At 60.0% G+C, this 115,343-nt stretch carries 96 protein-coding genes, 2 tRNA genes and 1 pseudogene (2 of these 99 only partly in view); 43 read left to right on the forward strand and 56 right to left on the reverse strand.

The annotated features are described in order from the left end of the window. Nucleotides 1–1,244 carry the 5' portion of an alpha/beta hydrolase gene (locus HB376_RS00945; RefSeq protein WP_213761557.1) on the reverse strand. 697 nt of this gene lie to the left of the window's left edge, so the window shows 1,244 of its 1,941 coding nt (coding positions 1–1,244); its start codon is at nucleotides 1,242–1,244; the stop codon falls past the left edge of the window. A 209-nt stretch (nucleotides 1,245–1,453) separates the two neighbouring features. On the opposite strand from HB376_RS00945, the gene HB376_RS00950 reads away from it, so the two are divergent. Together HB376_RS00950 and HB376_RS00955 are read left to right on the forward strand one after the other, a co-directional pair. After that, nucleotides 1,454–2,413 carry a glycosyltransferase family 2 protein gene (locus tag HB376_RS00950; protein WP_213761558.1) on the forward strand — a complete coding sequence of 320 codons (960 nt, stop codon included), beginning with the start codon at nucleotides 1,454–1,456 and terminating at the stop codon, nucleotides 2,411–2,413. Further along, entirely contained in the window at nucleotides 2,352–3,329 is a 978-nt protein-coding gene (locus tag HB376_RS00955) for a glycosyltransferase family 2 protein (RefSeq protein WP_213761559.1), read from the forward strand. The genes HB376_RS00950 and HB376_RS00955 overlap by 62 nt, the downstream gene beginning before the upstream one ends. Before the next feature lie 135 nt (nucleotides 3,330–3,464). Here the strand turns inward: HB376_RS00955 and HB376_RS00960 are convergent, their stop codons facing one another. The 5 genes from HB376_RS00960 to HB376_RS00980 form a co-directional block, all read right to left on the reverse strand. Further along, complete coding sequence (locus tag HB376_RS00960) at nucleotides 3,465–4,571, reverse strand: glycosyltransferase family 4 protein (protein WP_213761560.1); 1,107 nt, start codon at nucleotides 4,569–4,571, stop codon at nucleotides 3,465–3,467. A gap of 99 nt (nucleotides 4,572–4,670) precedes the next feature. Further along, nucleotides 4,671–5,792: a glycosyltransferase family 4 protein gene (locus HB376_RS00965; protein ID WP_213761882.1), complete on the reverse strand. Its 1,122-nt coding sequence runs from the start codon at nucleotides 5,790–5,792 to the stop codon at nucleotides 4,671–4,673. A 173-nt stretch (nucleotides 5,793–5,965) separates the two neighbouring features. Beyond that, nucleotides 5,966–7,159: a glycosyltransferase family 4 protein gene (locus HB376_RS00970; protein ID WP_213761561.1), complete on the reverse strand. Its 1,194-nt coding sequence runs from the start codon at nucleotides 7,157–7,159 to the stop codon at nucleotides 5,966–5,968. A gap of 107 nt (nucleotides 7,160–7,266) precedes the next feature. Further along, complete coding sequence (locus HB376_RS00975; RefSeq protein WP_213761562.1) at nucleotides 7,267–8,949, reverse strand: O-antigen ligase family protein; 1,683 nt, start codon at nucleotides 8,947–8,949, stop codon at nucleotides 7,267–7,269. A gap of 163 nt (nucleotides 8,950–9,112) precedes the next feature. Then, the gene (locus tag HB376_RS00980; RefSeq protein WP_255631093.1) at nucleotides 9,113–9,643 is read right to left on the reverse strand and encodes a GNAT family N-acetyltransferase; all 531 of its coding nucleotides are present in this window, start codon (nucleotides 9,641–9,643) and stop codon (nucleotides 9,113–9,115) included. Between the two features lie 344 nt (nucleotides 9,644–9,987). Here HB376_RS00980 and HB376_RS00985 point away from each other — a divergent pair, with 344 nt between their 5' ends. From HB376_RS00985 to HB376_RS01020, 8 genes are all read left to right on the forward strand, one after another. Further along, nucleotides 9,988–10,239, forward strand: coding sequence for an acyl carrier protein (locus HB376_RS00985; RefSeq protein WP_213761563.1), 252 nt, complete (start codon nucleotides 9,988–9,990; stop codon nucleotides 10,237–10,239). Continuing rightward, nucleotides 10,236–11,534, forward strand: coding sequence for an acyl-CoA dehydrogenase family protein (locus HB376_RS00990; RefSeq protein ID WP_213761564.1), 1,299 nt, complete (start codon nucleotides 10,236–10,238; stop codon nucleotides 11,532–11,534). Before HB376_RS00985 ends, HB376_RS00990 begins: the two co-directional genes overlap by 4 nt. A 3-nt stretch (nucleotides 11,535–11,537) precedes the next feature. Then, the gene (locus tag HB376_RS00995; protein ID WP_213761565.1) at nucleotides 11,538–12,578 is read left to right on the forward strand and encodes an amino acid--[acyl-carrier-protein] ligase; all 1,041 of its coding nucleotides are present in this window, start codon (nucleotides 11,538–11,540) and stop codon (nucleotides 12,576–12,578) included. Nucleotides 12,579–12,652: 74 nt separating this feature from the next. Beyond that, entirely contained in the window at nucleotides 12,653–13,612 is a 960-nt protein-coding gene (locus HB376_RS01000; protein ID WP_255631123.1) for a DUF1839 family protein, read from the forward strand. Between the two features lie 1,133 nt (nucleotides 13,613–14,745). Beyond that, the gene (locus tag HB376_RS01005; RefSeq protein ID WP_213761567.1) at nucleotides 14,746–17,289 is read left to right on the forward strand and encodes a glycoside hydrolase family 2 protein; all 2,544 of its coding nucleotides are present in this window, start codon (nucleotides 14,746–14,748) and stop codon (nucleotides 17,287–17,289) included. Nucleotides 17,290–17,861: 572 nt separating this feature from the next. Then, entirely contained in the window at nucleotides 17,862–18,596 is a 735-nt protein-coding gene (locus HB376_RS01010) for a Crp/Fnr family transcriptional regulator (RefSeq protein ID WP_213761568.1), read from the forward strand. 1,041 nt (nucleotides 18,597–19,637) lie between these two features. Further along, complete coding sequence (locus tag HB376_RS01015; RefSeq protein WP_213761569.1) at nucleotides 19,638–20,951, forward strand: polysaccharide biosynthesis/export family protein; 1,314 nt, start codon at nucleotides 19,638–19,640, stop codon at nucleotides 20,949–20,951. A gap of 33 nt (nucleotides 20,952–20,984) precedes the next feature. Then, a complete protein-coding gene (locus tag HB376_RS01020) occupies nucleotides 20,985–23,384 on the forward strand; it encodes a polysaccharide biosynthesis tyrosine autokinase (protein WP_213761570.1) in 2,400 nt (799 codons plus the stop codon). 1,395 nt (nucleotides 23,385–24,779) lie between these two features. Here HB376_RS01020 and HB376_RS01025 read toward each other — a convergent pair. Next, nucleotides 24,780–25,952, reverse strand: coding sequence for a glycosyltransferase family 4 protein (locus HB376_RS01025; RefSeq protein ID WP_213761883.1), 1,173 nt, complete (start codon nucleotides 25,950–25,952; stop codon nucleotides 24,780–24,782). A gap of 201 nt (nucleotides 25,953–26,153) precedes the next feature. On the opposite strand from HB376_RS01025, the gene HB376_RS01030 reads away from it, so the two are divergent. Next, nucleotides 26,154–27,506: a glycosyltransferase family 4 protein gene (locus HB376_RS01030; protein WP_213761571.1), complete on the forward strand. Its 1,353-nt coding sequence runs from the start codon at nucleotides 26,154–26,156 to the stop codon at nucleotides 27,504–27,506. Between the two features lie 120 nt (nucleotides 27,507–27,626). Here the strand turns inward: HB376_RS01030 and HB376_RS01035 are convergent, their stop codons facing one another. From HB376_RS01035 to rnr, 6 genes are all read right to left on the reverse strand, one after another. Further along, entirely contained in the window at nucleotides 27,627–27,863 is a 237-nt protein-coding gene (locus tag HB376_RS01035; protein WP_213761572.1) for a hypothetical protein, read from the reverse strand. Nucleotides 27,864–28,190: 327 nt separating this feature from the next. After that, the gene (gene rpiA, locus HB376_RS01040) at nucleotides 28,191–28,886 is read right to left on the reverse strand and encodes a ribose-5-phosphate isomerase RpiA (RefSeq protein ID WP_213761573.1); all 696 of its coding nucleotides are present in this window, start codon (nucleotides 28,884–28,886) and stop codon (nucleotides 28,191–28,193) included. An 88-nt stretch (nucleotides 28,887–28,974) separates the two neighbouring features. Continuing rightward, nucleotides 28,975–29,367 carry a SirB2 family protein gene (locus HB376_RS01045; RefSeq protein ID WP_213761574.1) on the reverse strand — a complete coding sequence of 131 codons (393 nt, stop codon included), beginning with the start codon at nucleotides 29,365–29,367 and terminating at the stop codon, nucleotides 28,975–28,977. Nucleotides 29,368–29,382: 15 nt separating this feature from the next. Next, nucleotides 29,383–30,213 carry an N-acetylmuramoyl-L-alanine amidase gene (locus tag HB376_RS01050; RefSeq protein ID WP_213761575.1) on the reverse strand — a complete coding sequence of 277 codons (831 nt, stop codon included), beginning with the start codon at nucleotides 30,211–30,213 and terminating at the stop codon, nucleotides 29,383–29,385. Between the two features lie 9 nt (nucleotides 30,214–30,222). Then, entirely contained in the window at nucleotides 30,223–30,966 is a 744-nt protein-coding gene (rlmB, locus tag HB376_RS01055) for a 23S rRNA (guanosine(2251)-2'-O)-methyltransferase RlmB (RefSeq protein WP_089159656.1), read from the reverse strand. A 113-nt stretch (nucleotides 30,967–31,079) separates the two neighbouring features. Beyond that, nucleotides 31,080–33,596 carry a ribonuclease R gene (rnr, locus tag HB376_RS01060; protein ID WP_213761576.1) on the reverse strand — a complete coding sequence of 839 codons (2,517 nt, stop codon included), beginning with the start codon at nucleotides 33,594–33,596 and terminating at the stop codon, nucleotides 31,080–31,082. Nucleotides 33,597–33,912: 316 nt separating this feature from the next. Here rnr and HB376_RS01065 point away from each other — a divergent pair. The 4 genes and pseudogenes from HB376_RS01065 to HB376_RS40700 form a co-directional block, all read left to right on the forward strand. Further along, nucleotides 33,913–33,997, forward strand: a tRNA-Leu gene (locus HB376_RS01065). An 87-nt stretch (nucleotides 33,998–34,084) separates the two neighbouring features. Beyond that, complete coding sequence (locus HB376_RS01070) at nucleotides 34,085–34,738, forward strand: Arm DNA-binding domain-containing protein (protein WP_255631124.1); 654 nt, start codon at nucleotides 34,085–34,087, stop codon at nucleotides 34,736–34,738. A gap of 493 nt (nucleotides 34,739–35,231) precedes the next feature. Beyond that, entirely contained in the window at nucleotides 35,232–36,458 is a 1,227-nt protein-coding gene (locus HB376_RS01075; RefSeq protein ID WP_213761577.1) for a LysR family transcriptional regulator, read from the forward strand. 26 nt (nucleotides 36,459–36,484) lie between these two features. Next, nucleotides 36,485–36,620: pseudogene (locus HB376_RS40700) on the forward strand (IS630 family transposase); the annotation flags it as partial. A gap of 195 nt (nucleotides 36,621–36,815) precedes the next feature. Here HB376_RS40700 and HB376_RS01080 read toward each other — a convergent pair. The 4 genes from HB376_RS01080 to HB376_RS01095 form a co-directional block, all read right to left on the reverse strand. Continuing rightward, nucleotides 36,816–38,201, reverse strand: coding sequence for an MFS transporter (locus HB376_RS01080; protein WP_213761578.1), 1,386 nt, complete (start codon nucleotides 38,199–38,201; stop codon nucleotides 36,816–36,818). Between the two features lie 48 nt (nucleotides 38,202–38,249). Next, nucleotides 38,250–39,455: a LysR family transcriptional regulator gene (locus HB376_RS01085; RefSeq protein ID WP_213761579.1), complete on the reverse strand. Its 1,206-nt coding sequence runs from the start codon at nucleotides 39,453–39,455 to the stop codon at nucleotides 38,250–38,252. Nucleotides 39,456–39,470: 15 nt separating this feature from the next. Beyond that, nucleotides 39,471–40,241: an SDR family NAD(P)-dependent oxidoreductase gene (locus HB376_RS01090; protein ID WP_213761580.1), complete on the reverse strand. Its 771-nt coding sequence runs from the start codon at nucleotides 40,239–40,241 to the stop codon at nucleotides 39,471–39,473. Nucleotides 40,242–40,387: 146 nt separating this feature from the next. Further along, nucleotides 40,388–41,704 (reverse strand): Rieske 2Fe-2S domain-containing protein, encoded by a 1,317-nt coding sequence (locus HB376_RS01095; RefSeq protein ID WP_213761581.1) that lies wholly within the window; start codon nucleotides 41,702–41,704, stop codon nucleotides 40,388–40,390. Nucleotides 41,705–42,161: 457 nt separating this feature from the next. Here HB376_RS01095 and HB376_RS01100 point away from each other — a divergent pair, with 457 nt between their 5' ends. Beyond that, nucleotides 42,162–43,391 (forward strand): porin, encoded by a 1,230-nt coding sequence (locus tag HB376_RS01100; RefSeq protein ID WP_213761582.1) that lies wholly within the window; start codon nucleotides 42,162–42,164, stop codon nucleotides 43,389–43,391. 88 nt (nucleotides 43,392–43,479) lie between these two features. On the opposite strand, the gene HB376_RS01105 is transcribed toward HB376_RS01100, so the two are convergent. From HB376_RS01105 to HB376_RS01130, 6 genes are all read right to left on the reverse strand, one after another. Continuing rightward, complete coding sequence (locus HB376_RS01105; protein ID WP_213761583.1) at nucleotides 43,480–44,235, reverse strand: FadR/GntR family transcriptional regulator; 756 nt, start codon at nucleotides 44,233–44,235, stop codon at nucleotides 43,480–43,482. Between the two features lie 78 nt (nucleotides 44,236–44,313). Then, nucleotides 44,314–44,772 (reverse strand): OB-fold domain-containing protein, encoded by a 459-nt coding sequence (locus HB376_RS01110; protein ID WP_213761584.1) that lies wholly within the window; start codon nucleotides 44,770–44,772, stop codon nucleotides 44,314–44,316. After that, nucleotides 44,769–45,950 carry an acetyl-CoA acetyltransferase gene (locus tag HB376_RS01115; protein ID WP_213761585.1) on the reverse strand — a complete coding sequence of 394 codons (1,182 nt, stop codon included), beginning with the start codon at nucleotides 45,948–45,950 and terminating at the stop codon, nucleotides 44,769–44,771. Before HB376_RS01115 ends, HB376_RS01110 begins: the two co-directional genes overlap by 4 nt. Then, a complete protein-coding gene (locus HB376_RS01120; RefSeq protein WP_213761586.1) occupies nucleotides 45,947–47,257 on the reverse strand; it encodes a CoA transferase in 1,311 nt (436 codons plus the stop codon). The genes HB376_RS01115 and HB376_RS01120 overlap by 4 nt, the downstream gene beginning before the upstream one ends. A gap of 64 nt (nucleotides 47,258–47,321) precedes the next feature. After that, nucleotides 47,322–48,284, reverse strand: coding sequence for a PDR/VanB family oxidoreductase (locus HB376_RS01125; RefSeq protein ID WP_213761587.1), 963 nt, complete (start codon nucleotides 48,282–48,284; stop codon nucleotides 47,322–47,324). A 34-nt stretch (nucleotides 48,285–48,318) separates the two neighbouring features. After that, nucleotides 48,319–49,641, reverse strand: a complete 1,323-nt coding sequence (locus HB376_RS01130; RefSeq protein ID WP_213761588.1) for a Rieske 2Fe-2S domain-containing protein — start codon at nucleotides 49,639–49,641, stop codon at nucleotides 48,319–48,321. A 323-nt stretch (nucleotides 49,642–49,964) separates the two neighbouring features. On the opposite strand from HB376_RS01130, the gene HB376_RS01135 reads away from it, so the two are divergent. After that, a complete protein-coding gene (locus HB376_RS01135; RefSeq protein ID WP_213761589.1) occupies nucleotides 49,965–51,305 on the forward strand; it encodes an MFS transporter in 1,341 nt (446 codons plus the stop codon). Nucleotides 51,306–51,318: 13 nt separating this feature from the next. Continuing rightward, on the forward strand, nucleotides 51,319–52,413 hold the full coding sequence (locus HB376_RS01140) for a CaiB/BaiF CoA-transferase family protein (protein ID WP_213761590.1): 1,095 nt from the start codon (nucleotides 51,319–51,321) through the stop codon (nucleotides 52,411–52,413). A gap of 306 nt (nucleotides 52,414–52,719) precedes the next feature. Here HB376_RS01140 and HB376_RS01145 read toward each other — a convergent pair whose 3' ends face one another. The 9 genes from HB376_RS01145 to HB376_RS01185 form a co-directional block, all read right to left on the reverse strand. Next, nucleotides 52,720–53,994, reverse strand: coding sequence for an MFS transporter (locus tag HB376_RS01145; protein WP_213761591.1), 1,275 nt, complete (start codon nucleotides 53,992–53,994; stop codon nucleotides 52,720–52,722). A 6-nt stretch (nucleotides 53,995–54,000) separates the two neighbouring features. Beyond that, nucleotides 54,001–54,714 (reverse strand): hypothetical protein, encoded by a 714-nt coding sequence (locus HB376_RS01150; protein ID WP_213761592.1) that lies wholly within the window; start codon nucleotides 54,712–54,714, stop codon nucleotides 54,001–54,003. Between the two features lie 42 nt (nucleotides 54,715–54,756). Beyond that, nucleotides 54,757–55,824 carry an ACR3 family arsenite efflux transporter gene (gene arsB, locus HB376_RS01155; protein ID WP_213761593.1) on the reverse strand — a complete coding sequence of 356 codons (1,068 nt, stop codon included), beginning with the start codon at nucleotides 55,822–55,824 and terminating at the stop codon, nucleotides 54,757–54,759. Then, a complete protein-coding gene (locus tag HB376_RS01160; RefSeq protein ID WP_213761594.1) occupies nucleotides 55,811–56,332 on the reverse strand; it encodes an arsenate reductase ArsC in 522 nt (173 codons plus the stop codon). Before HB376_RS01160 ends, arsB begins: the two co-directional genes overlap by 14 nt. Continuing rightward, the gene (locus HB376_RS01165; protein WP_213761595.1) at nucleotides 56,329–56,787 is read right to left on the reverse strand and encodes an ArsI/CadI family heavy metal resistance metalloenzyme; all 459 of its coding nucleotides are present in this window, start codon (nucleotides 56,785–56,787) and stop codon (nucleotides 56,329–56,331) included. The genes HB376_RS01160 and HB376_RS01165 overlap by 4 nt, the downstream gene beginning before the upstream one ends. After that, nucleotides 56,784–57,116, reverse strand: coding sequence for a metalloregulator ArsR/SmtB family transcription factor (locus HB376_RS01170; RefSeq protein WP_213761596.1), 333 nt, complete (start codon nucleotides 57,114–57,116; stop codon nucleotides 56,784–56,786). The genes HB376_RS01165 and HB376_RS01170 overlap by 4 nt, the downstream gene beginning before the upstream one ends. Nucleotides 57,117–57,928: 812 nt before the next feature. Then, nucleotides 57,929–58,900, reverse strand: coding sequence for a D-2-hydroxyacid dehydrogenase family protein (locus tag HB376_RS01175; RefSeq protein ID WP_213761597.1), 972 nt, complete (start codon nucleotides 58,898–58,900; stop codon nucleotides 57,929–57,931). A gap of 17 nt (nucleotides 58,901–58,917) precedes the next feature. Further along, on the reverse strand, nucleotides 58,918–59,928 hold the full coding sequence (locus tag HB376_RS01180; protein ID WP_213761598.1) for an NAD(P)-dependent alcohol dehydrogenase: 1,011 nt from the start codon (nucleotides 59,926–59,928) through the stop codon (nucleotides 58,918–58,920). A gap of 458 nt (nucleotides 59,929–60,386) precedes the next feature. Further along, the gene (locus HB376_RS01185; RefSeq protein WP_213761599.1) at nucleotides 60,387–61,853 is read right to left on the reverse strand and encodes an alkaline phosphatase family protein; all 1,467 of its coding nucleotides are present in this window, start codon (nucleotides 61,851–61,853) and stop codon (nucleotides 60,387–60,389) included. Between the two features lie 194 nt (nucleotides 61,854–62,047). Between HB376_RS01185 and HB376_RS40705 the strand changes: the two genes are divergently transcribed. After that, nucleotides 62,048–62,248, forward strand: coding sequence for a hypothetical protein (locus tag HB376_RS40705; protein WP_255631094.1), 201 nt, complete (start codon nucleotides 62,048–62,050; stop codon nucleotides 62,246–62,248). A gap of 97 nt (nucleotides 62,249–62,345) precedes the next feature. Here the strand turns inward: HB376_RS40705 and HB376_RS01190 are convergent, their stop codons facing one another. From HB376_RS01190 to HB376_RS01245, 12 genes are all read right to left on the reverse strand, one after another. Then, nucleotides 62,346–62,654, reverse strand: coding sequence for an H-NS histone family protein (locus tag HB376_RS01190; RefSeq protein ID WP_213761884.1), 309 nt, complete (start codon nucleotides 62,652–62,654; stop codon nucleotides 62,346–62,348). Nucleotides 62,655–62,929: 275 nt separating this feature from the next. Next, entirely contained in the window at nucleotides 62,930–64,102 is a 1,173-nt protein-coding gene (locus tag HB376_RS01195; RefSeq protein ID WP_213761600.1) for an FAD-dependent oxidoreductase, read from the reverse strand. 139 nt (nucleotides 64,103–64,241) lie between these two features. Then, nucleotides 64,242–65,012: an NAD(P)-binding domain-containing protein gene (locus HB376_RS01200; protein ID WP_213761601.1), complete on the reverse strand. Its 771-nt coding sequence runs from the start codon at nucleotides 65,010–65,012 to the stop codon at nucleotides 64,242–64,244. 23 nt (nucleotides 65,013–65,035) lie between these two features. Next, nucleotides 65,036–65,404 carry a cupin domain-containing protein gene (locus HB376_RS01205; protein ID WP_213761602.1) on the reverse strand — a complete coding sequence of 123 codons (369 nt, stop codon included), beginning with the start codon at nucleotides 65,402–65,404 and terminating at the stop codon, nucleotides 65,036–65,038. A gap of 30 nt (nucleotides 65,405–65,434) precedes the next feature. Next, a complete protein-coding gene (locus tag HB376_RS01210) occupies nucleotides 65,435–66,271 on the reverse strand; it encodes a transporter substrate-binding domain-containing protein (RefSeq protein ID WP_213761603.1) in 837 nt (278 codons plus the stop codon). A 69-nt stretch (nucleotides 66,272–66,340) separates the two neighbouring features. Next, entirely contained in the window at nucleotides 66,341–67,003 is a 663-nt protein-coding gene (locus tag HB376_RS01215) for an amino acid ABC transporter permease (protein ID WP_213761604.1), read from the reverse strand. After that, the gene (locus HB376_RS01220) at nucleotides 67,000–67,641 is read right to left on the reverse strand and encodes an amino acid ABC transporter permease (RefSeq protein WP_213761605.1); all 642 of its coding nucleotides are present in this window, start codon (nucleotides 67,639–67,641) and stop codon (nucleotides 67,000–67,002) included. The genes HB376_RS01215 and HB376_RS01220 overlap by 4 nt, the downstream gene beginning before the upstream one ends. Beyond that, a complete protein-coding gene (locus HB376_RS01225; RefSeq protein WP_218627141.1) occupies nucleotides 67,641–68,456 on the reverse strand; it encodes an amino acid ABC transporter ATP-binding protein in 816 nt (271 codons plus the stop codon). The genes HB376_RS01220 and HB376_RS01225 overlap by 1 nt, the downstream gene beginning before the upstream one ends. A gap of 239 nt (nucleotides 68,457–68,695) precedes the next feature. After that, nucleotides 68,696–69,214 carry a MarR family transcriptional regulator gene (locus HB376_RS01230; RefSeq protein ID WP_213761606.1) on the reverse strand — a complete coding sequence of 173 codons (519 nt, stop codon included), beginning with the start codon at nucleotides 69,212–69,214 and terminating at the stop codon, nucleotides 68,696–68,698. Between the two features lie 63 nt (nucleotides 69,215–69,277). Next, nucleotides 69,278–70,237: a hypothetical protein gene (locus tag HB376_RS01235; RefSeq protein WP_213761607.1), complete on the reverse strand. Its 960-nt coding sequence runs from the start codon at nucleotides 70,235–70,237 to the stop codon at nucleotides 69,278–69,280. 2 nt (nucleotides 70,238–70,239) lie between these two features. After that, nucleotides 70,240–71,547, reverse strand: a complete 1,308-nt coding sequence (locus tag HB376_RS01240) for a Xaa-Pro peptidase family protein (protein WP_213761608.1) — start codon at nucleotides 71,545–71,547, stop codon at nucleotides 70,240–70,242. Between the two features lie 314 nt (nucleotides 71,548–71,861). Next, nucleotides 71,862–73,901, reverse strand: coding sequence for an NADH:flavin oxidoreductase (locus HB376_RS01245; protein WP_213761609.1), 2,040 nt, complete (start codon nucleotides 73,899–73,901; stop codon nucleotides 71,862–71,864). A gap of 261 nt (nucleotides 73,902–74,162) precedes the next feature. Between HB376_RS01245 and HB376_RS01250 the strand changes: the two genes are divergently transcribed. Then, nucleotides 74,163–74,789 (forward strand): TetR/AcrR family transcriptional regulator, encoded by a 627-nt coding sequence (locus HB376_RS01250; RefSeq protein WP_213761610.1) that lies wholly within the window; start codon nucleotides 74,163–74,165, stop codon nucleotides 74,787–74,789. 231 nt (nucleotides 74,790–75,020) lie between these two features. Further along, nucleotides 75,021–75,105 (forward strand) — tRNA-Leu (locus HB376_RS01255). Between the two features lie 268 nt (nucleotides 75,106–75,373). On the opposite strand, the gene HB376_RS01260 is transcribed toward HB376_RS01255, so the two are convergent. The 4 genes from HB376_RS01260 to HB376_RS01275 form a co-directional block, all read right to left on the reverse strand. Then, a complete protein-coding gene (locus HB376_RS01260; protein ID WP_213761611.1) occupies nucleotides 75,374–76,543 on the reverse strand; it encodes a porin in 1,170 nt (389 codons plus the stop codon). Between the two features lie 202 nt (nucleotides 76,544–76,745). Further along, a complete protein-coding gene (locus tag HB376_RS01265; RefSeq protein WP_213761612.1) occupies nucleotides 76,746–77,525 on the reverse strand; it encodes an aspartate/glutamate racemase family protein in 780 nt (259 codons plus the stop codon). 65 nt (nucleotides 77,526–77,590) lie between these two features. Then, nucleotides 77,591–78,838, reverse strand: coding sequence for an amidohydrolase family protein (locus tag HB376_RS01270; protein ID WP_213761613.1), 1,248 nt, complete (start codon nucleotides 78,836–78,838; stop codon nucleotides 77,591–77,593). Nucleotides 78,839–78,974: 136 nt separating this feature from the next. Continuing rightward, nucleotides 78,975–80,603 (reverse strand): ABC transporter substrate-binding protein, encoded by a 1,629-nt coding sequence (locus tag HB376_RS01275; protein WP_213761614.1) that lies wholly within the window; start codon nucleotides 80,601–80,603, stop codon nucleotides 78,975–78,977. A gap of 294 nt (nucleotides 80,604–80,897) precedes the next feature. Here HB376_RS01275 and HB376_RS01280 point away from each other — a divergent pair, with 294 nt between their 5' ends. The 6 genes from HB376_RS01280 to HB376_RS01305 all read left to right on the forward strand — a co-directional run bounded on the left by HB376_RS01280 (nucleotide 80,898) and on the right by HB376_RS01305 (nucleotide 86,121). After that, complete coding sequence (locus tag HB376_RS01280; protein WP_213761615.1) at nucleotides 80,898–81,857, forward strand: LysR family transcriptional regulator; 960 nt, start codon at nucleotides 80,898–80,900, stop codon at nucleotides 81,855–81,857. 80 nt (nucleotides 81,858–81,937) lie between these two features. Beyond that, a complete protein-coding gene (locus HB376_RS01285) occupies nucleotides 81,938–82,168 on the forward strand; it encodes a hypothetical protein (RefSeq protein WP_213761616.1) in 231 nt (76 codons plus the stop codon). A gap of 187 nt (nucleotides 82,169–82,355) precedes the next feature. Next, nucleotides 82,356–83,174 carry an inositol monophosphatase family protein gene (locus HB376_RS01290; RefSeq protein WP_255631095.1) on the forward strand — a complete coding sequence of 273 codons (819 nt, stop codon included), beginning with the start codon at nucleotides 82,356–82,358 and terminating at the stop codon, nucleotides 83,172–83,174. Continuing rightward, the gene (locus HB376_RS01295; RefSeq protein WP_346730416.1) at nucleotides 83,171–83,833 is read left to right on the forward strand and encodes a class I SAM-dependent methyltransferase; all 663 of its coding nucleotides are present in this window, start codon (nucleotides 83,171–83,173) and stop codon (nucleotides 83,831–83,833) included. The genes HB376_RS01290 and HB376_RS01295 overlap by 4 nt, the downstream gene beginning before the upstream one ends. A gap of 85 nt (nucleotides 83,834–83,918) precedes the next feature. After that, nucleotides 83,919–85,352, forward strand: coding sequence for an amidase family protein (locus tag HB376_RS01300; RefSeq protein WP_213761617.1), 1,434 nt, complete (start codon nucleotides 83,919–83,921; stop codon nucleotides 85,350–85,352). 148 nt (nucleotides 85,353–85,500) lie between these two features. Continuing rightward, nucleotides 85,501–86,121 (forward strand): TetR/AcrR family transcriptional regulator, encoded by a 621-nt coding sequence (locus HB376_RS01305; protein WP_213761618.1) that lies wholly within the window; start codon nucleotides 85,501–85,503, stop codon nucleotides 86,119–86,121. Nucleotides 86,122–86,201: 80 nt separating this feature from the next. Here the strand turns inward: HB376_RS01305 and iaaH are convergent, their stop codons facing one another. Further along, nucleotides 86,202–87,587: an indoleacetamide hydrolase gene (gene iaaH / locus HB376_RS01310; protein WP_213761619.1), complete on the reverse strand. Its 1,386-nt coding sequence runs from the start codon at nucleotides 87,585–87,587 to the stop codon at nucleotides 86,202–86,204. 78 nt (nucleotides 87,588–87,665) lie between these two features. After that, entirely contained in the window at nucleotides 87,666–88,697 is a 1,032-nt protein-coding gene (locus HB376_RS01315) for a porin (protein ID WP_213761620.1), read from the reverse strand. Between the two features lie 413 nt (nucleotides 88,698–89,110). Here HB376_RS01315 and HB376_RS01320 point away from each other — a divergent pair, with 413 nt between their 5' ends. The 4 genes from HB376_RS01320 (at nucleotide 89,111) to HB376_RS01335 (ending at nucleotide 92,455) form a co-directional block, all read left to right on the forward strand. Next, nucleotides 89,111–89,854: a helix-turn-helix transcriptional regulator gene (locus HB376_RS01320; RefSeq protein WP_213761621.1), complete on the forward strand. Its 744-nt coding sequence runs from the start codon at nucleotides 89,111–89,113 to the stop codon at nucleotides 89,852–89,854. Nucleotides 89,855–90,164: 310 nt separating this feature from the next. After that, on the forward strand, nucleotides 90,165–90,782 hold the full coding sequence (locus HB376_RS01325) for an SDR family oxidoreductase (RefSeq protein ID WP_213761622.1): 618 nt from the start codon (nucleotides 90,165–90,167) through the stop codon (nucleotides 90,780–90,782). Nucleotides 90,783–91,169: 387 nt separating this feature from the next. After that, nucleotides 91,170–91,841 carry a cation diffusion facilitator family transporter gene (locus HB376_RS01330; protein ID WP_213761623.1) on the forward strand — a complete coding sequence of 224 codons (672 nt, stop codon included), beginning with the start codon at nucleotides 91,170–91,172 and terminating at the stop codon, nucleotides 91,839–91,841. Nucleotides 91,842–92,068: 227 nt separating this feature from the next. Next, complete coding sequence (locus tag HB376_RS01335) at nucleotides 92,069–92,455, forward strand: nuclear transport factor 2 family protein (protein WP_255631096.1); 387 nt, start codon at nucleotides 92,069–92,071, stop codon at nucleotides 92,453–92,455. Between the two features lie 111 nt (nucleotides 92,456–92,566). Here HB376_RS01335 and HB376_RS01340 read toward each other — a convergent pair whose 3' ends face one another. Further along, nucleotides 92,567–94,132, reverse strand: a complete 1,566-nt coding sequence (locus tag HB376_RS01340; protein ID WP_213761625.1) for a methyl-accepting chemotaxis protein — start codon at nucleotides 94,130–94,132, stop codon at nucleotides 92,567–92,569. Nucleotides 94,133–94,652: 520 nt separating this feature from the next. Between HB376_RS01340 and HB376_RS01345 the strand changes: the two genes are divergently transcribed. Further along, nucleotides 94,653–95,750 carry a DNA alkylation repair protein gene (locus tag HB376_RS01345; RefSeq protein WP_213761626.1) on the forward strand — a complete coding sequence of 366 codons (1,098 nt, stop codon included), beginning with the start codon at nucleotides 94,653–94,655 and terminating at the stop codon, nucleotides 95,748–95,750. Between the two features lie 502 nt (nucleotides 95,751–96,252). Here HB376_RS01345 and HB376_RS01350 read toward each other — a convergent pair. The 3 genes from HB376_RS01350 to mdeB all read right to left on the reverse strand — a co-directional run bounded on the left by HB376_RS01350 (nucleotide 96,253) and on the right by mdeB (nucleotide 101,434). Then, nucleotides 96,253–97,599 carry a pyridoxal-dependent decarboxylase gene (locus HB376_RS01350; RefSeq protein ID WP_213761627.1) on the reverse strand — a complete coding sequence of 449 codons (1,347 nt, stop codon included), beginning with the start codon at nucleotides 97,597–97,599 and terminating at the stop codon, nucleotides 96,253–96,255. A 185-nt stretch (nucleotides 97,600–97,784) separates the two neighbouring features. Continuing rightward, the gene (locus tag HB376_RS01355; protein WP_213761628.1) at nucleotides 97,785–98,555 is read right to left on the reverse strand and encodes a helix-turn-helix transcriptional regulator; all 771 of its coding nucleotides are present in this window, start codon (nucleotides 98,553–98,555) and stop codon (nucleotides 97,785–97,787) included. Nucleotides 98,556–98,713: 158 nt separating this feature from the next. Further along, the gene (gene mdeB, locus HB376_RS01360; RefSeq protein WP_213761629.1) at nucleotides 98,714–101,434 is read right to left on the reverse strand and encodes an alpha-ketoglutarate dehydrogenase; all 2,721 of its coding nucleotides are present in this window, start codon (nucleotides 101,432–101,434) and stop codon (nucleotides 98,714–98,716) included. Between the two features lie 152 nt (nucleotides 101,435–101,586). Here mdeB and HB376_RS01365 point away from each other — a divergent pair, with 152 nt between their 5' ends. Both HB376_RS01365 and HB376_RS01370 read left to right on the forward strand, forming a co-directional pair. Then, nucleotides 101,587–102,117 (forward strand): Lrp/AsnC family transcriptional regulator, encoded by a 531-nt coding sequence (locus HB376_RS01365; protein WP_213761630.1) that lies wholly within the window; start codon nucleotides 101,587–101,589, stop codon nucleotides 102,115–102,117. A gap of 125 nt (nucleotides 102,118–102,242) precedes the next feature. After that, entirely contained in the window at nucleotides 102,243–102,494 is a 252-nt protein-coding gene (locus HB376_RS01370) for a hypothetical protein (RefSeq protein ID WP_213761631.1), read from the forward strand. A 1-nt stretch (nucleotide 102,495) separates the two neighbouring features. Here the strand turns inward: HB376_RS01370 and HB376_RS01375 are convergent, their stop codons facing one another. Next, nucleotides 102,496–102,729 carry a helix-turn-helix domain-containing protein gene (locus HB376_RS01375; protein ID WP_213761632.1) on the reverse strand — a complete coding sequence of 78 codons (234 nt, stop codon included), beginning with the start codon at nucleotides 102,727–102,729 and terminating at the stop codon, nucleotides 102,496–102,498. Between the two features lie 351 nt (nucleotides 102,730–103,080). Here HB376_RS01375 and HB376_RS01380 point away from each other — a divergent pair, with 351 nt between their 5' ends. The 9 genes from HB376_RS01380 to surE all read left to right on the forward strand — a co-directional run bounded on the left by HB376_RS01380 (nucleotide 103,081) and on the right by surE (nucleotide 114,325). After that, the gene (locus HB376_RS01380; RefSeq protein WP_213761633.1) at nucleotides 103,081–104,307 is read left to right on the forward strand and encodes an MFS transporter; all 1,227 of its coding nucleotides are present in this window, start codon (nucleotides 103,081–103,083) and stop codon (nucleotides 104,305–104,307) included. 245 nt (nucleotides 104,308–104,552) lie between these two features. Then, the gene (locus HB376_RS01385) at nucleotides 104,553–105,356 is read left to right on the forward strand and encodes a TetR/AcrR family transcriptional regulator (protein WP_213761888.1); all 804 of its coding nucleotides are present in this window, start codon (nucleotides 104,553–104,555) and stop codon (nucleotides 105,354–105,356) included. Nucleotides 105,357–105,467: 111 nt separating this feature from the next. Next, the gene (locus tag HB376_RS01390; protein WP_213761634.1) at nucleotides 105,468–107,972 is read left to right on the forward strand and encodes an acyl-CoA dehydrogenase; all 2,505 of its coding nucleotides are present in this window, start codon (nucleotides 105,468–105,470) and stop codon (nucleotides 107,970–107,972) included. Between the two features lie 37 nt (nucleotides 107,973–108,009). Further along, entirely contained in the window at nucleotides 108,010–109,440 is a 1,431-nt protein-coding gene (locus tag HB376_RS01395; RefSeq protein WP_213761635.1) for a 3-oxoacyl-ACP reductase, read from the forward strand. 2 nt (nucleotides 109,441–109,442) lie between these two features. Beyond that, complete coding sequence (locus HB376_RS01400) at nucleotides 109,443–110,348, forward strand: MaoC/PaaZ C-terminal domain-containing protein (RefSeq protein ID WP_255631097.1); 906 nt, start codon at nucleotides 109,443–109,445, stop codon at nucleotides 110,346–110,348. A gap of 133 nt (nucleotides 110,349–110,481) precedes the next feature. Beyond that, entirely contained in the window at nucleotides 110,482–111,795 is a 1,314-nt protein-coding gene (locus HB376_RS01405; RefSeq protein ID WP_213761636.1) for an acetyl-CoA C-acetyltransferase, read from the forward strand. Between the two features lie 183 nt (nucleotides 111,796–111,978). After that, complete coding sequence (locus HB376_RS01410) at nucleotides 111,979–112,980, forward strand: DUF1571 domain-containing protein (RefSeq protein ID WP_213761637.1); 1,002 nt, start codon at nucleotides 111,979–111,981, stop codon at nucleotides 112,978–112,980. 201 nt (nucleotides 112,981–113,181) lie between these two features. Then, complete coding sequence (locus HB376_RS01415; RefSeq protein ID WP_213761638.1) at nucleotides 113,182–113,421, forward strand: hypothetical protein; 240 nt, start codon at nucleotides 113,182–113,184, stop codon at nucleotides 113,419–113,421. Between the two features lie 112 nt (nucleotides 113,422–113,533). Further along, nucleotides 113,534–114,325, forward strand: a complete 792-nt coding sequence (gene surE, locus HB376_RS01420) for a 5'/3'-nucleotidase SurE (RefSeq protein WP_213761639.1) — start codon at nucleotides 113,534–113,536, stop codon at nucleotides 114,323–114,325. Nucleotides 114,326–114,378: 53 nt separating this feature from the next. Here the strand turns inward: surE and HB376_RS01425 are convergent, their stop codons facing one another. Continuing rightward, nucleotides 114,379–115,343: the 3' portion of a sigma-54 dependent transcriptional regulator gene (locus HB376_RS01425; protein ID WP_213761640.1), read on the reverse strand. 427 nt of this gene lie beyond the right edge of the window; 965 of the gene's 1,392 nt are visible here — the last part of the coding sequence; the start codon falls outside the window, past its right edge; its stop codon occupies nucleotides 114,379–114,381.

Genomic DNA, 115,343 nt, shown 5'->3' on the forward strand with positions numbered 1-115,343 from the left:
GCGCCCGAGCAGACCGCGAAACACGAGACATCGTCGAAACCGCGCTCGGCCAGGAACGCGGCAGCGCTCACTACGTCGTCGCAGCCCGAGCGGGAAAAGAGCAGTGAGAGCGGACGTTTGTCGACAACGGCGGCGCTGTCGCCGAGCGTGCCGACATCGAATCGCAACGACGCAAAGCCTTGCCGCGCAAGCCGGCGAGCGAGCGTGACCGAGATGCGCGCGTCACCTATCCGATGGGTCGCGCCCGGGTTGACGAACACGACCGAGCGGCGCGACTGCGCGCGCTCTTCCGGCTCACACAGAATGCCGAACAGACGGCCGTTGTCGAAGATCACGGGCGTTTCGCGGACCCCGTCGGCAATGAGGACAGGGGATTCGGGCGGCTTGGCAATCGATGCGGTCACCGCCGGTTCAGCCTGCTCAGTAACGCCCAACCATTCGACAATGCGTGCAATCGCCTGTCGTGGCGTCTCGGTCACGCCGGATTCCTGCATGAACGCGGCGCATTCGTCGAAGGCCTCGAACTGCGCATCCGCTCCTGCCGCGCTGCAAGCTTCGACGAGTTTCTTCGAGCGTGAGGGATCGTAAGAATCGAGTACAAGCAAGCGCCGCGGCGCTCGTTCAGCCAACCGTGCGTCCCGCAGCAAGTCGAACTTGCTCAGCATCGCGACGCTCGATGCGATCAAGCGATGCCCTACCGCCTCCGCATAGTCGGCATCGGCCGGCGGGGGCGCGACGTGAATACCACCTGTTTCAAGCCAGTTCTGCTGCAGCAGACGCAGCTCACGCAAGTATTGCCTGCCCGACAACACGGGGGCGAGCAACACCAGTTGATCGACTTCTTCGTCGGCCGCCACCAGCGCGGCGAGCGTCGCGCCCAGACGCAAGCCGCACAGGACCACTTGAGTGACCCCCGTCGATTCTTTCAAATAAGCGATCGCCGAACGAATGCTTCGCAACCACCGCTCGATCTGCTCGCCGTCTTCCGACTCGCCCGCCGAGTCGCCTGTGCCGGCGTAGTCGAAGCGAAGCGCCGGCGTGCCTGAGTCCGCGAGGGCTTCGGCGAACACGCGCCAGCCCTTGTGGACCCACATGGCCTCGCGGCCGAACGGCTGGCAGAGCACTACGCCGCGCGTCGCGGCAGGCCCACCCTCGTGCAACCAGCCAAAGCAATGGTCAAAAATTATTGGCGTCATCTCGAAGTTGCGTCCCGAAAGAGCGTCGTTATTAAGTTGTCTGCGCATTACACTTTCACTACGCCAATGATTCAGTGCGTCCGCACACACTGCACAAGCGCAGGCTGATATTTCCGCCACCGCGAGCACTTTTCCGCCACCGTTATTCCCCTGATGTTCGATGTCCAACAGACGGCTTTTTCATGGCCGAGTCAAATAGGGCATCACGCCGTGTCCTGCATGCGCGGCACAGAACACGAAAATGCCGGGGAAAACACATGGTCACCGCTGTTCAACAACCCAGTCCGTCCGATGCGCCGCGCTTCTCGGTATGTATCTGCACACGTAATCGTCCTGGGGACCTTGCCCGGGCGTTGCGTTCGGTCGAAGCCTCCACGTATCCGGCGCACCAGATCGTGGTGTCGGACGACAGCACCGATACGCTCACGCGTGAAATGATTGCCGCTGACTTTGCGCGCGTCGTCTTTCTGGAAGGACCCCGCCGCGGCCTTGGTGCGAACCGCAACTGCGCGCTTGACGCGGTGACCGGCACGCACGTGGCGTTCATCGACGATGACGCTACCCTCAGCGCAGACTTCCTGAGTCAAATGGCGGAGTCGCTGCAGCATGGCGGGCAACATCCGGAAAAGCTTATTGTTACGGGATACGAACTAAACTACGGTGAGCGCGTTTATGCAAACGCAACCACGTTTCTCGGTTTCCAGTCACGGCCCTACCGCCCCGGCGATCACCACGACACCGTAGTCATCAACAGCACCGTCTTCCCTGCGTGGCTCTTCAAGCTGATTCGCTTCGACGAGCATCTGGTTTACGGTTATGACGAAGTGGATATCGTCATGCGCGCCACGCTGCAGGGAAAATGCGCGGTCCGGCTTCTGCCGGATGTGTTCAATTCGCATTTTCCGTCGACGGTGAATCGCGACTACTACGCGGCGTTCGTTGAAGCCTCGCGCATCTACGTGACGCATAAGCGCTATCGGTGGTTCGAGCGCAACCGCCCGAAAGCCGCGCTGTTCCTGACGCTTGCCGTGGCTCACAACCTGGTGCACAACCTGCGCGCACACGGACCCAAAGGTCTTGCACGCAGCGCGCGCACGGTTTCACGCGCAATCGCCTACATTCGCCGATACACCCCGGAAGGACTCGCCATACAACATGAAGATCACCGTACTCGTACCCACCTATCGTCGAACCTCGGATCTCGCTCGCTGCCTTGATGCGCTCTCGCGGCAACGGCGCGCACCGGACGAAGTGCTGGTGGTGTGCCGCGGCGCCGACGAAGAAACGCAAGCATGGCTCGTGATCGAGAAGTCGCGCGCGCGCCTGCCGCTCGTCAAGGTTGAAGTCGCCCAGGGCGGCCAGGTTGCCGCCTTGAACGCGGGTCTCGACGCAGTCACCGGCGACATCGTGGCGATCACCGACGACGACGCGGCGCCCCGCCCGACGTGGCTCGAACGTATCGAATGCCATTTCGCGAACTCGCCGGACGTGGGCGGTGTCGGCGGGCGCGACTGGGTGCATGAACATGGCGCGACCCTCGATGCTTCCGAGCCGGACGTAGGCCGCTGGCAGTTCCCGGGCCGCGCGATCGGCAATCATCATCTGGGCGTGGGGGCCGCGCGCGACGTGGACTTCCTCAAGGGCGCGAACATGAGCTATCGCGTAAGCGCGATCAGCGGCAATGCCATTCGCTTCGATACACGTCTGCGCGGCACCGGCGCACAGGTCAACAACGACATGGCGTTCGCGTCAGCGGTGCGGCGTGCGGGCTGGCGCCTTGTCTACGATCCAGCGGTGGAAGTGGATCACTATCCGGCGCAACGCTTCGACGAAGATGCGCGCACCGTGCGTGGCACCCGGAGTTGGGTCGCGATCGAAAACGAGTCGTATAACCTGCATTTGATCGTGCGTGACGAGTATCGCGGTACACGCCGAGGCATGGCCTTGCTGTGGCTCACTGTCGTCGGACACGGCGCATGTCTGGGCTGGGTCAATCTCGCGCGTGCTCGCTTCATCCATCGCGAGGCGAGCGCGTTGCAGCGCTGGCGCGCAGCGCGCAGCGGCGCGGCGCTGGCCAAGCGAGATCATGCACAGCGGCGGCTGAAAAGCGTGGAACGGGAATTCGCGGGATGATTGAAACGCGCAGTCGTAAGCATCGTTAATTAAAAAAGGCGATCAGGATAACCTGATCGCCTTTTTATCTACCGCAATACAAACGGCTAATGCGCAACCAAGCGGCCCAGAACCTGCGGCCGCCGGGTAACCTCGTCACGCAGCGGGCGCACGTCGTGTCGATGGACGGTTCTGCCGGTGTTCGCACTGGGAAATTGCTTGCTCATAGACCGCGAGATGTTCCGTGCACACGCGCTGCACCGAAAAACGCTCCAGATCTCGCTTCGCACGCGCGGCATATTGCGCGCGTACCGGCGAATCCATCAGCAGCCATCCCATCTTGGCCGCCAGTTGCATCGGCTCCTGCGGCGCAACGAGGACCCCTGCACTGCCGTTTTCCAGCATCTCAGGAACGCCACCCACCTTCGTCGCGACGATCGCACAACCCGCCTCCCGCGCTTCGCTGATCACCAGCGGCCCGGGTGCATTATGCGCAGCGAACACGAAGACATCGGCTTCGGCCAGATACGCGCGGGGATCCGCGACGAACCCTGTAAATCTAACATGATTCGCAATGCCAAGTTGTTCGGCAAGGCTTTCCATCAACCCTCGATCAGGTCCGTCGCCCACCAGATAGAGCTGTGCATCTTGCGTCTGCCGCACATGTGCAAATGCGTGCAGGAGGTCGACAATGCCGTTGCGCTCGAACATCGCTGCCACGCACACCACGTTCGGATGCTGCAAGTGCAATTCCCGCGGCATCTGCCGTGCAGAAAAACGCGGTGAACCCATCGTGCCGCTCGTCACTACGCTCAGGGTGTCCGCCGGCACGCCTCGTTCGAGCATTGCGTCACCCACCGCGTGGCTCACCACGATCACACGGTCACCAAAACGCATCAGCGAAGCGCTTTTCTGGATATCGTGATGGACGGTGGTCACCAGCGCGAAGCGGCGGCGCATGCTGCCGAAGCGCGAGATCAACGCGCCGGTCATCATGTGCGCGTGCACGACATCGGGATTAAACCGTTCGATCAACCGGCCGAACCCCGCGATCATGGCCGGCACGCGCCAGGGCTGGCGCGACTGTTGCAGCAGCGAATGCGTGACGCCATGGCGCCGCAGCAACGACTCGTAGGTGCCGCCCGATGACGCGACCGCGACGTCGTGTCCGGCGCGTGCCTGCATGCACGCCAGATCGACCATCGCGTTGACGGTGCCGTTGCCGTTGCATTGCGCATGCGTGGCCAGGTGAACGATTTTCATGACTAGATCTGGTTCGAGGTTGAGCGGCGCCTGGGGCGCCGGGGCCCTTCTTTCTTCTTGCTGGTGACTGCTAGCGACTGCTGACTACTTCTCTCTCATTCAATACGAGTCGATAGCTTCGCGATACACCGCGGCGGTCTGCGCCGCAATCACTGGCAGATCGAAGTTCGAACGCGCATACGCACGGCACTCGGCTTCGCTGGGAAGCATCCGCTTGCCAAGCAACGCACCGGCGAGCCCTGCCCCCAGCGCCTGGAAGCCGCCCGATTCCAGCACCAGTTCCTGACTCAGTGGCGCGACCGCTTCGGGCAAACCGCCCACGGGCGTCACGATCACCGGCGTGCCGCTTGCGAGGGATTCAATGGTAGTCAGGCCGAAGCCTTCCAGCGCCGTTGTCGGCACGACCGACACGTCAGCCGAGCGATACCAGAGCGGCAGCGCTTCGTCGGCGACAAACCCCGCGAGACGCACATGCTGCGACAAACCCCGATAGTCGATACGCGCCTGCAACGCCTCCATCAACGGCCCCTTGCCGGCGATAGTCAGCAACACGTCGGGCACCTGCTGGCGCACGACGAACATGGCGTCGATCAGGTCTTCCAGGCCCATGCGCGAGACGAGGCGGCGCACGCAGAAAAGCATGGGCCGGTCTTGCGGGAGTCCGAGCGCTGTACGTGCCGCACGCCGGTCGACATCGGAGCTGAAATGATCGACATCGACACAACCCGGCACGATGCGGATGGTGCGCGCGTTCACGCCATACTGCTTCTGCAATACATCGCCGAAAGCCTGAGACAACACGATGTGCAGATTGCCGCGCTGATACACGTGCCGTTCAACTACACGCCGCAGCATCACATTCGCATGGCCGCGCGCGCCGTGCGCCGATTCATCGCCCCAGGGTCCATGGAAATGGATCACCTTCGGTACGCGCGAAAACTTGCCGAGCACGGGCGCGGCGTACAACGCGAAATGCGCGGCGACCACGTCGGGCATACGCGCGTTACGCAGTTCGACAGCGGCGCGCCGCAAGCCGATTACGCGCTTGACCAAAGGCGCATCGGGCGCGGCGAACGGCGTCACCACGCCTTGTGTCGATGTCCGCACGTTTTCGCTTCCTGCTACGAGGCCTCGCACGGTCACGCCCTGAGCGGGCAGCGACTGGATCAGCGCGCTGACCACGCGATCGAGGCCACCGGGACGCTCATCGAACCAGTTCATGCCGATCTGCAGCGAGTCGATGATCCGTGGTTTTAACGGCGGCTTCGACGCGTCCTTCGAAGGGTTGCCCGGCGACTGCTTCAAAGGTTTCTTCGCACCGTTGGCCTTGGGCGCGTGGTCCGCGATGGGAGTGGTCGTACTTGCATGCGTCGTCATTGATTTGATGGCGGTATTCATGTCTTCACCGATACGATCCCTCGGCCAGCTCGCGCGTTGCGGCGAGCAGCCTTGCGGGTTTTCGCAATGTCTTCGAACAGCGCGAGATAGCGGGCTGCCATGGTCTGCCAGGACAACGTCGCGGCTAGCGCTTGAGCCGCCTGTCCCATTTCGCGGGCGCGCAGCGGGTCGGATGCAATCAGCGAAATGGCTTCGGCAAGCGGAGTTTCATTGTCGGGATCGTCCAGCACGATGCCGCACTCCTGCGTGACCACTTCCGCGCCGCCGGTCGTGTGCACGGTAATCACCGGCAACGCGGAAGCCAGCGCTTCGAGCAGCACGAGGCTCATGGCTTCATAACGCGACGGGAACACGAACGCATCGGCGCAACGCATCAGCGTGGGCATATCGCGGATCATGCCGACGAAATGCACGCGATCCGCCACACCGAGCGAGGCCGCCATGGCCGGATACGGACTGTTCTCCACGCCCCCGGCCACCGCGAGATGTACGTTGGACGGACACTTCACGAGCGCGCGCAGTACGGTATCAAGGTTCTTGCGCGCGGTACGCAGATCACCGGCGAACAACAGCATGAATGGGTCTTCGGGCAACTTGAAACGCTCGCGCTGCGATGTCTGCGACAAGTCCGGCGAGAACTCGACGTTATCCACGCCGTTATGGATCACGCGGATTTTGTCGTGCGACATACCAAGCGATACCAGCTCCGAACTCACTTTCTCCGACACCGGCACCAGCACGCGTGCATGCCTGAACGCCCAGCGTTCGCACCATGCGTTGAGCCGCGTGAACAACAGTTGATACGCGGCATAGAAACCGCCGGTCAGGCGAAACGGGTAATAGCCGCTTTTATACCAACCGGTGTGGACGAAGTGGATGGCGTTCACATCGGCATCTGTCCAGGCGATAAAACCATTGACCTGCACCACGTCGAATTCATGACGGTGCGCGCGAATCCACGCAGCAACACGCAACGCGAACATCTGGTACTGCAGCAAGCGTGTCGGCACCCGGCTCACGGGCATGCGAACAACAGTGATGCGCGGATGCTGGCTCAACGTTTCGTCGACCTTGGTGCTGAGCAGCGTGACCGAATGGCCCGCGGCAAGCGCTGCCTGAACGACCTCGTAGTTGACGCGCCCTTGCCCGTCGTTGCGGCCGACGGTATGGGTGACGATAAGCAGATTCATACGGTCCTCGTTGGATACTGAGTGTGCTGTCGTGCTGTCCGGTACCTGGCTGGGTCCCACAGACTGACTGGACTGAACGGACTGAACGGACTGATCGGCAACGGCGCTCATATGCGCAAAGTCAGCGTGGACGGCTGCGCGATGTTCCGCTGCGCCACGGTCCCCGTGGCTGCTCGCCCCGGCGAGACCACAGCGTCTAAACGAACGGCCGCGACGCGCGCCGACTGTTGAATCTCGCGGGCATAACGCCAGCCGGTAACCGGCAACATCACGCCGATGAAAAAGAACATGCCGCCCGAGCCAATCAGCGTATTGACGAACACCATCATGGCCAGCACGCCGAACGCCGCGGCCGTGCCGGCCACGGCAAAGCGATCGCTTTTCCTGGCGAAGCTGGCAACAAACGCCCGCAATATCAGCATCAGCAATCCTGCCGTGTAGAGCAGCGTGCCGGGCCATCCAAGCACGTACGGCACTTCCATCAGGCCGCTGTCGAAGTCGACATTATTCGACGATCCATCGCCCGAAAGCTTCGAGCCGAGACCGGTCATGCCAAGACCCTGCCCCGCGATATTGGTGGTCATCTCGGAGAGGAAGTGGTTGTAGATCTCGGTGCGGACCTGATAGCTGTAGTCGTTATCGAGCTGGGTCACCGTGGAGAAGCGCGCCATCGCCTTGTCCGAGATTTCATCGATCATGGCGACCGGCGAGCACAGCAGCACGATCACCGCGACACCGCCGACCAGCCGCAAGCGGCTGCGGCCGTCGAGCATGACGAACAGGTACACCAGCCCGATGGCGAGGCCGCCGACCACGCTGCGCGACATCGTGCCGATCAGCGCCGGCACGGCCAGGCCGCCCGCGAGAAAGGCCGTCTTGTTGCGCGCGGCGAGCGTCATCAGCAGGCAAGCCATCATCGCTATGGCAAAGGGGCCTGAGGAATTCATCGTGCTGGAGACCCGCATGCCGAACGGCAGCGGCACGCCCTCGGAGATCATGCCCGACTGCAACAGCCAAAACGCGTCCCAGGGCGGTGGACTGACGTACTGGAACACGCCGTATGCCGCAATCACGAAGCCGCCGAACACGAAGGTCTTGAGCATCGTGCGGTGATACTCGGGGTACTGCCTCCATGTAACGAGAATGTGGAAAGCGATCAGGACCGGGAACAACCACGAGATCAGCGTATAGGACGCGGCTGCAATTCCAGCGCCCACCATGCCGATCACATAGCCATAGAAGATGCCGAGCACGATCAGCGTGAGCGGGATCGCACGCCGCTGCATCAGCACGCGAAAATGGGTCAGCAGGTTCATGCCGCACAGCGCGGCCGCTATCACCGGCGCGAGCATGATGAGGCTGCGGTCACTGAACGTGCCGGTGAAGTAGTCGGACAGGCGCCGCACTTCCGGTGTGAGGAAGAACAGCCACACGACGAACGAGAGATAGTGCGCGGGCGAGCGTTTGTAGAGAATCGCGGCGACCGCGACGGCACCCGCCGGATAAAAGAATTCCAGCACACGGCTCTGATGCAGCACGAGCAATAACGCCGTGAGCGCGGCAAACGCCAAAGGCGCGATCATCATCCGGCGCCGCCGGCTCAGCTCCGCGCGCTGCTTCAGCTCCACGTCTTCGGCCGCGAGCTTCGCCGCGCGAGCTGCCTTTGCGGCCGGCGACGGCGCAGGCGCGGACGCCATCTTCTCGCGCTGCGCCATCCATGGCGTCTTCCACGACCCGACAGCCCCGTCCGGCGACTTGTCTCGCCCATTCGTGATCGAAACACTCGACATCGTTAAATCCTGTGAAAGAGAGGTCGGCGTCGTGTTCGTGCAATGCACGTCACTCGCGTCCTCTGTGTCATTTGGAAACGTCCAATGCCGACGTCAGGCACTTGCAGATACGCATTTCAGGGACTTCACTCGCACTTCACGAGCTGCTGCGTTTTCAAAACCTTCAAACTTCCTCTACCGTATCGACGCAATCCGCCTCGCCGGCATGCTGGTTCGTGCGGCCGTTATAACGGCTCTTGCGTATCAGTCCGATCAAGCGAACCCCACGCTCGACGAACGGCCCCTCATCCTTGCGAAAGCCGAACGTTTCGTAAAAGCCGCGCAAGCCCACTGGCGCCAGCAAGCGCACACCCCGCCCGGGCCACCGTTCGCCCGCTGCCGCGATAACACGCGCAATCAGCGCCGCAGCCGTGCCGTCGCCTCGACGCAGCGGGCTGGTAAGGATCTTGTCCACCACGACCACCCCTGCCTCAGCCGGCCCCATGCTGCCCTCGTGCAAGCGCGCATAGGCCATGACGGGCATCGGCCGCGAGATGTCATCGACTGCAAACACATGGAGAGACGTTTCATCGCGCCCGTCCGGGTCCAGATGCACATGGGACTGTTCGACAACGAACACAGCGCTTCGCGCCCGCAGGATCAAATACAGCTCCCGTGCGGTGATTTGCTCGAAGTCGAGTGCTTTCCAGTTCATGTGCCGGTCCTGCTCCAGATAAAGCCGGCAGCACCGGCCTGTTCGATGTTCATACCTTAAGTCTCCGACCGCATAACTTCCGTGCGGCATCGCACCGACGCAACCCCTTGCCAATCCGTTAAATACGGTCAACCGAACCGCAATCGGCGAATGACGAACTGCCGCAAGAAAAAGTCTGGAGTCCGCCAACACGGGATGAGCCTCCAGGCTTCAAAACAAACGTGCGCCAGGTTGCCGATTGCAAGACCAGTCCGGTTCCGGTCACGCGACCAAGCCGATATCAAGCGGCTGCGGCCGGTCTTAGGTGAAACACCTTTAGTGACATTTCTTTGGGGGGCTATTACATGAAATCCGCACTGCGCCGCATCCTTACCGAATCCGCCCGGCTCGACGTTCCCGCAGACTCGCTCGCCGACGACGCCGACCTCTACGCCGCCGGTTTGTCATCGCTCGCGACGGTTCATCTGATGCTCGCCGTTGAAGACGAGTTCGGTATCGAGATCCCCGACCGCATGCTGACGCGCCGCCTGTTTTCGTCGATCGACTCGCTCGCCGCCGCGGTGACCGAGCTGCAACTGGCGCAGGCCGCAGCATGAACGCCTCGACGGATATCGCCGTCCTTGCCACCGTGAAGGCCGAAGAAGCCGCGGTCGTGGCAGCACAGATCGTGGCGGACGTCCGGCACGCGTCGGCCGAGCCCGCGTGGCTCGCCGCCACCCGCCGTGTGGCCCAAGTCGCAGCACTTCATGCCGCCGCAGTCGATCGCGATGCGCGTTTCCCGGTGGAAGCCTTCGAGGCAATGCGCCGCGAACGCCTGTTGTCCGCGATGATCCCTGCCGCGCTTGGCGGGGCCGGCCTGACGCTTGCCGAAGTGGCGCGCATTTGCGAAACACTGGCGCGTGCGTGTTCATCGACTGCAATGGTCTATGCGATGCATCAAAGCCAGGTGGCCTGCATCGTCGATCAGGGCCATGCAATCCCGTGGCAACGCGAGATGATCGCGCGCCTGGTGGACGAGCAATGGCTGCTCGCCTCGGCGACGTCCGAAGAAACCATCGGCGGCAACATGCGCACCAGCGCCTGTGCGGTCGAACTGGTCGATGGCGCGTTCAGGATCGAGAAGCTCGCACCGACCATCTCGTACGGCGAGCATGCCGACTGCATCCTGGTCACCGCGCGCCGCAGTCCAGAGGCCAGTGCGTCGGACCAAGTGCTGATCGTGGCGCCGCGCGACTCGCTCGTGCTGGAAAAGCGCGGCGGCTGGGACTCGCTCGGCATGCGTGGCACCTGCAGCGAAAGCTTCCGGCTCATCGCCGAGGGCCGCGCCGAGCAGATCCTGCCCGTGCCGTTCGCGCAGATTGCCGACCAGAGCATGTTGCCGGTTTCGCACACGCTCTGGGCGTCAGTGTGGATCGGCATTACCGCCGACGCCGTGAACCGCGCGCACCAGTTCTTCCGTGCCCAGGCGCGCGGCAAGCCGGGTGCATTGCCCCCTTCGGCCGGACGGCTCGCGGACGCAGTCGCTCAGTTGCGCATGATGCAGGCACGCCTCAAGGTTGCACTCGACGCCGCAAGCGACGCCTCGTCGGAGCGCATTGCGCGTGATGCACAGGAAGCCTGCGATTTCGATACGCCGCTGGGCGCCTCACTGAGTCTTGCCTCCGACATGAACACGCTGAAGCTCAGCATCTCGTCGACTGCGCTGCAGGTCGTGCAGGAGACGCTGATGATCTGCGGCATGGCGGGCTACAAGAACAACACTGATTACAGCGTTGGGCGTCATCTGCGAGATCTTTTCTCAGCACCGCTGATGATCAGCAACGACCGCATCCAATTGAACACGGCGAACCTGCTGCTTGCGCAGCGCACGCCGGCTACGGGGAGAATCTAGGACATGAACACAGTAACGGAACACGCGGCCATCGCAGCCGCCGATGCCCAACACGCATCCACCTACAACGCTTCGGACATCACGTTGCGGGATCGTTTGATTGAAGCAGGAATCCTGATCGATACCGGCGAAGACGGCTTGTATGGCCGCAGCCAGGTATTCGAGGACGTGATCGACCGTCTGAACAACGCGATCACCTTGTTGGGCGCCGACCAGGAAGCTGAAGTGCTGCGCTTTCCTCCCGCCATGCGCCGCCACGACTTCGAGGACAGCGAATACCTGAAGAGCTTCCCCGATCTCGCCGGCACGATCCACTCGTTCCAGGGCAATGACCGCGGTCACCATCGGCTTCTGGAAGCCCTCGAAAAGACCGTATCCGTAGGCGAGGAAGAACGCACCGACGAATGGATGGACCAGCAAAAGCCGACCCGCCTGGTCCTGACGCCAGCGGCCTGCTATCCGATCTACCCGACCATTGCGAAACGCGGCGCACTGGCCGAAGACGGTGCAACTGTCGACGTGTTTGCGTATTGCTTCCGCCATGAACCCTCCATTGATCCGGGCCGCATGCAGATGTTCCGGATGCGCGAATACGTGCGTCTCGGCAGTCCGCAGCAGGTCATGGATTTCCGGGAAAAATGGATCGAGCGGGGTTCGCTGCTCGTGAAAATGCTCGGCCTGCCGTTCGAAATCGATCTCGCCAACGACCCGTTTTTCGGCCGTGGCGGCAAGATCGTGGCCGACAGCCAGCGCGCTCAGCAATTGAAATTCGAACTGCTGATTCCGGTTGCCACGCCTGACCGGCCAACCGCCTGCCTGTCGTTCAACTATCACATGGAACACTTCGGCGAGATCTGGAAGATCGCCCAAGCGGACGGTGAACTGGCGCATACCGCGTGCGTCGGTTTCGGCATGGAACGCACGACGCTTGCCCTTTTCCGGCATCACGGCCTCGATGTCAAAGCGTGGCCGGCCGACGTGCGTGAGTTCCTTTGGGGCGACACGCAGTCGCGTATCAGCGCCGGACTCGAGGCGCTGTCATGACTGCCGTCCATAGCAGCGGCATAACGGATTCCAGCCGCGAGCGCGCCCGGGTCGTGCAATTGCGCCCACCCCACATGCGCGTGCGCAAGCACCAGTCGCACTCGCTGCATCAGGGCGAACGGGTCTGGGCGGAAACAAATTGCTACGTGGATTTGTGGATCGAGTTGTTGCACGGCTATGGACTCGATCCGCGCGCGGCGCTGGCGTTTACGGTCACTCAGGACTTCGAGGGCGACCAGTTCACGTTCTTCAAGTTTCCGCTGGAGGACCTCGACAAGCTCTATGGTTTGCAGGTCCAGGAACTGGCCATCTACGATTCACTGGAAGACCGCGTGCGTACGCAGACCCAGCGCGGCCATACCGTGCTGGCTGAAGTCGATGCGTTTTACCTGCCCGATACGCGCGCCACGTCATACCGGCACGATCACACGAAGACGACCATCGGCGTGGATTACATCGATCCGCGCTCGCGCCGGCTTGGTTATTTCCACAACACGGGTTACTTCGTGCTGGAGGGCGAAGACTATGAAGGGGTGTTTCGCCGGCTGCCGGAACTCGATGGCCGTCCCGAGTTGCTGTTTCCGTACGTGGAGTTCTGCAAGCGTGCACGGCCTGCGCTGAGCGGCACGGCGCTGGCGGAAGCCTCTGCGGATCTGCTGGTTGCGCATTTGCAGCGGCGTCCGGCGCGCAATCCGATCACGCAGTGGCGGGCGGCTTTTCCCGAGCATCTCGAGATGCTGTTCGAGCGTGGCCCGGAGCATTTCCACCTGTACACTTTCAACGTCATGCGGCAACTCGGCTCGAACTTCGAGTTCATGTCGAGATACCTTGTCTGGGTGCGCGAGCGTGGTTTCGCGATTCCCGAGGCGATGCCGATTGCAGCGCAACGTATTGCGACCGAGTCGATGGTGATGCAGTTCCGGCTGGTGCGGGCGATTGCTCGTGGCCGGCGGGACCCCTGTCATGAGTGTTTCGATGTGCTGGAAGAGTCCTACGAGAAAATTGTGGAACCGCTTGCGGCGTTGATACGTTAAGGGCTGGGTTTCGTTCGCACTCGGGGGGGTTGGGGGCCGGGTGGTTGTTTGGTTGGTGTTTTCGGCGTTTGTGGTCAGGGCTCAATTCCGGGTTGCTAGGTTCTGAGGTTAGTGGTCAGGGTCTATGCCGGGTTGGTGCTTTCGGCCTTAGTGGTCTGCGAGAGTCGGATTTTCTCTTTATCACTGTTAGCCACTGTGCGTGGCGGCACGTCATTTCTTTGTCCAAAGCGACAAAGAAACGAAGCAAAGAAAACGCTTTCAACCACGCTACCCTAAGTGTCCACAGCGTGCAGTTTTAATTCATAGGTGCCCCAAAAGCACGGTGCTCGCCAGAGCGGAGGATGTGTGAACCCCTCCTTCTCCGAACACCGATACCCACACGCTTCGCCACCAGTGATTGAACCTGCCCAAGGGGCACCCCGCGCTATCCGCGGATAACCAACCACCGAATTTGTACGCATGAGGAACCACGTAGTCAACCTGCCTGGAAACGAAGTCCCAAAATACGTATGGCCGTATCCAACGAAAATAACTGTCTAGGCCGTGCAGCAAACTCACCAAAACTGAAGTAGTAAATCCGCATCAGGCTGTGACCCACGAATATTGCCGCGCAGACTGGGGAGCCAACCCACCAAAAAAGCGAAGCCGTAAATACCCGTAAGGCCGTGCGGATTCCTTAGCAATGGTGCTTGCCCGAGAGCGTACGGGGCGAAGCGTGTTCGTGTCAGGATTCGCGAGAAGGAGGGGTTCACACATCCTCCGCTCTGGCGAGCACCGTGCTTTTGGGGCACCTATGAATAGAAACTGCACGCTGTGGACACTTAGGGTAGCGGGTTGTAAAAGCGCTTTCTTTGCTTCGTTTCTTTGTCGCTTTGGACAAAGAAATGACGTGCCGCCACGCACAGTGGCTAATAGTGATAAAGAGAAAATCCGACTCTCGCAGACCACTAACACTGAAAGCAGCAACCCGGCATAGACCCCGACCGCTAACCCCAGAATCGACCACCCCGGCATAGACCCCTGACCACTAACGCCGAAAGCACCAACCAACCACCCGACTAACAACCACCCGGCCCCCCGCCCCCCAACCCCGAGTGCGAACAAAACCCACCACACCATTCGAGGAAACCGCCATGAGCGTCCCGTCGCCCGGTGCCAGTGCTTCGCCGTCCGTTTTTTTTCCACGCCTGTTGTCCGAGGGCTGGGAGTGCCTCACCACGCGCGCGGGCGCTTATGCCACGCCCGCTGCATTGAGCGCTGACGAACGGCTCGCCGGATGGCTCGCCGCACCCGTGCCGGGCACGGTTGCATCGGCGTGGCGAGACGCCGGCAAGCTCGATCTCGAGTCCCCCCCGACATTCGCTTTTGATGACCACTGGTATCGACTGGTCCTATGCGAAAAAGGGCAGCGCCGCCTGCGCATGCACGGACTTGCAACACTTTCGGAAGTCTGGCTCGACAATACAAAACTGCTCGATTCCGATTCGATGTTCGTCGCGCACGATCTCGACCTGCATCTGGATGGCAACGCCACACTCTATCTTTGCTTTCGTTCGCTGAGTGCCGCGCTCGCAGCCAAACGCACCCGCGCACGCTGGCGGCCAAGGCTCGCTCAACCGGCCACGCTGCGCAACGTTCGCACAACCCTGCTCGGCCACATGCCCGGCTGGTGCCCGCCGATACAAGCGGTGGGCCCATGGCGGCCGGTGGAATTACTTGGTGAGTCAGCCACGTCGATCGATCGTGTGGACCTGCATTCAAGCCTCGACGGCAACGACGGCCTGATTCACCTGACGCTCCGGTTTGTCCATCCGCAACCTGAACAGATCGCACGACTTGTTTGCAACGATGCATCAATAACGCTGCAATGGCGCGATACGCAAACGCTTGCGGGAACCTTGCGCGTTCCCGACGTGCCGCGCTGGTGGCCACATACGCATGGCGAACCCGCCTTGCATCGCGTGGCGCTCGAGTTTGCTGACAGTGAAGTGATCGAGCTTGGGCGCATCGGCTTCAGGGAACTGCGCGTAGACCGCGGCCCGTTGGGCGATGGCTTTCAGCTAGTGGTGAACGGCGTGCCTGTTTTTGCGCGCGGCGCATGCTGGACGCACGCGGATCTCGTGTCGCTCAGCGGTTCGCGTGAACAGGCGCAAACGTTTTTCCAGCTCGCCCGCGACGCCGGCATGAACCTCTTGCGCGTGGGCGGCACGATGCTCTATGAGTCCGATGCCTTCTATGGATTGGCGGATGAATACGGGCTTTTGATCTGGCAAGATTTTGCATTTGCGAATTTCGACTATCCGACAGATGCGGCCTTCACGGCCAGTGTCCAGCGCGAAGCCGAACAATTCCTGTCGCGCACAAGGCGCTTCGTTTCGCTTGCCGTGCTCTGCGGCGGCAGTGAAGCCGATCAACAAGGCGCCATGCTCGGCCTGCCGCCCGAACTGCGCACGCAAACGTTGTTCACGCAGCAGTTACCGTCGATCGTGGCCGCGTTACGGCCCGATGTGCCTTACGTGATGAACTCGCCGAGCATACCCACTGGAAACGCTGGAGATGCTGGATACGCCGGGGTCACCGCGTGGCCCTTCGCCACACGCACCGGCGTCACGCATTACTACGGCGTGGGCGCTTACCAGCGGCCGCTCGAAGACGCCCGCCGCGCGAACGTCCGGTTCGCCAGCGAATGCCTGGCGTTCGCCAACGTCCCCGACGATGTCGCGCTCAACACCGTGCCGCTCGCATCGAAGCCGCATGAGCCCCGCTGGAAAGCCGCCGTGCCGCGAGACCCAGGCGCAGGCTGGGACTTCGACGACGTGCGCGAGTACTACCTGCGCACGCTCTACCAGGTCGATCCCGCCCGCCTCCGATACGAAGACCCCGAGCGATATCTCGACCTGTCGCGCGCGGTTGTGGCCGAGGTCATGACCGAAGTCTTCTCGGAATGGCGCCGCCATGGCTCGTCGTGCGCCGGCGGGATCGTCTGGCAGTTGCAGGACCTGAGGCCGGGCGCGGGCTGGGGTGTAATCGACGCCCTGGGAGCGCCCAAAAGCGCCTGGCACGGCCTCGCGCAGGTTTTGCGCCCCGTAGCAGCCCTCATCACCGATGAGGGCCTTGATGGCCTCGATGTGCATTTGATCAATGAAACCGCCAAGGCTATCGACGCCCGCCTCGAACTCGTGTGTCTTCGTGACGGCGCAACGAAAGTGGCGAGCGCGTCGAGAGACGTGACGCTCGCGGCGCGCAGTACAGCGCGCGTTCAGGCCTCTGACCTGCTCGGCCAGTTCTTCGATTTCACCTACGCGTACAGATTCGGTCCTCGTGCCCACGATGCCACCGTGATTACCTTGCGAGACAAGGTTAGCGGCACCGTGTTGTCAGAAGCATTCCACTTCCCCGAGCGCGCCTGCACGCAGCGCCACGAACTCGGACTCGAGGTTCGCGTGGAACAAACCAGCAATGAGAACTGGGAGCTGGTAGTGAGCGCCAAACGTTTGGCACGCTGGGTTCATATCGTCGATCCACACTATCGCGCGACGCTCGACTGGTTCCATCTGGCACCCGGCCGCGAACGCCGGATCGCGCTGGTTGGTCGCCAGCGCAACACTTCTCATCCGCCAGAAGGTGAGGTTCGTGCACTCAACGCAACGTTTTCAATTCGGTACCAGCGAAATTAGAAGGCCATGCTGAGCAAGGCGGCATGCGTTCCATCACGCCGTGCAAGCGTGTCAAGCGGCGCTGCGAAGCAAATGCGTTCGCTAGCGCACCAAGTCGATGGAACAGTTCTGAATCAATTTTAAAACAACCGACGAATGGTGCCTCGCCCCCTCAACGCACAAGCCCCCGGGGTCGCGTTGCACGTCCGGAAAAAAACTCTAACGGGCCACCAGCAAGGCATTGCGCAGACAAAAGCGTGCGCTGCATCAATCGCATCAATAGCGCCTGTCTACTGACGCCATGTTCAAGAGTGAAACAAAAATATCCATCTGCGGATTCGCGCTCACCCCGCTTGAAGCACGACGCCATGATGGCATTGAGATAGCGCATTGCTGGCACGGTCCTCGCTAAATGAGTCTCGCAGCACCGGCACCGTCGAAAAACGAATTCAACTAAATGACGATGCCGGGTTGCTTACGGGGCTGGTCGCGACACGTTTCGATGGATGCCGTCAGATGCATCCACGAAACGAATCGCTGACCGGTAAATAACAAGTAAGGCGCAATGCGCAAAGTTACGAGAGAAGAACATCATGCTGACCCTTCAGTCCGACCTGCACGGCAATCATTTGTTGGGTGCGCTTCCCGCACACGAATGGCAAGCCCTCACGCCGCATCTTGAACTGGTTCAACTTCGCACCGACCAATTGCTGTGCGATTCGGGACAACGTATTCATCACGTGTATTTCCCCACCACCGCCATCATCTCCCTTCTGCATACGATGGAAGACGGCGGTTCGGTAGAGATCGCAGCAGTCGGCCGTGAAGGCATGACCGGCGTGCCGGTACTGACTGGCGGAGAAACCATGCCGACGCGTGTCCAGGTGCAATGCCCAGGCTTCGCTTATCGCATGAGCGCATCCGCACTGCGTGAGCAGTTTGGCCGCTCTGACTTCCTGCGCCGCCTGATGCTGCTGTACATGCAAGCCCTCCTCACGCAAGTTGCGCAAACGGCGGCATGCAATCGCCACCACTCGCTCAGCAAGCAACTGTGCCGCTGGCTTCTCATCGAAATCGATCGCACCACGTCGAATCAATTGCAAGTCACGCAGCAGTTGATTGCCGACATGCTGGGCGTGCGTCGTGAAGGCGTGACAGAAGCCGCAGGCAAGCTCCATGACGCCGGCCTGATCCATCACAGCCGTGGTTGCATCAAGGTCCTGGATCGCGAAGGCCTCGAGTCGCGTGCATGCGAATGCTACGGCATCGTCAAGCGTGAATTCGACCGGTTGCTGCCGCGTCTGCATCAGGCTGAAGCGGTTCACTGAACACGGGACATGGTGCAGGAGTGAAGGAGCCAGGCCATGGCCTCAAGTGTTCGGCGCTTGTGTCTCGATGCGACCCTTGGGCGCTATTGGCGAATCGGCCTCGTTGTTCGGCGTGTCTGGATCGTTCGGATGGACCGCAGGTTCGGTGGAATTTCCCGTATTGCAGAAGCACGCGAAACGGACTTCCCCCGCAGCAGTTCATCGTCGTTCCGGCCGACCCCGTGCTCTCCCCTTCCTGCAATCGTGATCGTGCGCCTGATGTTGGCGTGGGCGCCGATGACGTTCTCCAGACAACCCGGCCTGCTGCGTTCGACTTTGCATCGACCCGCACTGGCACGCTCGCATTCGTTGAAGGCGCTTTCATCATTTCGTCTCTCGAGTCGCGCATGCTGAATTGCCGATTATCTGAACAGCATTTGAATCGAAGAGCTGCGCGCATGACTGATCTCGCGACGCGCCACGATAAAGTTTCTGCTTCACGAGTTTCTGCTTCACGTAGTAAGCGAGATGTTCAGGAGTCCCGCGTCAAGTACATCCAGCACGCGGTCTCACGCAAAAAGTATTTGTGTGAAGTAAGACCCGGACGTGCGCAAGCGCACTTACCGACCCTGCCGATAACGCCACGATGTCATATCGAACGGCCAGATGCGCGCCTCCGCCTTGACCTTCATGGCCGGCAAGTGCGAGCAGCCCGGACGATATAAGCAGTGAGAAGAAATGAAGCACGGCTGTAGAGCAACATAGTCAATACAGATTTTTTTCGAAGGTACGTGGATCTCCTGCCGCGCGCCTTTCAACCTGTGGTTCTTCCTGTGTGAACACCCGTCCGATAGTCAGACGGGGAGCGTTAGCTGTTGTCACGAGTGGTTGCCGCGATGGGTGGACCGGGGAAGAAACCCAGTCGCGAGTAATACCGGGACCAGAGCTGCGAAGGCGCTCATGTCATGCACGGGAAGCACCCCCTACGCGCACTGCGCGGTGACAGGCAGGAGACTTTGCGCTGAGGAGATTCAGCGTATCCGTAACGCGAGGACTACTAATATGAACATCAAACTACTCGTATCACTGCTGGCTGGCGCGACCTTCACAGCATCGCTTACCGGTTGCGCGATTGCGCCCGGACCGTATCTCGACACCGACCGGCTGGACCAGACGCCGTCACCGGAAAGCGTCGCCCAGGCGAACGTGAAGTATCACGTCCAGCCTATTGACGTCACCTACTTCGAGACCCATCCGCGCATGGGCGATGCAACGCTTGCGAGCGTATGTCCGCTGACCTGTCTCACCAGGGACACGCGCAAGCTGTACGCGTATCACGTTGGCGTGAACGACCAGATCAGCGTCACGGTATGGGATCACCCTGAATTCAGCTCAGCCGGCATCTCGGCGAGCACGGGTGCGGCGGGCTTACCGCCGCTGCCCTCCGCAACAACCGGCGGCACGGCAGCGGGCGGCGGCGCGCCTGTTGGCGCGGCCGGCGGCACTGGCGGCACGAGCGCCCCCGAAGCCGGCGGCGTGACCGTGCGCGTGGCCAATGACGGCACCATTTTCTTTCCGCGCGTAGGCCGTGTACAAGCAGTTGGCAAGACCGCTGAGGAACTGCAAGAGGCCCTGACCAAAGGTCTTTCGAAGACCATTCGCAATCCGCAGCTCGACGTTCGCATAACCGGTTTCTATAGCAAGCAGGTCCAGGTCACCGGCGACCTGAAGCAACCTTCGTCGCAGCCGATCACCGACGTGCCGCTGTCCGTCATCGATGCCATCAACCGCTCGGGTGGAGCGAATCCCGATGCCGACCTGCAGAATGTCGGCATCACGCGCGACGGTCATCGTTATGCAGTCGATGTAGCCGCCCTGCTCGATCGCGGCGATATCCAGCAGAATGTGTTGCTGCAGGATGACGACATCATCGACGTACCGGATCGCACCAAGAGCCGTGTGTTCGTGCTTGGTGAACTGGCGAAGCCGCAGACCATACCGATGAACCGCGGTCATTTGACGCTCGCCGACGCCCTCGCCAATGCGAACAGCATCGACCCGCACTCTGCCGATCCGCGCATGATCTATGTGATCCGTGGTTCGGACCAGCAGTTCGCGAAAGGCGGCATGCTCAAGACGTCGGCCATTACCTCCGCCGATGGAAGCATGGCGCCAGCTGCGCGGCCGCTCGATCTTAGTGTGTACAAACTGGACATGACGCAAGTGGACGCGCTGATGCTGATGACGCAATTCGACTTGCATCCGCGCGACGTGGTCTATGTGCAGGTTGCCAGCGCTGCTCGTTTCAACCGCGTGCTCGAGCAGATCTCGCCGACCATCCAGACCCTGTTCTACACCATACAAACCACCCGCTGACACGAGTGTCACTTGTTACGCCTGGAGTGCGACATGAGTACTTATGAAATGCTGGAACATTCGCCCACGCCGGCCAAGGACGAAGAGTTCGTCCTGCGTGATCTGGTGCGGATGATTGTGGACCAGATCTGGTGGGTGCTGGGCATTGCGTTCAGCATCCTGCTGGCCGCCGTCCTGTACGCGAAGATGTCAACGCCCGTCTATTCGGCAGATGCGCTGGTGCAGGTGGAAACACCCAGCCCCAACTCACCCAACAGCGCCCAGGCATCGCTTGCCGCGGCGCTGATGCCGAGTGCGGGTTCGCTGCATGCCGACGCTGAGATCGAGATCATCAAGAGCCGCGCGGTAATCGACCCGGTGGTCGAACAGTTCAAGCTGAACTTCGGCACGTCCTCGAACGTCATGCCGGTGATTGGCCGGGTGACGTCGTTGTTCGCGCATAACGGTCGTCCCCTTCCCGCCCTGTTCGGCTTTGATTCATACGCCTGGGGCGGCGAAGAGTTCAAGGTGGACTCGGTGGACGTGCCGAGCATCTTGCAGGATCAGCGCCTTACGTTGCGTGCGCTTGGAGAAGGCCGCTTCGAGCTGCTCGATGCAGAGAATCACGAACTGCTCAAAGGCGAAGCCGGTACCCTCGCGACAGGCAACGGCGTCACGCTGATGGTGAGTCAACTGGTTGCGCGTCCCGGCACCGAGTTCTTCGTCACGCGTGCCTCGCAGCTTGAAGCCGTGCAGGCCTTCGGTGCCGGCATGCAGGTCGGAGAGAAAGGCAAGGACACGGGCATTGTGCAGATTTCGTATAGCGGCGCGCAGCCGATCTTCATTACGGAAGTTGCGAATGCAGTGGCTGCTTCCTATCTGAAGCAGCGTACAGAGCGTGCGCAGGAAGAAGCGAACCGCATGCTGACCTTCCTGAACAACGAACTGCCGCGAGTACGTGATGAATTGCGCGCCAGCGAAACCGCGTTGGCGCAATATCAGACCGCCGCCGGATCATTCCAGCCCACCCAGGAAGCGCAGACGTATCTCTCCGGTGGACTTGACTATGAACGCCAGATTGCCGCGTTGCGGATGCAGCGCGTGCAGCTACTGCAGCGCTTTACCGATGGGGCTGACGAAGTCCATGCAATTGATGCGCAACTCGCCGCGCTCAATGTAGAGAAGTCGCGCTTCGAGAACCAGTTCAAGACGTTGCCGGGGTCGGAGCGTCAGGCTGTTTCGCTGCAACGTGAAGCGAAGGTCAACTCCGAAATCTATGTTGCCCTGCTGAACAAGACCCAGGAGTTGTCGATCAGCCGTGCGGGGACGGTGGGCAATGTACATATCATCGATATGGCGCTTGTACCCTCGCAACCCGTCAAGCCCAAGGCCGCGTTGATTATTGCCGCGGGTGGTTTGCTCGGGGTGATCGCGGGGGTTGTATTTGCCTTTGTACGACGTGCATTTTTTGCGGGTGTGGACGATCCCGATCTGGTTGAACGCCGCTTTAACTTGCCGATCTTCGGCGCCATTCCGTTCAGTGCTGAGCAAGCCCGGCTTGATCGTGTGCGGCTTGATCGTCCGGTTGCCCTGCCTTCGGCGAAAGGGACGGCGAGTGGGGTAAAGCGGCTGGGTACGCAGTCGGTGGGCGATGGACTTGGTTCGACGCTTGGTCTTTCTGCGAAAACGCCCGTGGCAATGGCGCTTCAGAACGCGACCGTTTTGCCGGCTTCACGCAGTGCCACGCAGCCTTTGCTTTCAACGACGCATCCGTTCGATACATCGATTGAAGGGCTTCGCGGGCTTAGGGCGACGCTGCAATTTGCGCTTGTCGATGCGCCTAACCGGGTGATTGCCATTACGAGTCCGGCGCCGTCCGATGGCAAGAGTTTCCTGTCTGCCAATCTTGCTGCGCTGCTCGCGGAGTCCGGCAAGCGGGTGCTGCTTATCGATGCGGATCTGCGTCGAGGGCGACTAGCTCAGTATCTCGGGCGGTCTTCACATGGTGGGCTTACTGAGTTGCTCACCGGGCAGACGGACTTCGAGATGGCTGCTCGCGAGACAGGCGTGCAGGGGTTGCACTTCATTGGTTCGGGTGCTCATCCGCCTAACCCGTCGGAGATTCTGACGTCAGCACGGTTTGCTTCGCTGTTGCAGGCTTTTGAGAAGCAGTTTGACCTGGTCATTGTTGATACACCGCCGTTGCTTGCGGTGCCGGATGCGGCTGTTATTGCCAGTTTGGCTGGGTCTACCGTACTGGTTATGCGTTCGGGTGCTCACTCGGAAAAGAATATCGCCGATTCGCTGAAGAAACTTAAACGGGCGCATGCCAGGGTTGTGGGTGGGGTGTTGAATGCCATGCCGGCCAAGAGTGGTGGTCGCAAGGGCACTTATGATTATGCTTACGCTTATACGTATACCAGCGATCCGCTCGCTGCCGACGTCAAGCATTGAAGGTTGTTCGGGGGAGATGTTTTGGTTCTGTGAGATGAGATAGCCAGTAAGGCTGCCAGTGTTTTTGACGCCCGCGCAAGCGGGCGTTATTTTTTATTCGCACTTAAGTTATTCGCTCGCGCCGGTGGACGGGTTTGGGCGTTGGCGAGTTTGTCGGTCGTGGTCGGGGTTGATGTCGGGGTGCTAGGTTCAAGGGTTAGCGGTTGGAGTCAATGCCCGGTTGCTGCTTTCAGCGTTAGTGGTCTGCATGAGTCGGATTTTCTCTTTATCACTGTTAGCCACTGTGCGTGGCGGCACGTCATTTCTTTGTCCAAAGCGACAAAGAAACGAAGCAAAGAAAACGCTTTCAACCACGTTACCCTAAGTGTCCACAGCGTGCAGTTTCTATTCATAGGTGCCCCAAAAGCACGGTGCTCGCCAGAACCACGGATGTTTGAACCCCTCCTTCTCGCGAATCCTGACACGAACACGCTTCGCCACCAGTGCTCTCGGGCAAGCACGAGCGCCCATGGATCAGTTCCGCCTGACGCGCATCTGTTGCTTCATTTCTAATGCGTCAACCACGGCCCGATCCGCACCTAAGGTGCGCGTGCATCCTCTCAGATATTTGTTAGCTTTCCTATTTTTTAAAAAAAATAAAAACTATGAGATCAATCCTGATCTGCTAGGAATTTTGGGTATTCAGGGGGATGTATGAGATGCGCGGACGTGAAATGCATGGAGGTGGTGACTATGCGATTCGAATTATTTTGTTCGGGCGTGGTACGCGCGCAGCGCGGGGTGCCCCTTGGGCAGGTTCAATCACCGGTGGCGAAGCGTGTGGGTATCAGTGTTCGGAGAAGGAAGGGCTCACACATCGGTGGCTCTGGCGAGCACCGTGCTTTTGGCGCACCTATGTCTAGAGCGGGTTGGCTACGAGCTTCGTCGCGTGCACATATTCGGCAGGAGGTTGTCCGCGGATAGCGCGGGGTGCCCCTTGGGCAGGTTCAATCACTGGTGGCGAAGCGTGTGGGTATCCGTGTTCGGAGAAGGAGGGGTTCACACATCCTCCGCTCTGGCGAGCACCGTGCTTTTGGGGCACCTATGAATCAAAACTGCACGCTGTGGACACTTAGGGTAGCGTGGTTTAAAAGCGCTTTCTTTGCTTCGTTTCTTTGTCGCTTTGGACAAAGAAATGACGTGCCGCCACGCACAGTGGCTAACAGTGATAAAGAGAAAATCCGACTCTCGCAGACCACTAACACCGAAAGCAGCAACCCGGCATTGCCCCCCGACCGCTAACACCAGAACCGACCACCCCAGCATCAACCCCGACCACTACACCCGAAACCACCAACACCCAAACCCGTCCACCGGCGCGAGCGAAAAACTTAGCGCGAACGAAGAATCACCGCCCTAAGCGGCCTTAACATACGCCGGCGGCATGACACTCGTCAACTCGCTCTCCCGGCTAGGACCGGCCTTGGCCATCGCGTTCAACACCTCGACAATAAACCGTCGACGGAAATCAGCAGCACCGAACCGCTCAGCATTCCTGCGGCACGCAGCAACCGTAAAGGCATGCGAACAATCCTCGAACCGCTCCACGGCATCACACAACGACGCCGATGTCTGGGTCATGAAATGCAACCCCGTCGCCCCTGGCGATCCGAGCGGCACCACCGACTCCAGCGCCCCACCCTTGCCATAAGCAATCACCGGTGTGCCACATGCCTGAGCCTCCACTATGGCAATGCCGAAATCCTCTTCCGCGGCATACACGAACGCCTTGGCGCGTTGCATATGATCCTTCAAGACCTCGAACGACTGATACCCCAAAATACTCACATTAGGCGTGGCCTTCGACCTCACCAGATCCATCTGCGGACCATCGCCAATCACCACCAGCTTGCGATCAGGCATGGAAGCAAACGCTTCCACAATCATATCGATACGCTTGTAAGGCACCATCCGCGAAGCGGTCAAATAAAAGTCACCCTTCTTGTCACCCACCTCGAATGCCTGGACATCAACCGGCGGTGCAATGACCGCCGCTTCACGCCTATAGCTCTTCATGATCCGGCGAGCCACGAACTGCGAATTCGCAATCATGCGGTCCACGCCGTTAGCCGAGCGCGCGTCCCAGTTGCGCAGGTAATGCAGCAACATGCGCGCAGCCCATGACCGCGGTCCATGCTCAAGACGCGCCTCACGCAAATACTGATGTTGCAAGTCCCACGCGTATCGAATGGGTGAATGCACATAACTCACATGGGTCTGGTCAGGCCCGACCAGCACGCCCTTCGCTACCGCATGCGAACTCGAGAGCACAAGGTCATAGCCGGACAAGTCGAACTGTTCGATAGCAAGCGGCATCAGCGGCAAATATCCCCGATACTTTTTCTTCGCGTAGGGAAGCCCTTGAATGAAGGACGTCTTCACTGGCTTGTTGTGAACAATGGAGCGGTCTTCGAGGAAGTCCACCAGACTGAAGATATCTGCCTGCGGAAAGCACGCAATCATCTGCTCCAGCACCTTCTCCGCGCCGCCAGACACCACCAGCCAGTCGTGAACAATAGCCACTTTCATGATGAAACCCGTCTGCTGCAGCCTTTGCTGCGATGAAGCGAGTTTAAAGATAGTCACTGCACGCTTTCGTGCGCATGCCCACACACTTCGCCCATCGCATTGCGAATAATGAGCGCTGTGTCCGCTTGCCCACGGTTGGTACCTTCATCCGCTCAGGGTTTGCCCATCGTTCATTCGACTATTCGCAACGCCCTGTCACCGATGCCAACAAAATCCGCAGCCAGCTTATCAATTCCATCCACCACGCTGCTGCGTGATAAAGGCCCGGCGACGGCCACCAACACACGCGAATCCGCACCGCAACGCGCGGATACCACCACTGCGTCGTTATCGAAGAAAGAGCCTCGTATCCTCTTCATCGACCAGAGCGGGCAGCTCGGCGGCGCCGAGATCTGCCTGCTGCCGCTAGCCATTCAATGTACCCAACGCAGCGAAGTCCTGTTGCTATCGGACGGACCGTTTCGCGAACGGCTCCAGGCCGAAGGCGTGCGGGTATCGGTAGACACGAACGCGCGTATCTCGAACATCAAGAAGGACCGCATGCGGTTCGCCGCACTGGCCGCATTGCCGGGTATCGTGCGCCAGGTGCGCTCCATTGCGGCCCGCGCGAAGTCCTTCGATATCGTGTTCCTCAACACGCAAAAGGCCTTGATTCTGGGCGCATTTGGCCGCGTATTGCATCGCAAGCCTACGGTCTGGCATGTGCACGATATCGTCTCGCGCGACCACTTCGGCCGCCTGCATCTGTTGCTGATCAAGTGGGCCGTGAAGATCGGCGTCGATCATCTGATCGCTAATTCGCGTGCCTCCGCCGATGCGCTCGTCGAACTCACCGGCCTGCCGCCCAGCGCGGTACCTGTTGTGCACAACGGCGTGGACATGGCGCGTTTTCGTGGCAACACACCGCAAGCGGCGACGCCAATGGACCAGCGCCGCGCGTTACTCGGGCTTCCCGTCGACGCCTTTCTCGTCGGCTTGTTCGGTCGCTTCACCGCATGGAAGGGTCAGCACGTAGCACTTGATGCGATTGCACGCGTGCCACAGGCTCATCTTGTTCTTGTCGGCGATGCACTCTTCGGCGAGACCGACTATGCACAGGGTCTGAGAGCGCAAGCGAAAGCGCTTGGCATTGAAGAGCGTGTGCACTTCGCGGGTTTTCAACACGATGTAGCGTCATGGATGAACGTGATGAACGTGGTCGTGCATGCGTCCACGCAACCGGAACCGTTCGGCCTTGTGATCATTGAAGCAATGGCCGCAGGCAAACCCGTGATCGCCTCTAACGGAGGCGCGGTGCCCGAAATATTGAGGGATCGCGAAAACGGGTTGATCGTCGAACCGGCCAATGCACCCGAGCTCGCGGATGCAATCAGCACGTTGCAGCGTGAACCCGAGCTGGCGGTGCGTCTTGCTGCCCAGGGTCGTGCCGATGCAGGCGAGCACTTCTCTATCGAACGATATCTACGCCAGATGACGCGCGCGCTTTTCGACATTGCAGCACCGGCGCCTAAAGCGGAAGCCGATGCCGATGTGAACCTGGCGAAGCATCGCTAACTGAAATGCTAAGGCAAAGACCGAAACACACGCAAAGGAAAATTGAACCAAACGGTTAAAGATTGAAAAATCCCGGTACATGAAATGCCCGGCTTTTCGATAACTGCTTGCCTGACTGCTTCAACGCTTGCTTAGATTGCGCGGCATGGCGAGTTGGATCTCGTACAGGGCGGCAAGCATCGCCAGGTAAGCGCGTTCACTTTCAGCTTCCTGGACCGACATCCCCTTGCAGGTCTGTCCACCCATGATCATGCCAAGGCACAACGCGTAGTTGCCTGCGAACGCCGTGGGTGATGGCTCTACGTGCTTGAGCCGCGAGTAAGACGCGTCGAGCGTCTTACGAAGATTGATTTGCATCACCGAACTCCCTTAATTGTTAAGACCTTTGACGTCGTGCCCACGCATCAGCGGCTATACAAGCTATTACGCTTTCTAACGCAGACAAAATGTTCGCGGTCGCGCAATCAGGTAGGCTTAGAGCCCGTTGCTCTGGGGACTGGCTTATTTTGACTGACTGCCTGTTCTTCTCGATCGGAGATATCTTACTAAATGCATACAATATAGAAATGATCTGTTCAGGGGATCTGCGTGTGAAGCCGCAATCAGGCGGGCTTCCCCGACGCATCAAAAAAAACGCGGCAGGCCTGACAGCCCTCCGCGTTTTTTCAGAACTTATCGCAGGCCTTAGCGCTGCGTGTAATCGATCCGCTCCACACCACCCGGGGTTCCGAGCAAACATACATTCGCCCCGCGCGCCGCGAACAAGCCCACCGTCACCACGCCCGGCCATGCATTGAGTTGTGCCTCAAGCGCAAGCGGGTCGGTGATCTTCAGCGTCTTCACGTCGATGATCTCATTGCCGTTGTCGGTAATAAACGGCGAGCCGTCCTGCGTCACCCGCAGCACCGGAACACCGCCCAATGCCGTGATGCGCCGGCCGATCGCCGTGCGCGCCATCGGCACGACTTCAATGGGCAACGGGAACGTCCCTAGCACCTCGACGCGCTTGCTTGCGTCCGCGATACAGACAAACACGTCCGCCACCGACGCCACGATCTTCTCGCGGGTAAGCGCCCCGCCGCCGCCCTTGATCATCGCACCGTGCGGGTCGATTTCGTCGGCGCCGTCCACGTACACGGGCAACGATTCGATCTCGTTCAACTCCAGCACCTTGAAACCATGCGCTTCGAGCCGGGCGGTCGTGGCAAGCGAGCTTGATACCGCCCCGCGATACCGCGACTTCGTACTGGCGATGGCATCGATAAAACAATTCGCCGTCGAGCCCGTGCCGACGCCGATCACCGCGCCTTCGGGTACGTTGGCGTGGACATAGGCGGCCGCTTCGGCGGCGACCAGTTGCTTCAGTTCGTCTTGGGTCATGGCGAGGGTGACAGCGTAAAAGGGGAAACCTCAATTCTAGCTGAGCGGAACCATGCAGCGTTTTCGCTGCAGCGGCGGCGCCGTCCGCTCAGACGTGCATGAAAAATCCGAGCGGATTATGCGTGCGCGCTACCGATGCAATAAACGCGAACACGATGATTGCCAGCAGACCGAACACCGCTCGCGTGCCCTTCGTACGACCGCGTTTGAGCGCGAGCGTACCCAGCACGATATACACGATCAACCCGACAATCTTCGCCGACAGCCACGCCGCGTTCGGTCCAAAGCCGATGATTCCCACCAGCCCGATTGCGCTCAACAACAGCAACGTATCCACGATATGCGGCACGATCTTCGCCGCGCGTTTTTGCAGCAGCGGCGATTCACGCAGCATCCAGATGGTGCGAATGACAAAGCCCAGGATGCTGAGCGCCGCGCAGGTCATATGCACGGAGCGCAGCGGCAGATAAAGATCGGACATGGGCGCGAAGTGCCTTTAAGGGAAGTATTTATCGAGCAACGCGGCCGCGATTGCATCGGTCTCTGCGTCGGGGTTGCCCGCGTAATCAGCGGGGCGAAAGTGCATCTGGAATGCGGCGATCACGCGGCGGGTCTTGTCGTCGAGCACGCCGTCGGTGGCGACGTCATAGCCGTATCGCTGAAGTTTTTGTTCCAGGGAGGCCACGTCGACCAGCGACTTGGGATCGCGCCCGGCGAGATGTTGTGCCACCGTTGCGTCATCCGGCCACGCGCCAATACCGTTGTCGTAAAGCGTGCGCCAGGGGAATGCGGGACCTGGATCGGTCTTGCGTTGCGGCGCAATGTCACTATGGCCCACCACGCGCGTGGGAGGAATCTTGTAGCGCGTGACAATGTCCTTCGCGAGCTTCACGAGCGCATCGACCTGCGCCGGCGGATACGGCTGCCAGGTGCGTCCTTGCGGCGTATCAACAGGACCCACGTTGACGTTTTCAATGCCTATCGACGCGGCGTTCAGCTCCGTCGTTCCCTGCCATTCACTTTGGCCTGCATGCCAAGCCCGCTCTGATTCCGGTACGAGCTGATAGACCACCGGTTCACCGTTCTTGACCGGTGGATCATCGGGCACGACGTAGTGAACGCTGACGTCATCACCCGTCAGGACTGCGAGCGATCGCGCTTCGTCGCCTCGCGTGTAATGCATGACGAGAAAGCGCACACGCGAGTCGACACCGGGCGCGTGATAACGCGTGTCGGCAATATACGCGCCGCGATTGATCTCGGTGCTGGAGCACGCTGCGAGCAGCGCGCAACACACACCGCAAATGACGGCGGAGCTGAATCGCATGGCGTGTACTTACTTCTTCACCGACCGTTGCCGCACCGCTTCGAACAGACAAATCCCGCTCGCCACCGACACATTCAGACTCTCGACGCTGCCCGCCATCGGGATCTTCATGATCTCGTCGCAGGTCTCGCCGGTGAGGCGCCGCATGCCCTCGCCTTCCGCGCCGACAACAATCGCCACCGGACCATCGAGCTTCGTCTCATAGACGCTCGCCGTGGCATCACCCGATGTGCCGATCACCCACACGCCCGCATCCTTCAACTCGCGTAACGCACGCGCCAGATTCGTGACCGTGATGTACGGCACGGTTTCAGCGGCGCCGCTTGCGACCTTCGCGGCAGTTGCGTTCAGCCCGGCCGAACGATCGCGCGGGGCGATCACCGCGTGCGCGCCAGCGGCATCGGCTACGCGCAAACACGCGCCGAGGTTATGCGGATCGGTCACGCCATCCAGCACCAGCAGCAAGGGCGTGCCGCTGACGCCGTCGAGCAGTTCCGCCAGGTTCTGCGCGAGCGGCATGTCGGTCGCGCGCGCCACCACGCCTTGATGGCCGACGTTACCCGACAGGCCCCACAAGCGCGCTTCATCGGCGGCGATCAGGCGGATGCCCGCTTCCTTCGCCGTGCGCAGGAAATCGGTCATGCGCCGGTCCTTGCGGGTCGGATCGTAGAGAATTTCTTCGATCGTCGATGCGTCGGCGCGAACCCGTGCGGTCACCGCGTGAAAACCATACAAAACTTTGAGACGTGACATGACTGGACCAGACCGTATTCAAACAAAACAAAATGGAAACGCGGCCCGGTGCATGATGCATCGGGCCGCGCATTTCAAACTGAGGCGCGTCGCCTTCGTCGCTACCGCGCGCCTCAGCGCTTCTTGCGTGGCGGGTGACTCTTGGCCGCCGCCTTTGGGGCCGCGCCGCGTTTCTTCGCCACCGCTACGTCCTTGGCGATAGTCGGCGGCAATGCAGCTGCCGCGGCTGCCTTGCCGGCAGCCTGGGACGCCGCCTTCTTGCCCCCGCGATCACGCCGCCGGCTATTCACGCTGCTGCCTTCGTCCGACGGGAACGGCCGCACACGCGGTCCAGCGCCCGCACTCGCACCATTTAAGGCCGAGTGCTCGACGGCAGGCGCGGTGGTCCGTCCTGGCGGCTTGACGGGTGTATCGCGGACCAGCCGGAAGTCGATCTTGCGTGAATCCAGATCGACACGGCTGACCTGCACGCGCACCCGGTCCGACATCCGGTAACGAATGCCTGTGCGTTCACCGCGCAGTTCGTTCTTGATCTCGTCGTACTGGAAGTAGTCGGCGCCCAGTTCGGTGATATGCACCAGCCCTTCGATAAACAGCGAATCCAGTTGCACGAAAATGCCGAACGTTGTCACGCCGTTCACCATGCCGCCGTATTCCTCGCCGAGCTTGTCGCGCATGAAATAGCACTTGAGCCAGGCTTCCACGTCGCGCGACGCTTCGTCGGCGCGGCGTTCATTCGACGAACAATGCAGTCCGAGCTCTTCCCAGATCGCGACGTTGTTGCGCTGACGGCTGCGCGATTCATCGTCGGATTTCTGCATGGCCCGCGCGGCCTTCGTCAGGCCCGTACTGAGCGTGACGTCATGACCGACCTCGGGCTGATACTTCTTGCCCTGCAAGATGGCGTAGATGGCGCGATGCGTGAGCAAGTCGGGGTATCGGCGAATCGGGCTGGTGAAGTGCGCGTACGCCTCATACGCGAGCCCGAAGTGACCGATGTTGTCCGGACTATAGACAGCTTGCTGCATGGAGCGCAGCACCATGCTCTGCAGCATCTGCGCGTCCGGCCGGTCGCGAACCATTGCCATGAGCGCGGCGTAATCGCTGGCGTGCGGCTTCTCGCCGCCACCCAGCGACAGACCCACGCCACGCAAAAATGCCCGCAGGTTTTCGAGCTTTTCGGGCGTCGGCCCGGCATGCACGCGATACAGCCCCGGATGTTTGTGGCGCTTGAGGAAGTCGGCGGCGCACACGTTCGCGGCCAGCATGCATTCCTCGATCAACCGATGCGCGTCATTGCGATGCCGCGGCACGATCTGCTCGATCTTGCCCTGCGCATTGCAGACAATGTACGTCTCGGTCGTATCGAAATCGATCGCGCCACGCTTCTGGCGCGCAGCGTGCAGCGACTTGTAGACGCCGTACAGGTTCTGCAATTGCGGCAACAGGTCGGCGCGCTTCGCGGCTTCCGGTCCCTTCGTGTTGGTCAGGACCGACGCGACTTCCGTATATGTCAGCCGGGCGGCCGAATGCATCACCGCCGGATAGAACTGGTACGCCTTGATCTCGCCGCGCGCGGTGATCACCATGTCGCAGACGAGCACGCAACGATCCACTTGCGGATTCAGCGAACACAACCCGTTCGATAACTTCTCGGGCAACATTGGAATCACGCGGCGCGGGAAATACACCGACGTGCTGCGATCGAGCGCATCGACATCCAGCGCCTCGTTCGGGCGCACGTAATGCGAGACGTCGGCAATCGCGACCAATAAACGAAAGCCCGTGCCGCGGCCGACCGTCATGGGCTCGCAATACACGGCGTCGTCGAAGTCGCGGGCATCTTCGCCGTCGATAGTGACCAGCGGCACATCGCGCAAATCCACGCGATGCCGGATATCGACGGGACGCACTTCGTCCGGCAGCTTCGAGGCCTGCTCGAGCGCGCGGTCGCTGAACTCGTGCGGCACGCCGTATTTGCGCACCGCGATCTCGATCTCCATGCCCGGATCGTCAATGTCGCCGATCACTTCCGCCACGCGTCCGAGTGGCTGCGAATGGCGGCTCGGGAAGTCGGTGAGATCCACCGACACCACCTGCCCCACTTTCGCTTTCTTCGGATTCTGCGTGATCAGGATGTCGTGGCCGATACGCTTGTCTTCGGGCACGAGGATCAGCGCGCCGTTCTCGCTGATCAGCCGGCCGATGATCCGTTTGTTCGCACGGTCCGTGACTTCCACGATATGGCCTTCAGGCCGCCCGCGACGGTCATAACCAACGATCCGCGCGAGCACGCGGTCGTTGTGCATGACCTTTTGCATTTCGCCGTTGGGCAGGAACAGGTCGTCCTGGCCGTCGTCGCGAATCAGGAAGCCGAAGCCGTCGCGATGGCCTTGAACGCGGCCGGCGACGAAGTTCGAGGGATGCGTGAGTTGGTAATAGCCGCGTTTGTCGAGACGGACCTGGCCGTCACGCTCCATGGCTCCCAATCGCTTGAAAAATCCCTCGCGCTCCTGGCGCTTGATCGACAGAGCTTCGGCGATGTCGTTCGCGGCGAGCGGAGCCTCGCTCGTGCGCAACACGCCGAGAATTTCTTCGCGGCTCGGAATCGGATACGGATATTTGTTCAAGGGCTTATCGATGATCTCTTCTCGTCTAACTGAATGTCGCGGTTAATGGGGGATTACCCGTCGGCAATCCCATCCCAGCTTTACTTTCCAGCCCCACCCGGGGCCGGATCGGCGCGTTGCCGGGACGTTGCACTTAACGTTGTTCCGGTTCGTTCACGAATAGTTTGCGAACCATTCTAACACCCGCCAACCGGGCCACATCGGCGCAAAAGCCATATGGGCAATGGCTCGGAGCCGCGTTTCAGTTTCGGTCTCAAAATGCTTGACAGCGCGATACGCCCGGCTATAATTGCGTTCTTTGCTGCACACGCACCCTGCCCAGGTGGCGGAATTGGTAGACGCACATGGTTCAGGTCCATGCGCCGCAAGGCGTGGAGGTTCGAGTCCTCTCTTGGGCACCAAGATTCAAGTTCGGAGCAATCCGAAGAAGTCCGGAAAACCCCGTAAATCCTTGTGATTACGGGGTTTTTTGTCTTTTGTGGTCCGAGATGTTCCTGTTATATCCAGCGTTTTTGCGTATACCCGTTTCGTGGGCAAAGTCATGCCCGGATACGTCGAACCGAGGTCGGAATTGGCGTTTCGCAACGCCAAAACGGGGCCGAAGCCTTACCTTCCTGCCGGATGGCCCGGGCCTTTCCCTGCGCATACGTCCGAACGGCGCAAAGACCTGGTTACTCCGATATCGCCGTCCTGGCACTGGGAAAGAAAACTTCCTGAGCCTTGGCCCCTACCCCGACATTAGTTTGATCGAAGCGTGGCGTCGCGCCGCCACTGCTCGCGATCTCGTGCGCGAGGGCACCGATCCGGTCGACCAACGACGTGCCGATGTTTCCGCGCGAAAGCGCGCCGCCGGCGGGGCCTTCCATCTCGTCGCCAAGGCATGGCTTGAATTCAAGCGCAAAGAGTGGGCAGATGAAACCTACCGCAAGGCCGAATTTGTCCTGCGCGAGTATCTGACGCCGACGCTACGTAACAAGTCGATCTCGACGTTGTCCACCGCGCAGGTCAAACCCATTCTCGAGACGATCGCGGCGAAAGCGCCCGACCTTGCATCGAAGGCGCGTCAGTACGTTGGCGGTATCGTCAGTTACGCCATCCACAATGACCTGCGCGAAGATGGATTACCACTGGCGCTGCGCTGAAGCTCGCGATGCTGACCGGGTTGCGACCCGGTCAGCATCGCATCGGCCCCTCAGAGCGAAATTGATCTTGACGCGGCCGAATGGCATATTCCCGGTGAACGCATGAAGATGCGGCATGACCACATCGTTCCACTTCCCCGGCAAGCGCTACTTGAACGGGCGGCATGCCGACGGTTGATCAACCTAACCAGAGTACGCTCGCACAGGCCACTCGCTGATACGCTTACCCGCTGCTTTGAGTATTGTGTCTGAATGACAAGCCACCAGCCGAGATCGATTTGCTCATACTTGGCGTCGGGTGCTTTCGTGTAGTCAAACGACGTACCGATCAGCAGCACGGGCGTGATGGAATAGTGACCATCGCTTTTCTCCCAAATCCTGCGCCGCAATACACTACGCGGATAATTTTAGGCCGCTTCCCGCCGCAACGGCCATCAGCAACGCTTTCGCGCGCAGAGCAATCGCGCGAAAGCGTTGCTGCCTATAATCGCGAATGCTTAACGATCCCTTCAATCTGAATCTACGGCACCTGCAGGCGATGCTGGCGGTTCGCGAGCATGGCAGCGTCAGCGCAGCAGCACACCGGGTCGGGCTGTCGCAACCGGCGCTTACGCAAGCCGTGATGAAACTTGAGCAGCAGTTCGGCTACCCGCTCTTCGAGCGGCGTGCTGACGGCATGCTCGCCACGCCGGTCGGCGAGCAGGTTGCGGAGCGTGTGCATGGCGCGCTCGCTCACTTGGCCGCCGGCGCGCGGGCACTTACGCGCGGCAACGTGCGGCCCGAACGCCGCATGACGATGACCCAGTTGCGGGCGTTTCTTGCGCTCGCCGACGTGGGCAGCTTCGTTGCCGCCGCTACTGCGGCTGGCATGTCGCGCACGGCCGCGCATCGCGCCATCGGTGATCTCGAAGAAGCCGTAGGTGAAGCGCTAGTCGAGCGACGTGGGCGCGGCGTGAGTCTCAATCCCGCCGGTCGGCGTCTTGCTCGCGGCACGCGCCTCGCCGCCGCCGAACTCGCCGCGCTGCTCGTTGAACTCGGCCTGCGTCCGGAAGGTACGCTGATCGGCGTCGGCGTCACGCCAGTCGCGCGCGCCTTCGTCGCTCCCGAAGCAATGGCACGCATGATCGGCGAAGCGGCGCCCGCCACATTCCGCGTCTTCGAGGGCAGTTGGGCCGAGCTCGTCGAGCCGCTGCGCGACGGCGTGGTCGATCTGATCATCGGCGAAGTCCGCAGCTACGAAATCTCCGATCTTGCGCAACGGCCGCTCTACGAAGACCGGCTGATCGTCGTAGGCGGCAGTCATCACCCGCTAGCAGGCCGCGCCGCCATTACGCTCGATATGCTCGCGGCCTATTCGTGGATCGTTGGCCTGCCGAGCTCACCGTTGCGCGGCGCGTGGGAAGAACTCTTCGACGGCCGCACGCCGCCAGCGTGCCCGATCGAGTGCGGCTCAGTAATGATCACCGGCCGGCTGCTCACGAATGGCAATTTCCTCACGTTGCTGAGCCCTGATCAGGCTGCATTGCAGATCCGCAGCGGCCTGCTCGCGCAGATCGGCGCGCCGCTGCCGCATGCCACGTCGACGATCGGTATCACCGCGCGGCGCAGTTGGCGGCCGACCGGCGTCCAGCAGCGCTTCATGGACCTGCTGCAGGACGTGTCGCATCACGCAGATGGGAACCCATCCCACAGAGGTCGGCTCGTCGCCGACTGGGTCTGATTGGCTGCCTCACCCGCTGTCAGCAAGAGCTGCATTTGATCTGCGACAACTAAGCCACAGGCAAACACTCGAAGCGTCAGGGAGTGGCTCGCGAAACATGCCCGGTGCACCGTCCATTTCATGCTGACCTCCGCATCATGGCTGAACATGGTGGAGCGCTTCTCTCCCGACACTACTGCCCAACGTCGGCGCCGTGGCGTGTTCAGTTAGTTCCCCAACTCGTCCCCGCGCTCAAGCAGGACGTCACCGTGTATAAGAAGGATTCCCGACCAATTCGTGCGGACTGCCACGGCCAATGACATCTTGCACAAGGTAATTCGCGCCAACGATCACATTGACTCCAGGAAAAACGAAGCACTACCCTACGCCCGAGGTTCTGTGCTGAGTTTTCCGACTGGCCGGCGACGTACCTTCCACGTTCGAAGGCAGACGCTGTCGATAGTAGGCTTGCATAATGGCAATGCCGCCGCCCCCGAAAAGTAGCGGCATAGCCATAAAGTAGAAGATATACGGTGGCTGCCAGCCATTCTGCATTAACAGCCCCGGCAATATGGGTCCAAGAATCGCTCCGCTGCGCCCAATTCCCAGTACCCACCCAAGTCCCGTCGATCGCAAGGCGGGCGGATAGAATGCGATTGTCAATGCAGATACACCCTTCTGGAGCCCGCTCACGCAATAGCCCAAGCAGAAGGCGGCCGGCGCAATCACCACGACGGTCGGTGACAGCAGAGCACCGACGAGAAGAACGAACGCTGCCCCGGCTACAAAGTAGATCGTGACAACGCGCGCGTTTCCGAAACGGTCCATCAGGATTCCGGTAGCAATCGCGGCGATCCCGCCCAGATTCCCGAGCGTGGAGGCAAGAATGGCATCCTGCTGTGAAGCACCTACTTTCACCAATATAAGCGGCATCCAACTTAATACGAAGAAATAGACGATGGCGTTGAAGCTTAATGCCGCCCAGAGTATTAACGTTCCCAAAAGACGCCGGTCGAGGAAAATATCCATGACGCCGCCTGCCTTGACCGCGTCATGATCCCCTGTGATCACGACCTCTTTCAACGCGGTGTGCGGGTATAACCGCGACAGAATGTGTTGAACGCGCGCGGGCCCATTGCCGCCACGTCCAAGAAGGAAAATAGGCGCTTCTGGCCACACCAGCCATATCCCTAAAGCGACGATGACCGGCACGATGCCTCCAATGATCATGCCGCCACGCCAACCGTAACTGGATAAGATAGTCCACGCGGTCGCACCCGCTACCATAAAGCCGCTAGTCGTCCCGAGATACATCATCGCAATCAGAGTCGAACGACGACGAGCCGGAAAGAATTCGGAAACCAGCGCCAACGCCGGCGGGACCACGCCTCCAAGAGTGAGGCCGACGGCGATTCGAAAAATCAACAGAGTCGTCGCGTCTTTAGCCAGAATCGTTGCAAGATTCAGTGCACCCATTGCCAGCAAACACACGACCACCAGGCGCTTGGCTCCTATTTTCGACGCCACGGGTGCGAGTGCAAGAAAGCCGATCAACATGCCGCTATATCCCGCGGACAATATAGCGCCTTGCCGCGCGGGATCGATGTGCCACTCCTTCACGATCTGCGGCATCAGGTACGAGATGATTTGTAGATCAAAACCTTCGCAAAGAAGGGCTAACGCGCCCATTGCGGCGATCACGATCTGGAAGGTACCGATCGGGCGCTCATCGATAAGACTGGCAACATGCTTCGTCTGTGACATGGTGTCTCCTTGATTGATTTTTTTTAACTTTTATCCGGTCAATGCCGCCTATGCCGATGCAATCGGTGAAGCACCGGAGCACTCCGCTGCTTCAGCAAGCATGCGCATGAATCGACGTTCCATCGGTATCGGCCGCCAGGTTTTGCGAGTAGTGATGCCAATTGAGCGCGTAGAGTCCCTTATAAATCCACCTATCTGTGCCAGCCGCTTTGTTTGCAGAGGTAGTTCGACCTGCCTCGGCGAAGCGAGCGTGAGGAAATCGCTCTGTGCAAGCAGATTGATCATGACCATGATTGATCCGCATTCCACGGGAGAGTCCGGGCGCGCTCTATGAGCGAACAGATTCTCCCAATGGAGGCGCAGCGGTGACAGCGGTGGCGCCACAATCCAGGGATAAGCAGCCAGAACATCGAGCGACGGCGCAGGATCCATCGCAAGCGGATGATGGCTTCCACACAGAATGACGACTTGATCATCGGACAATGCCTCCTGCTTCAGATCGTCCAGATCGTCATTCCGGATTTCACCGATGATCAGATCGATCAGGCCATCCTGAAGCTGATCGACAAGATCCTGCCAATCGCCTTCGGCGACGACGAAGCGTGCCCGTGAATTTTCTCCAATCATCCGCGTGATAGCTCTCGGTACGATGGTTGGGCGCGCGACCGGGAGGGCCCCGAAAGAAATTGTCGCGAGATGTTCGTCATCGCGCATTTCACCCACCATCGCACGCAGTTCACCTGCTGCGAGGCGGAAACCCCGAACCAGCCGGTTGCCGGAAAAACTCAATAGCGTCCCCCGGCCACGACGATCAAGGAGATGCTTGTCCAACTTTCTTTCAAGGTCACCGACCGAGCGGTGCACCGAACTCGGGGAGAGTTTGGCCGCCTCAGCCGCCGTAGCGAAAGTTCCTGTTTCCGCCAGCGCCATTAGCGCACGAATATGCGTCATCGTGACCGCCCGCGCGGGATGCTCGATGCTACGTTGTGATTTGCTGACCGCGTCATCGAGATATCGTAACGCGGCGCCTATGCGCTGCAGCGCCAATTTACCCTCTGGCGTGACATCTACCCCATCACTTTGGCGTTCGAATAACACGCATTCGAGTTGACGCTCGATCTTGGCGATACCCTGTGTAAGGGCCGACTGCGATAGGCACGCAATACGCGCTGCCGCACTGATGCTGCCGCACTCCTGCACAGTGACGAGCGCGCGCAGATGACGCAAGTTAAGGTCGAACGGATTGGCAATCACGGGCGCTGATTTTGCTCAGCGCATATGGAGACCGCCGTTGACATCGATCGTGGCCCCCACAATGAACCCGCCGCGCTCAGAAGCGAGTAGCGAAACTGCCGCCGCGATCTCTGATGGCTCCGCGAATCGCCCGACCGGAACCTGCTTGCTGATCTCGTCGATCAAATGAGCCAGGCGCTCCTTTGCACTGGCGACGGGCCCCGGCGATACGGCATTGACGGTTACGCCCGTACCGGCGAGTTGACGCGCAAAATACCGTGTCAATGTTGTCGCTCCGCCTTTGGCGGCTGCATAGTGCGGCGACGCGACCGTCCCGCCATTGTGCGAGGCGAGCGACGTTATATTCACGATTCGCCCGTAATTCCGGGATTTCATATATTTCGAGAAGATCTGGCAACTGAGAAACACGCTACGCATATTGATGGCTACGATCTCATCGAACTCCTCAGGCGTTATCTCTTCGACGGGTGTCCGTTTAGCATAGCCAGCATTGTTCACTACAATATCCAGCTTGCTCCAACGCTCGATCACCAAAGCGAGCGCATGCTCGAAGTCCTGCTTTTCACGGACATCCAGCTTGAACGCCATGGCCGTTTCACCGCTTGGATCAAGCTCTTTCGCCACAGCTTGGGCATTGCCGGGATCCAGATCGGTTACGGCAATCATCGCGCCCCCATCGTGGAGTTCGCGCGCGATCGCTGCTCCAATTCCGCGCCCGGCGCCTGTTACCAGTGCAACCCGGCCGTTAAAAGAAATACCGGATCTGTCGTGTTCAAGCTTGATCATGCTATTTGCCTCCGCAATTTTTTTTGCCCCGAAAGCGCCCGAAACTTCACGCCTGAGCTCGGTGCTTGAGATCGGATGGAAGCGCGAGGTGGAATCGCTCCGACATCGCGCTTCGTTCTCAATGAAAAGATGTAATGCCTGGCAAATCAGTCAGTCAGTTCCACGTTACCGGAAGGCCAGCGATGTGCTTTTTCGAGTTCGGCTTTGTAAGCGTCCGCAAACCCGATAGCAGCATCCGCCCAGAAGGCCCCCGAACGAGCGCCGAAGTACACGTCCGGCGATGAGACGCCGGGTGCCGCGGCCTGATTTTCGCGGAAATTGTGTAGTGCCTTTGTCAGACTTCGTCGGACAAAGGCGATCATCTGATCCGTTGGAGCCAAATGCTCAAAAGAGTGGTCGGTAATAGGACCCATGCTTTCGGTAATCGCCTGGTCCTGCATTGACGGATTGTCGATGCCCGTAAAATGGATCATGTTGCGCTGAGCTTCGCGATCAATACCCCAATCGTTGTGATATCCATCGACAGGTAGCCAGCGGTCGTACCAGCCGGTCCCATTCGGCTTGCGCCTGATCTTCTCGTACATCGCTTCTCCATTCTTCAGTTTGGTCGTGAAGAATGGATTGCCCTCGTCAACACCGCCGGTTATGTCGAAAAGCATGACATGCGTGTCGTCCATCGGCACCCATGCCCGTGCGATCGCGCGGGTTGAAAACAGGACGTTCGGCGTCATCGTCCAGAAAGGGAACATGAAATGGGCTGCGCGCCATGACATGCGGCCGTCCTCAGCCGGACGATAAGCGCCGTACATCGCGCCCCACTCCGCGGTTTGCACGCGATATTCCGGCGCTCTGTTGAGAACGGTGGGGCGCAAAGGCGAGTCCTCCGGAAGATCTTCGGGTTGCAACGCACCGACATGCAGGAATCCTACATGACTGGTATCGATGTCTCCTTCGAGTGCCTGCAACCAGTTGCATTGCCGTTGCAGGCACCAGATCTTGCTGTCGGGAATCAGGTTCGCCTCGATCTCCGGGAGACGCGGCGGGTTCTTCTGATCTTCACCCATATAAACCCAAACCAGTCCATTTCGCTCAGTGGCTTTGTAGGCACGAGCATGAACCTTCTCCTTGAAATCGAGCCGATCCGGCACGCTTGGCATATCGACACAATTGCCGTCTACGTCGAACTTCCATCCGTGATAGACACAGCGAATTCCATTTTCTTCGTTGCGGCCAACGAATAACGACGCACAGCGGTGAGGACACCGATGATCCAATACACCGACCCGTCCTGAACTATCCCGGAAGGCGATCAGCTTCTCGCCGAGGATCATCAGCCTGACCGGATCGCCATCTGCCTTGACCTCGGTCGATAGCGCCGCCGGGAGCCAGTATTGACGCATGAATGTCCCCATGGGGGTTCCAGGTCCTACACGTAAGAGATCGCCAATGTCTGTCTTGTTCATGAATAGATGTTCCTTGGTCCAGTAATACGGGACAAGAACTGGAGAAGATTCCCGCCCCCCTTGTGAATGCACCGATTCTAGGAGCAGGTTCGTTGGTTGACCTATTAGAACGGTGATGTGGGTATTAGCGCAGCGGAACGAACGGTTCGGTTCGCGTCAGGCAAGCCGTTGAAAAGATTGACGTTGCTTATTCGTAAGTCATACGCGGACACCATGTCATTTGACGGCTATGACGCGAGTTCGACATCGCGCACATTGATGCGCTACAGCACATCGTTGAAAAACGCATCCGGTTTGTCGTAGGGGTTGTCCTCAGGATTGACAGCATGAATCGTGCATCGCTACGATTGGTCCCACCAATTATGGTGGTCCAATTTGATGGAACCAATTTCAATTTCGTGCCATCGATTGGGTACCACGCCTAAATACAAATTCGGTTCGGAGATATGGAGACACAATGAAGAAACCTATGCTGGTGGCGATGGCGATCGCCGGCACAGCCGCTTCGGCGGCGCACGCGCAGAGTTCTGTCACGCTGTATGGCCTGATCGACCAAGGGTTCAACTACGTCAGCAACGTTCAGACGGGCCGCACCGGCGGTCAGCTTGCAGGCAAGCAGCAATATGCGATGTCGGACGGGGCGACCGGGATTGGCGGCAGCCGCTGGGGACTGCGCGGGAGCGAAGATCTGGGCAGCGGACTGCGGGCGATCTTCACGTTGGAAAATGGCTTCAACATCGACACCGGGGGGCTTGCTCAAGGAGGACTCGAGTTCGGCAGGCAGGCATTTGTTGGCCTCGCGAATCCCTTTGGACAAGTGACCGTCGGCCGGCAATACAGCATTGTCAGCGACATGCTCGCACCGATCTCCGAAGCGGGCGAAATACCCGGCCACATGGGCGCAAACCCCGACGATTTCGACGATCTCGGTCACTCGATACGCATCAACAACGCGATCAAATTCAAGAGTACGCCGTATGCCGGCGTGACGCTCGGCGGCATGTATGCGGTGGGTGGTGTAGCGGGTGCGACGGGCCGCAACCAGGTTTGGGCACTCGCCGCTTCGTACGCGCAGGGACCATTCGCCGCGGCCGCGGGCTACCTGAATGCGCGCGACCCGAACCTGTCGTACTTCGGCACGAACGGCAATTCGGGCAACAACACCACCGACAACCTCGGCTCCTCCGGTTCAGCCACCGCCGCCCAGTCGAACCCGATCTACGCAGGCTTTGCATCGGCCGCCACCCTGCAACTGCTGGTCGCGGGCGCGAAGTATCACTTCGGCGCCGCGAGTATCGGTGCAACCTACTCTCATGCGGGTTTCGACGGCCTCGGCGACACCAGCGCAGGACCCAACTCGCTGCACTATGCAGGCAGCGCCGTCCTCAACAACGGTGAAATCAACGCGACCTATGCGTTCACGCCGGCTTTCAGCGTGAACGCCGCGTATAGCTATACGCGCAAGGCGAGCGTCGGCGCATATGGTGGTGCGACCTACCACCAGGGCACGTTGTCGAGTGCGTACTTCCTGTCAAAGCGTACGGAGTTGTACGCGCTCGCGATCTATCAGAAGGCGAGCGGGACGGATTCGCTTGGTCAGAGCGCCGTCGCGTCGATCACGCAACTGACTCCCTCTTCAAACGACCATCAGTTGCTCGTGCGTCTCGGTATCGTGCATACGTTCTGATTCGCAGACCTGGCAAGCACGAAAAAAAGATCGGCTCGTTTCAAGCCGACCTTTTCTTCTGTTATGCGAGCGGTATTGCGTGCATGTCTTACTTCGTTTTGCGTGCCCGTTTGACTTCGACGGGCTGCTCGTCACCGAGAATCTCGTTCCACGATTCGACAGCACGCGTGAAATGCGTTTCCATCAGCACGGTGGCTTTTTTCACGTCGCGCTTCTTCACCGCTTCGTAAATCTTCACATGCTGCATCGCCGAGATCGTACCTCGCTCCGGATCGGCAAACAGCGCAAAGCGGCGACTTTCCGAAATACGGTAGAACGAACTGAGCAAGTGCACCAGCACTTCGTTGTGCGTACAACGTGCAAGCGCCATGTGGAAGGCCGTGTCCTGTACCGAAATGTTGCCCTTGTTCGACAGTACTGCCTGCGTCGCGTTTATCACGGACGCGAGGATGTCCAGATCCGGCGGAGTGCGGCGCTCGCACGCCAGTTGCACTGCGCGCATCTCGAGCGCCCAGCGTACTTCAAGCGTCTCCTTGACCTCTTTCATCGACGGCTCGGAGCCCATCTCGGTCAGCAGCACAATGGTTTCGAAGCTGCTGTCGGTGGACATGCGGCGCAAGTAGATGCCGGAATTCGGGCGTGATTCGACGACCCGCAGGGCGCTTAGCGTCGAAAGCGCTTCGCGCAACGCGTTGCGACCCACGCCGAAGCGCTCCGCAAGCGCGCGCTCGGACGGCAGACGCTCGCCGCTCTCGTAGCCACGCTCCTTGAAAAACGCCAGCATCTTGCCGACGAGCTCCGAACGTGAGGTCGATTCGCGTGCAACGGGAGGCGTTAGTTCCATGTCACCAAAAAGGATAAAGTCGCAATGACGGTAGCGAAAGATTATACAGACAGCCTCCTTCCGTCAGCCCCGAAGTTTTCATGCCGAAAGCCGCCATTGCAGCAGGCTGTAAGGCGTCGTCGCATCGGCATGATGTTCGAACACCCCGGTCACCGCCGCGCCAATTTCGACGCGCTGATGCGGGTCGCCAAGCAGATTGCCGAGCATCCGCACGTTACCGGCATGTTCCAGCTCAACCAGTATCACCAGGTAGGGCACCGCCTGCGCGAGCGCCGGATGCGATGGATGCCAGACGCGCTCCCAACTGAATATGCGCCCGTACGGCGCTACGTCATGCCACGCGGGATCAAAGGCGTGACATGCATGGCACAGCCACTCCGGGCCGAATTGCCACGTATCGCAGCGCGTACAACGCTGTACGCGCAGCTTCTCTTCGCGCAGCCCTTCCCAATAAGGCGCAGACAGGCCGTCCGATTCAGACTCCGGCGCAGGCAGTCCGGCGGGCAGGTACCCCGGCGATGGCGATAACGAGTTCATAACACGGCCTCCGATCCGAACAGAAGACTGCTTGCCGGCGCCACCATCGGGCCACCGATCACCAGCGCCACGTCGTGTCGCGCAGCCTGGCTGGTCGACTCGCCGCGCACCTGGCGCGCCGCCTCGATCACCAGCTCGAAGCCGTGCACATAACACTCGCCGAGATTGCCGCCACTCGTGTTGAGCGGCAGCTTGCCCGACGGCGCGACGAGATTCTCCGGCGTCAGGAAATCGTTGGCTTCATCGGGACGGAAGAAACCGTGCTCGCTTAGCGCCATCGCCACGCCTCCGGTGAAATTCTCATAACTCTGCACCACGCCGACGTCGGCCGGGCTCACCCGCGCCATCCGGTACAGGTCGCTCGCGACACCGCTGTAGTTGGCGCTTGCATAGTGGGGCGCATTGTGCGGCGAGGCCGCCGCCCGCCAGTCGGCGCCGCTTGCCGCGCCGAGCAGATACACTGGCCGATGTGGAAAATCTTTCGCACGTTCGGCGGCCACCAGTAGCACAGCGCCCGCGCCGTCATTCTCCATACAGCAATCGAACAAACGAAACGGCTCGACGATCCAGCGCGATGCATCGTATGCGTCCGCGGAGAGCGGCTTGCCGGCCATCACCGCGCGCGGGTTGGCCTGTGCATGCTGGTAAGACGCGAGCGCGATCGCACGCAACGCCTCCCGGCCCACGCCATGCTCGTGCATAAAACGCTGCACTTTCATTGCGAATTTCTGCGGCGGCGCGAGTACGCCGTACGGCATCTGATACGCCATATCGCCGGAGATCGTCGTGCGAGGCGCAGCTTGGCCGAAGCGGCCGAACTGCCCCTGTGCGAGCCCGCGATAGACGAGCACACACTGCGCCATGCCGCTCGCGATAGCGGCCGCACCGTTGGCGACTGCGGCGGCGCATCCACCGCCTCCGCCGCCCCATTGCATCGTTGCCGAGCGCAAGCGCTTCACCCCGAGCGCGGTGGCCACGCGCACCGCGTCGTTACGATCGTCGGCGAACGACGCGAAGCCGTCGATGTCTGCCGGATCAATGCCGGCATCCCTGCACGCCGCCAGGATCGCCTTGAGCAGCAGCTTGAACTCCGGGTCCGGCGCGCGGCCGACGCGGTAGTACTCGCTCTCGCCGACGCCGACCACCGCGACCGTGCCGCGCAGCGTCCGTTCGCTCATAACGAGGATGCCTCTGTGTGCCCCTCGGCAGCAGCCAGCGGCTGCTGGCTACTGTAGACGGCGCCGCTTTGCAGCAACGCATTCACGCGATCGTCAGGATACCCAAGCACACCGGTAAGAATCGCACGGCTGTGCTCACCGACGCGCGGCGCAGGCGACGGATCAGCGATCGGCGTCTCGCTGAAGCGGAACGGCAAGTTGATGTTCGGCAGCCAACCGAGATCCGGATGCTCGAGACGGCTCACGAGCTTGCGTTCACGCGCTTCTGGCGAGCGCAGCGCCTCGCCGACCGTGCGCACTTCGCCGCACGGAATTGACGCAGCGCGCATGCGCTGCTGCCAGTATGCCCACGGATGGAGAATGAACGCCTCGTCGAGGATGCGAAACAGTTCGTCGCGCCGCGCGATGCGGCCGTTGCGATCCGCGAGCACCGGATCGGCAGCCAGTTCCGGCATCTCCAGCACCTGGATGGCGAGACGATGGAAGATCTTGTTGTTGCCGCAATTGATGTAGAACGCTGTGTCCGACGCCTTGAACACGCCCGACGGACATGTGTCGGGACTGGTGTTGCCGTGGCGACGGGGCTCCTCGCCGGTGAACAGATGCTGCACCGTCGCGTAGCCGGTCATCAGCACCGCGTTATCAAACAGCGAGACCTCGACCGCCTGGCCCTTGCCCGTGCGTTCACGTGCGACCAGCGCACCAAGGATTGCGTTGCTTGCCATCATCGCCGTGCTGATATCCATCACGGGCGACAGCGCGCGCACGCCGAGCCGGTCCGGATAACCGTTCATCGAGACGAAGCCGCTCTCGGCCTGCGCGATCGGGTCGAAACCGAGCCGGTCCGCGAACGCGCCTTCGCGGCCATACGCAGACACCGAGCAGTAAATGAGTTGCGGATTCAGTTCGCGGCAAGCTTCGTAGCCTAGGCCGAGGCGCTCCATAACACCGGTCGAAAAATTCTCCGCGACGATGTCCGCCTTCGCGACCAGTTCGAGCGCAATGCGCCGCCCTTCTTCGGACTTCAGATCAAGCGCAATGCTGCGCTTGTTGCGGTTCGCCCAGAGATACGGGCCGCCGATGCTGGCGTCCTGCGGATGCGCCGGCGGGTAATAGCGGAATTCGTCACCGCGGCCGGGCGCTTCGACCTTGATGACCTCGGCGCCCATGTCGGCGAGCATCATCGTCGCAAACGGTCCGGCGATGAAGTGCGTGAAGTCGACCACGCGGATGCCGGCGAGCGCCTGGGGTGCATTGGCCGGACGCGGTTCGTGCTCGGGAAAATCGTTGATCAGTTTCGACAGCATGGCGTTTCCTTGGTCGATGCGCACGAGGCGCACGTAAATCAGTGGTTTGCGTTCGATCGAAAGATCAGAGATCGAGCACCAGCGTCGGCGACAGCGATCCCGAGCAGCACACCATTACCGCGCGGTTCGCGGCCTTCTCCTCGTCTGTCAGGAAGTCGTCGCGATGGTCCGGCACGCCGTCAATCACACCAGTGCGGCAGGTGCCGCACACTCCTGCCGAGCATGCGTACTGCACGTCGACTCCGTGATCGAGCAGCGTGTCAAGAATCGTCTTGCCGGGCGCCACCTGAATGCGCCTGCCGTCGCTCTTGAGCACCACATCGAAGCCCCCGCCCGTCGCCGATTCACTGGCCGCCGCAAAGCGTTCGAAGTGCACTTTCTCGTGCGGCCGCGACGCGCACGCTGCGATGAATTCATCGACCATGCCGCGCGGCCCGCAGCAATACAGATGCGCATCGGCAGCCGCACGTTCGACCACGCGGCGCACGTCGAGCCGCCCGCCTTCGGCTTGCAGATGCATCGTGATGCGCGAGTCCGCGGCGCCGATCTGCGCGAGATCGCGGGCATAGGCTGCACGCGAACGCTCGCGAGCGGCATAGTGCAGTTGCCACGACCCGCCGGTACGTTCGAGGCGCCGGATCATCGATACGACTGGCGTGATGCCGATACCGCCGCAGATGAACACCGATTCGCGCGCGTCTTCGGACAGCGGAAAATCATTCATCGGCATGCTGATGGTGAAACGGTCGCCAACCCGGGGCGAGCGATGCATCCACGTGGACCCGCCGCGACCCGCGACCTCGTGCTGCACAGCGATCACATAACGATGCCGCTCATGCGGATCGTTGACGAGCGAATAGCTGCGCACCCGGTTCTCGGGCAGATACAGGTCGATGTGTGCGCCGGCTTCGAACGGCGGCAGGACCGGTGTGTCGATGGGCTGGAATTCATAGGACGCTACGTCGTCCGCTTCAAGACGGATCTGCGTGAGACGGACGTCGATGCGCTCAGCGTTGTGTTGGGACATGAAGGTTTTATATTTCGCTAGCTGTCGGTGTGGGTCAGGGCGTATAGCCGAAGTCGGCGCCCAGGCGTGCGCGCATGTGTTCGGCACCATCGGTCTGCCACCGCGCGTCCGCGGGCAGCGTCAGCGACACCGCGCGCACCATCCACAGGTCCGGATCGTCGAGACGCAGCGGCGACACGCCTTCCGACGCGAGCTTGCGTACGTTTTCGAGCAACAGCCGCCGCGTCATCGCCACGCCGGTATCGCTGATGCCGAGGTTTTCGCGGCGACGGTCGTAGATTGGCGCAACGCCCGACTGGCAAGCAGCGTCCTGCACCCACAGTCCTGGCAGGCCCGAGAACCACGTCTTGGTTTGTGCGTCGTAATTGAACATGAACGCTGATTCGAGGTTGTACTTGGTCCAGTACTTCGCATATGGCTGCGTGACAGGCCGGGGCGCGAACGCATGCGCGCTCGCGTGGCCTGTTTCGCGTCCTGCATGGCCGTCTTCGAATAGTTGTCGCGTCTTCTCGTAGAGCGGCGCGGCCGGCGTGTACGAGAACATCAGGCACAGCGTGTTCTCGTCGTCTATTGGCACCCATGCATGGCCGCTCAGTTCCGGATACTTCGATTGCGGCGGCACCAGCGTATAGAACGGAAACAGGAACTGGTTGACGCGCCAGTAGTGATGGGCGTCGTCGAGCACGCGGCGCGACGCGATGCTGATGCCGAAATCGCGCCGTTGGCATTCGAACACCGGACGCAGATCGCGCTTGGCAGTCCAGTCGTTGATCGAGCCTTGCGAATCGATGCGGCCGTGCAGGATCGGCGCATGCGCGGAGTCGATCTCGCCTTCCACCGCCTGCAGCCAATTGCATTCCTGCACGCGAAAGCTGAAGTGCACGTTTTCCAACGGCACCAGATTCCATTCCAGATTCGGCAGCGGCGGCAAAACGTCCGCACCGGCCTCGCCCATGTATGTCCAGACGATGCCGTTGCGCTCGCGGCACGGATAACTCTTGATGCGCACCTTCTCCTTGAGCCGGCTCTCGGCGGGTTCGGCCGGCGTATCGATCACGTGGCCGTCCACGCCGAATTGCCAGCCGTGATAGACGCAGCGCAACCCGCAGTTCTCGTTACGGCCGAAAATCAGCGGCGCACCGCGATGTGGGCACACATGATCGACGAGGCCGACGCGGCCTTCGCTGTCGCGGAACGCGATCAAGTCTTCGCCTAGAAGACGTACGCGCTGCGGCTGGCCGTCGAGCGTCAGATCCGACGAGGGCAGGAACGGCAGCCAGTTGAGGCGCATGTACTGGCCAGCCGGTGTTCCGGCGCCGACGCGCACCAAGGTCTCATTGTCTTCATGTGAAAGCATGGCCGTCTCCATTGATTGCAAAATTGGTGGGACCAATTATATAAAGAATCCTGGAGCGGTCAACTGGTTATTTCACGTTACCGGCAGATAACCAAACGGATACGCGGCGGACGAAAAAATTTTTACCAAGCCTTGTATCAAGCCTTAATTGATTGTTTTTATGTACTTTTCTTTGATCTAATCTCAGCGACCGAGACCGAATCTCCCTCCGGCCGGACACTCTTTAAGGGATTTCCCGGGCTTTGACATTGTGCGAGACGGTTCTATATTGAGCCCACCAAATTGGTCCCTCCAAATTTGGCAAATAACAAAAGGAGATCAGTATGAGCGTGTCGTCCCAGTCCCCCGCCGTGGCCTCCGCGCCGAGGCCAGCTGCCGTGGCGGACGCCGAAGTCGACGGCACCCAGGTGGTGTCGCGCGTCGGGCGACGGTTGATGTGGTATCTGATTGCGCTTTATGTTGTATCGGTACTGGATCGCGGCAACCTCAGCTTCGCGTCGTTCTCGATGAACAAGGAACTGGGACTTACGCCGCAGATGTACGGCATCGGTGTGGGCATTCTGTTTCTCGGCTACTCGATATTCGAAGTACCCAGCAATCTCGCGCTCGCCAGGTACGGCGCGCGCATCACGCTTACGCGGATCGCGATGCTGTTCGGCATCGTGACGATGTCGATGGCGTTCGTCACTGGCCCCGGCAGCTTTTATACGGTGCGCGCGCTGCTCGGCATCGCCGAAGCGGGATTGACTCCTGGTGTGTTCCTCTTCCTGAGCTACTGGATTCCGCAGCAGCACCGCGCGCGCTACAACGCAATGTTCTCCTACTCGATTCCTGCCGCGTACGTGGTCTCGTCGCTCGTGTCCGGCGCGATCATGCAGCTCGATGGCGTATGGGGCGTGCCGGGCTGGAAGTGGCTGTTTGTGCTCGAAGGTCTACCCGCCGTGGCGCTCGGGATTTTCGGCGCTTTCTACCTGACCGACCGGCCGCATCAGGCGAAGTGGCTTTCGAACGATGAAAAGAAGTGGCTCGCCGAACAACTCGAAAGCGGCGACGCGTCGTCTGCCCACGGCATGCCATCGGGCGTCATGACGCTGCTGCGCCGCCCCGAGATGTGGGTGCTGACGCTCGGGTATGTCGGCATCTTTTCGGGTAACGCGACAGTCGGCGCGTGGCTGCCTCAGATCCTGCATCACACTGGCGTGCCGCTCGGCGTCATCGGCTTCGTTACCGCGTTGCCTCCGCTCGCGGGCATCGTCGGCATGACGTTCCTGTCGCGGCGCTCGGATCGCCGCAAGGAACGGGTGCTGCACACGGTCGCCTGCATGCTGATCGCAGCGGCCGGCTATACGATCGTCGCATTATCGACAACGCTTGCCGTCGCGCTCGTGGGCTTCATGCTTGCCAACATCGGCGTATATGCGTCGCTGGCGATCTTCTGGTCGATTCCCCAAACCTATCTTCCTGCGAAGGCCAAACCCGCGGTGATCGCGATCATCAGTTCTTGCGGCGCGATCTTTGGCGGCTGGCTCGTGCCGATGATGGTAGGCCGTGTGCAGCAGCAGGCGCACAGCCTTGCCGCGGGCATGATCGTGGTAGCGGCCTTCTTTGTCATATCGTCTGTTTGCGTATTCTTCGCGGGCCGGCGTATGGCCGCTCATGCGTAAGACAGGAGTCGCGATGAAACAAGGTCCACTATCAGGCGTGCGTGTCATCGAGTTCAGCGCGCTTGGCCCCGTGCCGTTCTGCACCATGCTGCTAGCCGACATGGGTGCCGACGTCGTGCAAGTCGCACGTGCGCGCGCCCACGTCGATCCCGGCAATTTCATGCAACGCGGGCGCCGGGTCGTACCGCTCGACCTCAAAGATCCGGGCGATCGCGACACCGCGCTGGAACTCGTGGCACACGCGGACATGGTGCTGGAAGGCAGTCGTCCCGGCGTCATGGAAAAGATCGGGCTCGGCCCGGACGTCTGCCTCGCGCACAATCCACGCCTGGTGTACGGCCGCATGACCGGCTGGGGCCAGACGGGGCCGCTCTCGGGCACAGCAGGACACGACATCAACTACATCGCACTCACCGGCGCGCTCGATGCGATCGGCCCCACGAACGGCGCACCGGTGCCGCCGCTGAACCTCATCGGGGACTACGGCGGGGGCGCGATGTTCCTCGCGTTTGGCGCGCTCTGCGCGCTGTGGGAAGCGCGCGACAGCGGCCAGGGCCAGATCATCGACTCGGCGATGGTCGACGGTACCGCCATGCTGATGTCCCTCTTCTGCCGCCTGCACGCGCAAGGCGAATGGAATGACGCGCGCGGCACCAATTCACTCGACGGCGGCGCCCCGTGGTACAGCACGTACCGGACAATGGATGATCGTTACGTCGCAGTCGGCGCGCTCGAAGAGCCGTTCTGGCAAGCGTTGCTCGTGGGGCTCGATGTCGCACCCGACAGTCTGCCGCCACGCGCCGACAAAGCGGGCTGGCCCGCGATTCGCACTGCGCTCGCAGAGCGCTTCGCGAGCCGCACTCGCGACGTGTGGGCCGCGCATTTCCGGGACTCCGATGCGTGCGTGAGCCCGGTGCTCGGCTTGCACGAAGCCGCGACGCACGAGCACATGGTCGCGCGTCGAACCTATAGCGTCCACGGCGATAGGCTGCAACCGGCGCCGGCGCCACGTTTGAGCCGGACGCCGGGGTTTACGGCGGGAACGTCCACGGTCAGTAGCGCCGATGCCGTGCTCGGCGGATGGCGAGATGATCCATCGAGGCATTGAGAGCTCAGGCACAACTTTCATTCGCCGAATCACGCGCTCTTACCGGTCTTGCGCATCGTACTGGCTTGGCCATTGAGACATATTTCGAGGTAAGCAAGTCACTCGTCGCGGCGCTGCGCTATTACCTTCGGTGATTGCCGACAATCCAGGCCTGGATATCGGACACCAAAAAAAGTGAAATCTGCGCCAACCGAGCGCAAAAATACTGACGCAGTTCGTGACAAACCCGGGTGGCAGACATCCATCGGACATATGCTCTCGTGACGGTCGCGGAAGGTCATCGTCGCTGGTCATTCTTCTGAAACGTCACTTCCGCATTACGCCGGCCGTGGCACGGTGGTCGAGGGCGCACTGACGGGGGGCGAATCGCATCGCGACTAGAAACGCGGTGGTCGATACAAGCGAAACTCCTAGAATTACCCACTCGACTAACGCATAGTCTCGCTGAATGGTCCAAAGCGCGGCAGCGGAAATGGGCGCAATGCCCTTGGCGATGTTCGACGGAGCGGAGAGCAAACCGCTGATGGCCCCATAGCCCTCGGTCCACATCACATCCTGCACAATCGTTCCACGCAGGATTGTCATCATTCCATTCGCCCCTCCGTACACGAGACCGAACAGCATCAACAAGTAAGGTGAGGTTCCCGCGTACAACAGCACGAGAACGGAAACCGGAAACGCTGCTGTGACGATCAGGCCGATCAGCGCTGGCCGCACGTTGCGACCGGTAGAAAACCAAAGCGCACGCGCGGCCACCTGAGCGGGACCGATGATTGCCATGGTGGTCAACAGCCAACCCGCTGGGACCTTGCGCGCGACCATGAGCGGCACCAGGTGGAACGTCAGCGACGCGAACGTGGCGTAGTACGCAGTGAAGCACACGGCCAACGCCCAAAACGTCGGCGTGCGCAGCGCGCGTTGCGTCGAAGCCATGTTCGCAGTCTTCAACCGTGCCCTGTGGCCGGCCGTTACACCGGTCGCGTCGTTCCGTTTGATCGCGGTCGCGTGAATGGGCAGACTGATCGCGATGTTCACCGCAGCGAGGAAAATCAGTGCGGCTCGCCATCCGAACCAGTCTACGAAGCCTTGCGTCAGTGGGATAAAGACCGTGCTGGCGAACCCGGCGACCAGCGTGATGAGCGTTATTTTTGTACGGAAGCTACCGGGGTAATCGCGCGTCACTACGGCGAACACCGGATCGTACAGCGTGGCCGCCATCGACACACCCAGGCCGACCCAAACAACAAACAGCGTAGGCAGCGCGTGAGCTTGCGACCACAACAGCAGCATCGCTGTCGACAGGATGGAACCCGCCATCATGATTTTCCTGCCGTGGCCGTGGTCGATCCATATGCCGATCGGATAAGCCGCGAATCCGGAGACAAGGAGGCCGAGCGATAAGGCCGCGTTGGTGTCCGTGCGGCTCCATCCCATCGCCCGCTCCATTGGGACCACGAAGAGGGAAAACGCGTAATAGACCGATCCCCATGACACGAGCTGGGCGATGGCGAGCGCCCAAGTCGCGCGGTGACCGCCGGGGTCTGCGTTTTCGCTTCGGTGGTCAGCGGGTAGGCTCGACATGCGACCTCAAAGGGATAGAGCGCGATGGATATCCGTCGCGGAGTCTGCTTGGCCGATGCGGAAAGCTCCGCAGCAGAAGTGACGTGCGGACATTAACGCCGACGCTATTGACGAGGCCAAGCCATCTTGAGTCTTGCCAACCGTTCGAGCGGCCGGCGTCTCGTCATTGGTTAGAAGCCCGATGCCGTTCATGTCACAAAACCGGGTGAACTGTTTTCCCTGATAAAGATGGCGCACGCGACGCAATGCACCTGAAAAACTGCGTTCACTGCTGTCGTTCATCAACACTGCGTAGAGCTTGATGCCGTCGTCAGAGAAGCGATTGCGGGTTCGTAGGAGCGGTGTTTCCCAGTCGCAACGCGGAATCCGAAATAGCACTGGCACGTCCAGCAGCAACACTGCGGCGGCCGTCGTGCCGCCAAGGACGAAGCGCATCATGCTCTGATGTTCCCTCCGAGTAGCAGTCAAAACCATAGATTCCGCTTGCTGCCCGGACTCTCGGCCAAGCGCTCGAGAGAGCGCATCAGCCAACGTCGAGGCGGAGGCACTGGACGCTGGCAAACGACTCAGCGCATTCGGTCCACTGACGTCCAGATTTCTCATGTCGTCGGAGACCCGGGGGGCGCCCAACCGCAGCGCAATGAAGGCTCGCATCGAGTTGCGGTGCAGACCGCCCGAACCAGACAACAGCGAACAGGTATTGCTCTCGGCATTTGCCATGATCTACCTCCCAGTCATGCCTCTTGCTCGCGGAGCGCTTGATCAGGCTGTCTTGCCTTCATACCAGCGTTGCGAGCGATTGACGACGCCGACCACCAGCAACATGACCGGCACCTCGATGAGCACGCCGACCACGGTAGCCAGCGCCGCGCCCGAGTGGAATCCGAAGAGGCTGATCGCGGTGGCCACGGCCAGCTCGAAGAAATTGCTTGCGCCGATCAGGCTTGACGGTCCGGCTACGCAGTGAGCGACACCCAGCCTGCGATTGAGCAGGTACGCCAAGCTCGAATTAAAGAAGACCTGGATCAGGATAGGCACGGCCAGCATCGCGATGACCAGTGGCTCGTGAACAATGGCCTCTCCCTGAAAAGCGAACAGGAGCACCAGCGTGGCGAGCAGTGCGGAAATTGAATAGGGACCGAGCTTTGCCACGACACGCCCGAAATGAGCCGAGCCCTTCGCAAGCAACGAACGTCGGATCATCTGCGCGAGAATGACCGGCACGATGATATAGAGGCCGACTGAGGCGATGAGCGTATCCCACGGCACTGTAATGGCCGATAGCCCCAGCAGAAGCGCGACGAGAGGTGCAAAAGCCACGATCATGATGGAGTCGTTCAGGGCCACTTGTGACAGCGTGAAATACGGGTCGCCCTTGCACAGTTGCGACCAGACAAACACCATCGCGGTACAAGGCGCGGCTGCCCGCAGGATCAGGCCAGCGATATAACTGTCGAGCTGGTTCGCCGGCAGCCATGGGGCGAACACGTGGCGTATAAAAATCCAACCGAGAAGGGCCATGGAGAACGGTTTGACGAACCAGTTGACGAATAACGTCACTCCGATGCCACGCCATTGGCTTTTCACCTGAGTCATGGCCGCAAAGTCGATTTTCACGAGCATGGGGATAATCATGATCCAGATCAGCACCGCCACCGGCAGGTTAACGTGGGCAACCTCCATGCGGCCGATGGCTTGAAACGCGCCCGGCAATAGTTGGCCGAGCACGATGCCGCTGACGATACACAACGCCACCCACACCGTCAGGTAGCGCTCGAAAAATCCGATAGCGGGTCTCAATGCAGCACCGGTATGTTCAGTGCTGCTCATTGGGTCCCTCGGCTGGCCGTTCACCGATCGCGCGCAACTCGCGCTGAATGGCGTTGCTGTCCAATACGTGCAGGGGCAAGTTCACGAACTGGCTCACCCGGCCAGCTATTTGCCGGTAGACCTTGCTGAACACCTGGCGCTTTTCTTCATCTGTGCCCTCGAACGCAGCCGGGTCCTCAAAACCCCAATGCGCGGTCATCGGTCTGCCTGGCCAGATTGGGCAGACTTCGCCGGCGGCCTGATCGCACACGGTAATGACGAAATCCATATGCGGCGCGTCAGGCGTGGCAAATTCGTCCCAGCTCTTGCTGCGAAGTTGTGCCACGTCGTAGCCGAGCGACTCGCAGCGCTCTATGGCAAAAGGGTTAACCGTTCCACTGGGATCGCTCCCTGCGCTATACGCCCGGAAACGCCCCTTGCCGAGTGTGTTGAAAAGAGCTTCAGCCATAATGCTGCGCGAGCTGTTACCTGTGCACAGGACGAGAATTGAGTACTGTCTGTCGGTCATCCGCGATTCCGGAATTCGATGGTGGACGCAGTCGGGGTGCAACAGGCATCCGACGAATGATGGGGTTCATTTCTTGACTCGCCGTAGGTGGGCGCGGCTGCGAGTGTCCTGAAGGTTTCCCATGCCACCCCTTGTGGGTCGACGGTCCAAGCCTTGTTCGACTTCGCGTAGCAGCAGGTCGCGCCCGTCTGCTCTTGCACGGGCAGGTCCGCGGCGGCGAAGCGAGCGTTCATCTCTGCCAGTTCCTCATCGGTCTCGACCTGGATTCCGACATGGTCGACACCGGGTTTTGCGCCGCGCTGCGAAATGGCGAAGTTGACCGCTGGGTCCTTCAGCTCCCATTTGCAATAGTCGTCTTTGAGTACGCTCGGCTCAACGTTGCCAAACATCGCGCTATAGAAGCGGATGCTCTCACTAAGGCTTTGAACAGACACGTGGATGTGCATCCGTTTCATGATTCATCTCCGCAGCAAGCGGGAGGACTGCTCGCTGCGCACGCCGCGCCGGCACAGCAGTTCTCGGTGAGAAAACCCACGAGGCCGTTCATTGCGTCGAAATTGGCCGAATAGTAGATAAAGCGCCCTTCCTGCCGAGCTTTCACGAGGTCTGCGTGTGACAGATCCTTGAGATGAAAGGACAGACTTGAAGGCGCAAGGCTGAGTTGTTGCGCAATCTCGCCTGCCGGTATCCCGTCGGGGCCGGCGACTACGAGCGTTCGGAAAATCGCGAGTCGCGATTCATGTGCAAGAGCGCTCAAGGCGCGTACGACGAGGTTCGAGTCCATGGCCGTAGCATAGATCGATCTATTCCATATTTCAAGTATTATCGAAATATTGATCCGACTGAACCGTGCCGCCTACGTCAACGAGGCCTGGTGGGCGAAGCGATTGCGCTGCTCGCGCTGGCGGTTGGTGCTCTTTCACACTTTCCTTCCTTTGGTCGCCATCATTGCGTCGGCTGGGCACGCCTTATTTCCCGAGGGTAGTGTGGGCAGGCCCTGGCAAGTCAGGATGAAGGCCTCACGGTCGACACATTCGAGCTCACCCGTACCTGCGGCGAGCGCGCTCAAGCCCAAGCAAGGTACTTCAACGAGGCGAACCAGGAAATCTACGCGGGAACCAAAGCCTCGACGTTTGTACCCCCTCGTTCATGGAGGGCGTTACCGTGCGAACTGCCATTCAACAGTTAATGACGTATTTCGAGTCCTCTCTTGGGAACCAGGATTCAAGTTCGGAGCAATCCGAAGAAGTCCGGGAAACCCCGTAAATCCTTGTGATTACGGGGTTTTTTGTCTTTTGCGGTCCGAAATGTTCCTGTTATATCCAGCGTCTTTGCGTATATCCGTTTCATGGGCAAAGTCATGCCCGGATACGTCGAACCGAAGTCGGGATTGGCGTTCGCAACGCCAAAACGGGCTCGAAGCCCTATCTCCCTGCCGGATGGCCCGGGCCTTTCCCTGCGCATACCGTCGCAGCAGAAAAAACATCCTTCAAGAAGGCGATCATGCATCGCGGGCAACCACTGAAAACCATCATGCTCGATGGCTATGCGGCCCTGCACGCGGCTCGGTGCGAGGCCACATCACATCCATAAGATTCAGAGCGGCAATTCACGGACCGGCGCACCGTCAAGCCACGCCCGGATCGATTCGACAATCTGCGGATAGGCGGTGCGGTAAGTGTTTTCGGTGACGTACCCAATATGCGGCGTCGCCAGCACGTTGGGCAGAAACCGGTACGGATGTCCAGGCGCCAGCGGTTCTTCGTCGAACACGTCGAACGCCGCGCCGGCAATGCGCCGTGCCTGCAATGCTTCAATCAGCGCCGCTTCGGAGACGATCGGCCCACGCGAAGTGTTGACCAGATAGGCGCTCGCCTTCATCAACGCCAGTTCGCGCTCGCCGACCAACCCGCAGGTGCGCTCGCCGAGTTTCAGGTGAACGGAGAGCACATCCGCGTCGCGAAATAACTGATCTTTATCGACACGTTCAACGCCATGTTCGGCGGCCCGCTCGGCCGTCAGGTTCTGGCTCCAGGCAATCGTGCGCATCCCGAATGCCTGACCCAGGCGCGCCACCGCCTGCCCGATACGGCCAAGTCCCAGCAAACCGAGCGTCTTGCCGTTCACGTCCACGCCGAGGCCAACCTGCCAGCCGCCAGCGCGCACCGAGGCGGCTTCTGCATGCACGTTGCGCGTGATGGCAAGGATCAACGCCCAGGTAAGCGCCGGGGTGGCCGCAGCGTCGCCGCCGGTAGTACCTGATACGACAATCTGCTGCCTGCGCGCGGCGTGCAGGTCGATCGCCGCGTTCCACATGCCGACGGTGACGATCAGCTTGAGCTGCGGCAGACGCGCGAGCAGTGCGGCGTCCAGGCGGGTGCGCTCGCGCATTAGCACGACTGCGTCGAATGGCGCGAGGCGCGCGGCGAGCGAATCCGGATCGGCGACATGGTCATGAAAGAAAACAGGCTGCGCCCGAGGCGCGAGGCTGGCCCAGTCAGCGAGAGGGCGGGCCGTCTGCTGATAGTCGTCGAGCACCGCAATGCTCGCTACAGCGGAATGTGACATGTATCTGGTTCCTGTCGTCAGTGAGAGATGACGACCTTGCCGAAGAAGGCACGGTCATCGAAGTGGCGCCACGCATCAAGGGCACGCTCGAACGGGAACACGCTGTCGATGACCGGCTTCAGGCCGGACGACGTAACGGCACGCACCAGGTCCAGCAGGCCCGAGCGGTCACCGACCGAGATCCGGTAGAAAACGCCGCCACTGCGAAACAGGTCGTTGAAATCGACGCCGGAATGGCCAGAGGCGAGAAAGCCGATCAGCGCGACTTCGCCGCGGCTGGCCACGGCCTTGATCGACTGCTGGAGCGTGCCCTCGCCACCCACCTCAAGCACCCGATCGACGCCACGTCCATCGGTGAGCTCGCGGACCCGGTCGCCCCATGCGGGCGTCTCGATGTAATTGATGACTTCATCGGCACCGAGCGCCTTGAGCCGCGCCGCCTTGTCGGCGGAAGAAGTCGTCGCAATCACGCGCGCGCCGAGCAGTTTGGCAAGCTGGACCGCGAATACGGAAACGCCGCCGCTGCCCTGGGTCAACACCGTTTGTCCGGGGCGCAGCGGCCGCAATCCGGATAGCGACGTCCATGCGGTCAGCGCCGCGCAAGGCAGCGTTGCCGCTTCTTCGAACGACAGGCCCGGCGGAGCCGCCACGACCGCTTCCTGGCTGACGACCTTGTACTCGGTCAGCCAGCCATCGCGATGCGAGCCGTAGCTCTCCGTGCCGAGTGTAGGCGGCGGATTGCCGCCGTACCAGCGCGGATGAAACGTATTGATGACCCGGTCGCCGACCTTGAAGTCGATCACGTTCGTACCCACGGCGACGATCTCGCCGGCGGCGTCGCTGAGCGGAATCAGGCCGGCCTGCTGCGCGCGCAGGTAGCTGCCGTGGACCATTGCGATGTCGCGATAGTTGAGCGACGACGCGCGCACCCGGATCAGCACTTCGCCACGCTGAGGCTCGGGCGTGGGTTCCTCATGAAGCGTCAGATGGTCGAGACTGCCGGCTTGATCGAAGCGATACACTTTCATCGAATGACTCCCATGCGAAATCGCGCGACGCGGGCCCCTCGAAGGAGAACGGCGGCGTCCGGTCGTTGCGCGAGTGGTCAGTCTAATGGGATCTTTGCGAGGCTGCTTGGCACTGCCTGACTATCCGCATGCCAGCTCTCGCGCTATTACTAGAACCCTACAGATAAAGAAGCCGAGGTGTGCAGCCATCCAGTCGGTAACCACGCTGCGGGGCATGGTGCCGGTGCCTATGCGGCTTTGTCGTCGGAAGCACACCGGCCCTCAATCCGGATCGGGCAGACAAGCTGGTTCTGTCGTAGTAGGTATCTTTGGCTTAGCAGCGGAAATATAATATGTAATGCTTACTTATACATAAAAAATATCGCCGGGAGCGCGATGGTCTTGTCGCGGGAAGGATCGCGGCATTAACGAGGATCTATATAATTAGTTTTGCTTATGTTTAAAATATGTCGTTCCGTTCAGTGCTTGCCGCCGCGCCGGCTGCGCTGGCGCTGGATATGCTGACTCCACGCGGCCGAGCGGTCGCGAATGAAGTTCGTGAGTTCGGCGGTCGAAGATGGCAGCGGGTCCGGCTCCACCTCGTAATGGCCTTTCTCGTTGCGGACCGGCAGCGCGGCGACGCGGGCCGCCTGCAGGCGGTCGAGCCGCGAAGGTGTCGAGGCGTCCTGGTGATGCAGGCTCGACACAGGCACGGCGACGTTCGCGAGCGGATCGTCATCGCGTGGCTTGTCGAGCTTGAGTACGTCACCAAGCGACGGCGCAGCCGCATCGCGTTTCGTCAGCGGTTTCGTGCCCCAACGCTCGTGAAGCGTCTTCAGCACCGACGTGTGATCGATCGTTTGTCCCTTCGGTGCGCGGAACACAGTGCCCGCCTCGATCAGCGGCGAGACGAGCACGGCTGGCACGCGCAGGCCGAAGCGCGTGAAGTCGAAGCTGTATTCGCCGACCGTGCCGTCGCCGGGCGGCGTCGCGTTCGACGGCGGCGCGACATGATCATAGTTGCCGCCGTGCTCATCGTAGGTGATGACGAGCAGCGTCGAGTGCCAGCCGCGACCGTTGCGCAGGGCGTAATAGGTGTCGTGGATAAGCTGTTCGCCTGCCGCAACGTCATAGTTCGGATGCTGGCTGTTGCCGGTCGCGTCCCAGCTTGGCTCGATAAACGTGAACGCGGGCAGCTTTCCACTCGCGGCGAGCGCCTGGAAATCGCGGAAGTGGCCGAAGTGCGACTCGTCGGCGTGCTGCACATCGGGGAAATCATGACGCGTGAGCGGATCCCGGTTGTAGCCGAAGATCGCCCAGTCGACCTTCGCGTCGTCGAGGTCCGACAGGCGGCCGAAGATGCTCGGGCACGTGAATATCTTGACGTGATCGTCTAGATGGCCTTGCGACGTGCCCGCGAGCGCGAACGCGCGGTTCGGCATGGTCATCGTGGGCACCGACGCGAACCATGCATCGCACACGGCGTAACCGCGCGCGAGCCCCGAGAGCACCGGCAGCAGTTCAGGCGTGTACATGCCCATGATCTGTGATGGCTCGGTACCGGACAGCGAGTCCTTGTAGTGCTTCGCGAGATCCGAGGCGATCGCCGACTTGAAGTTCAGCACAAAACCGCGGTTGTCCGGGACGGCGCCCGGGGCGGGATCGTCGGTTGAGAACAACTGGTAGTTCGTGTTGTAGAAACCTTCGCCGGGATCGGCGCCCGGCATGAGGTACGGATGCGGATCGCTCGCCTGGATGCTGTAGACCTCGATCTCGTGGCCCGTGTCGTCGGGATTCGATTCCTTGCCGGTGAGGCCGTCGAACGCGTGGCCGAGCGGAGAACGGTTTCCGGTGTCGCGGTAGAGGAGACCGAGCATCTGGTCGAAGGACCGGTTTTCCAGCATCAAATACACAATATGGTCGATTTTTTCAAGCTTGTTCGCCATGGCCGTCTCCTTTACGAACTTTGCAAAGTACGGCGCTTGCGTGATTGTTGTGTGACCATCTACAACGCGTATCCCCGCAACGCACAAACACGCTCGATAAAATATAATGCTGCTTTGCAACATTTACCGTCTATGCTGATTCGAGCAGGAGCATGGCCTTCGTGCCAGTCCGGTTCCCTATACGGGAGGCATACATGACGAGTCCGCGCTGTTTACCCAATTTGACGCTTCACGTCTTCGAACAGGATGGTGGCTGGCACTGGGGGCTTACGATCGACCGAGTGCATGGCACGGGCAAGAAAGTGGTCGCGTATAGTGAGGAAGTCTTCCGTTCAGCAGCGGACGCTCGTGCCGATGGAGAGCGGGCCTATCAGCGCCAGCATGACGGAGCCTAGCCAACTAATATGGTTTGATCGGAGCGCCTACAGAAAACGCCCTGGGCACGCCGAAGGCCGGCGTCCTCCCGGGCGCCCTGCCTTTCCCTGAAAAGCGTCACTGATTGCGAAATAAAGACGGCTGAATCAGGAAATCGTCGCGATTCTTGTCTGCAATCCACTGTGGCGCCCGCCCCCGCCCGCTCCACGTCGCCCCGGTGGCCGGGTCGCGGTACTTTGCGTTCGGGACCGGCGGGACCATTCGGGCATGAGCCCGGGTGCCTATCAGCTCCTGCAGGGAGATTTTATATTCCCTCATTTTCGCGACAATCTCGCGCAGCGCGCGATCTGCTTCCTGCTGACGTGCCTGCTCCAATTCCTGTTGAAGCGCTTCGCGCTGCGCCAGTAGTTCCTTCAAACCAGGCATTACCGTTTCCATATTTTCCGAAATTGATTGGGTCGAGTAGATGCAGCCAAGGGCCGCCTGCCTGTCGAATATTAACCTCTATGTCCGGAGTTGATAACGGCTATCAAGGAGACGAGCCTCGCGAGCGTATCGGGCGATCGTCTCCCGAGTCGCTCATCGGCGACCATCGTGTCGTACAGCGCGTGTTTCCTCAATGAAGCTTGAGCCATGGCTCGGTCCGTCGAATCGCAGCAATCCCTTGATATCAAAAGCCCGCATCGCGAGCGCGCATTGCGCTAGACAACGTTCTTTTCCACAATCGGACGGCGCTCGAGCACCCGCTCCCAGCTCAGTGACGACAGGTCGAGTGAGGTGTACTTCCCGGAGAGAATCAACTCGCTCACGCCACGTCCGGTAGCCGGCCCTTGCTGAAGCCCATGACCGCTGAAGCCATTTGCGAACACGCAATTCTCGACGTCCGGGTGATAGCCGATAATTGCATTCTGGTCGAGCACGTTGTACTCGTAGTAGCCGGACCAGCAGTTTTCAACGCGCAGGGCCTCGAATTCCGGAACACGGTGAGCAAGCGTCGGCCAGATGACTTCGTCGAAGATGGCGTGGTCGACTTCATCCAGCGGCAGGTCATCCGGGTCATTGTCCGCGCTCGGCGACGTACCGCAAATATACGTCTTCCCCTCAGGGCGAAAATAGACCCCGGTCGGATCGATCAGCAAAGGGCAGTGTTGCAATATCGCCGGAGATGAGACGTTGAAGATGCTCCGGCGCCGCGCGAAAACAGGGATGTCGATACCCATCATTTCCGCTGTCTTGCGCGCCCAGGCGCCCGAGGCATTGACCACGGTGTCGCATGCATAGCGCTCGCCATTGCTCGCGACGACATGCGTGACGCGTCGACCGTCCCGCACCAGTCCCGTCACATCCGCCGCAATGTAGCGCGCACCCAGCGACTGGGCCTTCTTGCGAAGCGCCTGCACGAGACCGTAGCCGTCGAACCACCCTTCTCCGCTCTCGCCGAACGCGCCGGATACGAGGTCCTCGACATTCAACCACGGGAACTTCGTGCGCAGCGCGTCCTGCGCCATGAGCGTGATGTCCGCTCCAAGCGTCCGTTGCAGCGCGTGGTTTTCACGAAGCGTTGCGTCCCCTGCCTGAGTGGCGAGGAAAAGATAACCGCCTTCGTGAAGATCGATGGCCGGCTTGAACCCTTCTACTTCAAGAATGTCCCCAATACCGCGAAGAAACTCGATACCGTACAACGACATTTGAATGGAAAGCGGTGTAGAGAACTGCTGCCGGATCGATGCGGCCGAAAGTGCCGACGATGACTTCGCGTAGCTCGGGTCGCGCTCAATAACGGTCACATCGACCGTCGGATCCGACGCACGCAGAAAATAGGCGATGGAACTACCAATGACCCCGCCGCCAACTATAACGACCTTAGAACTCACGACTCACTCCAAATTGTTGTAACCCGACATGTAACCCGACGACTCGCGTTCGCGAGCACGTTTCCTTTGCATATTCTCTCTAAGCCGCCTTCGCATCCCAACACGCCTGCTGCAGATTGATACCGCAGCACCAGAGTCGTCATGCGGATAGCTTTAGCATTTCCGCAAGCCGTGCAATGGCTTCTCTCCATGGGGCATCGAAGTGACGCGCCTTCAAATGATCGAGTCCGGCCTTGGTAAATGTCCGCTCGGTCGCAATGCCTGCAGAGATATCAAGGAGGCTCGTCGCCGGCACGCTCAAGGCGAAGCTGGCGGGACCCGCAATATTGCCAAGCGTCAGCGCACGGGCAGCGTCCGGTTCAAGACCATGCCGCTCAAGCTCGGCCGCAAGCGCATGGGCAAGGTCGTATATCCACGTCGACGCGCAGAGCGAGACCATCGCCACGTTAAACGCAGCCTCGTTCGGCAATGCCACGACATCCCCGGCGCAAGAGAGCAACGGCATGAGCCCCGGCGCGGGCGGATAAAGCGGTATGGGCCCCGGCGCGATTTCGATGTAGCTCCCCGGCATGATGAGATGGATGCCCCCTACTTCAGGCAGCAACGCGCGAAGGTCGTCGAGGCGAATACCCGCCATCGCGGAAAGGACGGTGTGGCGACGCTCCCAACGGAGATTCGCCAACGCGGCTTCGGCATTCTCCGGCCTCACGCTCAGGAGGACTACGTCGGCGCCAGCCAACACCTCTTCAGCAGACGCAGTCACCACGCAGTCGTGATTTCGCGCCAGCGTGCGGGCGGTGTCGGCATTGCGTGGCGAGAGCAAGACCTTGCCGTCATAGCCTCCCCGACGGAGCGCCGCAATAAAATATGAAGCGAACTGTCCCGTTCCGATTACGCCGAGAGTGGTCATGGATGCATTCGATATCTGCATGACTAAGCCAACGCCGCTGCTGTATTCCGGTAGATCAGCATAACTACGCATCCCTGTTCGGACGCCGCTGTATGAAGCGTTCCCGGCGAACGCACACAGTACTGCCCACGCAGGTAAGTACGCTCTTCATCCGAGAATTCACCATCGAGAACATAGATCTCCTCGAATAAGTCATGACTGTGCGAACCCGTCCTTGCACCGGGCTCGACTCTCATCAAGGCGGTGGACTCGCCGGTAGAAGGATTCTCGAACAACGTCACAAGATCGAATCCCGGGGTGTCGGTTGGCTGCCACGGAAGCGCCGTCGCATCGAGAAAATGCGAGCCCTTCACATCAGGACCCAACACGACTCCCGTGGCTGAGCTGATCATGGCTTCTCCTCGATGCGAGACCGACATGGGTTACTGAATCAGCCGCGGTTGGCCAACGTCGGCGGCTGAAGGCTCCAGACCGTGCGCCTTCAGGATCCGCGCGATATCGCCGGACTTGTGCAGATCCGCAATGTCGGCACTCAAGGCATCGCCGAGGGCCTGATTCGACTTCGTGTACGGAAATGCGGTCTGGCCCGGCTGAACCGATGCCGGAACCCTCGCGTCCGGCTTCACTGCCATGATCTTGATCGACGAATAACCGCCCTTTTTCTGGTCGTATTGCGCGACGGCGTAGCTGTCAGTTCCCACGTCAATCCGGCCAGCCGCCAGATCCTGAGCCATGGCCACCGGATTGGGATAGAGCGTCAACGAACTGCCGAGTACCTTCTGGAGGTCGCCCGTCCAGAGATAACCCTGAACCGATCCGACGCGTTTTCCCTGTAAGCCAGCGATCGTGTCGATACCCTCCTTGGAGATGACGCCCATCTGGTCGAGATACATCGGGCCGCTAAGCCCCAGGACTTTCGCGCGGTCAGCGGTCCTGTACCAGTCACCCATTCCGATGTCCGCTTTCCCCGACACCACCGACTGGATGACTGCCGCCGGATCCACCGTGCTGATGGAGAGCTTCAGGCATTCCTTCGCCGCGATGAGCTTGACGATATCTCCATCAACGCCGCCAATATCGGTGCCGCTCGCCGGTATCGAATACGGAGGAAATACCCATGCTGCAACCGATAAAGTGCCGGACGTAATGGTCGGAAACGTGTGAGCGGGCTTGCACTGATCCGCGAAGGCAGAATAGGTGACGCAGGATAAAAGGAGGCCGGCGCACAGCCTCCTCAAAAATTTCGCGGACGTTTTCATGTCGTTTTCCTATCGTGGCTTCAGTGGAGGGACATTCACAGGCAGCTAAGCGGTAAAGAGGGAGCGGATCTATCGAACGGCATGACGTCCCAATCGTCGTTCCAGTACGGAGACAAACAGCGTTGCGGGAATGCAGACGACAGCGAACATCAAGCCGGCAAGGATCAGTACCGGCATATATTCAAAGGTCGTGGACCCAATATTCGATGCCCGGCTGACCAGCTCAGGAAGAGCGATCGTGAAGCAGAGAGACGTTGCCTGAAGCATCATTATCGAAAACCCGAGAAGCGCGGGCAGCGCAACCCTCAGGCCTTGAGGAACGATCACAAAGCGCAGTGCGTCAAGGCCGTTGAGTCCGATCACTAACGCCGCTTCCTTTTGTCCGTACGGGACGGCCTCGAATCCGGCCCGGATGATCTCGCTCGTATAGGCGCCGGTGCAGCACGCCAGCGCAACCACCGCGGACGCAAACGATGACAACGTGAGACCGGCCGTCGGCAAGCCGAAATAAACAAACTGGAGCAGGATAAGAACCGGCGCCCCTCGTCCGATTTCAACGAACGCCAACGCGGTGAACCTGATCGCCTTCGACTTGGCCGGCACCGCAAGCGCAAGCACAAGCCCGAGCGGAATGCCTATCGCGAGGCTCAGCGCCGTGACCTCGAGCGAGAGGCCATAGCCGTCGATAAGATCCGGAAGCCAGCCCTTCCAGAGATTCAGAAGCTCCATCATCTCGATACCCTCGAACGCAATTGAACGTCGGTCCAGCGCGACAGCCACGCGATCGGCAAACTCAAGAGTATGTAGAGAAGCGCCGCAGCCGCGTAGACGCTCAGCCCGCGAAACGTCTGCTGAGAAACGTGATACGACTGATAGGCCAGATCAGTCACGCCAATCGTCGATGCAACAGCGGAGTCCTTAAGCAAGCCAATAAGATACGTAGCGCCCGACGGCAATGCGATCCTCGTCAACTGCGGGAGCACGACGTCGCGAAACTGCTGACTCCTCGTCAGATTCAACACCTTCGCTGCTTCGAACTGACCTGGGTGAATAGCGGTCAGCGCCCCCCGATAGATTTCGGACATATTGGCGGCGGTCACCAGGCCGAGGCCCACTACGGCCGCAGTAAAAGGGCTCATGGCTATGAGGCCGTTACCAATGCCGAAAAACACGAAGAAAAGCCAGACGATCGGTGGAATCGATCGGCAGGACACGACGGTCGCCGTCGACGTAAATCGCAACACACCGATGGTCGAAAGGCGCATCGCGCAAAGCGGCAACCCAAGCGCCGCGCCCAGAATGAACGACGCCAAGGTGAGCGCGATTGTCCAGGGAACACCTTTCAAGATCGCCGTGAGATCCATGATCATTAGCGGTCCCTCACGGCGCTAAGGAACTTGGCTGCGCGTTCGGTCTTCGGTGCGCGCATGATCTCGGCGCTGGGTCCTTCCTCGAGTATGTGACCTTCCGCCATCAGGATCACGCGGTCCGAAACGTTCTCTGCAAAATGCATCTCATGGGTGACGACGATCATCGTCATGCCCGATAACGCAAGTTCCTTCATGACCGCCAACACTTCCAAACCCAACTCCGGATCCAGCGCGGAAGTCGGCTCATCGAACAACATGATCTCCGGTTCGAGAGCCAATGCACGGGCGATCGCGATCCGTTGCTGCTGACCGCCAGAACACCGCCCGGGATACTGGCTCGCTTTGTCCGCCAGGCCAACGCGCGCCAGAAGATCCATCGATCTTACGTCCGCCTCCCTTCTGGAGCGCCCCATGGTGCGCTCCTGCGCAAGACTGACGTTGCGCAACACCGAGAGGTGGGGAAACAGGTTGAAGGACTGGAACACCATCCCAATCTTCCGGCGCAACGCGACGAGGTCCCGCCGGGAGGGCGGGCGTCCGGCGTCGATCGTTACGCCTCCGATTGTCACCTTGCCTTCGTTCGGCGGCTCGAGTTGATTGACACACCGAAGCAACGTGCTTTTTCCGGAACCGCTGGGACCGATGATCGCGATCACCTCCCCGGCACGCATCTGAAAGGTAATGTTCTCGAGTACCCTGTGCGTGCCGTATGTCTTGCTCACCGATTCAACGCAAAGTATTGGCTCACCCGTTGCCCCCGTGCGCTGCGAAGTAACCGGCTCGGACTTTAGAAAAGGAGAAGCGATACTATTCATGGAACTCACTCCGTGAACTTCGTGCAAAGCCGGTCTCGGTCGATTGGGCGACCACCACTGCAGGCCATCGCCGCCTCACAGCACCACTAGCACCACTCGTCTAGTTGATTGGACTAAGCCAAAAAACAGACCTCAAGTGATGCTTTCGCACCATGTAGTGCAAAAGTTGAATCAACTATTCGTGACTTGCATTCGTGGCCCCTTTGCAGCGCCCTTTGCAGCCCCTTCGATCAGCGTCTTCACCATTCATGGCGAAACTGCATTAACTTGTTCAATACCTGATCGAGCAACGCGCGCTCCGATGAACTCAACCCACTCAGCATGGTCGATTGCCGCTCGATAGCAACGGGCACCACACGTTCATAGAGCTTCCGCCCGCTTTCGTTCAAGATGAGCGAGCTCTCACGCCGATCAAGCGGGTTGATCTTGCGCCGAATCATCTTCCTTTCGCTTAGTCGCGTTACCGCACGGCTGATGCTGTTTTTCGGACGGCCAGTCACATCGCAAATTGTCTTGGCAGCCATCGGACCATAGGAACTCAGGCAGCTCAGCACGTTAAACTCGTCACGGCCAACGTCGAAGTCACGACTCATCGCTGAAAAGCACGGCTCGGTGTAGTAGTTCGACCAGAGCGTGAAGCGCCATGCGTCGCTGATTGGTCCGTTCGTGACGACCGCAGCGAAGACGTCTTGCGCACTAACGGTGCTGTCGGACGCCTTCAGCTCCGCTTCCTGAATATCCTCTACTGTACTAACCATATCTGTTTGTCCTTAAATTCAACAACCAGGCGAAGTCATAAACAGACTGCACTCTCCCTTGCCTCAACGAAAGGACTCGGACAACCATTCCGCCATCATCAGATCCAGATGCCCGCCACCACCGTTCTTGAACAGGGTAATTTCCTGCGGGTCGCGTCGCCCGGGAACCTCCTTTCTGCACAGGTCAAAGAGATCTCCCCGGATGTCCGACAGGGTGAGGGTTCCGTTCTTCAGCGGTTGGACGATGTCGCCGCAATGCTCCGCCGTGAGTCCCAGATGGTCTACGAAAACACTCGATCGAAGAATGGCAGCGTCGTTTGTCTCGCGCATGTCCGGAGTGAAGCCGCCGACAAGATCGACATGACACCCAAACTTCAGCCACCTCCCGTCGAGCACCGGCGTGGGCGACGACGTCAGGCACACCACGATGTCAGCGCCCGCGACACTCGCCTCCAGATCATTCGATACCTGAAAATTGACAGGGAGAAAACGCTCTTCTATCAACTGCTCCGCGCGACTTCGATTCCGGTTCCACACGTCAATCCGTTCGATGGTCGGGCAAACGGCATGCAGGTAGGTCAGATGAGTCCTGGCCTGAGCACCGGCGCCGAGCACGACCAGTTTCGTCGGGTTGACCGGGGCGAGATAGCGCGCCGCTAGCGCGGAATCAGCCGCCGTCTTGCATCGGGTAAAGCTTTCTCCCACTATAAAAGACCTGAAGCGCCCATCCACCCGGTCGACCAATGCAAACGCGGAATGAACCGTAGGCGAAGGCTTGCTCAATTGACTATTGTCGGGAGAGATCGAAACAATTTTTGCGCCCATTGATCCGTCGGCCCGCGCGCCCGCCCAGATGAGCAACTCGGCGCTGGGCCGGTTGTTCCTCGAGATCGGTGTATGAAGCCGGCCAATCGTTTCGTATTCCTCCAGATGTTTCTTTTCCATTGCATCGATCAGTGCAATAGGGGAAACCCGCGCCAGCACCGAGTCGGAATCAATCACGCGAGGAAGGGCTTCGGTCATGATCAGTATCGGCGGCCTATAAGCGGACTTTGCGAAAGGACGATCGAACCGTTCGCGGTAATCAGCACCTGCTCTTCAAGCTTGACACCCTCTTTACCGCCCTGCTCGCCGATGTAGCTTTCCACCGACACGACCATGTTTTCCTGGAAGGTTCCGTCGTACCCCCAGGCGTCGAAGTCGACGGCATAGGCAACGCTCGGATATTCATCCACCAGTCCGACACCGTGAAGCATCATCATGTACCGGTTATGGACGTAACGCTCTGGCACCGGCCAGCATTGTTCAGCGAATTCGCGAAACGAAAGTCCCGCGCGAAGCAGACCTACGTTGTGCATGATCTGGTCTTGCGCATAGCCGAGGAGATTTCCCTGGCTTGCTGACATGCCTCGGCCCGGACAAACAAAACTTCGGGAGATATCGGACAGGTAGCCGCCCGGCCCGACCATATCTGTGTCGAAGCAAACCATGTCTCCCGCCTCGATCACCCGGTTCGTCGCGTCCTGGAACCACGGGTTGGTCCGCGGGCCTGAATTCAGCAATCGGCTTTCGGCCCATTCCCCTCCATGTGCGATGTTTGTCTCGTGCAGGATGCTCCATAGTTGGTTCTCGGTCACGCCGGGACGAAGCGACTCAACCATGCGCGATATGCCCAGATCGCATACCGCCATGGACACCTCGTGCTGCGCGATTTCCTCCGGCGACTTGATCAGCCGCGCCTGTTCGGTGAGTGGCTGCGCGTCGAACAATTCGATGCCATGCGCCTTCAAACGCTCTGCGCCCCAAGGGTCGCAGCGATCAACCGCAAGCCGGCGGTTACCTGCGCCGTAGGTGGAAACCAGGTCGGCTACTTCGCTGGCCCACAACGTGGCTTTTTCTTCGACTCTCGGGCCGGCGAGAAAATACAGCCACGGAATGGCTGGACGTATTTCGTCGATGGTCTCAATGCCTTCGCTGTTGTGTCGACTGCTGACGAAATCAAACAGGACGACCGGCCCGTCTGTAGCGATATAGACATAACGACTCGGCGAATGCATGACCCAGAGCCCGAGATTATTCGTGTCAGTGGCGTAGCGAATATTCAGCGGATCCGCCAGCAGGATCCCGCCGTAATCATGCGAACGCAGTTGCGCGCGAATTCTCTCGAGACGATAAGCGCGCAAGGAGCGCCGGTCGATGCTCTCGTATTGGCGAATCAACGCCCCGTCGACAGGCGCAATCTGGTGCCCCTTGACCGCCAGATCCTCTCGATACTCGCGGCCGTCACGAGGACGTTGCAGGGTCAAGCCGGAAACGCGCGCGTCACGATCCATGATTACGTCCGTCCATTTTCGAAGGTCCGCGGCTTGTATGAATTCGTCGAACGGTTCGAGACCCGCAAAGAGACCACAACCCCTTGCGACCTGCTGTCTGGCTACCGTCGATTTCAGATTAGTCCCACGTGGAACCATCTGTCAAGATATCAAAAACGTCAATTTCGCGCGAAGTTGATGGCCGCGTTTTGAAGCGTTCGCCTAATAAATGAACGTTCCCGGAAATATGCGGACGGCGCTACGATAACCATAATTATTAGTTATCCAAATCGCTATAAAAACCGATATTGGCTTTGATGAAACTGGCCCCGTCCCTACAGATCCTTGACCAGACGAAGCGCATCGTAGATTGCCGCATGCGTGTTGCGCGCGGACACGGCATCGCCTATGCGGAAAAGCTGGAACGCGCCTTCCGGGTTGGACTTGCGTGACTGCTTCGTCCCATCGATAAGATCGTTGTAGTCAAGCGCGCCGAGGTTGCTCGACACTGGCTTCAGTTCGAAATACAGATCGTCCATCGGAATGGTTCCGTGATTCACCACGACCTGATCGTGACGCTGCTCGTTGTGGATGCCGCCGTAGTCGCTGCCCACCACTGCAACAAGCCCGTTTTCATCACGATGCACCGAAGCGAGCCTATAGGTCACGGTGAACTTCACGTCCAGCTTCTGCAGCGAACGCATATAGGGCACGAGGTTCATGCTCATCACTTCGGGCGAGAACGAGCGGTCCGGCGTCATGATCTCGACCTTCCCGCCGGCTTGCGCAATGACCTCGGCTGCCTGCAATGCGGCATGGTCGCCCGCGTCGTCGAAGATCAGAACGTTCGAACCCGGCTTCACGTCGCCGGAGATGATGTCCCAGGTCGATACAACCAGCTCGTTTCCTTCGCGCAAAACGTCGGTGCGGGGCATTCCGCCTGTCGCCACGATCACCACGTCCGGGTTTTCGGCTTGCACCGTCGCCGACTCGGCCCACGTATTGAACTTGAACGTCACACCAAGCCGCTCGCATTGAGACATCCGCCAATCGATGATGCCGATCATCTCCTTGCGCCGCACGTTCTGCGCGGTCAGGCGGATCTGGCCGCCGGGATGGTTCGTGGCTTCGAGGACCACGACCTCATGTCCCCGTTCACCGGCAACGCGAGCTGCCTCCAGTCCCGCCGGGCCTGCCCCGATGATCACCACTTTGCGCCGGGTTTCCGCACGCGCAATCTCGTGCGGCATGGTGGTTTCGCGGCCCGTGGCGGCGTTGTGAATACAGTACGCGGCACCGCCCTGATAGATGCGATCGAGGCAATAGTTCGCGCCAACGCAGGGTCGGATATCGTCTTCCCGGCGCTCGATGATCTTGCGAACAATATGCGGGTCCGTCATGTGCGCGCGCGTCATGCCGACCATGTCGATCTTGCCTGACTCGATCGCATGCCGCGCTGTCGGCACATCCTGGATTCGCGCTGCGTGAAAGGTGGGGAACCCGGTCGCCTTGCGGATATCTCCGGCGAAGTCCAGATGCGGAGCGCTTTTCATGCCCTGGATCGGGATGATGTCGGTCAATCCGGCATCGGTTTCCAGGTGACCGCGGATCACGTTGAGAAAATCGACGAGTCCGCTTTCTTTCAGCTTCATCGATATATACAGCCCGTCCTCTTTCGTAAGGCCGCCTTCAATAATCTCGTCGGCGGTGTATCTGATACCGAGCAGGAAGTCCGGACCGACGCGTTTGCGCATGGCCGTCAGGACGTCGAACGTGAACTTCATCCGGTTGTCCAGCGAGCCGCCGTAGGGCGCATCCAGTGTGTTCGTGAGTGGCGACCAGAACTGGTCCATCAAGTGTCCGTAGGCTTCGAGCTCGAGCCCATCAAGACCGGCCGCCTTCATTCGCTCTGCTGCGTCCGCATAGTCCTTGATGATGCGCTCGATATCCCAATCCTCGAGCTTCTTCGGAAAGGAGCGGTGCGCAGGCTCCCGATTGTGCGAGGGGGACACCGCCGGAAGCCAGTCGCCCTTGTCCCAGCGCGTGCGCCGTCCAAGGTGCGTCAACTGGATCATGACCGCTGCGCCGTGCTCGTGGCATTCGTCCGCCAGATCCTTCATCCAGTGCACGACCTCGTCCTTGTAAGCGAGAACGTTGTTGAACACCGGCGGACTGTCCTTCGATACGGCCGCCGACCCCGCCGTCATCGTGAGCGCGATGCCCGCCTTCGCGCGCTCGACGTGATACGCGCGGTACTGCTCCTTCGGCATGCCGTCCTCCGCATACGCCGGCTCGTGCGACGTGGTCATGATGCGGTTGCGGAACGTCAGATGTTTGATGGTGTAAGGCTGAAGGAGCGGGTCGCTTGACGACATGGCGTGGCCTTTGACGATTTTTGTTGGGGGATGCAATGAAGATTATTCATTGTGTACACCTGTGTCAAGTATCTCGACTACAATGAACATTAAGATGCTGGGTTGATCGTCAGAGAGGGGTTACGTTGCAGGGTAAAGGACGGAATGCAGGGCGAAAGCGCTTTGACCGATGCCGGTCCAGACGCCAGAATATCGTCACTTTCGTGATGGACCGTCGCTCTGCGGACTGGCGATCGCCGCTGCTTTAAGGAATTTTTACCTATGGATCAACCGACTGCGGACGCGGGACGAGGGTCGCCCGAAGCGTGGCTTGAGGTAGCTTACGAAAGCCTGCGCGATGCCGGCGTCGATTCCGTGCGCATCCTTCCATTGGCGAAGAAGCTGAATCTGTCGAGAACCAGTTTCTACTGGTTTTTCAAGGACCGCGAGGAACTGTTGGCCGCGTTGCTGGAGCGCTGGCGCGCCAAAAACACGGGCAACTGGATCAAGCAGACCGAAGCCTACGCCGAAACAATCTGCGAGGCTGTTCTGAACGTATTTGATTGCTGGCTCGATGACCAGATCTTCGACTCGCGGTTTGAAGCCGCTATCCGAAGCTGGGCGCTGCAGTCGCCTGAGATTGCTGCCGAGATCCAGGTCGCGGATCAACTTCGCATTGCCGCGCTCACTCAATTGTTCGAGCGCTACCAATACGAACCCATTTCCGCCGATGTGCGCGCGAGAGCCATCTACCTGACGCAGATGGGCTACATTTCGATGAAAAGCGAAGAGGCGCTATCTATCCGCATGATGCGTATTGCGGAGTACGTGGAGGTCTTTACGGGGCATCGGCCGGAGGACCGTGAACTCGACCGGTTTTTCATGCGGCATCACTATCACTCGGCTTGATCGTCGCTGAGTGGACAGGTTCGCTGAATTTTTAATCGAAAACTTAGTGAAGGGGTCGCTACTCGATACTCGCGCCCGGACCGGGTCGAAGAACATTACGATCGACTACCGCCCCTGCCCGCAACCGCTTCTCCCCTCCGCTGTTTTGCCTCTCCTTTCGATCCATTTCTTACGCGACCATTGACAGCGTCGAATCGTTCGCTAAAATAGCATCCTTCGCTGTATCGGTTGGCCCAGGTGGCGGAATTGGTAGACGCACATGGTTCAGGTCCATGCGCCGCAAGGTGTGGAGGTTCGAGTCCTCTCTTGGGCACCAACAAGTAGTTAGCAAGGCAGTCAGCGTAGTAAAAGAAAACCCCGTAACGCCTTGTGCCTGCGGGGTTTTTTGTTTTAGTCGATCCGAGGCGTTCCCATAACATCCGGCGTTCTTGCGTATACCCGTTTCGGGCCCCCCCCCGGCCCGGATATGCCAAACCGAATCAAGAAACATTGCGGCGGCTTCGATCCTCGATACGCCCCGACGTCCATCATGACCTTTGACGAAGAGAGCTCTCAGCCAAGAGCATCTTTCCGTCGCGACACCATTAGAACTTGTGACGGATTGCGATCCGGGCAATAACCTGCCGGTCATTCGATGAAGGGGCTGCGGCATCCGGGTTCGCGGCGAACTCCAGTCCGGTGCCCTGAATACCGGAATCGCTCGCTACCTTCACGTATACGGCCTGTGCATACAGGTCGGTACGCTTCGAGATGTTGTAGTCGGCCATCAGACCAAGCTGGTGATATTTGGCCTTCGCGCTTCCACCGGACGTGCCGTCGTACGTGGCCTGGGTGTAGGTGTACATGCCGCCAACATAGAGCGCCGGGGTGAACTGGTAGAGGGCATTCACCTCGAAGTTGTTGAACTTGATCGACGACGCCGCGCCGAGAGAGGGGCTGGCTGCGAAATTGGCGTACTCCGTTCCCGTCGGCTGCGAGAGGTTCGCGTTCGTGTACACAAAGCCAAGGGTGGCCGCCCCGATCGCGTAATTGATACCCGCGCCAAAGACCCGCTGCCGGGCGGCCGTCCAGCTCCCGTCCGTGCCACTGGAACCCAGATTCGCGACAGCGCCTGCGCTGCCATTGTTGGGCTCATCAACGTTCAGAAAGGCAGCGCCGACGGTCAATGGGCCATTGACGTATTGCGCCCCAAGGCTTTCTGCGCGATTGGTCGCGAAGCCCGTCGAGTTGCTGAACGCGTACGCGCCGCCGAACGTGAGACCCGAGTAGTTGACACTGGCGAACTTGACGGAGTTGTTCAACCGGAACGTATCGTCCGTGTTGTCGTTGTCATACGGGTGCGTAAACATCCCGCCGCCCCAGTTGCCGTTGGCCGTCAGCGGGCCAAGGTAATCGACGAGCGAGTCATATTGGCGACCGAGCGTCAGCGTCCCGAACTTCGTGCTGGACACACCGACCCACGCTTGCCGGCCGAACTCCTGCCCATCCTGCGCGAGCTTGCCACTGTTGATGTTAAATCCATTCTCCAGCTTGAAGACCGCACTCAGCCCCCCGCCCAGATCCTCCGAACCCTTCAAACCCCAGCGACTCCCCTGCACGTCACCGCTTGACATCGACCAGAGAGACTTGCCGCCAACGTTCGACGTGTAGTTCAAACCTTCGTCGATGAGACCAAACAGCGTGACGCTGCTTTGGGCATGCGCCACGCTACAGCAAGCACCCAACACACTGACAACCAGAATAGATTTGTTCATTTTTACCCCCAGTTTTTCACTGAATAAAACAGCCGAATTAACATCACCTGTGATCCATGACCGATAACATTTCACGCTCTGGAGACGCCCGTTCTTGCTCCTCAACCTGACTATTTCCAGCGCGGTCGTTTATGAATATGATTTGTATTCCTAAATTTATTGCCATGATCTCGACTTGCCGTTTCAACATCCGTTACGGTTTTTACGTCACTGTGACGCGCGAGAGCCGTGGCAACGCGATATCGGCAACGGTCGACTGGCAAGCCAGTTGCGCAAGTCGGGTTGCAACCAGGTCAGTCACATCAACTAGCGCTTTACCCGTTTCCGCCAGGGTCTGCGGGTCGAGCTGAATCAGAGGGAGTTCCGTGCAGGCAAGCAGCACCGTTTCGGCTTCCAGTTCATCGAGGACCGCGCGGAATCCCTCGCGAATTGAGGGTGCATCCGGCCCGATAGCCTTGATGTCGTATATAAGCTGATGAAGTCGAAGCGCGGCGTCCGGATTAGGTAGTTCAATATCAACATGCCCGACCAGTTGCCGGTAATGTGACCAGAGCCCAAGGTCGGTCACCGGGCGCGCACCGAGCAAGGCGATTCGCTCGACCCGATGCTCGCGCAGGTAAGCTAGTACGGTATCCGAGAAGGAGATGAGCTGTGCCGGCAGATTCAGCGCGTCCAGGTGTCCCTGATAGTAGTTCAGTGTATTGCACGCAATAGCGTAATAGTCCACGTGCCCCGCAATGTACTGGGCTGAACGGCGAAGGTTATCCCAAACAACAAGATCGTTTTTTTCGAGCTCCATCGAGAGTCCAAGTGCGGGCTCGGAGAAGATAGTCACGTTCGGCGCATCCAGGTCTCCACCGTACGGTACGTCCTCGATCGCACGGCGCGCATCGAGTATTTTTTTCCAGAGGTCCATACCGGCCTCAGGACCGGAGCCGGTGATGATGCCAATCTTAGGTCGCGTGACGTTTGCGTTTTTCATGTTCAAGGTGTTCAGTCGTTCGCTTCATTTCTGCCGGCCCATAGTCAAGAGGCTATGCCTCCCGGTCAGGCCGTCAGTTCGTCAAAACATATTTTCCCGCCCTTCATGACGAGAGGAATGCTTTCACCCTGTCCGGTCAGGCAGTTGATGTCGCGCAAAGGGTTGCCGTCCACGACCAGCAGATCGGCAAACGCGTTCGGAACAAGTTCTCCAAGCTTTCCCTGCATGTTCAGGATTTCCGCGCCAATCGTGGTGGCGCTTCGAATGACCTCGGAGGGTGGCAAGACTTCACATCGAATCCTGAACTCTTCGCTTTGCAGCCTCTGGGAGGCTCCCAGCAGATCCGTGCCGAATCCCATCTTCACGCCGGCCTGCCGGAAGAGTTCCAGCGAGCGCATCGACGCGTCCTTGACTTCCGATATCTTCCCCATGCTTTCGGGAGGCAGGCCGTGCGACTGCCCTTCCGATGCGAGCGCGCGATACGTGACAAGCGTGGGAACAGCGTAGGCGCCCGCCGTACTCATCAGCCCCGCTGTCGCGAGGTCTATCAGGTTGCCATGCTCAATGCTTCGAACGCCACATCTCACTGCCCGGCCGATGGCTTCTGCTGTATATGCGTGCGCCATCACATAGGTGTGGCGACTGCTCGCCTCGGCGACAATCGCGCGGGTCTCTTCCTCGGAATAACCCATCGCCCCGATAGGGTCAGTCGGCGAAGACACGCCGCCCGAGGCCATGATCTTTATCTGGTCGGCGCCCATCTGGAATTCCTCACGTACGGCCTTCCGGACGCCATCCAGCCCATCGGCGACCCGGTTAAGCCCACCCACGCGCGCACAGCCACACTCAGGGAAGTCGGGCAGCAGGAAGTCTGAGCGACTGCGTTTGTCACCATGGCCGCCCGTCTGGCTAATCGAGCGGCCGGACACGAACATCCGTGGCCCGGTTATCAAGCCGGACTCGATAGCCTCCCGGATGGCGAAATTGGCTCCTCCTGCGTCGCGCACCGTCGTGAATCCTCGGCGCAACATGGCGGCGATGCCTGGCACGGCTCGGAGCGTGACAAGGACGTTGGGCGTGCGTGCCAGCGTATCGATGTTCAGACCCAGTCCAAAGACATGGACGTGCAGGTCAATCAGACCGGGCATCAGCGTCTTTCCGCGCACGTCGATTTCACGCGCGGACGAGGCTTTGATCGGCCGGTCGGATACCTCCTTGATGAGGCCGTCCTCGACAAGCACATCACGCTCGCCGACAAGCTCTGTTTCACCCGGCACCAGCAGGCATCCGTTTCGAAACAGAACGCTACTCATGGTCTGGATCCTGACTAAAGCTGATGCTTGAATTCATTCGATATCCTTATCGTCGTGACACGATAGACGGCAGCCATTCATTCAGCCCGATTCGCGGCGTAAGCAATACAGCGAATCAGGCAATTTCAGGGAGCGACTATTGTTTCACACTGACGCCGGTGAAATCCGGTGGTCCGAACGGGTTGATCTTGAAGTCCACGACCGATTTGCTCATAGGCTGAAAAATGGTCGAGCTACCGATAGGACTGAACGGCAGTTGGTCGGCAAAGATTCGCTGTGCGGCTGTGTAGATGTCGATGCGCTTCTGATGGTCGGCGGTCGTTCGCCCTTCTTCAATCAACTTGTTGAAGGGCGCGTAGCACCATTTCGAAAAATTGCCGCCATTGACCGAGTCGCAACCGAGTAATGTGCCAAGCCAGTTATCCGGATCGCCGTTATCGCCATTGCTGCCGATGAGCAAGCTGTCGTCTTCCCCGGCGTGCGCGCGCTTGAGGTACTCACCCCATTCGTACGTAACAATCTTCGCCTTGACGCCGATTTTGGCCCAGTCGGCCTGAATCATTTCTGCCATCAGCCGCGAATCGGGGTTGTACGGGCGTTGTACCGGCATCGACCACAGCGAGATTTCAAAACCGTTGGGAACGCCAGCTTTCTTCAGAAGCGCGCGAGCCTGGTCCGGATCGTAGGCTGCACCCTTGAGCGATTTATCAAACGGCCATTGCGTAGGCGGCATCGCATTGTCTGCCAGTTGCCCTGCCCCCTGATACACCGACTTGATGATGGCCGGCTTGTTGATGGCCATGTCCAGCGCCCGACGCACGTCGGCGTTGTCCAGCGGCTTATGAGTCACGTTGTAGGAGAGGTATCCCACGTTGAAGCCGGCCGCCTCCTGCACAACCAGCTTCGGGTCTGCCTTAAGCGACGGCACCTCGCTCGGTCGTGGATAACTCGTAATCTGGCACTCGCCGGCCTTGAGTTTCTGCGAGCGCACCGCCGGGTCCGTCACGATGGAAAAGACGAGCTTTGAGAGCTTGACGACGCCTGGATTCCAGTAATCGAGGTTGGCCTTGTACCGGATCGTCGCGTCCTTCGTATAACTCTGAAGCGCGAATGGTCCAGTTCCGACCGGCAACTGATTGATTTGGGCCGCCTTCCCGGCCTTGAGGAGTTGTTCAGCGTATTGCGCTGAGAGGATGGACGCGAACGGCATGGCGATATTCTGGACGAACGGCGCAGACGCGGTGTGCAGCGTAAATCGAACGGTGTAAGGGTCGAGCGCTTCGACTCGGTCGATGGTCTTGTCCAGCGCCATGTCAGTGAAGTACGGGAACTCGACCGGATAGGCTCGGCCGAATGCCAGGTTCGAATCCCGCATCCGGTTGAACGTGAAAAGCACGTCGTCGGCGTTGAAGTCCCGGGAGGGCTTGAACCAGTCGGTCGTCTGGAACTTGACTCCATGCCTGAGATGGAACGTGTACTGCAAGCCATCAGGCGAGACGTCCCAGCTCGTTGCCAGTGCCGGTGTCACCTGCGTGGTGCCGCGAACGAACTCAACAAGACGGTTGTAAATGGGATAGGCGCCTGCAGCGTTATCGACGGTCGAGGTGTATTGCCCCGGGTCGAAACCGGCGGGGCTAGCTTCCGAGCAATAGATAAGGAGTCCTGCTGGAGACTGGGCCGCCTGACTCAGCGGCGCATTCAGGGCCGCCAGTGAAACGAATGCAAACGAAGCAAAGAACAACGGCTTGAACTTCCAGGTATTCATCGAAAACTCCATGTAGCTGATTTTTGCTGTCTCGATTCGAGTTCTGGCTGGCCACCTTCCGTGGCATCTGGCCAAATCCTGCACCTATTCTTAACCTGCATTAATCGGTAGATTGCCGAACCGGACGGTCATCCCACCCTGTCAAAAGGCTTAACTGGATACGGACCGTCCCCGCGTCTCCTTCTGGAGCAACCTGTTACCGGAACGCATGCCGAGATTTTTGTACGCCTATTTTCGTGACACAATCCATCATTTCTACATCGACTAATTAGCCTGGCTAATGGGTAACGGGTAATGGGTAATCGAAAGTTGGATACCGCGCTCGTGCCCGGCCTGTGGTTCTTCAAGGTCGCGGCCGAATCGGGCACCTTCGCGAGAGCGGCAGAGGAACTGTGCGTCACGCAAAGCGCGGTGAGCCAGCGCGTCCGTGCACTCGAAGACCGGCTTGATACGAAGCTGTTTGAGCGAGCGGGACGGGAAGTGAAGCTCACAGCGAGTGGACTGATGCTGCTCGGCGCGGTACGGGAAGGGTTTGCCGGCCTGCAAACCGGGCTTGACCGGCTGCCGCGCGACCAGACGACGACCGTACTGAAGGTGCGGTGCGCGCCATCGCTCGCGCTTGAGTGGCTGACGCCGCGGCTTCACGACTTCATGCGTCAACACCCCGACGTCTCCGTTTCGATCTTTGCAGACTGGACGTACACGGACCGCGTGCAGTTCGAACGAGATGCAATCGATGTAGCAGTCGGATACGGAGACCCCGGGATTCAAGGCCGGCAACTGCTGGTCTCGCTGCCGGAACTCGTGAGGCCCGTCTGCTCGCCGGATATCTACGGCGACCTGAACGGGACGCTGCCCTCTTCGGCGGCGGTAGTTCTTCTGCATGACGTGGCGCCGGGTGTCGACGCGGCCCCTAACGTCGAATGGATGCATTGGACCGACGCGCGGGGCGCCGTCAGTTCCCGGCGGACGACCGACCTGCACTTCAATCTCGCGTGGCTTGCCTACCAGGCAGCGATCGAAAGCCGCGGTGTTGCAATCGGCCGATCCTTACTGGTCGACAGGTTGCTGCGAGAGCGGCGACTGGTGTTCGCGAATGACCAGCCTGCGCCGGAAGCTTCGTCTTACTTTGTCCTCGCCGCGATCGTGCCACCGCCCGGTTCGCCGATTCACCGATTCGTCGAGTGGCTCACTGCGGAATTGTCGGCTTCGCTGGACAAGGCGCGCTCCCTGTTCCTTGAGTACTCGCACTAACCGAGCACTTCCGTAGCGCTGGGGACGTCGTATTACCAACCGAATGCCACGAATCGCCCTCCGTTGATCTGATTCCCTAGTTGTATATCGATCTGTACAACGCATCGATATCTCAAGACGCCGATACGGTGCAGCAATTCTTCTATAAGCAACTCCCGTTGCTCAATAGCAGCTTACCAATAACGATCAACGCGGGGCTCCGGTTGCAAGGCTTCGAGGCCGGGGCGCCTCGCAGCCCGCTGCTCCCATTGTCCGAGGACGGCATGGTCGAACTGAAAGCGCTGAAGCAGCCAGCCGGCAGCCAATCGTAAGACGATATAGGCGCTGCAAAGTGAGCTTTTGCCCACAACCGCATCGCGCCCGGATACTCCCGCGGCCCTGCTTCTCCCGTCCACCAAGGCGCAATGCGATGCCGCTCACAAGAACGAAAGCGAGTTGTCCGGGGAAGGTGCGGCTCTTACCATTACGTCAGCTATCTCGCAACGCATGGAGCGTAAATTGACATCATCGAATGAAGACACGATCGCCAGCAACGACGCGCTGATGCGCGCGACGATTAACGCGGTCCAGGCTGCCGGCAACCACATGAAGGACATTTTTTCGCCCGATGCCCGGCCTTCGGACCTGCAAGGGCTGGTCAAGGCAATCCACGCAAACGACGCCGAATCTCTGGCCGTCATGCAAGAAGCACTGCTTACTGCTCGTCCGCAAGCGAGCTGGTCTGAAGACGAGCTCGAAAGCGGCGAGTTGCCGCCGGGGGAATGGTGGGTCACCGACCCCGTGGAAGGCAACATCAATCATATCCACGGGATGACCGACTGGTGCGTGACCGCAACCCTGGTGAAGGATAACCAGCCCGAATTGACCGTCGTGTATCTCCCCCTCACCGGCAATACCTATACCGCAACGCGAGGCGGCGGCGCTTACCTCGACGGGGTTCGGATCGAACCGTCGCGCAAAAAGGAACTCAACGCCGCGCTGGTCGGGACAGGTCAGGCGAAACCCGGCGAGGACGCCGCCACCTTCCGTCGAATTGGTGAATCCGTCACGGCGATGCTGAGCTCGGCGCTGGTTGCACGCGTCTCGGTTCCGGCCACCCTGCAGTTGATCCATGTTGCCGCGGGACGCATGGATGTTTTCTGGCAGTTCAGCCAGGTACGTTCCGGCCTGGTTGCCGGGGCGTTGCTGGTTAGCGAGGCCGGCGGCACCGTGACCGATACGCACGGCCGGCCGTGGCATCTTGCTAGCGACGATTTTCTCGCCGCTGCGCCGGCGCTGCACGAGGCATCGGTTAACGTGTTGTCGAAGATCCTGTGAACACACTCAATCATCCCGCGGTATCCATGTTGCTTGACCAGTTATTTGCGGCATCGGACACTACCAAGGCCGAATTCTCTCGCCAGTTTTCGAACCTGAACGCCCTCGAAAGAAACAGGCTGGTCGCCGACAGCAGCCACCGAGAACTGTATGCGTATGCAAAGAACGCACATCTCGCGGTTTCGCGCAGCACCGGCAAACTGCTGTATGTATTGGCCCGGCTGATGAACGCCCGCACGATCGTGGAGTTCGGGACATCGTTCGGCGTATCGACAATTCACCTTGCCGCCGCCGTGAAAGACAACGGCGGCGGCAAGGTGACCAGCACCGAAGCGGAGTCGTCCAAGGTAATCCGCGCACGCGAGAACCTCGCGAACGCGGGTTTGGCGCAATGGGCGGACATCCTCGAAGGGGATGCGCTGGAGACGCTGTCATCGCACGCGCCGCCTGCAATCGATGCGCTCTTTCTCGACGGGGCCAAGCCGCTCTATCCACAAGTCTTCGCACTCCTTGAACCGCAACTGCGTGTTGGAGGGCTGGTCATTGCCGATAACGCCGAAGGCAGTCCTGACTACCTTTCCGAAATCCGCAACGACCCGCGCTATTGTTCGGTGCGCATTCACGAGGACGTCGAGTTGTCGATCAAGCTGGAAGAATAAAACCCGCGTTGGTACGCACGCGCATTCCCGGCACGCTTGAAGTCCGGTCCAGATACGCGGGACTCTTATGTGAGGAGACTCAAAAGTGAAAACCGTCGACGAGCGATCTGCTGCTCTGGTGAATTTGAGCGCGACAGATGCCATAGCCGCGATGAAACGAGGCGACGTTACCGCGGAAGCCTATGCCACCGCGCTACTGGACCGTGCAGGCGAACAGAGCGCGCTCAACGCCTTCGTGACCCTGCCTCCCGCTCAAGTGATGCAGGCCGCGCGTGCAGCGGATCTCAAGCGCGCGAGCCACCAGGCGCTCGGCTTGCTCCACGGACTGCCGATACCCGTCAAGGACAGCATCAATACGCACACCTTAAGGACGACGAACGGAACGCATGCGCTACGCGACTTTCAGCCTGAGGCCGACGCCGAACTGGTACGACGGCTGGTGGACGAGGGCGCGATCGTGATGGGCAAGACCAACCTGACGGAGCTCTCGTTTGGCTGGACCAGTAATAACGAAACCTTCGGCGCCGTGCGCAACCCCTACGATCTTCGACGTGTTCCCGGTGGCAGTAGCGGCGGTTCCGCCGCGGCCGTGGCGGCCAGAATAGCGCCGCTGGCAGTTGCGGCGGATACATTGGGATCCATACGGGTCCCCGCAAGCTTTTGTGGGCTGGCGGGACTACGACCGACGTTCGGACGCTATCCGAATGAAGGTGCATTCGCGCTAACCAATCAGAAGCTGGACCAGGTCGGCGCACTCGCCCGCTGCGTCGACGACCTTGCGTTGTTCGATTCCGCCTTGACCGGAGACCACACGCCGATCAACACCACGACGCTTGCGGGCGCGCGTATCGGCGTATGTTCGTTCTACGAAAGCGGCCTTGATCCAGACGTGGAGCGTGTCTACTACGACGCGCTGGCGCGCTTGAGCGATGCTGGCGCCATCATCGTCCGGTCAGACATTCCTCCGATGATGACCCGCGCGTTCGAGATCGCAGCGACCATCATGCTTTACGAAACCGCGCATGGCATCGAACGTCTCCTGACCGCGAACGAAATTTCGCTAACGTTCGATGAATTGTTCGAGCAGGTCGGCGAAGGGATTAAAAGCCTCATCAGGCAAGTCGCCCTGCCGCCAAACCGGCCGACGAACGACGCCTACGTTGACATGCTGCGCCAACGCGAAGGCATCAAGGCGAGTATCCGCAGCCATTTCGAGCAACATGGCATCGTCGCTATGGCATTTCCAGCGACCGCGGCATTGCCACCGTTCATCGGGCAAGAAAGCGAAGTCGAAATCAACGGCAAGACGGTTTCGTTCTTCGACGCTTTCGGCCGCAACACGGCGTTGAGCGCGGCGGGTGGGATTCCTGGACTGGTGCTGCCTGCAGGCACTTCGTCTGCGCAAACGCTTCCGGTTGGCATCGAGCTTGTTGCCCTCCCCGGACAGGACCGGGCACTCCTGTCGCTGGGCCGTTCTGTCGAGACGGTGCTGCCGCCGACGACGCTTCCCAACGGATGAGCGCAACGCCGAATGGCGGCGACGCATCGGTGTGACGCGCGGTGTGACGCGCGGCTTGCCGCCCCATGGCAGCCGGCAGCCGCTTGCAAACCTCCCCACGACAGGTGCGATAAAATCAATTGCGCATCGTGAGCCAACGAGGATCCCCATGTCAAACGACCAGCCATCCGACCCCCTCAGCCCGAGAAAGTTGCCCGCACAGGGCCGGGCTGCAAAGACTGTCGACACGATCCTCGACGCGGCGGCCGACGTCCTCGACCGCTTGGGCCTTGAAGGCTACAACACCAACTATATTGCGGATCGGGCCGGGGTCAGCATCGGCTCGCTGTATCAGTATTTCCCGAGCAAGGATGCCGTCACGGCGGCGTTGATCGAGCGCGGACATCAGCGGATTCTTTCCGCAATCAGTGAGTACGACCACGGCGACGATTGGCGACGTGCACTGGAACACGTGATAAGCGTGGCCGCGGAGCATCAGTTGTCGCGGCCGCAACTCGCCCGCCTGCTCGACTACGAGGAAAGCCGCCTGTCTATTTCCGGGCGCGACGGGCATATCGCCCGGGAGGTCCACGGCGTGATTACGCAAATCGTCTCGGGCGCCGCCGAGAGGAATGGTCAGGATCCTGCCGCCGCTGCATCGGATGTGATGGCGCTCACCCGAACGCTGAGCGATGCGGCGAGTGAACGAGGGGATACGGATATGGAAAGCCTTCGACGCAGAATTTCGCGAGCTGCATTCGGATACCTGGAAGGCGACGGGATCAAGTGAAGGTATCAGCCGGAGGTGAAGGGGATCGTCACACGCGCTAACGTTTTCATATGGAATTTCGGCAGCGCATGCGAACCGTGTCACGGTGCGAGGCGAACCGAAGGCATCACCCGTTCGATTGCCGCGGCTATGGCGAGCAGCCGGCGGTCGCTGCCCTCCGGTCCATCCAGCTCAAGACCCACGGGTAGTCCCGCTTCAACAAGGCCCGCCGGCAGGCTGATGCCGGGAAGCCCTGCGTTGCTGGCGTAGTCGGTATGACGGATGAAGGTCGCGAACGTGGGCACCTGCTCCCCTTCCAGTTCCACGGTTTCGTCAGCGCCGATCGGCCGTGCCGTCATTGGGGAAGTGGGAAGAATAATCGCATCGAGGCGGTGAGCGCGGAAGCATTGGCGGTATGCCTCTTTCAGCTTGAGGCGGGCGGTCAGGGCGTCTGCATAGGCCGTTTCCGGAACGGGATTGTCCATGGCAAGCCGCATGATCTGTGCAACGTCCGGACTCCTGATTTCATCGATGACGGACTGAATCGTCAAAGCGCTTCCGCGTGAACGCAAATAGGCCGGAAGATCCCTGATCAGCTCGTACAGCACAACCGGAAAACCGATCGCCGCATTCAAGGGCTCCAGATTTTCGACTGTCACTTCCACCAGAATGACACCTGCCTTGCGAAGCACGTCGAGCGCTTCCTCGCAGACCTTTTGAACGTCACGTTCCAGCCTTTCCCACGTAGCGTGACGCAGTAGTCCCAAGCGTAAGCCCGACAATTCGACCGCCTCGTGGGCGTGATCGCCCGTGACCACCGCATCGAGAAGCGCGACGTCTTCGACGCATCGCGCCATGGGTCCGGCAGTATCGCGGGTATGCGAAATCGGCACGATTCCGGCCTGCGGATAACGGCCCGCCGTTGGTCTCAAACCCACCACGCCGCACAACGCCGCCGGCAGTCGAATGGACCCTCCCGTGTCGGTACCGATCGCGCCCGGCACCAGTCCCGCAGCCAATGCTGCGCTGTTCCCGCCGCTGCTGCCTCCCGGCGATAACCCGAGATCCAACGGATGGCGGCAAGGCCCTAGCCAACCGTTGTTGCTGGTAATTCCCAAGGCAAGTTCGTGCATGCTCAGCTTGCCGAAGAATAGCGCTCCGGCGTCGAACAGTTTCGAGGCGACCGGAGCATGTTTCGCCGCGAAGTTGGCGCGCAATTTCCTTGTGCCTGCGGTCGTTGCGACACCGCGGACGTCGATGTTGTCCTTGAAGGCGATTGGAATACCCGCGAGCGGTCCCGCTTTCGGTTGATCGTCGAAAAGCCGGGCTTCTCGAAGCAGGCGTGCGGTATCCAGATTCACGAAGCAGTTCAATGCTGAACGGCGGCCGGCTTCCTCGATCAATGCGCTTACATACTCGGCGCTCGAGAACTGCTTCGTTTGCAGACCATGACGGACATCCACGATGGAGAGATTGATCAAGTTCATATCGGCCTGAAGTTAAAAGAGCGGCCCTATTGCCGCAATGGGAATGGATGCCTGTTCCGAAGCAACGATCGCTATCCCCTAGAAGCGATGCATGATGCCAATAGTCGCGCCCATCTGGCTCTGTCCCAACGCCGTTGTCGTGTATGGGTTCAGGCCAAAATTTCCGGCGCCCTTGTTGTTCACAAAGCCAGCGAGGAGATATAACGTTGTGCGCTTCGAGAGGCTGTAACTGGCTGTTCCGACGTATCCCGTAACGGATGAACTGGACCCCTTGAAGTCATAGCGATAAATCTCAGCGTTCAGATTCAAGTCCGGTGCGACCTGATAACCGAGGCCCCCGAAATAGGTGCATCCAGCCGGCGAGAGCTGAAGAGACCCCGAGATGTTTTCATAGCCGCCGGACACAGTGATCGATTTGAAGGTGTATTTCGCCGCCACGGCTATTCGAATATCCTTCTCGGACGACATGCCCGCGTTGCCATTGGTCCCTGAATAGGTAGCGCTGCCGGCGAAACCGCCTGATGCGTATTTGATCGATGCCTCGATAACACGCCCTGCCTTGTTGTCACCCGCCACCCCGCCAAACCGGTAGAGCAACTCGGTGCTTAAGCCTGCGATTTCCGGCGACTTGTACTTGATCGAGTTATCCACCCAGAAATTCTGGGCCGGGATGAAATTGTCCGAAAAGACAGAATACTTCGCAAAATACGACGCATCGTAGATGATCGTGTTGTCGAAAAGCACGCTGTAGTGACGGCCTGCCGTCAACGTGCCGAAGGTCTCGTTGGTAAGACCCACGTACGCCTCGTTAGAGAATTCAACGCCAGGATTGAACTGGCTTCCGTCGTTGGAGTTGAATACCTGAGAGAGGTTGACCACCGCACTTGTTCTGGCTCCAAGGTCCTCCGTCGCCCTGATGCCGAAGAACGTGGGCTGCCGGCTTCCAGTTGTCATCGAAAGCTGCGAATCGCCGGCTGCATCCGCGTGAGTTAAATACTGAATACCCGTGTCGATCTCGCCGTAGAGCGTCACGGATGGCTGCGCATTCGCCTGATGCGTTGAAACAAGCGCTCCAAACGCGGCAGCCAAAACAAAAGAACTCAACTTCATCAGCGTATCTCCTTAGCCATTGCCCTTCTAATTTCCATTGCCGACTGATCGTTCCAATGGACGCATGATTGAGTGGCCGAAAATTCGATGGAATCCCCAGGAATGACGATGGCTGGGAGAAATACGCGGGAAGAGATGCGATACGTCGGACGCCGTAGCAAACGTGGGACGGGGGTCCTTTTTGCCGCTGGATTCTTTGAGCGCTCTTGGGGTCAACGCGAAGGGCAAACGGATTTTCGTTGTGCGAAGATCAGATGCATCTGACGACCGGCTGAGAAAGCAATCGCTGAAAAGTCGACGACGGATTGCATTAGCAATTACCAACAAACGGTCCACAGCGCCGGCTATGTCCCCCGAGTCCGGAGGCACCAGTGGCGAACTATTACGAACCCATGCGACGAAGGAGTTCGGCCATGTTTCTTACGACTCAGCAGACAATTCTGTTACCGCAAATCATCAAGGTTCTCGCCGAACCACAACCGGATTGCGCGTTGCGCCTACGTCTGGGCAACCTCCTGACGCGCCTTCTGCACGCGGATCAGTTCGTCTCCTACGTATGGAATCCGGCCGGAAAACGCTTTGTCGATCGCGTGGCGATCGACATGTCGGATGCGAACCTTCGCAATTACGAGGCCTACTTCCAGTACAACGATCCAATCACCCACCGGCTGCGTGCACGCAGCAAGCCCACGCTCGTGACGGAAATCGTGCCCCAGGCCGAACTGGTGCGTACGGAGTTCTTCAATGACTTCCTCGCACGCGATTTTTTATACTGGGGCATGAATGTGCATGTTCCAATCGACGGCGAAAGCACGGGCGATATTCGAATCTGGCGGAGCCAGCAAAAGGGGAACTTCGACGCAACGGATCTGGCGTTGCTGGCAATCATCGCGCCCGCCTTTGGCGCGGCGCTGAGGCGCTGCAAAGACACCCCCACGGGGGCACCGGGTGACGCTCAGGGTGCCGACGAAGCACTCGCACTGGGGCTCACGCGCAAAGAACACGAAATCTCGCGGATGGTCGCAATGGGTCTCACAGACAAACAGATTGCGAGCCGTCTGGATATTTCGTTTTCGACCGTACGTACCCACCTCAAGCACGTGTTCTACAAGCTCAGCGTGAACAACCGCGCCCAACTGATCCGGCGGCTCCGCTGAGCCGGACGTCGCTGGCGAAATGACGACTTAGCAGACCGGTAAGCAGATCGCCTGGCATCTGAAATGTGAGCCCGCGTGCGAAGAGAAGCGCGGAAACAGTCCGTTTTTGTTCTTCGAATACCGTCAGAAGGCGATTCTGTTGCCACTCGTATGCCATTGGATTGCGAGTACCCAATATGACGGGTAGGTCCTATCATGCATTGCATGCCTCGACGAACCTTCATGGCATTACGTCGCTCTCCATTTTGAAAATGAATCACCCCGACCTGCAAACGTCGTCTGCGTTTGCTCGCTATTTCGAAGGATACCTATGAAGCTGGGAATTTTTGGCGCCAGTGGCGCTACGGGCCGCCATCTGATCGAACAGGCTTTGGCAGCCGGACACGATGTCACCGCCGTAGTGAGAACAGCAGGAACGCTGACGAGCGAAACACCTCGCCTTAAAATTTTTGTCTCCGGTCTCGATCGACCAGCGGAACTGGAGCGCGTCGTAAAGGAACAAGACGCGATCATCAGTGTGCTCGGAGCTCGTAAAGGTGGCCCGTCCACCGTATGCGCGGATGGAGCCAGGAATATCCTGAAGGCCATGAAGGCTACCGGTGTGCGTCGCTTCATCGCATTGAGCGCCTATGGCGCATCGGAAACGAAAGACGCCTCCATGTTCATCAAGTTTGTGCGCACCGTCATTGCGGACAAGATGCGCGATAAGGACACGATGGAATCACTAATCCGCAGGAGCGGCCTCGACTGGACGCTCGTGCGGCCGCCGGCGCTGACCAATGGCAAGCGTACCGGCGACTATCGGTTTGGAGCTGATCTGAAAATAGGACCATTAGGGCGGATATCCCGGGCGGACGTGGCTGACTTCATTCTGCGGGAAGCTATTGCGACCGCTTCCATCGGGAAGACTTTTGCCGTATCGGTATAGATGGGACGGCTCCATACAACTGCGTACCTTGCTCAGAAGGATTTTTTGGAGGGCGGTCGCGGGAAGGGCGACTTCGGTTGCGTAGCGCAAGCGCTCGGCGCCATTGAGCAAGACCGGCTCGGCCCTTCGGCTCGCCGCGGAACGTGTCGCTGCTTCCAGAACCGCCATCACCGCAACTCACTGTACTGAGGACATGGACATCCTGAAGACGATCCGGGCGGGTGTTTGCGACCCGGCAGAGCGTTCCTCGACTTCCCGCCGACATTTCGGTCGGCTCCCCGCGCAACCGCTCCAACCCGCCATCTCCTCGCAACCTCGATCCGTGTCATATGTTCGCCACGCAGGACGGTTACGGTGCTGTACCTACACTAATAATTCCTCTCCACGATGTCGTCGACGTCCGAGCACGGCCGCGAAAAGCACGACGCCGCCTTCAAGGCAGCCCAGGCAAGCGTTCTGCTGAACGCGGCCCTGATGACCATGCAGATTGTCATCGGCTGGCTGGCTTACTCGGACGGTTTGCTCGCCGACGGCGTTCATACGCTGGCTGACCTGGCAGCGGACGGAATGGTGCTGGCGGTCTTGCGCCTGAGCGCCACGGCGGCGCACCGGAGCGCGAACGATCAATATGATCGATACGAAACCATAGGATCACTACTTATTTCCTTCCTCTTGATCGCGACAGGAATGGAAACCCTATGGAGCAGTCTCGGACACGTGGCCAATGCAGCGAATGCTGCCAGCGTTCATGCAAGCGCGCTGGTCGTGGCGGTGTTCGTGATCGTCGCCAAGGAAGCGCTGTTTCGGTACATCATGTCCGTGGCCAAACGCACCCGCTCCACCATTCTCGTTGCGAGCGCCTGGCATGCGCGCTCTGACGCGATCTCAGCGCTGATAGCCGCAATTGGGATTCTGGGTAGCATGGCCGGCTGGGCGATATCGGATCGTCTGGCCGCTGCGGTTATCGGCATCATGATTGCGCGGATGGGCTTTAACCTCGGCTGGAAAGCCGTCAAAGACTCTTTCGATCGACCCGCCAGCGAGACCGCCGGGCGATAATGCCGCTGCTTATTCCCTTCGCCTGTTGATGAAGGCTCGACACGCGCTTTCCGCTAGCGTGTGCAGGCAACGGCATGAATCCTCTTCATGCTCGCTGCAGGCGCGTACCACCCGCTATAGACCGCTGCAAGACTTCGCTGCAATACTTCCCGCTGAAACCCGGCGTGCGCGCTCATGATGACGCTCGCAGCCGGGATCGTTTTATTACCCGAAAGGAAAATAACAAAATGAATGAAAGCGGATTGAGTGACGTCGAATTCCCGGTACAAAAGCAACTTGAGGCTTATAACGCCCGGGATATAGAAGGGTTCATGCAGTGGTGGGCCCACGACTGTGAGTACTACGAGTTCCCTTCACGTTTGCTGGCTAGCGGCGCAAACGAGATCCGCGAACGACACATCGCCCGGTTCAGCGAAGCCAATCTTTTCGGCAAGCTCATCACGCGTATATCGGTTGGCAACCTGGTGGTCGACCAGGAGCGCGTCACTCGTACCTTTCCGGACGGTCCCGGCGAGATCGACGTGGTCGCCATCTACGAAGTCGAGAACGGGAAAATAGCGAAAGCATGGTTCAAGATGGGCACACCGCGATTGCACAGCGCTGAGACACGATGACCGCTGAGGCGGTCAGCGTATTCTGCCCGGCTAGCAAGCGTTGGGCCAATCGAAACCTGCCGCCGCTTTGAACGCCACAAGGGCCAAACGCCCTTGTGCCTGCTTCGGTCTTCAAAACCGCGTTACCCTTCCCTCGTCCGGGATCTTGAACACGGATACTGCGGCCTTCAGGTGACGCGTTTGCTCATGCAGCGATGCAGCCGCCGATGCAGCCTGCTCCACCAGCGCCGCGTTCTGTTGCGTCATCGCATCCATCTGCACGACGGCCTGATTGACCTGCTCGATGCCCGTGCTTTGCTCGAGCGATGACGCGCTGATCTCCGCCATCATTTGCGTAAGGCGCGAGATTGACGTCGATACTTCGCGCATTGCTTCACCCGCCCGTCCCGCGAGCGCGGAGCCATCGTTCACTTGCGAGACGGACTCGCCGATCAGTTCCTTGATCTCCTTGGCCGATTGCGCGCTGCGTTGCGCAAGCCCACGCACCTCGCTTGCCACGACCGCGAATCCGCGGCCCTGCTCGCCTGCCCGCGCCGCCTCGACAGCCGCATTCAACGCCAGGATGTTGGTCTGGAAAGCGATGCCGTCGATCACCGAGATGATCTCCGAGATCTTGTCCGAACTCTTCGCGATGCTGGTCATCTTCTCGACCACCTGATCGACCACGCCCGTGCCTCGCGATGTCGCGGTCAGCGCGTCCCCGGCAAGACTGTTCGCATCGCGGGCATGCTCGGCATTCTGGCGCACCGTCGCGGTCAGCTCCTCCATGCTCGATGCGGTCTCTTCCAGCGAAGCGGCCTGGTTCTCGGTGCGCGCTGACAGATCCGCGTTACCGGTGGCGATTTCGTCGGCGCCAAGATTGATCGAGTCCGACGACTCGCGCACCGTCTTTACCGTGTGGGCGACGCTCGCCTGCATCGACGCAAGACCGGCGAACAAGCGGCCAATTTCGTTGGTGCCGCGATCGGCAATGTGCTCGTCGAGCTTGCCCTCGGCAATCCGTTCGAAGTGACGGCCCGCTTCCTCGAGCGGCGCGACCACACCGCGACGCAACGCGACATGCACAAACGCGACGCCCGCGACCAGCGCCACGAAAATCGCTAATCCGACTCCCCGGAACCAATCAAGCCGGGCATCGATGGAATCAAGATACGACCGGCTCGCGGCGTCGCCGAAGCGCGCGAAGTTTTGTTGCTCGGCGAGGTAGCGGTCCTGGAAGCCTTGGGTGGGCTGGTCAAGGAACGCTTGCAGGTTATTGGCATCGAGGTACTGGGTCAGTTCACTCAGCGCGCCGTGATATGCCTGAAATTTTTCCTGCAATGCGGCCGTACGCGCCCTGTTTTCATCGCCGGTTTTCGGCGCATTGACGAAAGCGGTAAACGATTGATCCGCAAGCGCCAACTGCTCGCGCGCGTGCTGGACGATGTCGACCGGTTCCGTGCCGCCGCGTGCCATGCGCGTCCCGGCCCGCGACAGGTTGATCCGTGCATCCATCAGGCGTTGAGTGGATTCGTTGACCGCGTTGACTTGCTTGAGCGCGATGTCCGACAGGTTGCCTACATCCTTATGAGTAGCGGTCAACGACCAGAAACCAAGCCCTTCCGTGACGATCTGGAAGAGACAAAACACGACCAGAACGACCAGAAGGCTGGTGGAAACACTCGCTTTTTTAAGCATATTGACGACTCTTCGTAACGTTGAACTCGATATGGCCCTTTAACGTGTCTTAGCGTGTCAAACAATCAATGTCTTCCGCAGCACCCATCGGCCGCGCCCGTTCGCGAGAGCGCGAAAGGAGCGGGAGTGTCATTGGATGCGGGTCGAAAACGCTATCCGGAAGGTCGTCGAGTGATCTAAGACAGCGTTGAAACCTGACAGGCTGGCCCCTTGTTAACGGCGGCATCAATGGATACTTAAAGCTTACAAAAAAGACCCGAAAGTCTTTCAATTTCTGCTGAATCGACCCTAAAAATGCGGCCCCTGACAAGATCTGACAGGGGCAACAGATATGCTTTCTTTCCGCTGGCGTGAGCGACGCTCTTATGACGAAATCTGGCACAGATCGTCAACAAGTTAGTAGCTGCCCGGCGATATGATTGAGCGCACTGAACCGCGCCTTGGACGGCTCCAGACCAGCCGAAACACCCGTTGCAGCCGACAGCAACTCCAGCGCAATTCCAACAAGAAAACGATAACGATGCCTGACACTGAAAACACCGCACTGAAAGAGATCTTCAACAACCGCCGGTTCCGCGACATGGCGCTCGACGTCAAAGCGGTTTATCCCCCATTCGACGCGCGGCGTTTCCTCAAGATTTCCCTAGCCGGGCTTGACGACCTGACCCTGATGCAACGCCTGCGCCGCATGACTCAGGCGCTGCATGCAACCCTTCCCGCGGACTACGGTCAAGCACTCGATATTCTTCGCGCGCTGGCGCTGCGGATCGGGAACGGATTTGCGACGCTGGTCCTTCCCGACTACGTTGGACAATACGGTCAGGACGACTTCGATGTATCGATGGACGCACTCAAGTTTTTCACGGCCTTCGGCACGTCCGAGTTCGCTGTACGCGAGTTCCTGCGCAAGGATCTGAAGCGAGCGCTGGCCATCATGACAGTATGGTCACGCGATGACAGCGACGCCGTGCGTCGACTCGCGAGCGAAGGAAGCCGTCCACGCTTGCCGTGGTCGTTCCGGCTCGACGCAATTCTGGCTGATCCTTCGCTGGCGGCGCCCATTCTGGAGAACCTGCGCTCGGACGCGAGCCTGTATGTCCGCAAGTCAGTCGCCAATCATCTGAACGATGTCACCAGATCGCATCCTGAGTGGGTGCTGGACCGGCTGGCGACGTGGCCGATTGAAAACCCCCACACGGCCTGGATTGCGAAGCGCGCGCTGCGCTCCCTGATCAAGGCCGGCAACGGCCGCGCGCTGGCGCTGATTGGCGCGGGCGGCGTGCCCGATGTGAAGCTCAGCAAGTTCGCCGTGACGCCACGCCAGGTTGCATTAGGCGAGCGTGTGACCTTGTCATTCGACCTTGCATCGAAGTGCCCCGAAAGCCAGCGGCTCGTGATCGACTACAGGATGCATTATGTGAAAAAATCGGGCGTGACGGCCGCGAAGGTATTCAAGCTGAAGGAGCTGACACTGGACGGCGGGCAAAAGGTAGCGATAGAACGCACGCAGAACATCCGGGACTTCACCACGCGCGTGCATTACGCCGGGCGGCATGACGTCGAGATCCTGGTGAACGGCGTATGCCTCGCCAAGGGATATTTCGATCTGAGTTGTTGAGCATTGAACCTTCACGGTCCCTATCTTCAAGCGCTCGATCCAAAAAAATAAGATCTCGCCCAGGCCCTCGGACTATTATTTACAGTGTCGACCACGGCGTTGGCGATCGGGCCTGCACGAGAAAACGAATTCGCTCTCGATAACATGGCAAGCTCGCTGCTTGCCATCGTCCCGGTCTTGCCAGGTATGTGGATCGGTCAACGCATGCGCGGCCGTATCAACTATCAGCCCACGACCCTCCGCTGATGGTTCTTTACCTGCACGCTGGCGCTCGATCTTCGACTGCTGTTACGACATTTCATCTAAGCGTCGAGCCGGTAGCATGCCACCGGCTTCGACCCTCTGGGAGATCTGACGCGATGCTCTCGGCATTACTCGAAACACTGGGCGCGTTGGCGGTATTGGCCAGCCTCGCGATTAATCTTCGCGCGCTTTTCGATCGGCATCGGTAGCTTGACCAAACCGCGCCCGATATCGATATCGATATCGAATGCCGCATTGCTCAGCGTGGTTTGGCAAGCCCGGTCAACAATTGCACGAGTGCGTCCGCTTCGTGTTCTGTCGTCCGCCAGGATGACACGCTGATCCGGAATGCCGGCCGACCTTGCCAGACGGTCGCGCCAAACCAGGCCTCGCCCGACGCCTGGACCGCTTCGCGGGCAGCAACCGTGAGTTCATCGGTATGCGCGCGAACCAGAATCTGGTTCAGCGTGACACGGTTCAGTATCTCGAACCCCGCCTGCGCCAGACCCTGTGCAATGCGCCGCGCGAGCGCGCAGTGCTGGTCCACTAATGAAGCCACGCCTTCACGCCCTAACGTCCGCAATGCGGCCCACACCGGTATGCCGCGAGCCCTTCGCGAAAACTCGAGAGTCAGGTTTTTCTGCGCGTCCCTCGCCCCGCTCAAATAGACCGCATCGCTATTCATTGCGGCAGCGAGCGCTTCACTATCGCGGCAGATCGCCATCGCGCAGTCATAGGGTGTGTTCAGCCATTTGTGGGCATCGGTTGTCCAGCTATCGGCCCCTTCTATCCCTTTCGTCAGTTCCGCATGCGAGGACGCGCGTGCCCACAAGCCGAACGCCGCATCCACATGAACCCAGGCGCCGGCAGCCTTGGCCTGCGGAATAAGCACGTCGAATGGATCGAATTCACCCGTGTTGACCTCGCCCGCCTGCAAACAAAGGATGGTCATGTCATCGAGTGGCGGCAAGCGTTCCGGGTCCACCTGACCATGATGGTTTACCGGTGCGAACAGTATCTTGTTCATGCCGAAACCAAGCAGGCGAAGCGCCTTTTTCACGGTGATATGCACAAGCTCGGACACCACGACCTTGACCTCGGGAGCACCTGCCAGTCCGTCGTTGTCGAAGTCCCAGCCCTTGCGTAAGAGCAGCATGCGGCGCGCGGCAACAAGGCAGCTCAGCGTGCAAGCCGTGGCGCTGGTACCGAACCCCACCGCGCTTTCGCGAGGCAGGTCCAGCGCCTCGAGCACCCAGCCCGCCGCGACCCGTTCGAGCGTGGCCGCGACCGGAGAGTTGTCGAATGACGACGCGCATTGGTCCCATGCCAGCATCAGGCGTTCTGCTGCCGCAGCCGCCGGCAGTGCTGCGCCGATCACAAAGCCGAAGTACCGCGGCCCGTTCGACACCACCGTGCCGGGCGAACCGATATCGTCCAACATCCGTAGCACGTCTTCTGGCGCATACCCGCGTGCCGGTAGCGGCTCGTTGAACGCGGCGAGCGCCTGCAGCGCCGCTTGATCGGGAAACACGCGTCGTTCCGGGATGGACTCGGTATAGCGTCGGGCGCGATCGTCGGCTTCGGTCAGCAGGGTTATCTCGTTCATCTATATTTCCGCCAAAGTAATAAGTGGTGCGAACAGGATCATGGTTCTTTCGATGTACGTATCGCAATGTCAACCGCCAGAATACCAGCGCAAGCAGGCTTGTGCCGGCGCCGGGCAAGCAGCCTCCCGGACATTGAAGCCGACGCTTGATCAATACGTTCGATCGTTCGCGGAGCATCCGTCCGCTAGACAAGATATTGGGTTGGCGTCACGCCGAAGGTCCGGCGAAACATGGCAATGAACGCGCTGACGTTTTCATAGCCGAGATCGAGTGCAATAGTCGTGACCGCCGTGCCAGACGCAAGCATCTCTAACGCCCGCATCAGGCGCGCCCGTTGGCGCCATTCGGAGAAGCTGAACCCCGTCTCGTCGATAAACCGTCGGGTCAACGTCCGTGACGCAACGCCACCCCAGTCAGCCCACTCTTCCAGGCGGCGGTTATCGGCGAGATCGTCAGCAAGTGCGCGCGCGATCCGCAGCACGCGCACATCACGCGGCATAGGTAAGCCGAAAGCCTCACGCGGCAACGAGCGAATTTCATCGAGGATGACACCCGCCAGGCGCATCTGCGCCTCATCCAGTGTCTTGCTGTCCCAGCTTGCCGCTCGGTTCACGGCTTCGCGTAACAGGCCGGAAGTGCGGATCGTGCAAGGCTCATGCGGAAGATCCGTACAGGCGCTCTCGCTGACGTAGACGCTCCAGCCCGCAAACGCACCGTGTGAACGAAGAGAATGCGCGCGGTTGGGCGGAAGCCAGACTGCATGGATTGCCGGCACGACCCATTGGCTGTCGTCGGTTCCAACGGACAGCAACCCGCGAACCGCGCCGAAGATCTGGCCACGGGCGTGGCGATGAGTCCCGGTGACACGCGCGACATCGCCGGACAGCTCGACAGCGAACAGGATCGGGCCATCGGCCGAATGAATTTTTGCGGAATCGAGAAGCGGAGCGGACATGACCGGGAAACCCTCTGGAACGGCTTTTATACCGCAGCGCAGAGTGTCCGCACAACATAAAAATCCCAGCATCGTGCGGCGGGTTGAACGCGCAAGTCATCCGATCCGAATGGGCCTGCGATCCGCCCGGTTTTGCCGCAATGGCCAGCCCCCGGCTTCTACCTCTGCCAGGGAGCGCCCGACGCGGACGCTGCCTTGCCATACTGCTGTGACGCTTTTCGCACTATGGCGATATCGATCTCGCCGTCGTCGGCCAACGCTTTCAAGGCTGCGATCACAATGGATGCGCGATCCACCTCAAAAAACTCGCGCAGCGCCTGACGGGTGTCGCTACGGCCGAAACCGTCGGTGCCAAGCGTCACGTAGCGACGCGGCACGTAAGCGCGGATCAGTTCGGGCACGGCGCGAACATAGTCCGTTGCCGCGATCACCGGGCCGCGCGACGCGCCAAGCATCGTGCCCACATACGGCGCAGGGGCTGTCTCGCCGAGCCGTGAAAGTCTTTCGGATACCATACCGTCTCGCTGCAACTCCGTGAAGCTCGTCACGCTCCATACCGCCGCTTCAATGCCCCACTCGTCGCGCAACATCCGCTGCGCCGCGATCACCTCACCGAGAATCGCGCCGGCACCGAGCAACTGCACCTGCGCCGTAGCGTCCGGTTCCGTCGCAAGCGGATACATGCCCTTGAGAATGCCCTCGCGCAGCGTCTCGAGATCGCCACCGGGCACCGATGGCTGCGCGTAATTCTCGTTCATCACGGTGACGTAATAGAACACGTCGTGCTGGCGCTCGACCATCTCGCGCATGCCTTCATCGACGATAGCCGCGACTTCATAGGCGAACGCGGGATCGTATGCACGGCAGTTCGGTATCGTCGATGCCACGAGATGGCTGCTGCCATCCTGATGCTGCAGACCCTCACCGCCAAGCGTCGTTTTGCCCGCGGTCGCGCCGATCAGGAAACCGCGGGCGCGCTGGTCCGCCGCCGCCCAGATGATGTCGCCGATACGCTGGAAGCCGAACATCGAGTAATAGATGTAGAACGGCAGCATGGGCAGATCGTGCACGCTGTACGACGTCGCCGCGGCGATCCATGACGACATCGCGCCCGCTTCTGAAATGCCCTCTTCGAGAATCTGTCCCTTGGTGTCCTCGCGGTAATAGAGCATGGAACCGAGATCTTCCGGCTCATACAACTGCCCGAGCGGTGAATAGATGCCAACCTGCCGGAACATGTTCGCCATGCCGAAGGTGCGCGCCTCATCGGCAACCACCGGCACCACGCGAGGCCCAAGCGTTGCGTCCTTCATCAGCGTGCCGAACATGCGCACGATCGCCATGGTGGTCGACATTTCCTTGCCTGCCGCATCGATTGCGAACTGGCCCCAGGTAGTAATCGAAGGGACGATCAGCCCCTTCGACGCCGCTCTCCGCCTTCTGGGCAGATAGCCTCCAACGCCTGCGCGTCGTGCGTGCAGGTACTGCATCTCCGGACTGTTTTCCGCAGGTTTATAGAACTTGACCGCCTCGACATCGGCGTCCGACAGCGGCAGGCGAAAGCGATCGCGAAACGCCTTGAGGTCGTCGAAGCCAAGCTTCTTTTGCTGGTGCGTCGTCATTCTTCCCTGGCCCGACGTCCCCATGCCGAAGCCCTTCATCGTCTTGGCGAGGATCACCGTCGGCTGGCCCTGATGACCGAGCGCCTTCGCGTAAGCCGCGTGGAGTTTGCGTACGTCGTGACCGCCGCGACGCAGGCCGTCGATATCCTCGTCGCTCAGATGCGAAGCCAATGCGGCAAGCTCGGGATTCTGGCCAAAGAAACGCTCGCGGTTATACCCGCCGTCGTTCGCCGAGAAAGTCTGGAACTGACCATCGACCGTATGCGCGAATGCACGCAGCAACGCGTTCGTCTGGTCGCGTGCAAAGAGCGCATCCCAATCGGAGCCCCACAAGACCTTGATCACGTTCCAGCCCGCACCAATGAACTGCGCTTCGAGCTCATCGATAATGCGGCCGTTGCTTCGCACCGGACCGTCGAGCCGCTGCAGGTTGCAATTGATGACGAACACGAGGTTGTCGAGTTGCTCGCGCGCAGCCAGCGACAGCGCGCCGATCGATTCCGGCTCATCCATCTCGCCGTCACCAAAGAAGCCCCACACCTTGCGGTCCTGCGTCTTTGCAAGGCCACGGTTTTGCAGGTAGCGCATGAAGCGCGCTTGATAGATCGAGTTGATCGGACCGATGCCCATCGAGCCCGTGGGGAACTGCCAGAAATCCGGCATGAGCCACGGATGCGGATACGAACACAGCCCGGGTCCGACTATCTCCTGCCGATAGTGCTGCAAATGCTCTTCGCCAAGAAAGCCTTCAAGGAACGCGCGGGCATAAACGCCCGGCGATGAATGGGGCTGGAAATACACGAGATCTGCCCCCGTGCCTTCGCCCGCATCCGGCGCAGCAGCGCGGAAGAAATGGTTGAAACCCACTTCGAAGAGATCGGCCGCGGAGGCATAGCTCGCAATATGGCCGCCGAGTTCGCCGTAAGCCTTGTTCGCGCGCACGACCATCGCGAGCGCATTCCAGCGCAACGCAGCCGCGAGCTTTTCCTCTATCTCCAGATTGCCCGGATAACGCGGCTGCTCTGCAACAGGAATGGTGTTGATATATGGCGTGACACGCGCCCGCGACGACTCGATACCCAGCGACAGCGCATGCTCGGCCAGCCGGTCATAAAGATATTGCGCGCGGTCGCGGCCAACGTGTTCGGTGACTGCGTCCAGCGCCTCCAGCCATTCGGCGGTTTCCTCGGGATCGGTGTCTTCGCGACCTCGGGCTATCGACAGAATCTGTTCGCTTCCGCTGGATAAATCGGTCATGGCACGGCTCCGCATTGAATGGGGGAATAGCGTTGGCATTGCAATACAGCTTAACTATTGCGCCGCAGAATGTGCCTCTCATTTGCTTTTAATCAGGCTCCGGGATAGTGTATTTATTCCGCGTACGCCCCCTTCTCCAGAATATTCGAGCTATGACGACATCGCCTAAACGCCTGGACCGTATCGACATCGGCATCCTGAACCAGTTGCAGCAGAATGCGCGCATCACTAATTCGGAACTGGCGCAGGCAGTAAATCTGTCGCAGACGCCTTGTTTTAACCGCGTGCGGGCGCTCGAAAAATTGGGACTGTTCAAACAGCAGGTCACGTTGCTGAACCCCGAACCGCTTGGGCTTCGGATCAACGTGTTCATCCAGGTCAGCCTGACGAAACAGGATGAAGACGCGCTGCGGCGTTTCGAAGAAGCGATCGGCGAGCGGCCTGAGGTCATGGAGTGTTACCTGATGACCGGCGACGCCGACTACCTGCTGCGCGTCGTGATGCCGGACATCCAGTCTCTGCAACGCTTCATCATTGAACGGCTGACAAAGATCCCGGGCATCTCGAACATCCGATCAAGCTTCGCGCTCAAGCAGGTGCGGTATAAGACGGCGTTGCCGCTGCCGCTGTCCGGCTTGACGTTGCACGACCCGGACGAGAACGCGGATATGGAGTGGAGTTAATGGGGTTTATGGCTCGTTGAACAAGTCCCGTTGGCGTGGAAAGCGTATCGAATGGCTGTACGCCGCAGCGCGTGCGCTTGCCGCTCGCTAAAGTGGAGAGGTCAACCACACACCAGGAGTACATGATGCGCGCTGCAGATATTCTTCCCGATCACCTCGACGACGGCACGTTCAACGGCGTCTCCGTTCGCAAAGGCACCGTCGGTGCGTTCCTCGCTAACGCGCGAGTCTGGGCCAATCCCTTGACGTCCGCGAACGAGCGTACAACGGCGGAAAACGATATTGTCGATGCCCTGCCCGCATTACGCGCGCTTGGCTTGTTCGATTTGCTGGAGATCCGCGACGCCGGTTTGCGGGTGCTGGTCGACTCGCACTAGCTCATCGAACCCGCAGGAAGTCCCGCGGCGACATTCCGGACGCCGCGCGAAAACGCCGGCTGAAATGCGCGGGATGGTCGAATCCATTTCGATAAGCTATCCTCTCTATCGACAACGATGCCCAGATCGGACTAGCCAGGTCATCGCGGCAGCCGAGATGAAAACATAAGGCCAACGAGCGCGAGGAGTGGCGGACATGGGGACTCTGCCGATCTAGTTTCGATGCGGCCGGCATCAATTTTGGCCAGTCAACGCGCTTGTCCGTAAGTGAACCGATCTCCTGCCCTCAGGTGAAGTGCCCACGACCCTCCCCTCGAACCATTTAATACAAAATTAATTCAATTAACTTTCATTTACTTTAATTTATCAGCTTAATCGAAAGCTATCCGATGATGCGGTGCACCGCAAACACCAAATCATACCGGGGTTAATACCAATTTGGCCGATCGTTGCGAGCATCGAATTAAACAGCGGCGTACACTCCAACCTGCCGACACCAGCCGAGCGCCTTATTCGGCGCGGCGCAGAGAAGAGCTCGGTCACGTCGTCATGGTTAATCAATTACGCGAATGGGGAGATTACGGTAATGAGCTGGACGCGAGAACAAAGAAACGTGACGATTGCGGCCTATTTAGGCTGGACACTCGATGCCTTCGATTTCTTTCTAATGGTTTTCATATTGAAAGACATCGCCACGGAATTCAATACGAAGATTCCGGCGGTCGCTTTTGGCATTACCCTGACGCTCGCAATGCGCCCTCTCGGAGCGCTGATCTTCGGCCGTCTCGCCGACAAATATGGCCGGCGTCCAACGCTAATGGTCAATATCGCGATCTATTCGCTGCTGGAACTGCTGTCGGGTTTCTCGCCGAATCTCTTTACGCTGCTCGTGTTGCGCTCGCTGTTCGGTATTGCGATGGGCGGTGAATGGGGCGTGGGTTCAGCCCTTACGATGGAAACCGTGCCGACCAAAGCGCGTGGCTTTGTATCGGGCCTCTTGCAAGCGGGTTATCCGAGCGGGTATCTGCTGGCTTCAATTGTGTTCGGCGTCGCGTATCAGTACGTCGGCTGGCGCGGGATGTTTTTTATCGGCGTGGCTCCCGCGCTGCTGGTTTTATATGTGCGCGCGCACGTGCCTGAGTCGCCGGCATGGAAGGCCATGGAGAAGCGGCCACGCCCCGGCTTGCTGAAGACGCTCAGGCAGAACTGGCAATTGTCCATCTATGCAATTGTCTTGATGACCGCGTTTAACTTCTTCTCGCACGGCACCCAGGATCTTTATCCGACTTTCTTGCGCGAACAGCATCACTTCGATCCACACACGGTTGCGCTCATTACCATTGTTCTGAATATCGGGGCGATCTGTGGCGGGCTGTTCTTCGGATCCATGTCGGAGAAAATCGGGCGCCGCTGGGCAATCTTTATTGCCTCTTTAATCGCGTTGCCGGTATTGCCGCTCTGGGCGTTCTCAAGTGGCCCGGTAGCGCTCGCCGCCGGAGCTTTTCTGATGCAGATCTCTGTTCAAGGGGCCTGGGGAGTGATCCCGGTACATCTGAACGAGATTTCGCCCGATGAGATTCGCGCCACGTTTCCCGGACTCATTTATCAGTTGGGCAATCTGCTGGCTTCGGTCAATGCCACCATGCAGGCGTCTATCGCCATCAAGAACGGTAATAACTATGGACTCGCCATGGCGCTGGTCGGCGGCACGGTCGCCGTGGTGATTGCGGCGCTTATTTTCTTTAGCCGCGAGCGACGAGGCATCGACATGACCGAGTCGGCCCAGCATGTCGGGGCGACGAGTTCGGTTTAAGGGTTTTTATCCAACGGGGACGCATTTGCGTCCCCATTTTCCTCACTCGATTCACATCTCTTCCTCACCCTCTCTCGCACGACCGTTCTCGTTCTAGAGAGCGCGCTCCACAAAATGGCTTGTTGATCTCACCAAAGCTTTTTATCTTGATTAGAACGCCCGTTTTAATCAAAAGCTTTTAATCGATAATTGCCACCATGCGGACCGCCACAACGGTCCCGGAGACGCCTGTGCCTACCCGTTCCATGCTTAACGTTTCGAGTCGCGCGCCCTCACGCGCGTCCGGCGATACAAAGACTCGCTTGCTCGACGCCGCCGAAGCGCTCTTCATTGACGCCGGTTACGAAGCCATGTCGATGCGGCTCATCACCGCTCGCGCCGATGCCAACCTGGCCGCCGTGAACTATCACTTCGGCGGCAAGGACGCGCTGATCCACGCAATGCTCACTCGTCGCCTCGACGGTCTTAACCAGAACCGCCTGGCCTTGCTTGAACGCTTCCAGTCCTCGCTGGGTTCGCAACTCACCTGCGAGCACATCCTCGGCGCGATGTTTATCCCGGCGCTCCAGCAATCCCGCTGCGTCGAGAAAAGCGGCCCTGCTTTGCTGCGCCTTCTAGGCCGCGCCTACACCGATCCGTCGCCGTTCATTCGCAATTTCCTGCGCGGAATCTATGCGGATGTCGCCGAGCGTTTCTTCCGCGCGTTTCAAACTGTCCTTCCTCATTTGCCTCGCGAAGAACTTGGCTGGCGGCTGCACTTTTGCATCGGCTCGCTCAGCGGCATTCTCGCCGGGGCCGATACGACCAGCCTTATCGCCGATTTCACGCAGGGCCAGCGCCTGGAGGACTCGCAATTGATCGGCCGTCTCGCGCTGGTCATGGTGGCCGCGCTCAAAGCGCCGCTGTCTCCTCCCAACGGCGCCTGCCCGTTCGCCTCCATGTTCTCCGAGCGCGAACCGGTCTCGAGCGGAGCAGTAGCCTTGACGCCGGACCCTTTAAGCGCGGGTCCGTTCGCGCACGATGACGCGTCGCAACATGCCACAGCCTGAATTGAGGACGCACGCGCCGGGTATGTAATGTGCTGAACAATAAGCTGCCGATGCACACCGCCTCCATGCCGTTCTCGCGCACACTATCGAACAACATCGGGAGAGGTCGTCATGACAGCCAGCTTCGTGGTCGCACTGTTTATCGTGAGCGGGGCTTTGCTGTATATGCAAGCGCCCGCCGTTGGCTGGCTCGCATGGGCAGTGATCTGGGTGGCGGCCGGCTGGTTCGCAGGGGTGACCGGGCCGGTCGTCACAGCGCTCCTTGCGATCGTCTTCGTGCTGCCCGCGCTCGTGCTTGCCATCAAGCCGCTGCGCCGTGCGCTGCTGACCAAACCTGTCTTCGACCTGTTCCGCAAGATCCTGCCGGAGATGTCGCCGACCGAACGCGATGCAATCGAAGCCGGCACGGTCTGGTGGGATGCAGCGTTGTTCTCCGGGCGCCCGAAGTGGGACACGCTGCTTGCACTCGGCGCACCGGTGCTCACGGCCGAAGAGCGCGCATTCATCGACACCGAATGCACGCAGCTCTGCGATCTCGCGAACGACTGGGAAACAACGGCGATCTGGCAAGACCTGTCGCCGCAAGCATGGCAATTCATCAAGTCGAAGGGCTTCCTCGGCATGATCATTCCGAAGCAGTACGGCGGCAAAGAATTCTCCGCCTACGCGCATTCGCAGGTCATCATGAAACTCGCCACGCGCTGCTCTGCCGCAGCGGTTTCGGTGATGGTGCCCAACTCGCTTGGCCCCGCCGAATTGCTGATGCACTACGGCACCGAAGCACAGAAAAACCACTATTTGCCGCGTCTGGCTCGTGGCGATGAAATCCCCTGCTTCGCGCTGACCAGTCCCTACGCCGGGTCGGACGCGGCGGCGATCCCCGACGTGGGCATCGTGTGCAAGGGGTTGCATGAAGGCCGCGAAACGCTCGGCTTTCGCGTGACATGGGACAAGCGCTACATTACGCTTGGGCCGATAGCGACGGTGCTGGGCCTCGCGTTTCGCGCACTCGATCCCGACCATTTGCTGGGTACTGCAGATGAAGCCGGCATCACCTGCGCGCTTATCCCGACCAATCATCCGGGCGTGAATATCGGCCGCCGTCACTGGCCTTTGAATGCAGTGTTCCAGAACGGCCCGAACTGGGGCAACGATGTCTTCATTCCACTCGACTGGGTGATCGGCGGGCGCGAACAAGTCGGCAACGGCTGGCGCATGCTGATGGAATGCCTCGCAGCGGGACGCGCCATTTCGTTGCCATCGTCGAACGTGGGCATGGCGAAGCTGGCCGTGCGCGGCACCGGTGCTTACTCCGCCGTGCGGCGGCAGTTCCGTACCGCTATCGGCAAGTTCGAAGGCGTGCAGGAAGCGCTCGGGCGCATGGGCGGCAACCTGTATGTGATGGACGCGGCACGCCGCTTGTCGGCACAAGGCGTCGATCTTGGCGAGAAACCGTCCGTGATTTCGGCAATCGCGAAATATCACATCACCGAACGCGCGCGCAAAGTGATCAACGACGGCATGGACGTAGTCGCGGGCAAGGGCATCTGCATGGGACCGTCGAATTTCCTCGCCCGTGCTTATCAACAAGTGCCTATCTCCATCACGGTGGAAGGCGCGAACATCCTTACGCGAAGCCTGATTATTTTCGGTCAGGGCGCGATCCGCTGTCATCCGTACGTGCTGAAAGAGATGACCGCGACACGCGATGCCGACCGCGCCAAGGGTCTGCGTGATTTCGACAACGCCTTCTTCGGTCACGCGAGTTTCACGGCATCGAATGCAGTGCGCAGCTTCGTGTTCGCGCTGGGCGGCAGCGCGCTGATCCCCAAACCCACCCGCGCCGACGCGCGTCTTGTGCCCTACTATCGCGCGGCTACTCGCTTCGCCACGGCATTCGCGCTGCTCGCGGACGTATCGATGTTCGCGATCGGTGGCGAATTGAAGCGGCGCGAACGCCTCTCGGCAAGACTCGGCGATATCCTCTCGCAGCTCTACCTGATCTCGGCCACCCTCAAGCGCTTCGAAGACGATCGCCGTCCAGAAGCCGATCTTCCGCTCGTGCGCTGGGGTGTAGAAGATGCGTTGCATCGAGCGCAAACGGCCTTCGAAGGCGTACTTTCCAACTATCCGAAGCCACTCGCGGCAGGCTTCGTGCGCGCACTTGCGTTTCCTTTCGGCATGCCGCGTCGCGTACCAGGGGATCGGCTGGGGAGTGCTATTGCCGAGTTGATGACAACCCCCGGCGACGCCCGCGAACGTCTGATTGCGGACTCGTACGCGCCGCCCGTGCATATCGATCCGCTCGGTTACGGCGAGTTGATGTTCGCGCTCAGTCCGCGTTATGCCGAGATCGAGCACAAGCTGCGCGATGCGGTCAAGGCCAGGCAGATTCCGCCGATGCCGCAAAGCCTGCCCGAACTCGACGCATGGGCGGCGGCCTGCGAAACGCGCGGTTTGATCGATGCGACCGAACGTCAGGTACTCTCCGACTACGCGCGTTACGGCGTGGAAGTCGTCAAGGTCGATGACTTCGGCGCGGATTTCGGTATGCTCGATGCGTTAAAGAAACGTCAGGAAGCACTGGCGAACGAGCCCGAGGAAATCCATGCGTAATCCAACATACAAGCGCTAAACCGTTTTTCAGGCAGGCATGAAAGATCGCTATCTCGACTTCGTCAATTCCCCCTTCGGCGCGAGCGTCGCGCGTTCCATCGGCTTGCCACAGCCGATAGTATTGCGGCGGCATGCGCAGGGACGCCCGGAATTCGGCGGTATAGCAGCGATCGGAGCGGGTCCGTCGCCCACGCTGTTCGAGCCGTTGATTACGCTGCTGACTTCCATCGGCATGACGAGCGTCGCTCACGAAAGCGCGCTCGGCTGGTTGCCCGTCGCGGCAAGACATGGCGCCATGAGCGGACGCTTCGAACCGCGCTCGCCCGGCGCGGCGCCGAACGATCGCGTACAGGCGCTGATCTTCGACGCAACAGGTATCACCGACAGCACGCAACTGCATGCGCTTTACAGCTTCTTCCACGATGCAATCCGGTCGGTGGCGAAGAGCGGCCGTATCGTCGTCCTCGGACGGCAGCCACAATCCTGCACATCACCGCGAGCATGGACCGCGCAACGGGCGCTGGAAGGCATGACACGTTCACTCGGCAAGGAAGCGCGCGGCGGCATCTCTTCGAATCTGGTTCAGGTAGAACCGGGCGCAGATATTGAAGGCGCGCTGCGTTTTCTGCTTTCGCCACGCTCGGCGTATGTATCGGGTCAGATCGTGCATATCGACACCACGCCGGTCACGCAGCCCGCCGACTGGAACCAGCCGCTCGCGGGCAAACGTGCGCTCGTGACGGGCGCGGCACGCGGGATTGGTGCGGCGATTGCGCAGGTGCTCGCCGATCGTGGCGCGCACGTGATCGGGCTGGATGTCCCTCAGGCTCAGGACGCGCTCGACCAGACCATGCTCGCGCTGGAAGATGCATGGCCGTCGCAAGGGGCACACACGGCGCTCGTGGCGGATATCGCAGCGCCTGAAGCGCCCGAGACCATCGCGGCCGCGCTGCTGGCCGTGGGCGGTATCGATATCGTCGTGCACAACGCCGGCATCACGCGCGACAAGACCATCGCGAAGATGACGGAGGCCGCGTGGGACAGCGTGATCGATGTGAATCTCTCGGCGCAGGAGCGCATAGACGACTTGCTGCTCGATCAGAACGTGCTGCATGCAGGCGGCCGGATCATAGGGGTATCGTCGATCAGCGGCATTGCCGGCAATCTCGGCCAGACCAATTACGCGACCTCGAAGGCCGGCGTGATCGGCCGCGTGCAAAGCATGGTGGAACCGCTGCGCGCACGGGGCATCACGATCAATGCGGTGGCGCCGGGGTTTATCGAAACGCAGATGACCGCCCGGATTCCCCTGGGACTTCGCGAAGCCGGACGACGCATGAATTCGATGAGCCAGGGCGGCCAGCCTGTGGACGTCGCCGAGACGATCGTGTGGCTCGCCAGTCCGGCTTCCGCCGGCATCACCGGCAACGTGGTGCGCGTGTGCGGACAAAGCCTGATCGGAGCATGACCATGGGCATGCCGGTTCCGTCAAACTCGCCGCGCATGTGCACGGTGATCATCGAGTCCCTGCCGCCGCCCGCGAAACTCTATGGCCGTGCGCTGCAGGGCATTTTCAAGCGCGCGGACGGGGTTGTGGAACTACCGCCGCTGCGCCTCGTGCGTCCAAGCGTGGCGCTGGATCCTGAACAGATCGGCCGCTATGCGCGCGTATGCGGTTTTATCCCCGAGCAAGGGGTGCCTGTCACCTTCCCTCACGTGATGGCGTTCCCGCTGCACCTGATGCTGCTCACCGACCCCGCTTTTCCATGGCCCGCGATGGGTCTCGTGCATGTATCGAACAGCGTGCGCTTGCGGCGTACGCTGTACTCGGGACAGGCATTACGCATCGAAGTAGAAAGCGGCGCGCTGGTGGCTCACGACAAGGGGCAGGCGTTCACGCTGCATACGCGCATCTATCGCGGTGGTGAAGCGGTCTGGGATGCGGACAGTGTGTATCTGAAGCGGGGTGTTCCGGGTCACCGTCATGCCTCCGCTCCTCAGGCCGACTCTACGGCGCCCGCACTGATCCGTGAAGCGCGCTGGCAGCTTCCCGCACAACTCGGCCGCGACTATGCAAAAGCGTCCGGTGACTTCAACCCTATTCATCTGCACGCCCTTGCCGCGAAAACGTTCGGCTTTCCGCGCGCCATCGCGCATGGCATGTGGACGTTCGGGCGTACGCTCGCCGCGCTGCAACCGTCGAAACAACTCGGTGCCGCTGATGTGCAAGGCGACTTCAAGTCACCCATTTTTCTACCCGCTGAAACCACGGTGTGGACCGCGGCTTTATCGGCGACAGGACGTGACTTTGAAGTACGCGATCTGGCAGGTGAACGACTCCATTTGCGCGGCCGCTTCGAATGGGAATTGCCATGATTCCGGCGCTCATCGTGGGCGAACGCTGCGATGCAGTCCGCGCTTTTTACAAAATCATACGGTATCCTCAACTACCCGTGCCAACTGAAGCCGATCTTGAAGCACCCGCCGTATCCTTCGACGAGACCTCATCATGACTGTGAGCGCCCCTCCCGCCGTACGTCGCGTGGCGATCCTCGGCAGCAACCGGATCCCGTTCGCCCGCTCCGGCACGGCGTACTCGACGGCATCGAACCAGGACATGCTGACGTTCGCGCTGCAAGGCCTGATCGACCGATACGATCTGCACGGCCTGCGGCTCGGCGAAGTCGCGGCGGGTGCAGTGGTCAAGCATTCACGCGACTTCAATCTCACGCGCGAGGCGTTGCTGTCCACCACCCTTGCCCGGGAAACGCCCGCCTACGACGTGAGCCAGGCGTGCGGAACGGGCCTTGAAACCGCGATCCTGGTCGCGAACAAGATTGCGCTCGGACAGATCGACGCAGGCATTGCGGGCGGCGTGGATACGACTTCCGACGCGCCTATTGGCGTGAACGAACGGATGCGCAAGATCCTGCTCGAAGCGAACCGCGGCAAGTCCACGGCACAGCGCATGAGCGCGCTGGCGAAGCTGCGTCCCGGCATGTTGATCAAACCCGCGCTGCCGCGTAACAGCGAACCCCGTACCGGCCTTTCAATGGGCGAGCATTGCGAGTTGATGGCCAAGCGCTGGAAGATATCGCGCGAGGCGCAGGACGAACTTGCGATCGACAGTCATCGAAAGCTGGCGGCCGCGTACGAGCGCGGTTTTTTCAACGACCTGATGACACCGTACAAAGGTCTTTCACGCGATAACATCCTGCGGCCGGATCTCACGCCCGAGCAACTCGCTGCGCTGAAACCCGTCTTCGACCGCGACGCCGGGACGCTCACAGCCGGCAATTCCACGCCACTCACCGATGGCGCGTCAGCGGTGCTGCTGGCGTCCGAAGAATGGGCGGCCGCGCGCAACCTGCCCGTGCTTGCTTATCTCACGTTCTCGGCAACCGCGGCCGTCGATTTCTTCGACAAGAAAGAAGGTCTCCTGATGGCACCCGCTTATGCTGTCCCGCGTTTGCTCGAACGCGCGGGACTGGCGCTGCCCGACTTCGATTTCTACGAGATCCATGAAGCATTCGCGGCGCAGGTGCTGTGCACGCTCGCGGCGTGGGAAGACGAGGAATACTGCCGCACGCAACTTGGGCTGGACGGCCCGTTCGGGTCGATCGAGCCCAGCCGCATGAACATCAATGGCGGGTCGCTGGCAACGGGTCATCCGTTCGCGGCGACCGGTGGACGGATCGTGGGGACGCTTGCCAAAATGCTGGCGATACCGGCACGGGAGCCAGGCGACACGCGCACGCGCCGTGGGCTCATCTCCATCTGCGCGGCGGGCGGACAGGGGGTGGCCGCCATTCTCGAACGTTGATGCCGGCTGGCGGGCGAAGCAGGTTTGTCGATGGCATCCATCTGAAGAATCTGAAGATAAAAACGCAACGTGCCGGAATTTCCGGTCTCCCCGATGCGTTCTAAGACATGGAAAGGTTTTCGCCGTGAACTGCGCAACGGCAAAAAGCAGCCAAAGCAGAACGAACGGACCACGGAGAACTTCATGCACCGAGCACGACGGCGCCGCCAAAACCGCAAGCTGATCCGCGCAAGCGCCTGGGTCTCGAGTCTGCTCGCTGCCCTCGCCCTGTCAGCCATAGCCGTGTCCGCCAGCGCGCAGGAGGCGGTGAGCACGGCAACGGCCACGATCGCACTGCCGACGTCCGCCGCCACCTCCGCAGCCGGTCCGGCGCTCTCCGCCGGCGCAACGAGTACGCCGCCGAAGACGCCCGCGGCGCAGGTCGGCAAACTCCCGCTCGATAGCCAGGTGCGCTGGCTGAGTCGCGCCGCGCGGAGCGGGATGCTGGCCAACATGAGTGACCCGGCGCTTGTTTCGCTGTTCAAATCGCTTGATCCCCTGGCGCTGCCGCGCTATCTGAAGGACGGCCCGAACGGTTATCCGTCGTATGAGTTCACCATGCTGCGGCGTGAGCGTATCCATGGCCAATGGCCGGATCAGGCCGACCACATGCTGGTGCGCGTGACACGCGACCCGCTGCGGGTCTACGCAAAATGGCTGCCGGACGGTGCACACGCGGGTCAGGAGATTCTCTACGACGAAACCGCCCGCCCCGATGAAATGTACGGTCATCTAGGCGGTTTGCTAAAGGTGATTGCGCTCTGGACGTCACTCAACGGCGCGCTCGCGCGCTCGCAATCGCGCCATTCGGTCCGCGATCTCGGTACCGAATACATCACGCAGCAGTTCCTCGCCGAAGGCAAGAAATTCGCCGACGCCGGAGTCATGCGCGCCGAGGACATCGAAGTGAAAACGATTGATGGTGCCCGCGTGGTTGCCTTCACTTACGAAACCCCTTCTGGACAGCCCGAGTTCTACGCCAAGAAAGAAGTCCTGGGACTGGACCTGAGGCGGCCATATTTCCGGACGGCGGAATCCTTCGACAACGACGGCAATATCTTCGAAAGCATCGTGTTCCAGACCATCGTACCGAAGACATTCGACGACACCACGTTCAGCCCCGTTAACCCGGCTTACAATTTTTAGCCCGCACTCGATTGCGTTCATGGCGCGTGTTCAGACCGGGGGCATGCGTGGCTTTTGGCAGGTTTTAAGTTTCGCCTAAGACTTGACCGATACCCTGCCCCAACTTCATTGAAACTTCACGCGCCGCTGGGTGGTGCGACATGGTGCGATCGACGCGCTGCACGATACACAAAGACAAAGCATTAACGAAAGGAGTTCGTCATGAACCTCCGCGACGCATCGGCTCCAGTACGGGCCATCAAACGATTACTCAGCCACCACGAGATCGCCACGCTGCTATTGCTGCTGCATGCGCCGATCGACGCAATGGCCGCACCCCCCGACGTTGCCTCGCTGAGCGAATACGGCTACGTGGAGATGGTATCGCCCACGCCGGGCGAGTCCAAGTTCCGGCTGACCGACGACGGCAACGCAGTGCTGCGCGGACTCGGCATCAAATAGATCCGGCCAGGACGCTATTCACAAACGCACTCGTTCACGCTTTCACCCCGCATCGCGATCTCTGGAATAATCGATTGAGTGACGCTTTCCCTCAATCGAAAGGAGATTTGCAATGCCCGCTGCAATACCTGCTTCCCGGCCCAGATTTGCACGCGTTCTGCTGACCAACGACGATGGTATCGACGCACCCGGCCTCGCCGTGCTCGAAGCGGTAGCCGCCGAACTCGCGGACGAAGTGTGGATCGTCGCCCCGGAGCATGACCAAAGCGGCACGTCGCATTCCATCAGCCTTCATTCGCCGCTGCGCGTGAGCGAGCATGGCAAGCGTCGCTTCGGCGTGCTCGGCACCCCGGGTGATTGCGTGGTGATGGCCGTGCGGCATCTGATGCGGGACGCGCCCCCCACGCTATTGCTGTCGGGCATCAACCGCGGCGCGAACCTGGGCGTGGAAACCATGTTTTCCGGCACGGTCGGCGCGGCCATGACAGGCTTGCTGCTCGGCTTGCCATCCATTGCATTGAGCCAGACTTTCAGTGACCGCGACAACGTGCGCTGGGATACCGCGCGCGAACTCGCGCCCGGCGTGATCCGCTCGCTGCTCGCCATCGAACACGATGCGCCGACCTGCTTCAACGTGAATTTTCCGGATATAGACGCCGCGCTGGCCGGCCCGCTTACCCCGACTCGCCAGGGCGTGGGATTGGTGGAAGGTATCGACGTCCTGCCGCAAATCGATCCGCGTGGCCTGCAATATCACTGGCTGCGTTTCCAGCGCGGTCCGCGCGAAAATGCAGCCGACAGCGAGACGGCGGTGGTCGCATCGGGACGCGTGTCGGTGACGCCGCTGCAATTCGAACGCACCGACGAACGCACGTTCGCTACGTTGACGGCGGCGCTGGCGTAGACGTCAAACTAAGCGGCGAGAGCGTTGGATTCGATACCTCCGCCTGCAACGTCTCAACTCACAATGCGCGTTTCAGGTTCTTCATCGAAGATCTGGAACTTGCGCATTTTTTCCCACAGCACCTTGCGGCTGATGCCCAGGTAACCCGCCGTGTCCTGACGCCGCCAGCCGTTCACCTCCAGCGCGGCCAGCACGCGGTTGCGCTCGTTCATGTCCCACTTGCTACGGTCAACAATCACTTCGGCGCTCAGCTCGGGCGGCACCGGCTGCGAGGTGCGGGCAAGCGCGAGCAGGCGCTGCAGCCGCGCGGTGTCCCATGAGCCCACTTGCCGCACGGTCACGCCTATGCGCTCCGCCAGATTGCGCAATTCGCGCACGTTGCCGGGGAAATAACTATCAGCGACAGCATCAGCCAGCCAGTACGGCAACTCGGGCAAGGTCGCGAGCTTTTCCTGCCCCACCACCTGCGCGATGAACGACTTGAACAACGCAATCTTGTCGAGCGCCCCGCGTTCCTCCAGCGACGGAATCTTCAACTCGATCACCGCCAGCCGATAGTAAAGATCCGCGCGAAAGTCACCCTCCTTCACCCGTTGCGGCAAGTTCTTGTTGGTCGCCGCGACCAGCCGGAAATCCACCTTGACCGGCATGGTCGACCCAATCCGCGTGACCGCACTGTCTTCCAGCACGCGCAATAACTTGACCTGCTGATACAGCGGCATATCGCCGATCTCATCGAGAAACAGCGTGCCGCCATCGGCCTGCTCGAAGTAGCCTTTGTGCGCGATCACAGCGCCGGTGAACGAACCTTTCGCGTGGCCGAAGAACAGCGATTCGAACAAGCCATCGGGAATCGCGCCGCAATTGACCGGCACGAACGGTCCCTCGGAATAACGCTTGTGCTGTTCGTGCAGCATCTGCGCAATGCGTTCCTTGCCCACGCCGGTTTCACCATGCACGAGCACACTGGTGTCGCAATCAGCGAAGGTCTGCACTTCGCGCAGCAATGCTTGCATGC

The organism is Caballeronia sp. dw_19, assembly GCF_018449515.1.
Lineage (GTDB): Bacteria > Pseudomonadota > Gammaproteobacteria > Burkholderiales > Burkholderiaceae > Caballeronia.

What these genes read in the sequence shown, in the direction of transcription:
- HB376_RS00950 (WP_213761558.1), top strand. Translation starts at nt 1,454, where the DNA reads ATGGTCACCGCTGTTCAACAACCCAGTCCGTCCGATGCGCCGCGCTTC.
- HB376_RS00955 (WP_213761559.1), top strand. Translation starts at nt 2,352, where the DNA reads ATGAAGATCACCGTACTCGTACCCACCTATCGTCGAACCTCGGATCTC.
- HB376_RS00960 (WP_213761560.1), bottom strand. Translation starts at nt 4,571, where the DNA reads ATGAAAATCGTTCACCTGGCCACGCATGCGCAATGCAACGGCAACGGC.
- HB376_RS00965 (WP_213761882.1), bottom strand. Translation starts at nt 5,792, where the DNA reads ATGAACTGGTTCGATGAGCGTCCCGGTGGCCTCGATCGCGTGGTCAGC.
- HB376_RS00970 (WP_213761561.1), bottom strand. Translation starts at nt 7,159, where the DNA reads ATGAATCTGCTTATCGTCACCCATACCGTCGGCCGCAACGACGGGCAA.
- HB376_RS00975 (WP_213761562.1), bottom strand. Translation starts at nt 8,949, where the DNA reads ATGTCGAGTGTTTCGATCACGAATGGGCGAGACAAGTCGCCGGACGGG.
- HB376_RS00980 (WP_255631093.1), bottom strand. Translation starts at nt 9,643, where the DNA reads ATGAACTGGAAAGCACTCGACTTCGAGCAAATCACCGCACGGGAGCTG.
- HB376_RS00985 (WP_213761563.1), top strand. Translation starts at nt 9,988, where the DNA reads ATGAAATCCGCACTGCGCCGCATCCTTACCGAATCCGCCCGGCTCGAC.
- HB376_RS00990 (WP_213761564.1), top strand. Translation starts at nt 10,236, where the DNA reads ATGAACGCCTCGACGGATATCGCCGTCCTTGCCACCGTGAAGGCCGAA.
- HB376_RS00995 (WP_213761565.1), top strand. Translation starts at nt 11,538, where the DNA reads ATGAACACAGTAACGGAACACGCGGCCATCGCAGCCGCCGATGCCCAA.
- HB376_RS01000 (WP_255631123.1), top strand. Translation starts at nt 12,653, where the DNA reads ATGCGCGTGCGCAAGCACCAGTCGCACTCGCTGCATCAGGGCGAACGG.
- HB376_RS01005 (WP_213761567.1), top strand. Translation starts at nt 14,746, where the DNA reads ATGAGCGTCCCGTCGCCCGGTGCCAGTGCTTCGCCGTCCGTTTTTTTT.
- HB376_RS01010 (WP_213761568.1), top strand. Translation starts at nt 17,862, where the DNA reads ATGCTGACCCTTCAGTCCGACCTGCACGGCAATCATTTGTTGGGTGCG.
- HB376_RS01015 (WP_213761569.1), top strand. Translation starts at nt 19,638, where the DNA reads ATGAACATCAAACTACTCGTATCACTGCTGGCTGGCGCGACCTTCACA.
- HB376_RS01020 (WP_213761570.1), top strand. Translation starts at nt 20,985, where the DNA reads ATGAGTACTTATGAAATGCTGGAACATTCGCCCACGCCGGCCAAGGAC.
- HB376_RS01025 (WP_213761883.1), bottom strand. Translation starts at nt 25,952, where the DNA reads ATGAAAGTGGCTATTGTTCACGACTGGCTGGTGGTGTCTGGCGGCGCG.
- HB376_RS01030 (WP_213761571.1), top strand. Translation starts at nt 26,154, where the DNA reads ATGCCAACAAAATCCGCAGCCAGCTTATCAATTCCATCCACCACGCTG.
- HB376_RS01035 (WP_213761572.1), bottom strand. Translation starts at nt 27,863, where the DNA reads ATGCAAATCAATCTTCGTAAGACGCTCGACGCGTCTTACTCGCGGCTC.
- rpiA (WP_213761573.1), bottom strand. Translation starts at nt 28,886, where the DNA reads ATGACCCAAGACGAACTGAAGCAACTGGTCGCCGCCGAAGCGGCCGCC.
- HB376_RS01045 (WP_213761574.1), bottom strand. Translation starts at nt 29,367, where the DNA reads ATGTCCGATCTTTATCTGCCGCTGCGCTCCGTGCATATGACCTGCGCG.
- HB376_RS01050 (WP_213761575.1), bottom strand. Translation starts at nt 30,213, where the DNA reads ATGCGATTCAGCTCCGCCGTCATTTGCGGTGTGTGTTGCGCGCTGCTC.
- rlmB (WP_089159656.1), bottom strand. Translation starts at nt 30,966, where the DNA reads ATGTCACGTCTCAAAGTTTTGTATGGTTTTCACGCGGTGACCGCACGG.
- HB376_RS01070 (WP_255631124.1), top strand. Translation starts at nt 34,085, where the DNA reads ATGTTCCTGTTATATCCAGCGTTTTTGCGTATACCCGTTTCGTGGGCA.
- HB376_RS01075 (WP_213761577.1), top strand. Translation starts at nt 35,232, where the DNA reads ATGCTTAACGATCCCTTCAATCTGAATCTACGGCACCTGCAGGCGATG.
- HB376_RS01080 (WP_213761578.1), bottom strand. Translation starts at nt 38,201, where the DNA reads ATGTCACAGACGAAGCATGTTGCCAGTCTTATCGATGAGCGCCCGATC.
- HB376_RS01090 (WP_213761580.1), bottom strand. Translation starts at nt 40,241, where the DNA reads ATGATCAAGCTTGAACACGACAGATCCGGTATTTCTTTTAACGGCCGG.
- HB376_RS01095 (WP_213761581.1), bottom strand. Translation starts at nt 41,704, where the DNA reads ATGAACAAGACAGACATTGGCGATCTCTTACGTGTAGGACCTGGAACC.
- HB376_RS01100 (WP_213761582.1), top strand. Translation starts at nt 42,162, where the DNA reads ATGAAGAAACCTATGCTGGTGGCGATGGCGATCGCCGGCACAGCCGCT.
- HB376_RS01105 (WP_213761583.1), bottom strand. Translation starts at nt 44,235, where the DNA reads ATGGAACTAACGCCTCCCGTTGCACGCGAATCGACCTCACGTTCGGAG.
- HB376_RS01110 (WP_213761584.1), bottom strand. Translation starts at nt 44,772, where the DNA reads ATGAACTCGTTATCGCCATCGCCGGGGTACCTGCCCGCCGGACTGCCT.
- HB376_RS01115 (WP_213761585.1), bottom strand. Translation starts at nt 45,950, where the DNA reads ATGAGCGAACGGACGCTGCGCGGCACGGTCGCGGTGGTCGGCGTCGGC.
- HB376_RS01120 (WP_213761586.1), bottom strand. Translation starts at nt 47,257, where the DNA reads ATGCTGTCGAAACTGATCAACGATTTTCCCGAGCACGAACCGCGTCCG.
- HB376_RS01125 (WP_213761587.1), bottom strand. Translation starts at nt 48,284, where the DNA reads ATGTCCCAACACAACGCTGAGCGCATCGACGTCCGTCTCACGCAGATC.
- HB376_RS01130 (WP_213761588.1), bottom strand. Translation starts at nt 49,641, where the DNA reads ATGCTTTCACATGAAGACAATGAGACCTTGGTGCGCGTCGGCGCCGGA.
- HB376_RS01135 (WP_213761589.1), top strand. Translation starts at nt 49,965, where the DNA reads ATGAGCGTGTCGTCCCAGTCCCCCGCCGTGGCCTCCGCGCCGAGGCCA.
- HB376_RS01140 (WP_213761590.1), top strand. Translation starts at nt 51,319, where the DNA reads ATGAAACAAGGTCCACTATCAGGCGTGCGTGTCATCGAGTTCAGCGCG.
- HB376_RS01145 (WP_213761591.1), bottom strand. Translation starts at nt 53,994, where the DNA reads ATGTCGAGCCTACCCGCTGACCACCGAAGCGAAAACGCAGACCCCGGC.
- HB376_RS01150 (WP_213761592.1), bottom strand. Translation starts at nt 54,714, where the DNA reads ATGGCAAATGCCGAGAGCAATACCTGTTCGCTGTTGTCTGGTTCGGGC.
- arsB (WP_213761593.1), bottom strand. Translation starts at nt 55,824, where the DNA reads ATGAGCAGCACTGAACATACCGGTGCTGCATTGAGACCCGCTATCGGA.
- HB376_RS01160 (WP_213761594.1), bottom strand. Translation starts at nt 56,332, where the DNA reads ATGACCGACAGACAGTACTCAATTCTCGTCCTGTGCACAGGTAACAGC.
- HB376_RS01165 (WP_213761595.1), bottom strand. Translation starts at nt 56,787, where the DNA reads ATGAAACGGATGCACATCCACGTGTCTGTTCAAAGCCTTAGTGAGAGC.
- HB376_RS01170 (WP_213761596.1), bottom strand. Translation starts at nt 57,116, where the DNA reads ATGGACTCGAACCTCGTCGTACGCGCCTTGAGCGCTCTTGCACATGAA.
- HB376_RS01175 (WP_213761597.1), bottom strand. Translation starts at nt 58,900, where the DNA reads ATGTCACATTCCGCTGTAGCGAGCATTGCGGTGCTCGACGACTATCAG.
- HB376_RS01180 (WP_213761598.1), bottom strand. Translation starts at nt 59,928, where the DNA reads ATGAAAGTGTATCGCTTCGATCAAGCCGGCAGTCTCGACCATCTGACG.
- HB376_RS01185 (WP_213761599.1), bottom strand. Translation starts at nt 61,853, where the DNA reads ATGGCGAACAAGCTTGAAAAAATCGACCATATTGTGTATTTGATGCTG.
- HB376_RS40705 (WP_255631094.1), top strand. Translation starts at nt 62,048, where the DNA reads ATGACGAGTCCGCGCTGTTTACCCAATTTGACGCTTCACGTCTTCGAA.
- HB376_RS01190 (WP_213761884.1), bottom strand. Translation starts at nt 62,654, where the DNA reads ATGCCTGGTTTGAAGGAACTACTGGCGCAGCGCGAAGCGCTTCAACAG.
- HB376_RS01200 (WP_213761601.1), bottom strand. Translation starts at nt 65,012, where the DNA reads ATGACCACTCTCGGCGTAATCGGAACGGGACAGTTCGCTTCATATTTT.
- HB376_RS01205 (WP_213761602.1), bottom strand. Translation starts at nt 65,404, where the DNA reads ATGATCAGCTCAGCCACGGGAGTCGTGTTGGGTCCTGATGTGAAGGGC.
- HB376_RS01210 (WP_213761603.1), bottom strand. Translation starts at nt 66,271, where the DNA reads ATGAAAACGTCCGCGAAATTTTTGAGGAGGCTGTGCGCCGGCCTCCTT.
- HB376_RS01215 (WP_213761604.1), bottom strand. Translation starts at nt 67,003, where the DNA reads ATGATGGAGCTTCTGAATCTCTGGAAGGGCTGGCTTCCGGATCTTATC.
- HB376_RS01220 (WP_213761605.1), bottom strand. Translation starts at nt 67,641, where the DNA reads ATGATCATGGATCTCACGGCGATCTTGAAAGGTGTTCCCTGGACAATC.
- HB376_RS01225 (WP_218627141.1), bottom strand. Translation starts at nt 68,456, where the DNA reads ATGAATAGTATCGCTTCTCCTTTTCTAAAGTCCGAGCCGGTTACTTCG.
- HB376_RS01230 (WP_213761606.1), bottom strand. Translation starts at nt 69,214, where the DNA reads ATGGTTAGTACAGTAGAGGATATTCAGGAAGCGGAGCTGAAGGCGTCC.
- HB376_RS01235 (WP_213761607.1), bottom strand. Translation starts at nt 70,237, where the DNA reads ATGACCGAAGCCCTTCCTCGCGTGATTGATTCCGACTCGGTGCTGGCG.
- HB376_RS01240 (WP_213761608.1), bottom strand. Translation starts at nt 71,547, where the DNA reads ATGGATCGTGACGCGCGCGTTTCCGGCTTGACCCTGCAACGTCCTCGT.
- HB376_RS01245 (WP_213761609.1), bottom strand. Translation starts at nt 73,901, where the DNA reads ATGTCGTCAAGCGACCCGCTCCTTCAGCCTTACACCATCAAACATCTG.
- HB376_RS01250 (WP_213761610.1), top strand. Translation starts at nt 74,163, where the DNA reads ATGGATCAACCGACTGCGGACGCGGGACGAGGGTCGCCCGAAGCGTGG.
- HB376_RS01260 (WP_213761611.1), bottom strand. Translation starts at nt 76,543, where the DNA reads ATGAACAAATCTATTCTGGTTGTCAGTGTGTTGGGTGCTTGCTGTAGC.
- HB376_RS01265 (WP_213761612.1), bottom strand. Translation starts at nt 77,525, where the DNA reads ATGAAAAACGCAAACGTCACGCGACCTAAGATTGGCATCATCACCGGC.
- HB376_RS01270 (WP_213761613.1), bottom strand. Translation starts at nt 78,838, where the DNA reads ATGAGTAGCGTTCTGTTTCGAAACGGATGCCTGCTGGTGCCGGGTGAA.
- HB376_RS01275 (WP_213761614.1), bottom strand. Translation starts at nt 80,603, where the DNA reads ATGAATACCTGGAAGTTCAAGCCGTTGTTCTTTGCTTCGTTTGCATTC.
- HB376_RS01280 (WP_213761615.1), top strand. Translation starts at nt 80,898, where the DNA reads ATGGGTAATCGAAAGTTGGATACCGCGCTCGTGCCCGGCCTGTGGTTC.
- HB376_RS01305 (WP_213761618.1), top strand. Translation starts at nt 85,501, where the DNA reads ATGTCAAACGACCAGCCATCCGACCCCCTCAGCCCGAGAAAGTTGCCC.
- iaaH (WP_213761619.1), bottom strand. Translation starts at nt 87,587, where the DNA reads ATGAACTTGATCAATCTCTCCATCGTGGATGTCCGTCATGGTCTGCAA.
- HB376_RS01315 (WP_213761620.1), bottom strand. Translation starts at nt 88,697, where the DNA reads ATGAAGTTGAGTTCTTTTGTTTTGGCTGCCGCGTTTGGAGCGCTTGTT.
- HB376_RS01320 (WP_213761621.1), top strand. Translation starts at nt 89,111, where the DNA reads ATGTTTCTTACGACTCAGCAGACAATTCTGTTACCGCAAATCATCAAG.
- HB376_RS01325 (WP_213761622.1), top strand. Translation starts at nt 90,165, where the DNA reads ATGAAGCTGGGAATTTTTGGCGCCAGTGGCGCTACGGGCCGCCATCTG.
- HB376_RS01330 (WP_213761623.1), top strand. Translation starts at nt 91,170, where the DNA reads ATGTCGTCGACGTCCGAGCACGGCCGCGAAAAGCACGACGCCGCCTTC.
- HB376_RS01335 (WP_255631096.1), top strand. Translation starts at nt 92,069, where the DNA reads ATGAATGAAAGCGGATTGAGTGACGTCGAATTCCCGGTACAAAAGCAA.
- HB376_RS01340 (WP_213761625.1), bottom strand. Translation starts at nt 94,132, where the DNA reads ATGCTTAAAAAAGCGAGTGTTTCCACCAGCCTTCTGGTCGTTCTGGTC.
- HB376_RS01345 (WP_213761626.1), top strand. Translation starts at nt 94,653, where the DNA reads ATGCCTGACACTGAAAACACCGCACTGAAAGAGATCTTCAACAACCGC.
- HB376_RS01350 (WP_213761627.1), bottom strand. Translation starts at nt 97,599, where the DNA reads ATGAACGAGATAACCCTGCTGACCGAAGCCGACGATCGCGCCCGACGC.
- HB376_RS01355 (WP_213761628.1), bottom strand. Translation starts at nt 98,555, where the DNA reads ATGTCCGCTCCGCTTCTCGATTCCGCAAAAATTCATTCGGCCGATGGC.
- mdeB (WP_213761629.1), bottom strand. Translation starts at nt 101,434, where the DNA reads ATGACCGATTTATCCAGCGGAAGCGAACAGATTCTGTCGATAGCCCGA.
- HB376_RS01365 (WP_213761630.1), top strand. Translation starts at nt 101,587, where the DNA reads ATGACGACATCGCCTAAACGCCTGGACCGTATCGACATCGGCATCCTG.
- HB376_RS01370 (WP_213761631.1), top strand. Translation starts at nt 102,243, where the DNA reads ATGCGCGCTGCAGATATTCTTCCCGATCACCTCGACGACGGCACGTTC.
- HB376_RS01375 (WP_213761632.1), bottom strand. Translation starts at nt 102,729, where the DNA reads ATGCCGGCCGCATCGAAACTAGATCGGCAGAGTCCCCATGTCCGCCAC.
- HB376_RS01380 (WP_213761633.1), top strand. Translation starts at nt 103,081, where the DNA reads ATGAGCTGGACGCGAGAACAAAGAAACGTGACGATTGCGGCCTATTTA.
- HB376_RS01385 (WP_213761888.1), top strand. Translation starts at nt 104,553, where the DNA reads ATGCTTAACGTTTCGAGTCGCGCGCCCTCACGCGCGTCCGGCGATACA.
- HB376_RS01390 (WP_213761634.1), top strand. Translation starts at nt 105,468, where the DNA reads ATGACAGCCAGCTTCGTGGTCGCACTGTTTATCGTGAGCGGGGCTTTG.
- HB376_RS01395 (WP_213761635.1), top strand. Translation starts at nt 108,010, where the DNA reads ATGAAAGATCGCTATCTCGACTTCGTCAATTCCCCCTTCGGCGCGAGC.
- HB376_RS01400 (WP_255631097.1), top strand. Translation starts at nt 109,443, where the DNA reads ATGGGCATGCCGGTTCCGTCAAACTCGCCGCGCATGTGCACGGTGATC.
- HB376_RS01405 (WP_213761636.1), top strand. Translation starts at nt 110,482, where the DNA reads ATGACTGTGAGCGCCCCTCCCGCCGTACGTCGCGTGGCGATCCTCGGC.
- HB376_RS01410 (WP_213761637.1), top strand. Translation starts at nt 111,979, where the DNA reads ATGCACCGAGCACGACGGCGCCGCCAAAACCGCAAGCTGATCCGCGCA.
- HB376_RS01415 (WP_213761638.1), top strand. Translation starts at nt 113,182, where the DNA reads ATGAACCTCCGCGACGCATCGGCTCCAGTACGGGCCATCAAACGATTA.
- surE (WP_213761639.1), top strand. Translation starts at nt 113,534, where the DNA reads ATGCCCGCTGCAATACCTGCTTCCCGGCCCAGATTTGCACGCGTTCTG.